119 protein-coding genes and 4 tRNA genes (1 of these 123 running past the window's edge) are annotated in these 108,444 nt (G+C 67.6%); 71 read left to right on the top strand and 52 right to left on the bottom strand.

Features of this window, described 5'->3' with window-relative positions; genetic code table 11:
* Together ACZ45C_RS09370 and ACZ45C_RS09365 are read left to right on the top strand one after the other, a co-directional pair.
* A protein-coding gene (locus ACZ45C_RS09370; protein WP_460558754.1) for a class I adenylate-forming enzyme family protein crosses the window boundary here: on the top strand, positions 1–520 show its final stretch. 1,553 nt of this gene lie to the left of the window's left edge; 520 of the gene's 2,073 nt are visible here — the last part of the coding sequence; its start codon lies off the left edge, out of view; its stop codon occupies positions 518–520.
* Between the two features lie 187 nt (positions 521–707).
* A complete protein-coding gene (locus tag ACZ45C_RS09365; protein ID WP_460558752.1) occupies positions 708–1,619 on the top strand; it encodes a tetrahydrofolate dehydrogenase/cyclohydrolase catalytic domain-containing protein in 912 nt (303 codons plus the stop codon).
* Positions 1,620–1,694: 75 nt separating this feature from the next.
* On the opposite strand, the gene ACZ45C_RS09360 is transcribed toward ACZ45C_RS09365, so the two are convergent.
* From ACZ45C_RS09360 to ACZ45C_RS09335, 6 genes are all read right to left on the bottom strand, one after another.
* Positions 1,695–2,411, bottom strand: coding sequence for a fumarylacetoacetate hydrolase family protein (locus tag ACZ45C_RS09360; RefSeq protein ID WP_460558750.1), 717 nt, complete (start codon positions 2,409–2,411; stop codon positions 1,695–1,697).
* An 89-nt stretch (positions 2,412–2,500) separates the two neighbouring features.
* A complete protein-coding gene (locus ACZ45C_RS09355) occupies positions 2,501–2,962 on the bottom strand; it encodes a hypothetical protein (RefSeq protein WP_460558748.1) in 462 nt (153 codons plus the stop codon).
* Positions 2,962–3,309: a hypothetical protein gene (locus ACZ45C_RS09350; RefSeq protein WP_460558746.1), complete on the bottom strand. Its 348-nt coding sequence runs from the start codon at positions 3,307–3,309 to the stop codon at positions 2,962–2,964. The genes ACZ45C_RS09355 and ACZ45C_RS09350 overlap by 1 nt, the downstream gene beginning before the upstream one ends.
* Positions 3,306–3,587, bottom strand: a complete 282-nt coding sequence (locus ACZ45C_RS09345; protein ID WP_460558744.1) for a ubiquitin-like small modifier protein 1 — start codon at positions 3,585–3,587, stop codon at positions 3,306–3,308. Before ACZ45C_RS09345 ends, ACZ45C_RS09350 begins: the two co-directional genes overlap by 4 nt.
* Positions 3,588–3,637: 50 nt before the next feature.
* Positions 3,638–4,021, bottom strand: a complete 384-nt coding sequence (locus ACZ45C_RS09340; RefSeq protein WP_460558742.1) for a hypothetical protein — start codon at positions 4,019–4,021, stop codon at positions 3,638–3,640.
* A gap of 73 nt (positions 4,022–4,094) precedes the next feature.
* Positions 4,095–5,093 (bottom strand): PhoU domain-containing protein, encoded by a 999-nt coding sequence (locus ACZ45C_RS09335; protein WP_460558740.1) that lies wholly within the window; start codon positions 5,091–5,093, stop codon positions 4,095–4,097.
* A gap of 381 nt (positions 5,094–5,474) precedes the next feature.
* On the opposite strand from ACZ45C_RS09335, the gene ACZ45C_RS09330 reads away from it, so the two are divergent.
* From ACZ45C_RS09330 to ACZ45C_RS09320, 3 genes are all read left to right on the top strand, one after another.
* Positions 5,475–5,585: transfer RNA gene (locus ACZ45C_RS09330), tRNA-Glu, on the top strand.
* A gap of 98 nt (positions 5,586–5,683) precedes the next feature.
* Complete coding sequence (locus ACZ45C_RS09325) at positions 5,684–6,172, top strand: Lrp/AsnC family transcriptional regulator (RefSeq protein ID WP_460558738.1); 489 nt, start codon at positions 5,684–5,686, stop codon at positions 6,170–6,172.
* Complete coding sequence (locus tag ACZ45C_RS09320) at positions 6,169–7,311, top strand: pyridoxal phosphate-dependent aminotransferase (protein WP_460558736.1); 1,143 nt, start codon at positions 6,169–6,171, stop codon at positions 7,309–7,311. The genes ACZ45C_RS09325 and ACZ45C_RS09320 overlap by 4 nt, the downstream gene beginning before the upstream one ends.
* Before the next feature lie 34 nt (positions 7,312–7,345).
* On the opposite strand, the gene msrB is transcribed toward ACZ45C_RS09320, so the two are convergent.
* Positions 7,346–7,759, bottom strand: coding sequence for a peptide-methionine (R)-S-oxide reductase MsrB (msrB, locus tag ACZ45C_RS09315; RefSeq protein WP_460558734.1), 414 nt, complete (start codon positions 7,757–7,759; stop codon positions 7,346–7,348).
* Positions 7,760–7,849: 90 nt separating this feature from the next.
* Here msrB and ACZ45C_RS09310 point away from each other — a divergent pair, with 90 nt between their 5' ends.
* A complete protein-coding gene (locus tag ACZ45C_RS09310) occupies positions 7,850–8,086 on the top strand; it encodes a CDGSH iron-sulfur domain-containing protein (RefSeq protein ID WP_460558732.1) in 237 nt (78 codons plus the stop codon).
* Between the two features lie 280 nt (positions 8,087–8,366).
* Here the strand turns inward: ACZ45C_RS09310 and ACZ45C_RS09305 are convergent, their stop codons facing one another.
* Positions 8,367–9,452: a DNA topoisomerase IV subunit A gene (locus tag ACZ45C_RS09305; protein WP_460558730.1), complete on the bottom strand. Its 1,086-nt coding sequence runs from the start codon at positions 9,450–9,452 to the stop codon at positions 8,367–8,369.
* Positions 9,453–11,906 carry a DNA topoisomerase VI subunit B gene (locus ACZ45C_RS09300; RefSeq protein ID WP_460558728.1) on the bottom strand — a complete coding sequence of 818 codons (2,454 nt, stop codon included), beginning with the start codon at positions 11,904–11,906 and terminating at the stop codon, positions 9,453–9,455.
* A 190-nt stretch (positions 11,907–12,096) separates the two neighbouring features.
* Here ACZ45C_RS09300 and ACZ45C_RS09295 point away from each other — a divergent pair, with 190 nt between their 5' ends.
* The 4 genes from ACZ45C_RS09295 to ACZ45C_RS09280 all read left to right on the top strand — a co-directional run bounded on the left by ACZ45C_RS09295 (position 12,097) and on the right by ACZ45C_RS09280 (position 15,479).
* Entirely contained in the window at positions 12,097–12,864 is a 768-nt protein-coding gene (locus tag ACZ45C_RS09295; RefSeq protein WP_460558726.1) for an IclR family transcriptional regulator, read from the top strand.
* Positions 12,865–13,108: 244 nt separating this feature from the next.
* Positions 13,109–13,822, top strand: a complete 714-nt coding sequence (locus ACZ45C_RS09290) for a haloacid dehalogenase type II (RefSeq protein WP_460558724.1) — start codon at positions 13,109–13,111, stop codon at positions 13,820–13,822.
* Between the two features lie 104 nt (positions 13,823–13,926).
* A complete protein-coding gene (locus tag ACZ45C_RS09285; protein WP_460558722.1) occupies positions 13,927–15,006 on the top strand; it encodes an aminopeptidase in 1,080 nt (359 codons plus the stop codon).
* Between the two features lie 191 nt (positions 15,007–15,197).
* Entirely contained in the window at positions 15,198–15,479 is a 282-nt protein-coding gene (locus tag ACZ45C_RS09280; RefSeq protein ID WP_460558720.1) for an amphi-Trp domain-containing protein, read from the top strand.
* Positions 15,480–15,513: 34 nt separating this feature from the next.
* Here ACZ45C_RS09280 and ACZ45C_RS09275 read toward each other — a convergent pair whose 3' ends face one another.
* Entirely contained in the window at positions 15,514–16,074 is a 561-nt protein-coding gene (locus ACZ45C_RS09275; RefSeq protein ID WP_460558718.1) for a HalX domain-containing protein, read from the bottom strand.
* Between the two features lie 301 nt (positions 16,075–16,375).
* Between ACZ45C_RS09275 and pan2 the strand changes: the two genes are divergently transcribed.
* The 4 genes from pan2 to ACZ45C_RS09255 all read left to right on the top strand — a co-directional run bounded on the left by pan2 (position 16,376) and on the right by ACZ45C_RS09255 (position 20,138).
* Complete coding sequence (gene pan2 / locus ACZ45C_RS09270; RefSeq protein WP_460558716.1) at positions 16,376–17,599, top strand: proteasome-activating nucleotidase Pan2; 1,224 nt, start codon at positions 16,376–16,378, stop codon at positions 17,597–17,599.
* Between the two features lie 91 nt (positions 17,600–17,690).
* Positions 17,691–18,680, top strand: a complete 990-nt coding sequence (locus tag ACZ45C_RS09265; RefSeq protein ID WP_460558714.1) for a class I SAM-dependent methyltransferase — start codon at positions 17,691–17,693, stop codon at positions 18,678–18,680.
* A gap of 577 nt (positions 18,681–19,257) precedes the next feature.
* A tRNA-Thr gene (locus ACZ45C_RS09260) sits at positions 19,258–19,330 on the top strand.
* 241 nt (positions 19,331–19,571) lie between these two features.
* Positions 19,572–20,138, top strand: coding sequence for a peptidylprolyl isomerase (locus ACZ45C_RS09255; protein ID WP_460558712.1), 567 nt, complete (start codon positions 19,572–19,574; stop codon positions 20,136–20,138).
* Positions 20,139–20,299: 161 nt separating this feature from the next.
* On the opposite strand, the gene sod is transcribed toward ACZ45C_RS09255, so the two are convergent.
* A complete protein-coding gene (gene sod / locus ACZ45C_RS09250; RefSeq protein ID WP_460558710.1) occupies positions 20,300–20,899 on the bottom strand; it encodes a superoxide dismutase in 600 nt (199 codons plus the stop codon).
* A 230-nt stretch (positions 20,900–21,129) separates the two neighbouring features.
* Positions 21,130–21,213, bottom strand: a tRNA-Ser gene (locus ACZ45C_RS09245).
* Positions 21,214–21,523: 310 nt separating this feature from the next.
* On the opposite strand from ACZ45C_RS09245, the gene ACZ45C_RS09240 reads away from it, so the two are divergent.
* Positions 21,524–22,477 (top strand): D-2-hydroxyacid dehydrogenase, encoded by a 954-nt coding sequence (locus tag ACZ45C_RS09240; RefSeq protein WP_460558708.1) that lies wholly within the window; start codon positions 21,524–21,526, stop codon positions 22,475–22,477.
* A gap of 57 nt (positions 22,478–22,534) precedes the next feature.
* Here ACZ45C_RS09240 and katG read toward each other — a convergent pair whose 3' ends face one another.
* From katG to ACZ45C_RS09225, 3 genes are all read right to left on the bottom strand, one after another.
* Positions 22,535–24,676, bottom strand: a complete 2,142-nt coding sequence (katG, locus tag ACZ45C_RS09235; protein ID WP_460558706.1) for a catalase/peroxidase HPI — start codon at positions 24,674–24,676, stop codon at positions 22,535–22,537.
* Positions 24,657–24,842, bottom strand: coding sequence for a hypothetical protein (locus ACZ45C_RS09230; RefSeq protein WP_460558704.1), 186 nt, complete (start codon positions 24,840–24,842; stop codon positions 24,657–24,659). Before ACZ45C_RS09230 ends, katG begins: the two co-directional genes overlap by 20 nt.
* Positions 24,843–24,999: 157 nt before the next feature.
* Positions 25,000–25,386, bottom strand: a complete 387-nt coding sequence (locus ACZ45C_RS09225; RefSeq protein WP_460558702.1) for a cupin domain-containing protein — start codon at positions 25,384–25,386, stop codon at positions 25,000–25,002.
* A 169-nt stretch (positions 25,387–25,555) separates the two neighbouring features.
* Here ACZ45C_RS09225 and ACZ45C_RS09220 point away from each other — a divergent pair, with 169 nt between their 5' ends.
* A complete protein-coding gene (locus ACZ45C_RS09220; protein WP_460558700.1) occupies positions 25,556–25,789 on the top strand; it encodes a DUF2249 domain-containing protein in 234 nt (77 codons plus the stop codon).
* 25 nt (positions 25,790–25,814) lie between these two features.
* Here ACZ45C_RS09220 and ACZ45C_RS09215 read toward each other — a convergent pair whose 3' ends face one another.
* Positions 25,815–26,015 carry a hypothetical protein gene (locus ACZ45C_RS09215; RefSeq protein WP_460558699.1) on the bottom strand — a complete coding sequence of 67 codons (201 nt, stop codon included), beginning with the start codon at positions 26,013–26,015 and terminating at the stop codon, positions 25,815–25,817.
* 127 nt (positions 26,016–26,142) lie between these two features.
* Here ACZ45C_RS09215 and ACZ45C_RS09210 point away from each other — a divergent pair, with 127 nt between their 5' ends.
* The 6 genes from ACZ45C_RS09210 to ACZ45C_RS09185 all read left to right on the top strand — a co-directional run bounded on the left by ACZ45C_RS09210 (position 26,143) and on the right by ACZ45C_RS09185 (position 31,970).
* Positions 26,143–26,508, top strand: coding sequence for a group I truncated hemoglobin (locus ACZ45C_RS09210; RefSeq protein ID WP_460558697.1), 366 nt, complete (start codon positions 26,143–26,145; stop codon positions 26,506–26,508).
* A gap of 80 nt (positions 26,509–26,588) precedes the next feature.
* Positions 26,589–27,908 carry a phosphoribosylamine--glycine ligase gene (locus ACZ45C_RS09205; RefSeq protein ID WP_460558695.1) on the top strand — a complete coding sequence of 440 codons (1,320 nt, stop codon included), beginning with the start codon at positions 26,589–26,591 and terminating at the stop codon, positions 27,906–27,908.
* A 143-nt stretch (positions 27,909–28,051) separates the two neighbouring features.
* Positions 28,052–28,615 carry a helix-turn-helix domain-containing protein gene (locus tag ACZ45C_RS09200; protein ID WP_460558693.1) on the top strand — a complete coding sequence of 188 codons (564 nt, stop codon included), beginning with the start codon at positions 28,052–28,054 and terminating at the stop codon, positions 28,613–28,615.
* Between the two features lie 123 nt (positions 28,616–28,738).
* Positions 28,739–30,034, top strand: coding sequence for an HD domain-containing protein (locus tag ACZ45C_RS09195; RefSeq protein WP_460558691.1), 1,296 nt, complete (start codon positions 28,739–28,741; stop codon positions 30,032–30,034).
* A gap of 65 nt (positions 30,035–30,099) precedes the next feature.
* Complete coding sequence (locus ACZ45C_RS09190; protein WP_460558689.1) at positions 30,100–31,164, top strand: amidohydrolase family protein; 1,065 nt, start codon at positions 30,100–30,102, stop codon at positions 31,162–31,164.
* Between the two features lie 152 nt (positions 31,165–31,316).
* Entirely contained in the window at positions 31,317–31,970 is a 654-nt protein-coding gene (locus ACZ45C_RS09185) for a thymidine kinase (RefSeq protein ID WP_460558688.1), read from the top strand.
* A 50-nt stretch (positions 31,971–32,020) separates the two neighbouring features.
* Here the strand turns inward: ACZ45C_RS09185 and ACZ45C_RS09180 are convergent, their stop codons facing one another.
* Positions 32,021–33,214, bottom strand: a complete 1,194-nt coding sequence (locus tag ACZ45C_RS09180) for a PAS domain-containing protein (RefSeq protein WP_460558686.1) — start codon at positions 33,212–33,214, stop codon at positions 32,021–32,023.
* A gap of 144 nt (positions 33,215–33,358) precedes the next feature.
* Between ACZ45C_RS09180 and ACZ45C_RS09175 the strand changes: the two genes are divergently transcribed.
* From ACZ45C_RS09175 to ACZ45C_RS09135, 9 genes are all read left to right on the top strand, one after another.
* Positions 33,359–34,462 (top strand): pyridoxal phosphate-dependent aminotransferase, encoded by a 1,104-nt coding sequence (locus tag ACZ45C_RS09175; RefSeq protein ID WP_460558684.1) that lies wholly within the window; start codon positions 33,359–33,361, stop codon positions 34,460–34,462.
* 388 nt (positions 34,463–34,850) lie between these two features.
* Positions 34,851–36,035, top strand: coding sequence for a LeuA family protein (locus tag ACZ45C_RS09170; RefSeq protein WP_460558851.1), 1,185 nt, complete (start codon positions 34,851–34,853; stop codon positions 36,033–36,035).
* Positions 36,036–36,417: 382 nt separating this feature from the next.
* Entirely contained in the window at positions 36,418–38,208 is a 1,791-nt protein-coding gene (gene ilvB, locus ACZ45C_RS09165; RefSeq protein WP_460558682.1) for a biosynthetic-type acetolactate synthase large subunit, read from the top strand.
* Positions 38,205–38,885 carry an acetolactate synthase small subunit gene (gene ilvN / locus ACZ45C_RS09160; protein ID WP_460558680.1) on the top strand — a complete coding sequence of 227 codons (681 nt, stop codon included), beginning with the start codon at positions 38,205–38,207 and terminating at the stop codon, positions 38,883–38,885. Before ilvB ends, ilvN begins: the two co-directional genes overlap by 4 nt.
* Positions 38,886–38,902: 17 nt before the next feature.
* Positions 38,903–39,958, top strand: coding sequence for a ketol-acid reductoisomerase (gene ilvC / locus ACZ45C_RS09155; protein WP_460558678.1), 1,056 nt, complete (start codon positions 38,903–38,905; stop codon positions 39,956–39,958).
* Between the two features lie 61 nt (positions 39,959–40,019).
* Positions 40,020–41,438 carry a 3-isopropylmalate dehydratase large subunit gene (gene leuC / locus ACZ45C_RS09150; protein WP_460558676.1) on the top strand — a complete coding sequence of 473 codons (1,419 nt, stop codon included), beginning with the start codon at positions 40,020–40,022 and terminating at the stop codon, positions 41,436–41,438.
* Complete coding sequence (gene leuD, locus ACZ45C_RS09145) at positions 41,435–42,103, top strand: 3-isopropylmalate dehydratase small subunit (protein ID WP_460558674.1); 669 nt, start codon at positions 41,435–41,437, stop codon at positions 42,101–42,103. Before leuC ends, leuD begins: the two co-directional genes overlap by 4 nt.
* The gene (locus ACZ45C_RS09140) at positions 42,100–43,092 is read left to right on the top strand and encodes an isocitrate/isopropylmalate family dehydrogenase (RefSeq protein WP_460558672.1); all 993 of its coding nucleotides are present in this window, start codon (positions 42,100–42,102) and stop codon (positions 43,090–43,092) included. The genes leuD and ACZ45C_RS09140 overlap by 4 nt, the downstream gene beginning before the upstream one ends.
* Before the next feature lie 90 nt (positions 43,093–43,182).
* Positions 43,183–43,548, top strand: coding sequence for a DUF555 domain-containing protein (locus ACZ45C_RS09135; RefSeq protein ID WP_460558671.1), 366 nt, complete (start codon positions 43,183–43,185; stop codon positions 43,546–43,548).
* A gap of 88 nt (positions 43,549–43,636) precedes the next feature.
* Here the strand turns inward: ACZ45C_RS09135 and ACZ45C_RS09130 are convergent, their stop codons facing one another.
* A complete protein-coding gene (locus tag ACZ45C_RS09130) occupies positions 43,637–45,562 on the bottom strand; it encodes a beta-CASP ribonuclease aCPSF1 (RefSeq protein ID WP_460558669.1) in 1,926 nt (641 codons plus the stop codon).
* A gap of 199 nt (positions 45,563–45,761) precedes the next feature.
* On the opposite strand from ACZ45C_RS09130, the gene ACZ45C_RS09125 reads away from it, so the two are divergent.
* Positions 45,762–46,295 (top strand): hypothetical protein, encoded by a 534-nt coding sequence (locus tag ACZ45C_RS09125; protein WP_460558667.1) that lies wholly within the window; start codon positions 45,762–45,764, stop codon positions 46,293–46,295.
* Positions 46,296–46,319: 24 nt separating this feature from the next.
* On the opposite strand, the gene ACZ45C_RS09120 is transcribed toward ACZ45C_RS09125, so the two are convergent.
* From ACZ45C_RS09120 to ACZ45C_RS09100, 5 genes are all read right to left on the bottom strand, one after another.
* The gene (locus ACZ45C_RS09120) at positions 46,320–47,207 is read right to left on the bottom strand and encodes an SDR family oxidoreductase (RefSeq protein ID WP_460558665.1); all 888 of its coding nucleotides are present in this window, start codon (positions 47,205–47,207) and stop codon (positions 46,320–46,322) included.
* 68 nt (positions 47,208–47,275) lie between these two features.
* The gene (psmA, locus tag ACZ45C_RS09115) at positions 47,276–48,082 is read right to left on the bottom strand and encodes an archaeal proteasome endopeptidase complex subunit alpha (protein ID WP_460558663.1); all 807 of its coding nucleotides are present in this window, start codon (positions 48,080–48,082) and stop codon (positions 47,276–47,278) included.
* 4 nt (positions 48,083–48,086) lie between these two features.
* Positions 48,087–48,566, bottom strand: a complete 480-nt coding sequence (locus ACZ45C_RS09110) for an Rpp14/Pop5 family protein (protein ID WP_460558662.1) — start codon at positions 48,564–48,566, stop codon at positions 48,087–48,089.
* The gene (locus ACZ45C_RS09105) at positions 48,563–49,207 is read right to left on the bottom strand and encodes a class I SAM-dependent methyltransferase (protein ID WP_460558660.1); all 645 of its coding nucleotides are present in this window, start codon (positions 49,205–49,207) and stop codon (positions 48,563–48,565) included. The genes ACZ45C_RS09110 and ACZ45C_RS09105 overlap by 4 nt, the downstream gene beginning before the upstream one ends.
* Positions 49,191–49,955 carry an RNase P subunit p30 family protein gene (locus ACZ45C_RS09100; RefSeq protein WP_460558658.1) on the bottom strand — a complete coding sequence of 255 codons (765 nt, stop codon included), beginning with the start codon at positions 49,953–49,955 and terminating at the stop codon, positions 49,191–49,193. The genes ACZ45C_RS09105 and ACZ45C_RS09100 overlap by 17 nt, the downstream gene beginning before the upstream one ends.
* Before the next feature lie 133 nt (positions 49,956–50,088).
* Here ACZ45C_RS09100 and ACZ45C_RS09095 point away from each other — a divergent pair, with 133 nt between their 5' ends.
* Entirely contained in the window at positions 50,089–50,373 is a 285-nt protein-coding gene (locus ACZ45C_RS09095) for a DUF357 domain-containing protein (RefSeq protein WP_460558656.1), read from the top strand.
* Between the two features lie 30 nt (positions 50,374–50,403).
* On the opposite strand, the gene ACZ45C_RS09090 is transcribed toward ACZ45C_RS09095, so the two are convergent.
* The 5 genes from ACZ45C_RS09090 to glpK all read right to left on the bottom strand — a co-directional run bounded on the left by ACZ45C_RS09090 (position 50,404) and on the right by glpK (position 55,789).
* Entirely contained in the window at positions 50,404–50,913 is a 510-nt protein-coding gene (locus ACZ45C_RS09090; protein WP_460558654.1) for an MOSC domain-containing protein, read from the bottom strand.
* A gap of 97 nt (positions 50,914–51,010) precedes the next feature.
* Positions 51,011–51,694: an HAD-IIB family hydrolase gene (locus tag ACZ45C_RS09085; protein ID WP_460558652.1), complete on the bottom strand. Its 684-nt coding sequence runs from the start codon at positions 51,692–51,694 to the stop codon at positions 51,011–51,013.
* A gap of 76 nt (positions 51,695–51,770) precedes the next feature.
* Positions 51,771–52,934 carry a Cdc6/Cdc18 family protein gene (locus tag ACZ45C_RS09080; protein ID WP_460558650.1) on the bottom strand — a complete coding sequence of 388 codons (1,164 nt, stop codon included), beginning with the start codon at positions 52,932–52,934 and terminating at the stop codon, positions 51,771–51,773.
* A 234-nt stretch (positions 52,935–53,168) separates the two neighbouring features.
* Entirely contained in the window at positions 53,169–54,257 is a 1,089-nt protein-coding gene (locus ACZ45C_RS09075; RefSeq protein WP_460558648.1) for a hypothetical protein, read from the bottom strand.
* 2 nt (positions 54,258–54,259) lie between these two features.
* On the bottom strand, positions 54,260–55,789 hold the full coding sequence (gene glpK, locus ACZ45C_RS09070) for a glycerol kinase GlpK (RefSeq protein ID WP_460558646.1): 1,530 nt from the start codon (positions 55,787–55,789) through the stop codon (positions 54,260–54,262).
* Positions 55,790–56,206: 417 nt separating this feature from the next.
* On the opposite strand from glpK, the gene glpA reads away from it, so the two are divergent.
* The 6 genes from glpA (at position 56,207) to ACZ45C_RS09040 (ending at position 65,064) form a co-directional block, all read left to right on the top strand.
* The gene (gene glpA / locus ACZ45C_RS09065) at positions 56,207–58,012 is read left to right on the top strand and encodes an anaerobic glycerol-3-phosphate dehydrogenase subunit GlpA (protein ID WP_460558644.1); all 1,806 of its coding nucleotides are present in this window, start codon (positions 56,207–56,209) and stop codon (positions 58,010–58,012) included.
* Positions 57,999–59,378 carry a glycerol-3-phosphate dehydrogenase subunit GlpB gene (glpB, locus tag ACZ45C_RS09060; protein WP_460558642.1) on the top strand — a complete coding sequence of 460 codons (1,380 nt, stop codon included), beginning with the start codon at positions 57,999–58,001 and terminating at the stop codon, positions 59,376–59,378. The genes glpA and glpB overlap by 14 nt, the downstream gene beginning before the upstream one ends.
* A gap of 92 nt (positions 59,379–59,470) precedes the next feature.
* Positions 59,471–60,913 carry an anaerobic glycerol-3-phosphate dehydrogenase subunit C gene (locus tag ACZ45C_RS09055; protein ID WP_460558849.1) on the top strand — a complete coding sequence of 481 codons (1,443 nt, stop codon included), beginning with the start codon at positions 59,471–59,473 and terminating at the stop codon, positions 60,911–60,913.
* Positions 60,914–61,049: 136 nt separating this feature from the next.
* Complete coding sequence (locus ACZ45C_RS09050) at positions 61,050–62,096, top strand: hypothetical protein (protein ID WP_460558640.1); 1,047 nt, start codon at positions 61,050–61,052, stop codon at positions 62,094–62,096.
* 125 nt (positions 62,097–62,221) lie between these two features.
* The gene (locus ACZ45C_RS09045; RefSeq protein WP_460558638.1) at positions 62,222–63,670 is read left to right on the top strand and encodes a CRTAC1 family protein; all 1,449 of its coding nucleotides are present in this window, start codon (positions 62,222–62,224) and stop codon (positions 63,668–63,670) included.
* Between the two features lie 71 nt (positions 63,671–63,741).
* Complete coding sequence (locus ACZ45C_RS09040) at positions 63,742–65,064, top strand: NAD(P)/FAD-dependent oxidoreductase (protein ID WP_460558636.1); 1,323 nt, start codon at positions 63,742–63,744, stop codon at positions 65,062–65,064.
* 21 nt (positions 65,065–65,085) lie between these two features.
* On the opposite strand, the gene ACZ45C_RS09035 is transcribed toward ACZ45C_RS09040, so the two are convergent.
* The gene (locus tag ACZ45C_RS09035) at positions 65,086–66,225 is read right to left on the bottom strand and encodes a thiamine pyrophosphate-dependent dehydrogenase E1 component subunit alpha (protein WP_460558634.1); all 1,140 of its coding nucleotides are present in this window, start codon (positions 66,223–66,225) and stop codon (positions 65,086–65,088) included.
* A gap of 116 nt (positions 66,226–66,341) precedes the next feature.
* On the opposite strand from ACZ45C_RS09035, the gene dcd reads away from it, so the two are divergent.
* From dcd to metG, 3 genes are read left to right on the top strand one after another with little or no spacing between them, the layout of a single operon-like run.
* The gene (gene dcd / locus ACZ45C_RS09030) at positions 66,342–66,947 is read left to right on the top strand and encodes a dCTP deaminase (protein ID WP_460558632.1); all 606 of its coding nucleotides are present in this window, start codon (positions 66,342–66,344) and stop codon (positions 66,945–66,947) included.
* The gene (locus tag ACZ45C_RS09025; RefSeq protein ID WP_460558630.1) at positions 66,944–67,852 is read left to right on the top strand and encodes a thiamine-phosphate synthase family protein; all 909 of its coding nucleotides are present in this window, start codon (positions 66,944–66,946) and stop codon (positions 67,850–67,852) included. The genes dcd and ACZ45C_RS09025 overlap by 4 nt, the downstream gene beginning before the upstream one ends.
* Positions 67,853–67,912: 60 nt before the next feature.
* Positions 67,913–70,018 (top strand): methionine--tRNA ligase, encoded by a 2,106-nt coding sequence (gene metG, locus ACZ45C_RS09020; RefSeq protein WP_460558628.1) that lies wholly within the window; start codon positions 67,913–67,915, stop codon positions 70,016–70,018.
* 41 nt (positions 70,019–70,059) lie between these two features.
* Here the strand turns inward: metG and ACZ45C_RS09015 are convergent, their stop codons facing one another.
* The 3 genes from ACZ45C_RS09015 to ACZ45C_RS09005 all read right to left on the bottom strand — a co-directional run bounded on the left by ACZ45C_RS09015 (position 70,060) and on the right by ACZ45C_RS09005 (position 71,523).
* Positions 70,060–70,533, bottom strand: a complete 474-nt coding sequence (locus tag ACZ45C_RS09015; RefSeq protein ID WP_460558626.1) for a VOC family protein — start codon at positions 70,531–70,533, stop codon at positions 70,060–70,062.
* A 44-nt stretch (positions 70,534–70,577) separates the two neighbouring features.
* Positions 70,578–70,856 carry a DUF7111 family protein gene (locus tag ACZ45C_RS09010; RefSeq protein ID WP_460558624.1) on the bottom strand — a complete coding sequence of 93 codons (279 nt, stop codon included), beginning with the start codon at positions 70,854–70,856 and terminating at the stop codon, positions 70,578–70,580.
* 124 nt (positions 70,857–70,980) lie between these two features.
* A complete protein-coding gene (locus ACZ45C_RS09005; protein ID WP_460558622.1) occupies positions 70,981–71,523 on the bottom strand; it encodes a carboxymuconolactone decarboxylase family protein in 543 nt (180 codons plus the stop codon).
* 129 nt (positions 71,524–71,652) lie between these two features.
* Here ACZ45C_RS09005 and ACZ45C_RS09000 point away from each other — a divergent pair, with 129 nt between their 5' ends.
* The 3 genes from ACZ45C_RS09000 (at position 71,653) to ACZ45C_RS08990 (ending at position 74,269) form a co-directional block, all read left to right on the top strand.
* Positions 71,653–72,582 carry a 1,4-dihydroxy-2-naphthoate polyprenyltransferase gene (locus tag ACZ45C_RS09000; protein WP_460558620.1) on the top strand — a complete coding sequence of 310 codons (930 nt, stop codon included), beginning with the start codon at positions 71,653–71,655 and terminating at the stop codon, positions 72,580–72,582.
* Positions 72,579–73,730 (top strand): mandelate racemase/muconate lactonizing enzyme family protein, encoded by a 1,152-nt coding sequence (locus ACZ45C_RS08995; RefSeq protein WP_460558618.1) that lies wholly within the window; start codon positions 72,579–72,581, stop codon positions 73,728–73,730. Before ACZ45C_RS09000 ends, ACZ45C_RS08995 begins: the two co-directional genes overlap by 4 nt.
* A gap of 80 nt (positions 73,731–73,810) precedes the next feature.
* Positions 73,811–74,269, top strand: coding sequence for a DUF5799 family protein (locus ACZ45C_RS08990; protein WP_460558616.1), 459 nt, complete (start codon positions 73,811–73,813; stop codon positions 74,267–74,269).
* Between the two features lie 18 nt (positions 74,270–74,287).
* On the opposite strand, the gene ACZ45C_RS08985 is transcribed toward ACZ45C_RS08990, so the two are convergent.
* Positions 74,288–74,566 carry a ribonuclease P protein component 4 gene (locus ACZ45C_RS08985; protein ID WP_460558614.1) on the bottom strand — a complete coding sequence of 93 codons (279 nt, stop codon included), beginning with the start codon at positions 74,564–74,566 and terminating at the stop codon, positions 74,288–74,290.
* Between the two features lie 176 nt (positions 74,567–74,742).
* Between ACZ45C_RS08985 and ACZ45C_RS08980 the strand changes: the two genes are divergently transcribed.
* The 5 genes from ACZ45C_RS08980 (at position 74,743) to ACZ45C_RS08960 (ending at position 77,897) form a co-directional block, all read left to right on the top strand.
* Positions 74,743–74,937: a methytransferase partner Trm112 gene (locus tag ACZ45C_RS08980; RefSeq protein ID WP_460558611.1), complete on the top strand. Its 195-nt coding sequence runs from the start codon at positions 74,743–74,745 to the stop codon at positions 74,935–74,937.
* A gap of 66 nt (positions 74,938–75,003) precedes the next feature.
* A complete protein-coding gene (locus ACZ45C_RS08975) occupies positions 75,004–75,588 on the top strand; it encodes a DUF7524 family protein (protein WP_460558609.1) in 585 nt (194 codons plus the stop codon).
* A 100-nt stretch (positions 75,589–75,688) separates the two neighbouring features.
* Entirely contained in the window at positions 75,689–75,877 is a 189-nt protein-coding gene (locus ACZ45C_RS08970; RefSeq protein ID WP_460558607.1) for a DUF1918 domain-containing protein, read from the top strand.
* Between the two features lie 24 nt (positions 75,878–75,901).
* Entirely contained in the window at positions 75,902–76,372 is a 471-nt protein-coding gene (locus ACZ45C_RS08965; protein WP_460558605.1) for an RNA-binding protein, read from the top strand.
* 61 nt (positions 76,373–76,433) lie between these two features.
* Positions 76,434–77,897 (top strand): FAD-dependent oxidoreductase, encoded by a 1,464-nt coding sequence (locus tag ACZ45C_RS08960; RefSeq protein WP_460558603.1) that lies wholly within the window; start codon positions 76,434–76,436, stop codon positions 77,895–77,897.
* Between the two features lie 47 nt (positions 77,898–77,944).
* Here ACZ45C_RS08960 and ACZ45C_RS08955 read toward each other — a convergent pair whose 3' ends face one another.
* The 6 genes from ACZ45C_RS08955 to nth all read right to left on the bottom strand — a co-directional run bounded on the left by ACZ45C_RS08955 (position 77,945) and on the right by nth (position 82,350).
* Positions 77,945–78,478 (bottom strand): hypothetical protein, encoded by a 534-nt coding sequence (locus ACZ45C_RS08955; protein WP_460558602.1) that lies wholly within the window; start codon positions 78,476–78,478, stop codon positions 77,945–77,947.
* A complete protein-coding gene (locus ACZ45C_RS08950; RefSeq protein ID WP_460558600.1) occupies positions 78,475–78,969 on the bottom strand; it encodes a phosphopantetheine adenylyltransferase in 495 nt (164 codons plus the stop codon). Before ACZ45C_RS08950 ends, ACZ45C_RS08955 begins: the two co-directional genes overlap by 4 nt.
* 80 nt (positions 78,970–79,049) lie before the next feature.
* A complete protein-coding gene (locus ACZ45C_RS08945) occupies positions 79,050–79,649 on the bottom strand; it encodes a helix-turn-helix domain-containing protein (RefSeq protein WP_460558598.1) in 600 nt (199 codons plus the stop codon).
* An 81-nt stretch (positions 79,650–79,730) separates the two neighbouring features.
* Complete coding sequence (locus ACZ45C_RS08940) at positions 79,731–80,810, bottom strand: glutamate--cysteine ligase (protein WP_460558596.1); 1,080 nt, start codon at positions 80,808–80,810, stop codon at positions 79,731–79,733.
* A gap of 166 nt (positions 80,811–80,976) precedes the next feature.
* A complete protein-coding gene (locus ACZ45C_RS08935; RefSeq protein ID WP_460558594.1) occupies positions 80,977–81,531 on the bottom strand; it encodes a DoxX family protein in 555 nt (184 codons plus the stop codon).
* A gap of 135 nt (positions 81,532–81,666) precedes the next feature.
* Positions 81,667–82,350, bottom strand: a complete 684-nt coding sequence (gene nth, locus ACZ45C_RS08930) for an endonuclease III (protein ID WP_460558592.1) — start codon at positions 82,348–82,350, stop codon at positions 81,667–81,669.
* Positions 82,351–82,473: 123 nt separating this feature from the next.
* Between nth and ACZ45C_RS08925 the strand changes: the two genes are divergently transcribed.
* The 4 genes from ACZ45C_RS08925 (at position 82,474) to ACZ45C_RS08910 (ending at position 85,210) form a co-directional block, all read left to right on the top strand.
* Complete coding sequence (locus ACZ45C_RS08925) at positions 82,474–83,532, top strand: VOC family protein (protein ID WP_460558847.1); 1,059 nt, start codon at positions 82,474–82,476, stop codon at positions 83,530–83,532.
* Positions 83,532–84,248 carry an alpha/beta hydrolase gene (locus ACZ45C_RS08920; RefSeq protein WP_460558590.1) on the top strand — a complete coding sequence of 239 codons (717 nt, stop codon included), beginning with the start codon at positions 83,532–83,534 and terminating at the stop codon, positions 84,246–84,248. The genes ACZ45C_RS08925 and ACZ45C_RS08920 overlap by 1 nt, the downstream gene beginning before the upstream one ends.
* A gap of 71 nt (positions 84,249–84,319) precedes the next feature.
* Positions 84,320–84,868, top strand: coding sequence for a DUF2249 domain-containing protein (locus tag ACZ45C_RS08915; protein WP_460558588.1), 549 nt, complete (start codon positions 84,320–84,322; stop codon positions 84,866–84,868).
* A gap of 57 nt (positions 84,869–84,925) precedes the next feature.
* Positions 84,926–85,210 (top strand): transcriptional regulator, encoded by a 285-nt coding sequence (locus ACZ45C_RS08910; RefSeq protein WP_460558586.1) that lies wholly within the window; start codon positions 84,926–84,928, stop codon positions 85,208–85,210.
* Positions 85,211–85,236: 26 nt separating this feature from the next.
* On the opposite strand, the gene ACZ45C_RS08905 is transcribed toward ACZ45C_RS08910, so the two are convergent.
* The 3 genes from ACZ45C_RS08905 to ACZ45C_RS08895 all read right to left on the bottom strand — a co-directional run bounded on the left by ACZ45C_RS08905 (position 85,237) and on the right by ACZ45C_RS08895 (position 87,234).
* Positions 85,237–85,914 carry a type 1 glutamine amidotransferase domain-containing protein gene (locus tag ACZ45C_RS08905; protein ID WP_460558584.1) on the bottom strand — a complete coding sequence of 226 codons (678 nt, stop codon included), beginning with the start codon at positions 85,912–85,914 and terminating at the stop codon, positions 85,237–85,239.
* A gap of 113 nt (positions 85,915–86,027) precedes the next feature.
* Positions 86,028–86,381: a helix-turn-helix transcriptional regulator gene (locus ACZ45C_RS08900; RefSeq protein WP_460558582.1), complete on the bottom strand. Its 354-nt coding sequence runs from the start codon at positions 86,379–86,381 to the stop codon at positions 86,028–86,030.
* Positions 86,382–86,406: 25 nt separating this feature from the next.
* Complete coding sequence (locus tag ACZ45C_RS08895; protein ID WP_460558580.1) at positions 86,407–87,234, bottom strand: NRDE family protein; 828 nt, start codon at positions 87,232–87,234, stop codon at positions 86,407–86,409.
* 126 nt (positions 87,235–87,360) lie between these two features.
* On the opposite strand from ACZ45C_RS08895, the gene ACZ45C_RS08890 reads away from it, so the two are divergent.
* From ACZ45C_RS08890 to ACZ45C_RS08875, 4 genes are all read left to right on the top strand, one after another.
* Entirely contained in the window at positions 87,361–88,431 is a 1,071-nt protein-coding gene (locus ACZ45C_RS08890) for a glucose 1-dehydrogenase (RefSeq protein ID WP_460558578.1), read from the top strand.
* Positions 88,418–89,053, top strand: a complete 636-nt coding sequence (gfcR, locus tag ACZ45C_RS08885; protein ID WP_460558576.1) for a transcriptional regulator GfcR — start codon at positions 88,418–88,420, stop codon at positions 89,051–89,053. The genes ACZ45C_RS08890 and gfcR overlap by 14 nt, the downstream gene beginning before the upstream one ends.
* Before the next feature lie 134 nt (positions 89,054–89,187).
* A complete protein-coding gene (locus tag ACZ45C_RS08880) occupies positions 89,188–89,532 on the top strand; it encodes a glutaredoxin family protein (RefSeq protein WP_460558574.1) in 345 nt (114 codons plus the stop codon).
* Between the two features lie 211 nt (positions 89,533–89,743).
* Positions 89,744–90,313, top strand: a complete 570-nt coding sequence (locus ACZ45C_RS08875) for a DUF7110 family protein (RefSeq protein WP_460558572.1) — start codon at positions 89,744–89,746, stop codon at positions 90,311–90,313.
* A gap of 123 nt (positions 90,314–90,436) precedes the next feature.
* Here ACZ45C_RS08875 and tbsP read toward each other — a convergent pair whose 3' ends face one another.
* Positions 90,437–91,249: a transcriptional regulator TbsP gene (gene tbsP / locus ACZ45C_RS08870; protein ID WP_460558570.1), complete on the bottom strand. Its 813-nt coding sequence runs from the start codon at positions 91,247–91,249 to the stop codon at positions 90,437–90,439.
* A gap of 230 nt (positions 91,250–91,479) precedes the next feature.
* Here tbsP and glyA point away from each other — a divergent pair, with 230 nt between their 5' ends.
* From glyA to ACZ45C_RS08830, 8 genes are all read left to right on the top strand, one after another.
* Positions 91,480–92,727 carry a serine hydroxymethyltransferase gene (glyA, locus tag ACZ45C_RS08865; RefSeq protein WP_460558568.1) on the top strand — a complete coding sequence of 416 codons (1,248 nt, stop codon included), beginning with the start codon at positions 91,480–91,482 and terminating at the stop codon, positions 92,725–92,727.
* 83 nt (positions 92,728–92,810) lie between these two features.
* Positions 92,811–93,221 carry a DUF3054 domain-containing protein gene (locus tag ACZ45C_RS08860; RefSeq protein ID WP_460558566.1) on the top strand — a complete coding sequence of 137 codons (411 nt, stop codon included), beginning with the start codon at positions 92,811–92,813 and terminating at the stop codon, positions 93,219–93,221.
* Between the two features lie 213 nt (positions 93,222–93,434).
* Complete coding sequence (locus ACZ45C_RS08855; RefSeq protein WP_460558564.1) at positions 93,435–93,674, top strand: DUF8015 family protein; 240 nt, start codon at positions 93,435–93,437, stop codon at positions 93,672–93,674.
* 48 nt (positions 93,675–93,722) lie between these two features.
* Positions 93,723–94,721 (top strand): ornithine cyclodeaminase family protein, encoded by a 999-nt coding sequence (locus ACZ45C_RS08850; protein ID WP_460558562.1) that lies wholly within the window; start codon positions 93,723–93,725, stop codon positions 94,719–94,721.
* A 74-nt stretch (positions 94,722–94,795) separates the two neighbouring features.
* The gene (locus ACZ45C_RS08845) at positions 94,796–95,299 is read left to right on the top strand and encodes a DUF367 family protein (protein WP_460558560.1); all 504 of its coding nucleotides are present in this window, start codon (positions 94,796–94,798) and stop codon (positions 95,297–95,299) included.
* Positions 95,300–95,375: 76 nt separating this feature from the next.
* Complete coding sequence (locus ACZ45C_RS08840) at positions 95,376–95,849, top strand: redoxin domain-containing protein (RefSeq protein ID WP_460558558.1); 474 nt, start codon at positions 95,376–95,378, stop codon at positions 95,847–95,849.
* A 209-nt stretch (positions 95,850–96,058) separates the two neighbouring features.
* On the top strand, positions 96,059–96,886 hold the full coding sequence (locus ACZ45C_RS08835; RefSeq protein ID WP_460558556.1) for a hypothetical protein: 828 nt from the start codon (positions 96,059–96,061) through the stop codon (positions 96,884–96,886).
* Between the two features lie 81 nt (positions 96,887–96,967).
* Complete coding sequence (locus tag ACZ45C_RS08830) at positions 96,968–97,483, top strand: CNNM domain-containing protein (RefSeq protein ID WP_460558554.1); 516 nt, start codon at positions 96,968–96,970, stop codon at positions 97,481–97,483.
* Positions 97,484–97,641: 158 nt separating this feature from the next.
* On the opposite strand, the gene ACZ45C_RS08825 is transcribed toward ACZ45C_RS08830, so the two are convergent.
* The 3 genes from ACZ45C_RS08825 to ACZ45C_RS08815 all read right to left on the bottom strand — a co-directional run bounded on the left by ACZ45C_RS08825 (position 97,642) and on the right by ACZ45C_RS08815 (position 98,874).
* Positions 97,642–97,712 (bottom strand) — tRNA-Gly (locus ACZ45C_RS08825).
* 102 nt (positions 97,713–97,814) lie between these two features.
* A complete protein-coding gene (locus ACZ45C_RS08820) occupies positions 97,815–98,759 on the bottom strand; it encodes an NAD+ synthase (RefSeq protein WP_460558552.1) in 945 nt (314 codons plus the stop codon).
* A complete protein-coding gene (locus tag ACZ45C_RS08815) occupies positions 98,752–98,874 on the bottom strand; it encodes a hypothetical protein (RefSeq protein ID WP_460558551.1) in 123 nt (40 codons plus the stop codon). Before ACZ45C_RS08815 ends, ACZ45C_RS08820 begins: the two co-directional genes overlap by 8 nt.
* A gap of 280 nt (positions 98,875–99,154) precedes the next feature.
* On the opposite strand from ACZ45C_RS08815, the gene ACZ45C_RS08810 reads away from it, so the two are divergent.
* From ACZ45C_RS08810 to ACZ45C_RS08800, 3 genes are all read left to right on the top strand, one after another.
* The gene (locus ACZ45C_RS08810; protein ID WP_460558549.1) at positions 99,155–100,429 is read left to right on the top strand and encodes an MFS transporter; all 1,275 of its coding nucleotides are present in this window, start codon (positions 99,155–99,157) and stop codon (positions 100,427–100,429) included.
* A gap of 84 nt (positions 100,430–100,513) precedes the next feature.
* The gene (locus tag ACZ45C_RS08805) at positions 100,514–101,287 is read left to right on the top strand and encodes an NAD(P)-binding domain-containing protein (protein ID WP_460558547.1); all 774 of its coding nucleotides are present in this window, start codon (positions 100,514–100,516) and stop codon (positions 101,285–101,287) included.
* Positions 101,288–101,302: 15 nt separating this feature from the next.
* Complete coding sequence (locus ACZ45C_RS08800; protein ID WP_460558545.1) at positions 101,303–102,748, top strand: small ribosomal subunit Rsm22 family protein; 1,446 nt, start codon at positions 101,303–101,305, stop codon at positions 102,746–102,748.
* Between the two features lie 28 nt (positions 102,749–102,776).
* On the opposite strand, the gene ACZ45C_RS08795 is transcribed toward ACZ45C_RS08800, so the two are convergent.
* Together ACZ45C_RS08795 and ACZ45C_RS08790 are read right to left on the bottom strand one after the other, a co-directional pair.
* Positions 102,777–103,028 carry a hypothetical protein gene (locus tag ACZ45C_RS08795; protein WP_460558543.1) on the bottom strand — a complete coding sequence of 84 codons (252 nt, stop codon included), beginning with the start codon at positions 103,026–103,028 and terminating at the stop codon, positions 102,777–102,779.
* Positions 103,029–103,150: 122 nt separating this feature from the next.
* Positions 103,151–103,888 carry an SOS response-associated peptidase gene (locus tag ACZ45C_RS08790; protein WP_460558542.1) on the bottom strand — a complete coding sequence of 246 codons (738 nt, stop codon included), beginning with the start codon at positions 103,886–103,888 and terminating at the stop codon, positions 103,151–103,153.
* Between the two features lie 118 nt (positions 103,889–104,006).
* Here ACZ45C_RS08790 and ACZ45C_RS08785 point away from each other — a divergent pair, with 118 nt between their 5' ends.
* Entirely contained in the window at positions 104,007–104,771 is a 765-nt protein-coding gene (locus ACZ45C_RS08785) for a ribonuclease H-like domain-containing protein (protein ID WP_460558540.1), read from the top strand.
* Positions 104,772–104,803: 32 nt separating this feature from the next.
* Here ACZ45C_RS08785 and ACZ45C_RS08780 read toward each other — a convergent pair whose 3' ends face one another.
* The 3 genes from ACZ45C_RS08780 to ACZ45C_RS08770 all read right to left on the bottom strand — a co-directional run bounded on the left by ACZ45C_RS08780 (position 104,804) and on the right by ACZ45C_RS08770 (position 107,261).
* Complete coding sequence (locus ACZ45C_RS08780) at positions 104,804–105,112, bottom strand: DUF6360 family protein (RefSeq protein ID WP_460558538.1); 309 nt, start codon at positions 105,110–105,112, stop codon at positions 104,804–104,806.
* A 2-nt stretch (positions 105,113–105,114) separates the two neighbouring features.
* A complete protein-coding gene (locus ACZ45C_RS08775; RefSeq protein ID WP_460558536.1) occupies positions 105,115–106,863 on the bottom strand; it encodes a nitrite/sulfite reductase in 1,749 nt (582 codons plus the stop codon).
* A 77-nt stretch (positions 106,864–106,940) separates the two neighbouring features.
* Positions 106,941–107,261, bottom strand: a complete 321-nt coding sequence (locus ACZ45C_RS08770) for a hypothetical protein (RefSeq protein ID WP_460558534.1) — start codon at positions 107,259–107,261, stop codon at positions 106,941–106,943.
* 341 nt (positions 107,262–107,602) lie between these two features.
* On the opposite strand from ACZ45C_RS08770, the gene ACZ45C_RS08765 reads away from it, so the two are divergent.
* Positions 107,603–107,767, top strand: a complete 165-nt coding sequence (locus tag ACZ45C_RS08765) for a hypothetical protein (RefSeq protein ID WP_460558532.1) — start codon at positions 107,603–107,605, stop codon at positions 107,765–107,767.
* A gap of 110 nt (positions 107,768–107,877) precedes the next feature.
* Here ACZ45C_RS08765 and ACZ45C_RS08760 read toward each other — a convergent pair whose 3' ends face one another.
* On the bottom strand, positions 107,878–108,417 hold the full coding sequence (locus tag ACZ45C_RS08760; RefSeq protein ID WP_460558530.1) for a CBS domain-containing protein: 540 nt from the start codon (positions 108,415–108,417) through the stop codon (positions 107,878–107,880).
* Positions 108,418–108,444: the final 27 nt, after the last annotated feature.

Raw genomic sequence — 108,444 nt, 5'->3', positions numbered from 1 at the left:
CGAGACCGGACCCGCAACCGTGGACGACGAGAGGCTCGTGTCCGTCCTTCGGACGCGGTTGGCCGGGTTCAAGCTGCCGAAGACGATCGCGTACGTCGAGGAGCTACCCCGGACCGTCTCGGGAACGGTCGACAGAGCGGCGGTCCGAGAGATCCTCCGAAACCGCGGGTACGACCCGCGAAACGGGCCGGAGGCCGAGCTCGAAACCGCGGGCTTCGAACCCGCCGATCCCGCGGACCCTTCGGAAGCCGACGGAGAAGACGGATCTCCGGCCGATCCGGAAGCGATCGAGAGCGTCTCAGAAGGCCGAGACCGGGTTGACGAGGCGGAAAGCGACGGTGACACGGACAGCGACAGCGGGGACAGACACGACGGGGGTGCCGTCGACGACGACGCGGGCGGAGACGACGATGAAAGCGCCGACAGCGGGAGCGTCGATGGCGGAGATGACGAGCACGGAGACGACGAGTGCAGAGATGACGAGCGCGGAGACGACGAGCGCGGAGACGACGAGGACTGAGCTACCGGTGACTCACGCCAGCGTCGACTCTCCGCGTACCGACACCGACGAGCGCGGCCGAGCACCGTTTTCTGCGATCAGACGAACGCGACATATCGATCCACACACCTGAATACATCACGCAGTGACAATCCGTACATACGCACGATCCCGCGTTATTTTTATACTGTCTCGCCGTCGATCCGGTATGACCGAGACCACCGACGGGACCGAGATCATCGACGGGAACGCCGTCGCTGCGGACGTGCGCGAGGCGGTCGCGGGGCACGTCGAGACGCTCGACGCCGCCGGCGTGACGCCCGGCCTCGCCACCGTGCTAATGAGCGACGACCCCGCGAGCGAGACGTACGTCTCGATGAAACAGCGCGACTGCGAGGAGGTCGGGATCGAGGGGATACACATCGAGATCGACGCCGACGCACCCGCCACGGAACTGTACGACACCATCGACGATCTGAACGAGCGCGAGGACGTCCACGGCGTCTTGGTGCAGCTACCTGTGCCGGACCACGTCGACAAGCGGAGCGTCCTGCGACAGATCGATCCGGAGAAAGACGTCGACGGCTTCCACCCGGAGAACGTCGGCCGCCTCGTCGCCGGCGACGCCCGGTTCAAGCCCTGTACTCCCCACGGCGTGCAGAAACTGCTCGACGCGTATGACGTGGAGACCGAGGGGACCGACGCGGTCGTCGTCGGCCGGTCTGACATCGTCGGGAAGCCGATGGCGAACCTCCTGATCCAGAAGTCTCCGGTCGGCGACGCCACCACCACCGTCTGTCACTCGCGAACGCGGGACCTGGAGGCGAAGCTCGCGGACGCGGATCTCGTGATCGCGGCCGCCGGGATCCCGGAGTTCATCGACGGCTCGATGATCAAGCCGGGCGCGACCGTGATCGACGTGGGGATCAACCGCGTCGACGCGGACACGGATAAGGGGTACGCGCTCGTCGGCGACGTTGACTACGACTCCGCGAGCGACGTGGCGGGCGCGATCACGCCGGTGCCCGGCGGCGTCGGTCCGATGACGCGGGCGATGCTGCTGTACAACACGGTGAAGGCTGCCGGTATCCAGCACGGCGTCGACCTCGATCTCGACTGAGGCTTCGAACCGACACAGTTCGACGCATCAATTCAGCGAGTGCCGCCGCTGCGATTCGATCCGAGAATTCGACGCCTACAGCTCGACGACGCGGTTCGACAGCGTTCCGACGCCTTCGTAGGTGATCTCGACGGTCTCGCCCGGCTCGACCAAGCCGGGGTTCGCGGGGCTCCCGAACGCGATGCAGTCGCCGGGTTCGAAGGTGAACCGCTCCGAGAGGTACGCGACGATCTCGTGGGGGCCGAACAGCATCAGTTCGGTGTTGGCGTCCTGCCGAAGTTCGCCGCCGACCGTGGTCGAGATGTCGAGGTTCGTCGGGTCCACGTCGGTCTCGATCCACGGGCCGAGCGGTCCCGATCCGTCGAACGCCTTGCGGGCGGTCCGCCCCTGCTGGTCGAGCGCGTCGACGTCGTTCATGATCGTGTACCCGCGGACGACGTCCGGTACGTCCTCGGGGTCGAGGTCCCGACACCGCTCGTCTATCACGGCGACGAGTTCGCCGGCGTAGGTCAGTTCGTCGGTCCAGTCGGGATAGCGGATCTCCTCGCCGTGTGCGAGCAGGCTCGTCGGCGGTTTGATGAAGAAGTCCGGCTCTTCGGGCCGCTCGTACTCCATCTGATCGAGCGTCTCGGCGTAGTTCCGGCCCACGCAGTAGAGCGCGCTCGGGTCGCACGGGGGGAGCAGGCGACCGTCGCGGCCGACCTCGTAGCGGCCGTCTTCAGCGACGATCGTTCCGTCCTCGTAGCGTCCGGACACCGGTCCGTCGGGGGTGAGCAGGCGTGCGAGTCGCATGCCCGCACGTCACTCCGCGAGCGTGAAAAGGCGTCGGTGGCGGTCGATCTCGCGTCTCTCGTCGGCACCGCACCCGCCCGCCGGCCGCGTCACTCGTCTCTCGGTCGGGCCGCGGCCTCGGTCCCGATGACGACGCCCGATCGGATCTCGAGGGCGGTCTCGAACTCCTCGCGAGTCCTGCCGTCGCCGTCGACGCGCGCGACGGCGGCCTCGTGCGCCCGGACGACGGCGTCGCGCTCGCGGTCGGAGAGATCCAGACGCGCGGCGATCGCCGACCAGTGATCGGGCTCAACGAGGAACGTCTCGCGGTCCGAGTCGGTCGCGATCCGTTCGTACCGTCGTCGGTACGTCTCGATCCGCGGCCCGAGGTCGGCCTGCACGCGCGCGAGCAACTCGGGGAGGCGCGCGGCCGGGACGCTCGCCAGCGCGGCCGTCGTGACGAGCGCCGGCCCCTCGATGGGATAGGAGTCGGACGATTCCGCGGTCTCGTCTGTGCGCTCGGAGTCGTCCGAGTGATCTTCCGGTCGGTTCGCCCCGTCGTCGCCGGACATCAGCCGCCGGCCCGCATCGCCTTCTGGCGGTACTTGGGGAGCAGTTCTGCGAGCGTCTCCGGGTCACCGGCGAACTCGGCGGTCACCTCGGTGAGCGAAATCGCCCCCGCGGCGGTCACGCGCTCCGCGCGCAGGGTCGCGCGCCACCCGTCGCCGTCGACTCGGGTCGCCTCTGCCGGGTCGTCCGTCCCCACGAGTTCGCCGCCGAGATTGACGAGGTAATGGGCCGCGAGCCGCCGCGAGATCCCGCGGTACGCGACGGTCTTGCGCTCCCACCCCGATTCGGCCGGCGGGACCGTATCGGCGGCCTCCGCGCCCCCGTCTATCTCGTCCGTCGAGTCGGTCATACACCACCCGCGACCGGCGGAAACACGGAGAGCCGGTCGCCGTCTTCGAGGGGAGTGTCGAGCCCGTCGAGGTGGAGCACCTCCCGTCCGTTTTTCAGGACGTTGATCTGCGGGGCCAACTCGCCGTCGACGATCAGCCGATCCGCCATTCCCTCGTACTGATCTTCCAGCGATCGCAACACGTCGCCGACGGTCGATCCGTCGGCGAACGACGCCTCGACGGTCTTTCCGCCGGCGGCCTCGCGGAACGTGGCGAAAAAACGCAGTTCGAGTTCCATACCGATACATCTGGACGCGACGGCTTAAAAGCGGACGGCAGCGGAGGTCGCTACAGGTCCGACAGGCGGATCCCGTCTTCGACGAGTCGGAAGTTGCGCTCGCGGCCGAGGTCGTCACCGAGCCACTCGTGGTCGTACAGCTGCCCGATCAGTTCGACGTAGAGGTTCCGCCACGCGATCGCGTAGATCGGGGACTGCCCCCACGCCCGCAGTTCCGGAACGAACTCGTGGTACGTGCTCGCCTGCTGTTCCATGCGCTCGACCGCGTCGGCGACCACCTCGGCCGCCTCCGCGGAGTCGAGTCCCTCGATCTCCTCGTTCAGTCGCGACTGGATCCCGGCTATCGCTCGGCGCATGTCGCGTTCGGCGGTTCCGTCTTCGTCGGGCAGCGACTCGACGACGCCTTTCGGCACGCCGAGTTCTATCTGGGGCATACCGTGTGGTCTGGCCGGAACGGTGAAAAACCCACGCGACTCGGTCGCACGTCGGGGGGACGTTCGACGTCCCTCACGGTGTCGGGGCCGCCTTCTGGAGGGCGGTCTCCGCGACGTTGCCGCCGTAGTCCGCCGACCGGAGCACCGAATCCACGACGAGTCCGAGCAACTGGGCCCGGGTGGGGTCGAGGTCTCGAAGCAGTTCGTCGATGGCGCGCACGCGCTCGTCGATCGCTCTGACTCCCGCTCGCGCCTCGTTCGCACGTCTCGTGGCCGCCTCGCTATCCTCGTCGAACAGCGCGTCCATGGCGGCATCTATCACTTCGACGGCGTCGGCGTGGAGGTCGTTGACCGCGTCGACGACCTCCTCCGGAAGCGGCTCCTCGATGTTCAGCGTCAGGTGTGCGATCTTCGTCGCGTGGTCGCCGATCCGCTCCAGTTGCCGAGCGCTTGAGTGGTAATCGAAACACGCCTCGCGCGGGAGTCCGAGTTCTTCGACCGCCTTCGGCGTCCGAAGGGTCGCCCGGAAGATCCGCGAGACGACGAGCCACAGGCGGTCGAGATCGTCGTCACGGCCGATCACATCGCGGGCGAGGTCGTGGTCGCGTTCGGAGAGCGCGGTGATCGCGTCCTCGAGCATCGACAACGAGATCAGTCGCATTCGCGTGACGGCGTTGTGAATCGACAACTCCGAGGAGTCGAGTAGATCCTGAATGACGACCTGATCGCGCGTCTCCTCTAACACCTCCAGCCCGACGAGGCTCTGAACTGCGTCTCGGATCATCGACCGCTGTTCGGTGGTGATGTCTTGGCTCGTCAGTTCGATGGTGTCGAATCCGCTGACGTACATCGTCGTCACCGCCCGAGCGAGGGCTCGACCGGACAGGTCCGAAACGTCGAGCGTTCCGCGGGTCCGTTCGGCGTCAGACCGCGGCGTGAGAAACAGCGAGTCACCGTCCGGATGAAACTCGATTTCGGTACCGGCCTCCACGTCGTTGTCGGTCGCCCACGTCTTCGGAATCGAGACCGTGTACGTCGAACCGCCGGTGACTTGCACCTTCCTCGTCTCCATACGCCCCACTATCGGTCTATTCACTATAAATCTATTCAAAATATATACCTGCCGCGTGAACTCTACAGTAGATTAAATAGGCTCTGTGTCCTCTTCACCCTCGTTTCGGAATAGTTGTGCGGATCCATATTCAGAGGCACATTTAAATATATAGTACTATATATTGAGGTTCCTGCCACAGCTTTGGACCGATATTCGGGCTGGAACGACGTGGCGTTACCGTCGCGGACGGCCGAGACGAGTCCCATGAATTCGCCGAACCGACCGCCGTGTACGGCCCCGATCTCGGGGTCGAATCGCCCGGTTTCTGCCCTGTGGACGACTCGCACAGGACCGGGAGTTGAGAAGAGTTAAATTGGGTGCACCGCTATCGTGAGATGCGCTCGGTTGGTGTAGTCCGGCCAATCATGTTGGCCTTTCGACAGACGCGGTGTGTCGGTACACCGGTTTGGAAGACAGCCGACGACCAGGGTTCGAATCCCTGACCGAGCACTTCTCTGCGACGACACCGAACGGCTCCCAGCGTCTGCTGTCGCCGCCCGTCTTGCGCGGGTCGCTACTACTAAACCGTCCCCGATCGATCCTCGGGTATGGACGCCGAGCGCGAGGTACTCGACGTGTTGGCGCGGAACGCCCGCGAGGACATCGACGACATCGCGGCCCAGACGGGCCTTGACGCCGCCGCCGTCGAGCAGGCGATAGAGACGCTCGAAGCGGACCACGTCGTCCACGGCTACCAGGCGGTGATCGACTGGGATCGCGTCGACGAGGGGAAGATACGAGCGGTTGTCGAGATCAACGTCGAACTCGACCGCGAGACGGGGTACGAGGAGGTCGCAGACCAGATCGCGAAGTTCCCGGCGGTCGACGCCTTACACCTCGTCTCCGGCGACTACGACTTCGCCGTGGAGGTGCTCGGCGAGACGATGCAGGACGTCTCGGAGTTCATCTCCGAACAGGTCGCTCCCATGCCGGCGGTCACTCAGACGGTGACGCACTACATCATGGAGACCTACAAGGACGGCGGGGTGCGGTTCGAGGACGGAGATGACGACGACCGCCTCTCCGTGTCGCCATGAGGCTGTCGGATCGCGCTCGCGAGATCCCCGAGTCGGGGATCCGGAAGTTCTTCGAGTTGGCCGAGGCCCGCGACGACGTTATCTCTCTCGGGGTCGGCGAGCCCGACTTCTCGGCACCGTGGGCCGCTCGCACCGCCGCGATCGGCTCGCTGGAGCGCGGGAAGACCTCCTACACCTCCAACCGCGGAATGGCCGCCCTCCGCGAGCGGATCGCCGCCCACCACGAGCGGTACGACCAGCGGTACGATCCGGCCGAGGAGGTGCTGGTCACGACCGGCGCGAGCGAGGCGGTCGACCTGGCCCTCCGCGCGCTCGTCGATCCCGGAGACACCGTGGCGATCCACGAACCGACGTACATCTCCTACGGTCCCGGCGTCGAACTGGCCGGCGGCGATCCGCTCGCCGTTCCGACTCGGGCCGAGGATGACTTCGCGCTGACGCCGGAACGGTTGGAGGCCGCGGGTGCCGCGGAGGCCGACCTGCTCGTTGTGTGTTACCCCAACAACCCGACCGGCGCGACGATGACCGACGAGCAGTTCGGCGAGGTCGCCGCCTTCTGCCGAGACAACGACCTGCGGGTGATCGCGGACGAGATCTACGCCGCGCTCACTTACGGCGCCGACCACACCTCGATCGCTACCCAGCCGGGGATGCGCGAGCGCACCGTCGTCGTCAACGGGTTCTCGAAGGCGTACGCGATGACCGGCCTCCGGCTCGGGTACGCGCTGGGCCCGACCGAGGCGATCGACGCGATGAACCGGATCCACCAGTACACGATGCTGTCGGCTCCGACGACTCCACAGTACGCGGCATGCGAGGCGCTCGACCGCTGTGACGGCGAGGTCGAGGAGATGGTCGACGAGTACAACCGCCGTCGGCGTCTCGTGGTCTCACGGTTCAACGAGATGGGCCTCGACACGTTCGAGCCCGGCGGGGCGTTCTACGCGTTCCCCGACTGCGGCGGCGACGACGAGGCGTTCGCCGAGGAGCTGCTGGAGGCGGAAGGGGTCGCGGTCGTCCCCGGGTCCGTCTTCGGCGCGGGCGGCGAGGGACACCTCCGGGTCTCGTATGCGACCTCGATGCGCGAACTGAAGGAGGCGACCGATCGGATCGCGTCGTTCGTAGACGAGCGCTGGTGACCCTTCTGTCAACTCTCTCCGGCCGACTACCCGCCTACGCGTCGCCGTCGAACTCCATCGCGACGGAGTTGATACAGAAGCGCTTCCCGGTCGGGTCTGGACCGTCGTCGAACACGTGTCCGAGGTGCGAATCGCAGGTCGCACACCGAACCTCGGTGCGTCGCATTCCGTGGCTCGTGTCGAGCGTCGTCGTCACCGACTCCTCCTCGGCGGCGTAGAACGCGGGCCAGCCGCAGCCGGACTCGTACTTGGTCTCGGCGTCGAAGATCACCGTCCCGCAGGCCGCACAGCGGTACTCCCCGTCGTCGGGATGGTGATCGACGTACTCGCCGGAGAACTTCGCTTCCGTCCCGCTCTCACGAAGGATCCGGTACTCCTCGTCGGAGAGCCGTTCGCGCCACTCTTCGTCGGTTAGATCGCCGGGATCGCGGTCGTCGGTCTCGCTCATACCGTCCCTTGGCGGCGCACGGGCAAGGGGGTTGCGGCGATCCGCCGCCACCGACCCAACTGGTATCATCCTCGCGGCGAATCGGGCCATATGGCGCGCGAAATCACGCACGAGGAGCGGGGTCCGGCGGTGCTCGACGACGACGACAAGGGTGACGACGGGCTGATCTACGTCTGTCGGTGCGGCCTGTCGGACTCGCAGCCGCTCTGCGACGGGTCACACAACGCGACGACCGACGAGGAAGACGGCATCGTTTATAAGTACGCAAACGACGACGCCGACGGCGATCGTCGGGTGATCGGAGAGATCGCGTCCGACGGAGAGTGAGACGTGGCGAGTCCGGATTCACGGGAGATCGAAGACGCGAACGAGGAAGGCGGCATTGGTCATAAACGTCCGATCGGTGAGAACCACTCCGGAGCCCCCGCCTCGCGGCTGCCCCTTCGAGTTTCGTCCACACAGCACCCCCATCCGTACCGCACCTCACGCCTCCCCAGCCTCGCGGCTCACGGCTTCGCCGTTCACCGCATCCCTCGCGCGCGCGATTCGCGCCCTCGGGGGCGCTCGTCGGCACGCGCCACCGCCCGCGTCGGGTTTCTGACCGCGCCTACAGCACGCCCATCTGCCCGAGCCGCTCGGGGAGGTATGTGTCCGTCACGAAGTCGAGCCCGCGGCTCGCGAGCGACTGCTGTTCGGACTTCTTGCCGATGTCGAGCTGCAGTTCGATCTGCTCTTCCCAGTAGTCGGTCTGAAAACGCGGGTCCTCCAACTCGGATTCGAGCGCGTTCACGTCGGAGTCCGAGAGGGGATCGCTGGGCAGGTCGTACTCGACGATGTCCTCCGGTTGGATGCCGATGAACCGCGCCTCCGGGGTCGCGAGGTACTTCGAGAGGTGCGCCGACTTGATCGACCCGTACGCGACGGATCCGAAGATCCGATATGACCACGGGTCGCCGTCCGTGAACACCACCACGGGGAGGTCGAGTTCGTCACGGAAGCGCTTCGTCAACCGCCGCGTGGCGCGAGCGGGCTGTCCGCCGAGGTGGACGACCAAGGCGTCGTGTGCCTCGTCGAACCCGTTCTCGACGAGTCGGTCCCGCATCCCGCCGGTCTCGACGCAGAGGACGAACTCGGCGTCGTTCTCCAAGAACTCGATGGTGTCGGGGTTGTTGGGGATCTGATACCCTCCCTGTCCAACGTCGAGTTGACAGTGGATGTCGCGGTCGCCGCGGTTGGTCTGCTCGCGGAGCCGCAGCGGACCCATCACCTTCGCGCCCGACTCCTCCGGGCGCATGTGGAAGTCTTCGCGGGTCGCGCCCGTGACGATCTCGAGGTCCTCGACGAGATCGTTCGACTCGTCTTGGCTGGAGAACTGCGCCTCGTCGTTGTTCCACGACTCGGAGAGGTAGTACAGCTCACGCAGGGTCGACGAGCGGTCCTCGTCGAGCTGCTCGGCGAGGAACTCGATCGTGTACGCCGCCTTCAACAGCTTGCGTGCGCCTCGGACCGAGTTCGCGCTCCGCGTCGACGTGCGATCGCCGTAGGTCCAGACGCCGCTCTCCTCGTCGTACACGATGTTGCTCTTCGTCCGCGTCGGTAGTTCCATCTCGGGGATCCGACCGGCCGCGAACTGGTCGTAGAAGTCCGCGGCCAGATCGATCAGCTCGTCTCGTGCGTCGCTTTCTGTCGTCATTTACGCGTTCACCGTGAGTTTCTCCGTTTCGAGGCCGCCGACGCTGACCTCGAAGTCGGCGTCGTCTGTCACCCGATACGTCAGTTCCCGCTCGTCGCCCGAGGGTACCTCGGGCGTCCACTGGACGAACCACTCGCCGTCCATGTCCACGACCGTCCCGTCGGACAGGTCCGTCGGCTCCGCCGAGACGATGTCCGTGATCTCCAACTGCTCGTTCACGTCCGAGTGGTTCTCGACGACGAGCGTCACCGTCCCGTCGTCGACCTCGCGTTCGACGCTCACGTTATTCATGATCCGCGCAAGCGCCCCGCTGATGTCCGGACGCGGCCGTGCCGTTACCTCAGACACTTTGTCCGCCATCTCCGGGAGGATCGTCCCGAGGACGTTCTGTTTCTCGCGGCGCTGCTGCATCGAGCGACGCTTCTTCAGGAACGACTTCAGTTCGCGGGCCGCCTCCCTGACCGCGAGTTCGATCTCGTCTTCGATCGCCGGGACGTTCGCGATCGCGTCCTTCGACTCGCTCGTGAACGGGACGTTCGTGGACGCGACGTGGATCGAGATGACGGCCGGCCCGTTGGGCATTCCCGAGCCGCCCGGCTGGTCCAGCCCGTAGTTGCGCCAGCCGATCGACTTGATCACGTCGGTCGTCGCGCACGCGCCCCGCTGGTAGACGAGCGGGACGCGGTTCGCGAACCGCAGCAGATCGACCGATCCCTCGGCCGATATCTCCCCACCGTAGGCGATCCCGGCCTCGACGATGAACGGATCGCCGCCGTGGACTTCGGCGTCGCGGCTCGCCGCCGCGTAGAAGTCCGCGTCGTACTCCTTGCGCAGCCCCGCTTCCACGAGTTCGGCCGTGATCGGCGCGAGACAGTCGGTCGGCGGCGCGAGGATGTCGGTCGCCCGCATCGCCGCCAAGAGGTCGGCGGCGGCGTCGCGGTCGTCGGCGATGACCGACACCTTCGGGGGGTCGTCCGGCACGGTTCGCGCCCGCGACCACGCCGCCTCGGCGACGTTGTCGCGGGCCGTCTCGCCGAACGTCGCGTCGTGCTGTTCGGCGACGAAGTTGGCGGCGTCCGCGACAAGCCGGTCGAGGTCGTCGCGGGTGATCCGAAACGCGTCGCCGTCGAGGTTCAGGAACCGCCGCGAGAGCGCGTCGGCCATGGCTTGCACCGCGCCGTCGTCCTTCCGCGTCGAGGTCGCCTCGTCGACCAGCGCGTACACGTCGGCGACGAGCGGCGACTCGCTCGCGTCGTCGCCGATATCCTCCGGATCGTCGGCCTCGCCGTCGGCGTCGACACCCGTTATCGTCGCCCACGCGGCGGCGACGGCGTTCTCTCGGACGGTCCCGCCGAACGTCTTGCCCGTATCGCCCTCGACCGTCTCCGAGACGTTCGAGACGATGTCAGCTAGTTCGGAGCGAGTGATCCGGTCGTTGTTCCCCACCGTCTCGGCGACTCCCTTCGCGAAGGCGGTCGTCGCCTCCTCGCCCTTGTTCGCGACCGCGTCCGCGACCGCCCGTTCGACGTCTCGGTCGTCGTGCGCGCGCGGCGGCGACCACGCGAGTTCCCGGCCGTAGTAGACGTCTCGAAAGTTGTCGATCACGCCGTCCGCGGTCTTCTTGCCGACCCGGGTGAACTCCTCTTGTAGGAACCCGGAGACTGAGTACGACTCCGTCGCCGCCAGCATCTTGATCAGCGCGCCTAGTTCGACGCCGTGCGGATGCGGGCGTATCTCCTCCGTCTCCGCTGGTAGATCGTCGGTCGCGCGCTCGAACTTCATCGGTTCGTCGAGTCCCGGCTCGCGCAGTTCGATCCGGGCGTGGGGGTTGACGACGGCCGTGTGTTTCACGTAGTCGTGGAGCTGGCCGCGAGCGCGCATGTTCGCCTCCATCTCCAGTTCGATCCGGGTGCCGTGCGGGCGGTCCCACGTCGTCTCCTCATCCGCCCGGATTTCCGGCTCGTTCGTGTCCGTATCGATGATGAGCTCGAAGTACTGCGCCCGCGACTGGCCCTTGGGGCGCGAGGTGATCTTCGCCGGCTGGCCAGAAGTCAACTGCGAGTACAGCACGGCCGCCGAGATCCCTATCCCCTGCTGGCCACGCGACTGCTCGCGCGCGTGGAACCGACTCCCGTACAGGAGCTTCCCGAACACCTTCGGGAGCTGTTCTTTCGTGATCCCCGGCCCGTTGTCCTCGATCACGAGCCGGTAGTAGTCGCCCACCTCCTCGATCTCGATGTAGATGTCGGGGAGGACCCCGGCCTCCTCGGTCGCGTCGAGGGCGTTGTCGACCGCCTCCTTGACGGCGGTGACGAGCCCGCGAGCGCCCGAGTCGAACCCGAGCATGTGTTTGTTCTTCTCGAAGAACTCGGCGATGGAGATCTCGCGCTGACCCTCGGCCAGCTCCTCCGCGATCCCCTCCTCGTCGCCGATCGTCGACTGGAAGGACGTCATTCGGTGTCCTCTCCTTTCGCCGAGGCACCTAAAAACGCACCGCCAGCGGGGTGAAAGTGTATCTCGCCGCGAAGAACGGTCTCGACCGGAGTTCGCGTCTCCGACGGAACTCGGCGCTCCGGCGGGAAGACGTCGCGGACCGCCGCCGGCCGGTTCGGCAACTTATCAGCCTCCGCGGTGTGATGAGTGTATGGACACCGGGGACGGCAAACGGATCGGCGCGGTCGAGCGATCCGTACGCATACTCGAACACATGGTCGACAACGAGGAGGGCAGCGTGAATCGGCTGGCCCGCGCGCTCGACTACTCGCCGAGCACGGTCCACGCGCACCTCGCCACGCTCCACGACCTCGGGTACCTCGTTACCGTCGACGGCGAGTACGCGGTCTCGAACCGCTTTCTGCGAGTCGCGACCCACGCCCGAGAGAGGATCGAGGGACTGGACGTGATCAGAGCCAACGTCCGGCGGCTGGCGGACGAGACGGGCGAGAGCGCGCAGTTCATGGTCGAGGAACACGGGCGCGGAGTATACGTCGAGAAGGCGGAGGGCGACCGCGGCGCACCGAACGACACGTCGCTCGGAACGCCCCGCTACCTCCACATGTGCGCCTCCGGGAAGGCGATCCTCGCACACCTTCCGCCAGAGCGCGTGGGCGAAATCGTCGATCGGTGGGGACTCCCGGCGGAGACGGACCGGACGCTCACCGACGAGGAGGTGCTGTTCGCGGAGCTGGACGCGATCAACGACGCCGGGGTCGCCACGAACGAGGGCGAGACCGTCGACGGACTGACCGCCGTCGGCGCACCGATCCGCTCTCCCGACGGACGCGTGATCGGTGCGATCAGCGTCTCCGGACCGACGCACCGGCTCACGTCGAATGGCGAGATACGAGAGCGGTACCGCGACGCGCTGATCGGCGCGGTCGAGGACGTCACGCTCAACCTCACCTACCTCTGAGCCGCCGGTCGCGTTCACCGACGGCGAACGCGCGACCGAACACGCTGATCGGAAGTTCCCTCCCAACGGAGGCGTCTCTCCGGTGGGTTCGGCGACACCCGGAGCCGATCCGATGCGGACCGGCGTTCGCCGGTAGCGAACGATAGGTGCTCGTCTCTATTTTCGTCCGACATCACAATATCTTCGTGCTTTATTCCGCATACAGTAACTTCATACCCCATCGAACCGCCACTCTAGTTGCTATATGTCCACAATTGCAGCAGAGACGATCCGCGAGGAGGCCGACGTGATCGCGTTCGACCTCTGGGACACGCTTCTCGACCGCGAAGCCACGCTCGTCCCGGCGCTGGACGCGTTGCTCGACGACCACGGGAGCGACTACGACGCCGAGATACTGCTCCGACGGTACCTGGCGATGCACTTCCGGGACTCGATGATCGACTCGCTCGTCCCGGGGCCGCACACGCCGTTCAAGGAGATCAGTCGCCGCGCCCTCAGCTACCGGCTCGACCAGATCGGCCTCGACGTACCCGACGAGGAGGTGCGAGCCGTCATCCGACAGTGGAAGACCCTCCAGCCGTACCCGGACGTCGACGCCGCGCTGGACCGGCTGAGCGACGAGTACACGCTGGTCGGGCTCTCGAACGGCGACCCCGACATGCTGGAGGCCGTCCGCCCGAACTTCGAGACGGAACTCGACGGGGTTGTGTCGGTCGCCGACGCGGGGGCGTACAAGCCGCACCGAGCGTCGTACGATCTCACGTGTGAGGTCTTCGACGTGGCACCGCACGAGGTGGTGTTCGCGACCGCTCACACGTTCGACCTCGTCGGCGCGAAGGCGGTCGGAATGCGCGGTGCCTTCCTGAACCGACACGAGAACCCGTACGGCGACTGGCCACAGCGTCCCGACGTCGTCGTCGACGACACCGAGGCGCTCGCGGACGTGCTCACGGCCTGAGTCGTCGTCGCGGCGCGAACTGTACGGTTCCGTGTTCGACCGGGCCGCCCGTCGGAGGCGGCCGCTTCCAAAAGCGGTAATCCGTCCGGGACGCGAGTGGTCGTATGGACGCACGCATCCGCGAGCACGCCGAGACGATCGCCGATCACTCCGCGGGTATCGAGTCGGGCGACAACGTCGTCATTCAGATGCCGAGAGAGGCCGAAGATCTGGCGGTCGCCCTCCACGAGATATGCGGGGACCGCGGCGCCAACCCGGTGTACCTCAACTACTCGAAGCGCGCGCAGCGGGCGTTCAAGCGGGCGTCCGCCGAGTTCACCGAGCCGAGTCACCGCCGCGCACTCTACGAGGAGGCAGACGTGTTCGTCATCGCCCGCGGCGGATCGAACGCGACGGAGGACGCCGACGTGGACCCCGAGACGAACGCGGCGTACAACCGCGCGATGGAGGAGGTCAAACGGACGCGCCTCTCGAAGACCTGGTGTCTCACCCAGTATCCGACCGCGAGCCACGCGCAGCTCGCGGGCATGAGCACCGAGGCGTACGAGAACTTCGTGTGGGACGCCGTCTCGCTCGACTGGGACGCCCAGCGCGAACACCAAGCGCAGATGGTCGAGATCCTCGACGACGCAGAGGAGGTCCGGATCCGATCGGGAGAGGAGACCGACCTCACGCTCGACGTCGCCGGGAACCGCACGCTCAACGACTACGGCGAGAAGAACCTCCCCGGCGGAGAGGTGTTCACGGCACCGGTCCGCGACGGCGTCGACGGAGAGGTGTACTTCGACTTACCGCTGTACCGCTACGGCCGGGAGATCGAGGGCGTCAGGCTTCGATTCGAGGACGGTGAGGTCGTCTCGCACTCCGCCGAGCGCAACGGGGACCTGTTGACGGGCATCCTCGACACCGACGAGGGGTCGCGGCGGCTCGGCGAGCTCGGAATCGGAATGAACCGCCAGATCGACCGGTTCACCTACAACATGCTGTTCGACGAGAAGATGGGTGATACGGTCCACATGGCGGTCGGATCCGCGTATCCGGAGACGGTCGGCGAGGACAACGAGATCAACGAGTCCGCCGAGCACGTCGACATGATCGTCGACATGAGCGAGGACTCCGTGATCGAAATCGATGGCGAGGTCATTCAGCGAAACGGGACGTTCGCGTTCGAGGACGGGTTCTGAGAGCGCTCTACGGATTCTGAGGGCGCTCCACGGTTCAGATGGAGAACCGTCCTCGAACGTGTAATTTTTGGTGCATATTTTTGCCGGCCGAGCGAAATGAGGCCGGGAAAAAGGTGCAACTGGGACGTTCGCGTTCGAGGACGGGTTCCAGGCGCGCGACGCTTATCTCTCCGGGGCTCGTAGCTCGGCGTATGTCCGAAGAAGTCCTGTTCAAATCGGAGGGTCGGCGGAGCCGCGACGAGATCGCCGCGTACCTGCGCACGGTCGCTGATTCGCTGGAGGCGGGGACTGCGATCACGCTACGGCAGGGCGACGAATCGGTGAGCGTCGATCCGCCCGCGCGGCCGACCTTCGAGGTGAAGACGGAGCGCGAGGGGCCCGCCGACGGACCCGGCGAGATGAGCGTCGAGTTCGAACTGGAGTGGGACGAAGAAAGCGAGAGCGTCGTGACTGGCGACTTGGAAATCGAATAGTCTCCCAAAACCGAGATCGTGGGGTGATGGGCCCCTACGGGACGTTTCCGGGCACTTCGACGAACGCGTCACGCGCGGAGAGGTGATCGAGCGTGTCGTCGACCTCGGTTCGGACCGCCTCCATCCGCTCGACGAGCTCCTCGTACTCCTCCGAGCCGGTCGCCCCCGACGCCTCGAGCGCCGCTTTCTTCGACGCCAGCGCGAAGAACTCCTGGCTCCGCTCGTCGAAGTTCGCCCGGTGGAGCAACACCTCGACCAGCGTGAGAATGTCCTCTTTCGTCACCGGCTTCGTCTTGTAGTCGTCGAACGGCATGTCGACGATATCGACGTCCGGCTCGACCGCGGTCAACATCGCGACCCGGGCCTTGTAGCCGGCGTTGCGGATCCGGTCGAGAACCTCGTGACCCGACATGTCGGGCATCCGCCGGTCCAGCAACACGACCTCGACGGAATCGTCCATCTTCGAGAGGGCCTCCTCGCCCCCGGTGGCGATCCGCACGTCGTAGGGTCCGTCGAGGTACACACGGTACAGCTCTGCGAGGTCGGCCTCGTCGTCGACGGCGAGCACCGTCGGTGGCGTCTCATCGCCACTCATGGACGGTCGACTCCGATTGACGAATCGGTCTCAGCGGGGCTGCTCGCCGCAGAACCGCTCGCCGCGGGGTCGGTCGCGACGAGACTTGTTGTGCCGAGTTTGGTGGGCGAGCGTGTGGCCATACCCGATCGAGGGTTGGTGCCGGATTAAAGTCTTGAGCCGACATTATCAAAACAGATACCTCGAAACGTCCCATCTTCTGGGACGGCGCGACCGGCAGAGACGGGTGCTGTGACCGAAATCGACGGACTGTCGTGACCCAAAGGCACATTTACGCGCGCGCCATATCGACCAGCAACGAATGTCTCACAGTCCCTCATTGCCCGACCGTCCTCGCCTGGAGCTCGATCCGGAGATGAGCGAGACGGAGCGGCTGGAGGCGATCCGCCAGCACTACCGGCGGATCCTGCAGGTGAACAACGAACTGGAAGACCGACTCGACGACGCGCAGAACCGGCGCGGCGAGTTGAAGACCGACGTCGACGATCTGAAAAACGAGAACGAGGTGCTGAAGACCTCGTCGCTGTACATCGCGTCCATCGAAGAGATCACCGACGACGGCGTCGTCATCAAACAGCACGGCAACAACCAAGAAGTGTTGACGCAGGCGGCCACGCGGCTCGACGAGGATCTCCGTCCCGGCGACCGCGTCGCGATCAACGACTCCTTCGCGGTCCAGCAGGTGCTCGACGACGAGACCGACTCTCGCGCGCAGGCAATGGAGGTCACCGAGTCGCCCGACGTCGAGTACGCCGATATCGGCGGTATCGACGACCAGATCCGCGAGGTGCGCGAGGCCGTCGAGGACCCGCTGGAGAACCCCGAGCAGTTCGAGGCCGTCGGCGTCGAGCCACCGAGCGGCGTGCTGTTACACGGCCCGCCGGGCACGGGGAAGACGATGCTGGCGAAGGCGGTCGCCAACGAGTCCGACGCGACGTTCATCAAGATGGCCGGCTCCGAACTGGTCCGGAAGTTCATCGGCGAGGGGTCGCGTCTCGTCCGCGACCTCTTCGAACTCGCCGCCGAACGCGAGCCCGCCGTCATCTTCATCGACGAGATCGACGCGGTCGCCGCCAAGCGAACGGACTCGAAGACCTCAGGCGACGCCGAGGTCCAGCGAACGATGATGCAGTTGCTCTCGGAGATGGACGGCTTCGACGAGCGCGGAGAGATCCGCATCATGGCCGCGACCAACCGCTTCGACATGCTCGACGAGGCCATCTTGCGACCCGGGCGGTTCGACCGGCTCATCGAGGTGCCAGAACCCGACACCGAGGGGCGCGCGCGCATCCTCGATATCCACACTCAAGACATGAACGTCGCCGAGGGAACGGACGTGAGCGAGATCGCAGTGGACCTAGAGGGATACAGCGGTGCCGACATCGCCTCGCTGGCGACCGAGGCCGGCATGTTCGCGATTCGCGACGGTCGCACCGAGGTGACGCAAGGCGACTTCGAGGCGGCCCGCGAGAAGCTCCAAGACGCCGAACAGACCGAGGAGCGCGTGATCAACTACCAGTACTGACCGTCGGTTCAGGCGGGGAGAGCCGCCGCTCCGCGTGCCGTGGCCGCACGAAAGCGTCAGTGTTTATGCGGTATCGAGTCTCCGTGTAGCAATGAGCGTTCCATGCGTCGCGGTCGCGCGCGAGCGCGGCGAGACCGTCCGTGAGCGGCTCGCCGACGCCGACGCGCTCGACGGGGACCACGAGATCGCCGTCGAGGGCGACACGATATATATCCCGGTCACGGCGGTCGAGCGGGTTCCGAGCGACCTCGCGGATCGGATCGAGAGCCGGGACGCCGCCGAGCGCGACCGGCCGACGACGCCCGCCGAGATCCTCGGCTTCGAACCCTCGTTAGAGCGGCTCGGCGATATCGTCATCGTCGACGAGGACGACCCCGACCGGGCCGCCGCGATCGCCGAGGCGGTGATGGCCTCCGATCTCCCCTGTGAGACGGTGCTCAACCGCGCGTCACCCATCGAGGGCGAACTCCGCGTCCGGCGGTGGAACGTGCTCGCCGGCGACGGAACGGAAACCGTCCACCGCGAGTACGGCCACGAGTTCGCACTCGACGTCGCCGAGGTGTACTTCTCTCCGCGGCTCGCGACCGAGCGTCACCGCGTGGTGACGCAGGTCGATGCTAGCGAGACCGTCGTGGACATGTTCGCCGGAGTCGGTCCATACGCGATACCGATGGCGACTCGCGGTGCCGACGTCGTCGCCTGCGACCTGAACGAGACGGCTATCGAGTACCTCCGCGCGAACGCCGAGCGCAACGGCGTCGCGGACCGGGTGACCGCGATTGCGGGCGACGTGCGTCGAGCGACGACGGAGCACGCCGACACCGCGGACCGGCTCGTGATGAACCTCCCGCACTCCGCCGACGAGTTTCTCGACACGGCGGTCACCCTCGCCGGTGACGACTGCGTGATACACTACTACGACATCCAACACGAGGACGACCCGTTCGGCCCGGGGACGGAGGCGATCCGCGCCGCTGCCGGCGACGAGTACGCGGTCGACGTCGAGACCGAACAAATCGTCCGGTCGTACGCGCCACACGAGTACAACGTCTGTCTCGACGCTCGCCTAACGCGACGGTAAGCGGACTTCGACGAACCGTCTCACGACGGACTAATCAGTAGCAGCGGGTAACGACAGAGGCGTTCGCCGCCCGCCCGAAGTCCACGGGTCGGAACGGCGTCGGGCCCGTCACATGACAAGAGTTCACGGTCGTGTGACCGATTGGGGGCCAGAGGCGATTGTGCGCTTGACACGCCGGTAGCGTTGGTCACAGGGTTCCGTGGTGGATCACTCGCTGGGGAGAGTGTCGCGTCGGATCGCCGTGGGGGATGCGACCGACGCGGTTGTCGACGCCCGGTACGGGCTCCGACCGGGCACACACCGACGAGGGAGTCGATCCCTGCCATCGCGGCACGCGTTCGGTGTCATCACACTACGATAGAAACCCGACCACATATTTATGTTTTTTCCTTATATCATACGGGTATTTCCCATATACCTATTCGTATGTAGTGGTAACAGAATTATTTCGAAACGTTTGGGTTATGAGATCCATCCATTCGGCCGAAACGGAAGACCCTTCTGGTGTCGACCGGATGCGGCCGCCGCCGCCACCGTTTCGGAACCCTTATTTTTCCGTTCGGGAATGGTCACATGCGCCGGGGTAGCTCAGCTGGCAGAGCGATTCCTTCGTAAGGAATAGGTCGAGGGTTCAAATCCCTCCTCCGGCTTTCTGCTGTGAACAACGTGAGCAGCGAAAGCCGCGGAGGGATTTGAATCAGAGAGTGAAGCGAAGCGGAACGACCGTGGTTCACAATCATCTCTTCCGGCGTACGCTGTTTGTCCTCGCTGCGAACTGTCGTTCTGGGACTCGTACGGTAAGGACAACTACGCTCTCACCGACGGATCTCAGCCGCTCGCGACACGCTCGATATGGGTAGGGTTTTCCGGGCCGCGTTCCTTCGCGAGGACATGGCACGAGACGTTTCCAACCCCGACAATCCGCAGGTAACGCTCCAGACGAATCACGGCGACATCGTCGTCGAACTGTTCGCCGACCGCGCGCCGAAGACGGTCGAGAACTTCCTCGGACTGGCGCGTCACGACCCCGCCGCCGACGCCGAGCCCGCCCGCGACACGAACACCTGGGAAGATCCCGAGACGGGCGAGACGCGGGGCGACTCGGTGTACGAGGGCGGCGTCTTTCACCGCGTCATCGACGACTTCATGATCCAGGGCGGCGACCCGCAGGAGAACGGTCGCGGCGGCCCGGGTTACCAATTCGACGACGAGTTCCACGACGAGTTGACTCACGACGGCCCGGGGATCCTCTCGATGGCGAACTCCGGTCCGAACACCAACGGTTCGCAGTTCTTCATCACGCTCGACGCCACCCCGCACCTCGACGGGAAGCACGCCGTCTTCGGACAGGTCATCGACGGGATGGACGTCGTCGAGGAGATCGGCTCCGTGTCCACCGACCGTCAGGACGAACCGCGCGACACGGTCGAGATCGACGGCGTCACCGTCGACGAGTAACCCGACCGTCGGTTCGGCACAGTCAATACTCTCGTCCGGCGACGACTGCGCAGACGTTCCAATTATATCGGCGTTACCGCTCTGAGAAGCGTCGCTTTCCGGGCGGCACATCGCGAAAAAATGCGGAACTCGACGCGCGCGGGTAGCGCGCGGAACGCGGCTTACTCGAAGCGTTCGACGGCCTGTTCGTAGCGTGCGGCGGGCTCGGACCAGTCGACGACGTCGAAGAAGTTGTCGACGAACTCGCCGCGGGCGGGGCCGTAGTCGTGGTAGTAGGAGTGTTCCCACACGTCGAGCGCGAGGATGGGATGGCCGCCCCAGATCGCCCCCTGGTCGTGTTTGTCCACTACCACGTTGCGCAGTTGGTTCGAGAACGTGTCGTATACGAGCAGCGCCCAGCCGCCCGCTCCGGAGGCCGCGGCCTCGAACTCGCCTTTCCACGCGTCATACGAGCCGAAGTCCTCCTCGATCCGGTCTGCCAGAGCGCCAGAGGGTTCGTCGCCGCCCTCGGGACTCATGTTCTGCCAGAACAGGTCGTGCAGAATGTGCCCCGACGAGTTGTGCGTCACGTTCCGAATCGCGCCCGCAGACGACGAGAAGTCCCCCGCATCGCGGTTCGCCTCCAGCGTCTCCTCCGCGGAATTCCAGCCGTTCACGTACCCCTGATGATGGGTGTCGTGATGCCATTCGAGCACCTGCTCGGAAATGTGCGGCTCCAGCGCGTCGTACTCGTACGGTAACGGATCGAGTTCGTAGCTCATTGGTGTCTCACCTGTTAGGATCATGCGCCGGAAACCTGTTAAAGATAATGAGTCATCTGATACCACACGTCACTGGACGTGAGTGTTACCCAGATACTCGCAAACGAGCGGTACGCTCGCGGTTCAGGATGGATCTCGTCGATGCGGTGTCTCGTCTCGGCTACGAGACACTGTGCGTCGACACGCAGAGACAGACTCGCACAGCGCGGAAATGAACGCTGCGCGCGAGGCGGTGGGACTGGGATTTGAACCCAGGAAGCCGTGAGGCTACCTGCTTTCAAGGCAGGCGCAATGGGCCGCTCTGCCATCCCACCGCGATGAGTACGGTCACCCCGAAGCAGTCATGCGATTCTGGCTCTCTGAAAGCGAGCCACACGATGAACTTCGAGCCGTTCAGAGCACGATTGAACCGTGCCCGAACCGGCGACGTCCACCGTCGTGGGGTGTGTCAAGATGCAGTATCGCGACAAAGTTGAAGCTATCGTTATCCCTGCTTCCGAGTGCGACTCGGCCTCCTCGCTCGTCGTCGATCGCCTCTTCCGCGACCGATCCGAGTCGCGGACGAAAACCGGCACCCCTCGCCGGACGGCCACGCTTTTTATACACCGGGGCGAGTCCACCGGCATGAGCGAGAGTGACCCAGACGTCGTCGTGTTGCGGCAGACGATCCACGGTTCGGACGCCCGCGACCTGACCGCCGCGGTCCGCGACCGACTTCCGAACAGCACGGTCGCGATGGCACGGACGCCGGACGAAGAGCGCGAGCTACTCGAAACGGCGCGGATCGCCGTCGGACTCGACATCGACGCGGACCAGCTGTCGGTCGCCGAGAACCTCGAACTGTTCGCCTGCGTGTTCGCGGGAACGGGTCACCTCCCGCGAGACGCTCTCGCGGACCACGGCGTCGCCGTGACGAACGCCTCCGGAGTCCACGGTCCGAACATCTCCGAGTACGTCGTCGGCGCGATGGTCACCCATGCCCGGCAGTGGCAGCGGGCCCACCGTCAGCAGGCCCGCCGCGAGTGGCGGAACTACGAGACGACCGAGGTGTACGGGTCCACCGTGGCCGTCGTCGGGCTCGGTGCGATCGGACGCACCGTCGTCGACAGACTCGACGCCTTCGACGCGGAGACGATCGGGGTTCGCTACTCTCCCGAGAAGGGCGGGCCGACGGACGAGGTGTACGGGTTCGACGAGTTTCACGAGGCGATTGCCGACGCCGAGTACGTCGTGCTCGCGTGTCCGCTCACGGAAGCGACTCGCGGGCTCGTCGGCGCCGAGGCGCTCCGCACGATGCGTTCCGACGCGGTTCTCATCAACATCGCACGCGGGCCGATCGTCGACACCGACGCGCTCGTCTCCGACCTCCGGAACAGCCGGATCCGCGGGGCGGCACTCGACGTCACCGATCCGGAACCGCTGCCCGAAGACCATCCGCTGTGGGGACTCAGCAACGTCACGATCACGCCGCACAACGCGGGACACACGCCGGAGTACTACGACCGGGTCGCCGACATCCTCGCGGAGAACGTCGGCCGCCTCGATGCCGGCGACGAGTTGAAAAATCGGGTCGTGTGATCTCGGCGATCGCGACGCGCCCGACCGACGCGACGCTACTCGCGTCAGCGCCGACGACTAGAGGTCGAAGCGGTCGAGCGTCATGACCTTGCTCCACGCCTCGGCGAAGTCCTCGACGAACTTCTCCTCCCCGTCTTCAGCGCCGTAGACCTCGGCGACGGCGCGGAGACGGGAGTTCGATCCGAAGACGAGGTCGAGCCGGGTCGCGGTCCAATCGACCTCGCCGGTCTCGCGGTCGCGGAGCTCGAAGATCTCCTCGTCCTCGTCGACGGGCTCCCAGTCGCGGTCGAAGTCGAGCAGGTTGACGAAGAAGTCGTTCGTCAGCGTCTCCGGCTCGTCGGTGAACACGCCGTGGTCGGAGCCGTCGTAGTTCGCGTCGAGGACGCGCATCCCGCCGACGAGCACCGTCATCTCGGGGACGGATAGCTTCAGCAGTTCGGCCGTATCGACCATCTCGTGTTCCGGCTCGTTCGGGAGGTCCTCGCCGAGGTAGTTGCGGAAGCCGTCTACCTCCGGTTCGAGCGCCTCGAAGGACTCCTCGTCGGTCTGCTCTTGCGTGGCGTCGACGCGGCCCGGTTCGAACGGGATATCGACGTCGTGGCCGGCAGCCGCGGCGGCCTGCTCGATGGCGAGGGTGCCGCCAAGGACGATGAGGTCGGCGAGCGACACGCGGGTGTCGTCGTCACGGGAGTCGTTGAATTCGGCTTGAACCTCCTCGTAGGTCTCTAGCACGGATTCCAGCTCCTCGGGGTCGTTGACCTCCCAGCTCCGCTGGGGTTCGAGGCGGATCCGCGCGCCATTCGCGCCGCCGCGCTTGTCGCTGTGGCGGAACGTGGAGGCGGACGCCCACGCGGTCTTGACTCGGTCGGAAATCGAGAGGTCGGACTCCGCGATCAGGTCCTCGAGTTCGGCAATCTCCGACTCGCCGACGACGTCGTAGTCGGCCTCCGGGAGCGGGTCCTGCCAGAGCATCGTCTCTTCGGGGACCTCGGGGCCGAGGAACCGCTCCGGCGGACCCATGTCCCGGTGGATGAGCTTGTACCACGCCTTCGCGAACGACTCCTGAAACTCTTGAGGGTCGTCGCGGAACTCCTCTAAGACCGCTCGGAAGTCGTCGTCGTGTTTCAGCGCCACGTCCGTCGTCAGCATCATCACGTCTTCCTTGTCGTCGGGGTCCGCGACGCCGGGCGCGGCGTCGTCGAGTTCGTCGTTCTTCGTGGTCCACTGCCACGCGCCGCCGGAACCCTTCTCCGGCTCCCACTCGTAGCTGAGCAGATTGTTGACGTAGCTCATGTCCCAGGCGGTCGGTGTGGTGTTCCACGGTCCCTCGATCCCGCTGGTGATCGTGTCGGGGCCCTTCCCCTCACCGAACTCGTTGTCCCAGCCGAGTCCCTGGAGGTCGATCGGGGCGTCCTCGGGCTCCGGTCCGAGGTTGTCGCCGGAGTCGGCGCCGTGGACCTTGCCGAAGGTGTGACCGCCGGCGATGAGCGCGACCGTCTCCTTGTCGTCCATCGCCATGTGGCTGAAGGTGTCGCGGATGTTCGACGCGGACCCCTCCAGGTCCGGCTCGCCGTTCGGCCCCTCCGGGTTCACGTAGATGAGGCCCATGACGGTGTTTCCGAGCGCGTCGTCGAGGCGGCCGTCCTCCTCGAAGCGCTCCGACGAGGTCATCTCCCAGTCGTCCTCGGGACCCCAGTCGACGGCGTCGTCGGGCTTGAAGTCGTCCTCGCGGCCGCCGGCGAAGCCGAACGTCTCGAATCCCATCGATTCGAGAGCGACGTTCCCGGTGAGAACGATCAGGTCCGCCCACGAGAGCTTGCGACCGTACTTCTGTTTGACCGGCCAGAGCAGCCGCCGGGCCTTGTCGAGGTTGACGTTGTCCGGCCAGCTGTTGAGCGGCGGGAGCCGCTGTCGTCCACCGGCCGCGCCGCCGCGACCGTCGTGGGTTCGGTAGGTGCCGGCGCTGTGCCACGCCATCCGGATGAAAAGCGGCCCGTAGTGGCCGTAGTCCGCCGGCCACCAGTCCTGCGAGGTCGTCATCACCTCCTCGATATCCGCTTTCACCGCGTCCAGATCGAGTTCCTCGAACGCCTCGGCGTAATCGAATTCCTCGTCGATCGGACCGGGGTTCCCGGCGTGTTCGTCGAGGACGTCTAAGTCTAGCTGGTTCGGCCACCAATCAGTGTTGTCTCTTGGCATTATCGTTGAGTTTCCGTGGGTAGTTCGCTCGTAACTGTACCGAAAGCGTCTGCACAGGACTCCACCTCTCGAAAACGGACGCACCGAAATCCGACGCCGGCGTCGCGAGAACGACCGGCGCGTGGAGGTCGGCGACACCCGTCTCGTAAGCGAAGTCGTCACGCATTCGGCGTCATCATTTCTTAACCGACCTCGAATAAAAAACTGGCTACTGTCGTCCGTGCCGTTTATTAATCAGACCTTAATTTTTTATTCCATAAACAATATTTTGAAGAGTTTAAAGCGCTATCGGAGAGCGCGGTGTCTCCGGTTCGCCGATGCCGCTACTCGGAATCGGCCCGCGGATCGAACTCCCCGCGTCGGATACCCTCTCTGACGGGGTCGTGTTCCGCGTCTGTCGGCGGCGGCGCGGTGACGAGCGACGCCTCCAGCCGCTCGTCGTCGCTCGCCTTCACGCCGCGTTCGGTCCCGGACTCCACGACGACCACGTCGCCGGGGCCGACTCGTCGCTCCGTCTCGCCCTCTCTGACGACGCCGGAACCGGACTGCACCGTGATCGCCACGTCGCTGTCGGGCGCGTGGACCGGAATGAACTGACCCGACTCGAAGTAGCCGCAGACGACCTTCATCCGGTCGCTCCGGAACACCTCGCTGGTCGAGAACCGCTCGTCGTCGTAGCTCCGCTCGGAGTCGAAGTCGGTCGCCGGCACGTCACTCACTCCTCCGGACGGGCGACGCGCGGTGGTCCCTCTCGATATCGGTTGCCGGCGTGGCAGTGATGTCTGTCACAGCGGAGCGTTCGGGTCCCGTCGGCGAGTGCGTGTCCCCGAACGTGTTCGGCTCAACACCGATTGGGGCGGCGCGTCATCCTCCGATCGCATGCCGAGACTCGACGTCCGCGAAATCCCGCCGGTGAACCGTCACGACAAGATACACGAGGCGTTCGACGGGATGGACCCGGGCGAGACGCTCACCATCGTCAACGATCACGAACCGAAGCCGCTGTACTACGAGATGGCGGCCGAGATCCCCGAATTCGACGAAGAGGCGTACGAGGTACGGCAGAACGCGCCCGACGAGTTCGTCGCGGAGTTCCCGAAATCGGAGGACTGAGTGCCTCACCTCGACGAGACGAGAGCTACGCCTCGGTGAAGCCGCTGCTCGCGTCGAGCGCCGAGACGCCGACTTCGCGCCGCTCGATATCGGCGGTCTGACGGCGAAGACGCTTCCGGAGTCGCTCCGGGTCGGAACGCGATTCGGACCGGCCCGGATCCGCCTCAGTCCGATCCGTCGCCGACCCGGTCGAACCGGGAGTTCCCTCGGATCGATCAGCGTTCATACCTGAGAGTCGGCCGACACCCGGGTGCGCGTTATCCCGAACGAGTTCGGGGTCGATCGGATGACACGGCACCCCCGAACATGTTCTTTCGGAGGTATCTTCTATCGGAGCGAAATCGATCGACGTGATGCCCGACACCCAGTCGATCTACGAATCGATCGGCGGTCGCGAGGCCGTCGAGGCCGTCGTCTCGGACTTCTATGACCGCGTCTTCGACGATCCCGTCCTCGAACCGTACTTCGAGGGCGCCGACCGCGAGGCGCTGTACGCCCACCAGGTCCAGTTCATCAGCGCGGTCGCCGGCGGCCCGGTCTCCTACGAGGGCGCGGACATGCGGGCGGCCCACGAGGGGATGGGGATCACAGAGGAGGCGTTCGGTCGCGTCTCGACCTACCTCGGGGAGGCCCTCAGGGAGAACGGGGTCGACGGAGAGAACGTCGAGGCGATCCTCGAAGCGGTCGGCGCGCTTGAACCCGACGTGGTCGGTCAGTAACCCGACCGGAACCGATCGATCCGTCCCCGGCGATCGGAGGCCGACCACACACTCAAGTCCCCGCCCTGAGACGTGTCACCATGGACACCGAACGCTTCCTCTTCGTCTCCGCGGACGCCGCGCTGATCGCGGATCTCGCGTGGCAGGTCCACCGCGAGGGACACGACGTGAAGTACTACATCGAGGCCGAAAGCGACGCGGAGATCGGCGACGGATTCGTTCCGAAGGTCGACGACTGGAGGGCGGAGATCGACTGGGCCGACGTGATCGTCTTCGACGACATCTGGGTCGGAAGCGATGTCGGAACGGGCAAGTTCGCTCAGGAACTTCGCGAGCGAGGGAAGGCCGTCGTCGGCGGGACGCCGAACACCGACTGCCTCGAAGAGGACCGTGGGTACGCGATGGATATTCTCGAGGACCACGGTGTGAATACCGTCGAACACCACATCTTCGATAGTTTCGACGCGGGGATACAACACGTCCAAGAGAACCCTGCCCCGTATGTGATCAAACCACTCGGCGAAGTCCAGAACGTCAAGCGCTTACTGTACGTCGGGAACGAGGACGACGGGAGCGACGTCGTAGACGTGCTGAAAGCGTACAAGAAGGCGTGGGGTCACCGAATGAAGGGCTTCCAGCTGCAACGCAAAGTAGAGGGTGTCGAAGTCGCTATTTGCGGATTCTTCAACGGGAACGAGTTCGTTGATCAGGTCAATTTCAATTTTGAGCATAAGAAATTATTCCCGGGAAACATCGGTCCCTCGACTGGCGAAATGGGGACCTCGATGTTCTGGGCGGGCCAGAACAAACTCTTCGAAGAAACCTTCGGGAAAATCGAAGGGTGGCTCGCCAACGAAGGCTACGTCGGAAGTATCGACATCAACTGCATCGTCAACGAGAACGGGATCTACCCGCTGGAGTTCACGCCGCGGTTCGGGTATCCGACCATCGCGCTGCAGGAAGAGTCGATCGAGTCGTCTACCGGGGCGTTCTTCAGCGATCTCGCGCACGGCAACAAGCCAGAGGTAGACGTTCACAACGGGTACCAAATCGCCGTACGAGTCGTCTTGCCGCCGTTCCCGTTCGACGACGAGAAAACCTACGACGAGAACTCCCGGAACGCGGCCGTCGTGTTCGAAACGGAAAGCCGCGAAGGGATCCACCTCGAAGACGCGAAGAAGGTGGACGGCCAGTGGCGCGTCGCGGGCGACAACGGGATGCCCATCGTCGTGACCGGCAAAGGCGAGACGATGCAGGCCGCGCGCGAGCGAGCGTACGATCGGATCGACAACGTCGTGATGCCGAACATGTACTACCGCGACGACATCGGAGAGCGCTGGATAGACGGCGACGGCGACCGCCTGCAGGCGTGGGGGTACCTCGGCCCGAAAGACGCGTGACCGGCCGGCCGAAGCGATAGAACGGCTGCTCGGAGCGGCGGAACGTCCGACCGGGGGAAAACGATCACCGTGGGTCGAGCGGGCGTCCACGACCGACCGCAACCTCCACGACTTTTTAACGGTCGGGAGCCACTACTCGCGGTATGGCCAAGTATTCGACGGGCGGCGGCGGCGGAGGCGACGACGGAGACGCCTGTGAACTCTGCGGACGCGAGACCACGGATCTCGAGCGAGCGACGGTCGCCGGGGCGAAGTTGCTCGTGTGTTCGGACTGCCGGCCGCACGACGACGCCGGAAACGCACCGAGCAGTCGCGGCGGCGGGTCGAGCGGCGGCGGTAGCTCCAGCGGCGGTAGCTCCGGCGGCGCGAGCGCCGGATCGGGCGGAACCGAGAGCCGGAAGAAAGAACTCGCCCGCAAGCAGGCCAAGATGTACGACTCCGCGACGGGCGACTCTAAACACTGGGAGGAAGGCGGAACCAACTACGAGTCGGACCGACTCCCATACCTCGTCTCGGGCTACGGTGACGCGGTGGAAACGGCTCGCCAAGACGCCGGCCTGACGGTCGACGAACTCGCCGACGAACTCGATCTCGACGAGGAGGACATCCTCGCCGTCGAGGACGGCCGCGCTGCGACCGCCGGGGTCGGCGGCTCCGTGGTCCGCGCGCTCGAAGAGCGGCTCGGCATCGAGATCGTCGACGAGTGACCGCGGTGAGCGGCGAGCGTTAGCTGATTGAGAGCTGTACCCACCGCGTTCGCGTTCTCCGATCGCGCGCCTCGCACCCGATTCCTCCGGTCGTTTTTATTCCGTGCCGCCGAAGGCGTCTCCATGATCACGGTGAAAGACACCGTCCACGATCACATCGAGATCGACGGTGTCGCCGCCGACCTCCTCGATACGCCCGCCGTCCAGCGGTTGCGACACGTCAAGCAGCTCGGGACGGTCCAGCTCGTGTACCCGTCTGCGAACCACACGCGGTTCGAACACAGCCTCGGCGTCTACCACCTCGCCAGTCGGGCGCTCGACCATCTCGGCATCGACGGGGTGCAGGCCGACCGGATCGAGGCGGCGGCGATGCTGCACGACGTCGGACACGGACCGTTCAGTCACAACCTCGAAGCGCTCACGCACCGACGGACCGGAAAGTACCACGACGACGTCGACGAGTTGCTCGCGACCGGTGCGGTCGGCGAGGTCCTCCGAGATCACGGTCTCGATCCCGAACGGATCGCCGGGCTCGTCGCCGGCGAGGGGACGTACGGACAGCTCGTCTCGGGCGAACTCGACGTGGACCGCATGGACTACCTCGTCCGCGACGCCTACCACACGGGCGTCCCGTACGGCACCATCGACACCGAGCGGTTCGTCCGCGAACTGACGTTCACGACGCTCGCGGACGGGGCAGACGACGTAGACGGGGACGCGAACGGCGGTGACGGTAGCTTCGACGATCGGAGCGGCGACGGGCCGACGCTCGTCTTGGACGAGGGGAACGTACAGACTGCGGAGAGCCTGCTTCTGGCCCGCGCACTGATGAACCCGGTGGTCTACACGCATCCCGTCGCACGCATCTCGAAGGCGATGTTGCGCCGCGCCGCGAGCGACCTGCTCGATTCGACGGCCACGACCGCGTCTGCGCTCCGGCGGATGGACGACCACGACTTCCTCGCCGCGATCCGCGACTGTCCGGCCACCGCGGACCTGTCTCGGCGCTACGACGAGCGCGACCTGTACAAACGCGCGGTGTGGGCCGAACACGGGGACGTCCCCGACCGGGTCCGCGACGCGAGCCACGAGGGGGAAGTGGCGATCGAACGCGAGATCGCCGCGGCGGCCGGCGTCGACCGAGATCACGTGCTCGTCGACGTGCCGCCCGAGCCGACGATGCGCGAGTCCACGGCGCGGGTCACCGTCAACGGCGAGGTCCGCCGGCTGGAGCGGCAGTCGCCTCTCGTCTCCGCGCTCCGGACGGCCCAGCGGAATCAGTGGCGGTTCGGCGTGTACGCGCCCGAGCCCGCCACAGACCGCGTCGGTCGCGCAGCGGCCGACGTGCTCGGACTCGACCCCGACGCGCTCGTGACGGAGGTTCGACAGGCGATGCCGACGACGCTCGACGAGTTCTGAGAGCGGTCGCGCTCGGACGCGATCCGTCCCGTGACGTTTTAATCCCGCGCTGGCGACGCTGGGGTATGCACCTCGAAGGGACGATCCTCCGCGGCCCCGACTTCGACCCCGTCGAGGGACGGGTCGTCGTCGCCGACGGCGAGATCGTCCGTATCGACGCGGCGACGGTCGACTCAGACGACGTGATCCTCCCGGCGTTCGTCAACGCGCACACGCACATCGGCGACTCCATCGCGAAGGAGGCGGGCGAAGGGCTCGGACTCGACGATCTCGTCGCGCCGCCAGACGGGCTGAAACACCGACTGTTGCGCTCCGCGAGCCGCGACGAGAAGGTCGCCGCGATGGCCCGCACCCTCCGGTACATGGAGTCGACGGGGACCGGTACCTTCCTCGAATTCCGCGAGGGGGGAGTCGAGGGCGTCGACGCGCTTCGGGACGCGCTCGCGGGAGAGGGCGTCGCGTTCGGCGAGCGCGCGGTCGATCCCGTCGTCTTCGGTCGCGACGACCCGGACGTGCTCGACGCAGCCGACGGGTACGGCGCGTCCGGGGCCCGCGACGCCGACTTCGACGCCGTTCGATCGGAGACGCGAGCGGCCGGCAAACTGTTCGGTATCCACGCGGGCGAGCGCGACGCGGACGATATCAACCCAGCGATGGACCTGGACCCCGACTTCCTCGTCCACATGGTCCACGCCGAAGAGATCCACCTGAACCGGCTCGCGGACCGCGGCACGCCCGTGGTCGTCTGTCCGCGGTCGAACCTCGTGACGAACGTCGGCGTGCCGCCGATCCGCGGCCTCGCCGACCGGACGACCGTCGCGCTCGGTACCGACAACGTCATGCTGGACTCGCCGTCGATGTTCCGGGAGATGGAGTTCGCGGCGAAGCTGTCGGACCTGCCCGCCCGCGAGGTGCTCCGGATGGCGACGGTCAACGGCGCGACGATCGCGGGGCTCGACCGCGGCGTGATCGAGGAGGGCAGAGACGCCGACCTGCTCGTGCTCGACGGCGATTCTGACAACCTCACCGGCGCGCACGACATCGTTCGCGCGATCGTCCGACGGGCGGGAGAAGCTGACGTCTCTCGGGTCGTGATCGGCGGCGAGGAGGTCGTCCCGCGGACCGACTGACGGCCGGTCGGGACGACTGCGCCGCGGGTCGCCGTGGCGGCCGACCTCCGATCGGCGTTCGACGAGTGTCTCGCCCGGAACGGACCGATGTGAAATCCGGAGCGACGCGGCGGAGAGAAATGGTTTTGTCGCTGTGTCGTCCCCCCTTCCGCATGCACGCTATCACTCGATCCGGGTGGATCGAGGTCATCTCGGGATCGATGTTCTCCGGAAAGACCGAGGAGTTGCTCCGCCGCCTCCGGCGCGCCGAGGTCGCCGGACAGTCCGTCGCGGTGTACACGCCGGCGGTCGACGACCGATACGGCGAGACGACGATCGGGAGCCACGCCGGCCGACAGTGGGAGGCGACGGTGATCGATAACGAGGGCGAGGGACCGCTCGACATCCTCGGCGACGAACCGGCTCCGGAGGTGGTCGCGGTCGACGAGGCGAACTTCTTTTCGAACGCGCTCGTCGCCGCGTGCGAGACGCTTGCCGACCGCGGGAGCCGCGTGATCGTCTCGGGGACCGACCAGACGTTCCGCGGAGAGCCGTTCGAGCCGCTCCCGCAGCTGATGGCGACCGCGGAGTACGTCGACAAGCTTCAGGCGATCTGCTCGCAGTGCGGCGAGCCCGCTTCGCGGAACCAGCGGCTCATCGGAGGCGAACCCGCCCACGTCGACGACCCCACGATCCTCGTCGGCGCGGACGAGACCTACGAGGCGCGCTGTCGCGATTGTCACGTGCTCGGGACCGGAGAGCGGCCGGACGGCGGCCGCGGTCGGCTGTCGGGCGAACCGGATAGCCCAAGCGGATCGGACGGCTGATCGAAGCGTGGTCGGGTATCGTCGCCAACTCGATCGCCGGCGCGGTCGGTTCACCCGTCGCGGCGGTCGGTCACGTCGCGGTAGATCCACAGGTGTCCCCGACCGTCCGGTAGGTCGATCGGACGGTAGGTCCGGCGGAGGGTCCGACCGTCGTCCAGATCGATCAGTTCGCCCTCGACCGGGTCGCGGTCGGCGAGGATTTCGTCGATCCGCTCGACGAATCCCTCGGAATCGGTAACGATATCGCTTATCTCGACTGCGAACTCCTTGCAGTCGCGTCCCCGGGCGTCAGTCGGGTCGTCCGGAACCTCGAAGACGTCGTAGAGTCGTTCGTTCACGCGGATGATTCGCCTGTCTGCATCCTCGACGAGCATCCCGACCGGGAGGGTGTCGAGGACCGTCGAGAGGACCGCGTTCGTCCGTTCTATCTCCCGTTTGCGCTCCGTTTCCTCCGTGACGTCTTCGAACTGCGAGAAGACCCGTATCACGGTGCCGTCGTCGTCGGTCACTACCTGATTGTGCCACGCACAGCGGATGCGTTCGCCGTCGCGCCTGACGTTCTCGTTGACGCTGCTGTACCCGCCCTTGTCCGAGAGCAGGTCGCGTTCGAGCGCCGCGACGTGGCGATGCAGTTCCGGCGGGACGAACGGGAGCCACGTCCCACCGACGAGTTCGCTCGCCTCGTAGCCGAGTATCTCCTCTGCGGCGGAGTTCACGCGCTCGATTCGGAACGTCTCGTCGTACTCGATCGTCCCGAGGGGCGACTGCTCAATGTACCGCGAGAGCCGCTCTTGGCTCGCGGCGAGGGCTCGCCTCGCCCGGTGTTGGTCCACCGCGTTCCGGATTCGATTGGCGAGCACCGCGTACTGGTCGCTGCCCGTCTGTTTCTGGATGTAGTCGGTCGCGCCCGCGGAGATCGCCTCGCTCGCGACCTCCTCTGAACCCCTGCCGGTGAACAGCACGAACGGCACGTCCGAGCCGCGCTCGCGGACGCGTTCGAGGAACTCCAGCCCACCGGTGCCGGGCATCTCGTAGTCGCTGACGACGCAGTCGACCGCTTCCGTCTCGGACGTGAGGACGCCGAGGGCTTCCTCGACGTCCGTCTCGGAGCGCACGCGGAAGTCCTCGTCGAGACTCTCGAGGAACGTCGACGCGAGGTCGAGGAAGCTCTGGTCGTCGTCGACGTGAAGGACACGAATGCCCGATTCGCGACCGCCGTCTGGCCGGCTGGGCGCGCCCGTCATTGGTAAATGATACCACAACCGCCGGGAAATACGTTCGGGTCGAAGAACATTCGAGGTGCACGCGACTGCGTCTCGGTCGGGGATGCCCCCGCGCTTTGGGCCGTCGGTCGAAAGAGCCACGGAGCCCGCCGTCGAGTCGTCGATATGGAGTACGAGGAGCCGAAGTTCTTTCACGTGATGCAGTACGCGGCCGCGGCCGACGGCGACGTCATCGACATGGTGAGCGGGAACCCCGACTGGGAGCCGCCGACCGCGCTCAGGGAGGCGCTCCGCGACTACGCCGACCTCCCCTCGGACGCCCTCCAGTACCCTCCGAGCGAGGGGCTCACGGAACTTCGCGAGGCGATCGCCGAGCGCCGCGGGGTCGCCCCCGATCGGGTCGTCGTCACGAACGGCACGGGCGAGGCGAACTACCTCTCGATGGCGCGGGCGTTCGACCGCGACGCCGGCGACGAGGCGCTGCTCACCGACCCCGTTTACCCGTACTATCCCGGGAAGGTGTCCATGCTCGGCGGGAAACCGACGCTCGTCCCGACCGAGCGGGACGGCGGCCTCGACGTCGAAGCGATCGACGCGGCCGCGAGTGAGGATACCGCGCTGATCGCGCTCAACACGCCGAACAATCCGACAGGTGCCGTGTACGACATCGAGGCGATCCGATCGGTCGTTTCGATCGCGGCGCGCGTCGACGCGCTCGTGCTCGTCGACGAGGTGTACGACAACTTCGACCTGTCCGGGCGGTTCGAGTCCGCGTTGACGCTCGACTCCGACCGAGTGATCGTCACGAGCGGCTTCTCGAAGTCGATGGCGATCACGGGGTTTCGCGTCGGCTACGGCGTGTTCCCGGACGACCACGTCTCTGCGGCGAAGACGCGACACATGCTCGTGAACGTCGCGGGCGCGCGCCCCTCGCAGTACGCCGTCACCCACGCGCTCGCGGAGACGGAGCCCGACTACTACGCGGAGGCGCGCGAGCTGCTCGCCGACCGGGTCGACGCGTTCACCGACGCGCTCGACGCCGCCGGGGCCGAGTACAGCCGTCCGGAGGGAGCGTTCTACGTGCTCGCGCGCTTCGACGAGTTCCCCGGGACGATGGCGAACGCGAAGCGGCTGATAGACGAGGTAGGCGTCGCGGGGATGCCCGGCGAGGCGTTCGGGTCCGCGCGCGACGACTGGATCAGGTTCGCGCTGGTGACGCCCCGCGCCGCCGAGGCCGCGGAGCGACTGGCCGACCGCTTCGGCGACTGACCCGTTTCGAGACCGGACGGGATTACGGGTCAGACCGGCGTTTCGCGCTCAGCGCGGTATCCTCGCTCGCGGTCGCGGCGGCGGAGCGCCCGCGTCCGTCCCGCGCTGTCGTGCCGTGAGCACACCCGGGCCGGCGAAAACGCACGAATGTCGAATTCGCATATGAATTCGGTTGCGAACTCACATCTCAACGCCGGGCCAACACGCCACTCGTGCCTGTGTATCTCTCACACAGTACCGCATGCTAGCGGTTTCGGTCGTTCACTGGCGCGAACCGACGCCGGCCGTGTCGAGCCGAATTTGTTACCGCCACAAACGTTAAGTTCCTGACCCTCCTGTCGTCAGTCGATGACAGACATCACGGAGGCTTCGTCGGACACCCCGGCGGATCGAGTTCTTCCAGGGCACGATAGCTTCTAACATCGATATCGGTCCTGTACGGATCTTCGACACGACGTTACGAGACGGTGAACAGTCACCACGGACGTCGTTCAGCTACGACGAGAAACGCCGCATAGCGGCGACGCTGGACGACATGAACACCCACGTCATCGAGGCGGGGTTCCCGGTCAACTCGGACGCGGAGTTCGAGGCCGTGAGCGATATCGCCGCCGCGACGGACACCACCGTCTGCGGGCTGGCCCGAGTCGTCGAGGGCGACATCGACGCCGCGATCGACGCCGGCGTCGAGATGGTCCACGTGTTCGTCTCCACCAGCGACGTACAGCTGGAGGACTCGATGCACGCGACCCGCGAGGAGGCGAAAGAGCGCGCCGTCGAGGCCGTCGAGCACGTGAAAGACGCCGGCGTCGAGTGTATGTTCTCGCCGATGGACGCCACCCGGACGGACCCGGACTACCTGATCGACATCGTCGAGGCGGTCTCCGAGGCCGGCACCGACTGGATCAACATCCCCGACACCTGTGGCGTGGGGATGCCCACGAGCTTCGGCGAGACGGTGAAAGCCGTCGTCGAGGCGACGGACGCGCGCGTCGACGTTCACACCCACGACGACTTCGGGATGGCGGCGGCGAACGCGGTCATGGGCTTCGAGAACGGCGCGCATCAGGCGCAGGTGTCGGTCAACGGGATCGGCGAGCGCGCCGGCAACGCAGCCTACGAGGAGGTCGTGATGGCGGTCGAGTCGGTGTACGGCGTCGATACCGGAATCGACACGACGCAGATCACGAAGCTGGCCCGGATCGTCGAGGACGCCTCGGACATCCCGGTGCCGGCGAACAAGCCCGTCACCGGGCGAAACGCGTTCGCCCACGAGTCCGGCATCCACGCGGCGGGCGTCATCGAGAACGCCGACACCTTCGAGACCGGCGTGATGACTCCCGAGATGGTCGGGGCCGAACGCGAGTTCGTGCTGGGAAAACACACCGGCACCCACAGCGTGCGCAAGCACATGGTGGAGGCCGGGTTCGACCCGACGGACAGCGAGGTCCGCCACGTCACGAAGCGCGTCAAGGAGTACGGCGCGGGCAAGCGGCAGGTCACCGCCGGCGACGTCGAGCGATTCGCCGAGGAGGCCAACGTCGACCGCACCGAAGAGGAGGTCAGGATCTGATGCCCGCGTCCCTGGCGGGAGCGTCTGCCGAGCGGCGGCGGATCGACCGGCCGTCGATCGATCGACCGCGGACCGCCGAGTCGAAGTTCGATCGTCGATCGTCGGTCCGGTCGACAGACAACCGGTCTACCCGACAGGGATTTATACCACGAACGCGTTGGTGCGATCGAGATGCGACGGACTACCGACGCCCCGACGACAGCCGCCGTCGAGGGAGCCGTCGCGCGGATCATCGTAGGGGTCTAACCCCCTACACTACCCCTTCTACACCGACGCGAGGAACCGACGAACGCCAGCGGACGGGCCGCCGTGCGCGCGCCGTCTCGGCGTTCGGACTGACCGGATCTCACACGCGCGAGATGTTACATCGAACACCACGACAATGAGCGACACAGCAGCACAGCCACGAGAGGACGACCCGGACGGGTCAGAGGAACCGACCGATCGGGAGGCGCCCGACGACGCCGCAAAGGCGGTGTCGACCGGTGCCGACTCGGTAGTCGCCGCGCTGGAGGCCGCGGGCGCTGAGACCGCGTTCGGCGTCCAAGGCGGGGCGATCATGTCCGTGTACGACGCGCTGTACACCTCGTCTATCACGCACGTGACGATGGCCCACGAACAGGGAGCCGTTCACGCGGCCGACGCCTACGGCGTCGTCACCGGCGACCCCGGACTCTGCCTGGCCACGTCGGGACCGGGCGCGACGAACCTCGTCACGGGGATCGCCGACGCCGACATGGACTCCGACGCGATGCTCGCGCTGACCGGGCAGGTGCCGACGGAGTTCGTCGGCAACGACGCGTTCCAGGAGACGGACACGATAGGCGTCACACGCCCGATCACGAAGCACAACTACTTCGCCAGCGGGGCCGATACCGTCGGTGACACCGTCGGCGAGGCGTTCGAGCTGTCGCAGTCGGGTCGGCCAGGACCGACGCTCGTCGACCTCCCGAAAGACGTCACGCAGGACGAGACCGACGAGACGCCCGGGACGGCGACCCCGCCCGCGGGGAGCGCACCCGATCCGAACGCGGATGCGGACGCGGTCGAGGAGGCCGCGCGCGCCATCGAGGAGGCGGAGCGGCCGGTGTGTCTCTTCGGTGGCGGCGTGATCAAAGCCGACGCGAGCGACGCCGCACGCACGTTCGCCCGGACGTACGAGATCCCGGTGACGACGACGATGCCCGGGATCGGAAGCTTCCCCGAGGACGAGGACCTGTGTCTCTCGTGGGCAGGGATGCACGGTACCGGCTACGCCAACATGGCGATCACGCACACGGACTGTCTGATCGCGGTCGGAACTCGGTTCGACGACCGGTTGACGGGCGGGATCGACACGTTCGCGCCCGAGGCAGAGGTCGTCCACGTCGACATCGACCCGGCGGAGATAAGCAAGAACGTCCACGCCGACTACCCGCTCATCGGCGACGCCGGACACGTCCTCGATCAGCTGACCGCCGCGGTCCGCGAGGCACCCGACGCGGCGGCGTGGCGCGAGCAGTGCGCCGAGTGGAAGGAGACGTACCCGCTCACGTACGCGACGCCCGAGGACGAACCGCTGAAGCCGCAGTTCGTCGTCGAGGCGTTCGACGAGGCGACCGACGACGACACCATCGTGACGACGGGCGTCGGCCAACACCAGATGTGGGCCTCCCAGTTCTGGACGTACACCGAACCCCGGACGTGGGTCTCCTCGCACGGACTGGGAACGATGGGGTACGGCGTGCCGGCCGCCGTCGGCGCGCGCGTCGCGGCCGACGCGATGGGCGAGCCGGACCGCGACGTGATCTGTTTCGACGGCGACGGCTCCTTCTTGATGACGATGCAGGAGCTGTCGGTCGCCGTCCGCGAAGAACTGGATTTCACCATCGCCGTGCTCAACAACGAGTACATCGGCATGGTGCGCCAGTGGCAAGACGCCTTCTACGAGGGGCGACACATGGCGTCCGATTACACGTGGATGCCGGAGTTCGACAAGCTCGCCGAAGCGTTCGGCGCGTTAGGCCTCCGCGTCGACGACTACGACGAGGTCGCGCCCGCGGTCGAGGAGGCGCTCGCGTACGACGGCCCCGCCGTGATCGACTTCCACGTCGATCCGGAAGAGAACGTCCTGCCGATGGTGCCGAGCGGCGGTGCGAACGGCAAGTTCGCCACCGCGGAGGACCAGCTATGAGCGGGGACTCCACCGCGTCGGGCAGCGACGCGAGCGCGAGGCCAGCACCGGACGAACAGCCGGCACCCGAGGAGCGACCGCATCCCGAGGGGCGACGGAACCTCGAAGGGATCCGGATCGACCCCGTCGTCGAGGCCGAACACGAGTCGCGCCGAGCCGTCATCTCGGCGCTCGTGGAGGACGAGCCCGGCGTGCTCGCGCGAGTGTCCGGGCTCGTCTCGCGGCGACAGTTCAACATCGAGAGCCTCACCGTCGGCCCGACGACCGTGGACGGTCACTCGCGGATCACGATGGTCGTCGAGGAGACGGACCCCGGCATCGACCAGATCGAAAAGCAGATGGCGAAGCTGAAACCGGTTATCTCCGTCGGCGAGGTCGCCGGGAACGCCGTCACCGCCGAACTGGTCCTGTTGAAGGTGCAGGCCGACGACCCGGCCGCGGTCCACGCGGTCACGGAGATGTACGACGGGCGCACGCTGGACGCGGGACCGCGGACGATCACCGTCCAGCTCACCGGCGACGAAGACCGGATCGACGACGCGCTCGACGCGTTCAGACAGTTCGGTATCATCGAGATCGCCCGAACGGGACAGACTGCGCTTGCGCGCGGTGACACCCCGACGGCACCCGGAGAGAAACCCGGAACGGCCGGCGAACCGACCACGCACGACGACTGACAACACACATCATACACATGAGCGACAACGACATGCAGACGGTCGAATCCAACGTATACTACGACGAAGACGCAGACGGCGAAGCGATCGCCCAGAAGACCGTGGCCGTGCTCGGCTACGGCTCGCAGGGCCACGCCCACGCCCAGAACCTCTCCGACAGCGGAGTCGACGTCGTCGTCGGTCTCCGCGAGGACAGCTCTTCGTGGGAGGTCGCCGAGAGCGACGGACTCGACGTGGCGACGCCCGCGGAGGCGGCAGCCGAGGCCGATATCGTGAGCGTCCTCCTCCCCGACACGGTCCAAGCGAGCGTCTATGAGGACGCTATCAAGCCGAACCTGGAGGCCGGCGACACACTCCAGTTCGCGCACGGGTTCAACATCCACTACAACCAGATCCAGCCGCCGGAAGACGTCGACGTGACGATGATCGCACCGAAGTCGCCCGGCCACATCGTTCGCCGGAACTACGAGAACGATCAGGGAACGCCGGGGCTGCTGGCGGTGTATCAGAACGCGACGGGCGAGGCTCAAGACGAGGCGCTCGCGTACGCGGCCGCCATCGGCTGTACCCGCGCCGGCGTCGTCGAGACGACGTTCCAGGAGGAGACCGAGACGGACCTGTTCGGCGAGCAAGCCGTGCTCTGTGGCGGTATCGCCTCGCTGATCAAACAGGGCTACGAGACGCTCGTCGAGGCGGGCTACTCCCCCGAGATGGCGTACTTCGAGTGCATGAACGAGATGAAGCTCATCGTCGACCTGATGTACGAGGGTGGGCTCGGCGCGATGTGGGACTCGGTGTCGCACACCGCAGAGTACGGCGGTCTCACGCGCGGCGACGAGATCATCGACGATCAGGTCCGCGCGAACATGGAGGAGGTCCTCGAAGGCGTCCAGAACGGGACCTTCGCCCGCGAGTGGATCTCGGAGAATCAGGCGGGCCGGCCGTCCTACACGCAGCTCCACAACGCCGAGAAGAACCACGAGATCGAGGCCGTCGGCGAGGAGCTTCGCGGCCTGTTCGCGTGGGAAGACGAGGAGGAGGAAAGCGAAGAGTCGGCTGAGGTGACCGCCTGATGGGCGTAGGCGGAGTCACGGATCGGACGCACGCGATCGCGGCCGGCGCGGGTGATCCCCGATGAGCGAGGGGACGCTGTACGACAAGGTCTGGGACAGACACAGGGTGACGGAGCTGCCGACCGGGCAGGACCAGCTGTTCGTCGGCCTTCACCTCGTCCACGAGGTCACCAGCCCGCAGGCGTTCGGCATGCTGAAAGAACGCGATCAGGAGGTCGCGTTCCCCGAGCGGACGCACGCGACGGTCGACCACATCGTGCCGACCGGAAACCGAGACCGTCCCTACAGCGACGAGGCCGCGGAGAGCATGATGGCCGAACTGGAAGAGAACGTCCGCGGGTCCGGCATCGACTTTTCGGACCCGGACTCCGGCAACCAGGGGATCGTCCACGTCATCGGCCCGGAGCAGGGGCTCACCCAGCCGGGGATGACGATCGTCTGCGGCGACTCACACACGTCGACGCACGGCGCGTTCGGCGCGCTGGCGTTCGGCATCGGCACCTCGCAGATCCGCGACGTGCTGGCGACTGGCTGTGTCGCCATGGAGAAACAGAAGGTCCGCAAGATCGAGGTCACCGGCGAACTCGGCGAGGGCGTCACCGCGAAGGACATCATCCTCACGATCATCGGGGAGCTCGGCACCGACGGCGGCGTCGGCCACGTCTACGAGTACGCCGGCGAGGCCATCGAGAACCTCGGGATGGAGGGACGGATGTCCATCTGTAACATGTCGATCGAGGGCGGCGCTCGCGCGGGGTACGTCAACCCCGACGAGACCACCTACGAGTGGCTGAAGGAGACTGACGCCTTCGCCGACAGCGAGAAGTTCGAGCGGCTGAAACCCTACTGGGAGTCGATCCGCACCGACGACGACGCCGAGTACGACGACGTCGTCACGATCGACGGTTCGGCCATCGAGCCGACCGTCACGTGGGGGACCACGCCCGGGCAGACCGCGGGCATCACCGAACCGATTCCGGACCCCGAGGACCTCCCCGAGGAGGACCGCGACACCGCTCGCCGCGCGCAAAAGCACATGCGCGTCGAGCCCGGCGACACGATGGAGGGGTACGACATCGACGTGGCCTTCTTGGGATCGTGTACGAACGCGCGTCTGAAGGATCTCCGCGAGGCCGCGGCGTTCGTCGAGGGGCGCGAGGTCGCAGACGACGTGCGCGCGATGGTCGTCCCGGGCAGCCAGCGCGTCCGCGACGCCGCCGAGGCCGAGGGTCTCGACGAGATATTCACGGACGCCGGATTCGACTGGCGCGAGCCCGGCTGTTCGATGTGTCTCGGCATGAACGACGACCAGCTGGTCGGCGACGAGGCGAGTGCGTCCTCCTCGAACCGGAACTTCGTCGGCCGACAGGGCTCGAAGGACGGACGGACCGTGCTGATGAGTCCGATCATGGTCGCAGCCGCGGCGGTGACCGGCGAGGTCACCGACGTCCGCGAGATGGAGGAGGTGGCGACCGTATGAGTTCACCCGAGTTCAGCGCCGGCGAGGCTCCGGCCGAGAAGGTGACCGAAGTCACCGGAACCGGGATCCCCGTCCGGGGGAACGACATCGACACCGACCAGATCATCCCCGCTCGGTTCATGAAGGTGGTGACCTTCGACGGGCTGGGGCAGTTCGCCTTCTTCGATCAGCGGTTCGACGACGAGGACAACGAGAAGGACCACCCGTTCAACGAGGAGAAGTACCGAGGCGCGAACGTCCTAGTCGTCAACGCCAACTTCGGCTGTGGCTCTTCCCGCGAACACGCGCCGCAGGCGCTGATGCGCTGGGGGATCGACGCGGTCGTCGGCGAGTCCTTCGCGGAGATCTTCGCGGGCAACTGCCTCGCGCTCGGAATCCCTACGGTCACGGCCGACCAGGCGGACATCGAGGCGTTACAGGACTACGTCGAGGCGAACCCCGACGCCGAGGTCGACATCGACGTGGCCGCGGAGACGATCACCTACGACGACACCGTCGTCGACGCGACGGTCCACGACGCCCAGCGGAAGGCGCTCGTCGAGGGCGTCTGGGACACGACAGCGCTGATGGGCGCGAACGCGGACGCGGTCCGCGAGACCGCACGCTCGCTGCCGTACGTCCCCGACGAACACGTGTCCGAACCCGCGGCGGAGGACGGCGCGTGAGCTACGAGATCGCCGTCATCGAGGGCGACGGTATCGGCCACGAGGTCGTTCCGGCCGCCATCGACGTGCTCGACGCGCTCGACGTGGAGTTCGAGTTCGTCGAGGCGGAGGCGGGCGACGCGGTGGCTGCGGAGACGGGCGAACCGCTGCCGGCCGAGACCTACGAACTCGCGGCCGACGCCGACGCGACGCTGTTCGGCGCGGCGGGCGAGACCGCGGCCGACGTGATCCTCCCGCTGCGGGAGGCCGTCGGATCGTTCGTCAACGTCCGGCCCGCGAAGGCGTATCCGGGCGTCGACGCGGTCCGGCCGGAGACCGACGTGGTCTTCCTCCGCGAGAACACCGAGGGCGTCTACGCGGGCCACGAGGACCGGCTCTCCGAGGATCTTTCGACGCTGACGCGTGTCGTCACCTCCTCGGCGTCGCGCGAACTCGCCGAGTTCGCCTGCGAGTTCGTCGAGGACGGTCGCGGGCCGGCCCACAGCGACGGGTTCACCGTCGCACACAAAGCGAACGTGATGCGCGAGACGGACGGCCGATTCCGCGAGGAACTGTTCGCCGTCGCCGCAGAGCGCGGCGTCGCCGCCGACGAGGAGCTGATGGACGCGTTCGCCACGAAGCTTCCGCTCGATCCGACACAGTACGGCGTCGTCGTCTGTCCGAACCTCGCAGGCGACGTGCTCTCCGATCTTGCCGCCGGGCTCGTCGGCGGTCTCGGTCTGCTTCCGTCGGCGAACATCGGCCACGACAACGCGCTGTTCGAGCCGGTGCACGGGACCGCTCCGGACATCGCTGGCGAGGGGATCGCGAACCCGACGGCCGCGATCCTCTCTGCGGCCATGCTGGTGGAGTTCCTCGGTCACGTCGAGGAGGGACAACAGATCCGCGACGCCGTGGAGAGCGTTCTCTCTGATGGCCCCCGCACCGGAGATCTGGGCGGCGACGCGACGACGGACGAGGTCACGGCGGCAGTCGTCGAGCGGCTGTAAGCCGGACGCGACGCGATTTTTTCACGGTCGGAGTCGCATGCTCGCGAGCGAACCACAAGAAAGGAAACCCTGCGGTCCCTCGGCTTACGTATGAGCAACTACGAGGTCGCGATGGAAGCAGCCTGGTTGGTCCGTGATGTCGAGGAGACCGACGACGCCATCGGCGTCGCGGTCAGCGAAGCCGGCAAGCGACTCAACGAGACGGACAAGCAGTACGTCGAGGTCGAACCCGGCGTCACCGGCTGTCCCGCCTGTGGCGAGCCGTTCGACGCGGCCTTTCTCGCCGCGAACACGGCGCTCGTCGGTCTCCTCTTGGAGATCGACATCTTCAACGCCGACAGCGAAGAGCACGCGGAGCGCATCGCCAAAAGCGAGGTCGGCGGCGCGCTGCGCGACGTGCCGCTCGAAGTCATCGAGATCGTCGAAACGGAAGCGGACGAAGACGACGACGAGTAACGGTGTCCATCTCCCGAGACTCTCGGGAGGACTCACTACCCGTGTCGCGCAGCGTCGCAACGAGAAGCGCTCACACCGCAGCCGGTTCCTACTTGAACCGGAACGTCTCCAAGTTCTTCGGCGCGAACGTCCGCATGTTGTAGTCGTGATACAGCGCCGACGAGAGGTCTTGGACGGACCGCTCGTCGCCGTGAACACAGAGCACCTTCTCCGGACGGGGGTTCATCGTCTTCACGAAGTTCTCTAACCCCTGTCTGTCGGCGTGACCGGAGAAGCCGTCGACGACTTCGGTGCCCATCTCGAGAGTGAGCGTGTCGCCGCGGCCGCCGCCGCCCCAGCCGTCGACCGGAATCTCGTCCCAACCGTTCTGGATTCTGCGGCCGAGTGTTCCCTGCGCCTGGTAACCGACGAACACGAGGTTCGAGTCCGGATCGGGGCCGATGTGGCGGAGCCACGACATGATCGGCCCGCCCTCGATCATCCCGGAGGTGGAGATGACGATACACTCGTCGCCGTCGGCGACGTCCTGTCGCTCGTCTTCGCCGGCGTCGATGTGGTTGAACTGGTCCGCCAAGAACGGGTTCTCGTCGTCGTGGAAGATCCGGTCGCGGAGGTCGTCGCGGAGGTACTCGGGATAGGTGGTGTGAATCGCCGTCGCCTCCCAGATCATCCCGTCGAGGTGAACGGGCATCTCCGGGATATCGCCCTCGCGCATCGCCTCCTCCAAGACGAGCATGATCTCTTGAGAGCGTCCCACGGCGAACGCGGGAATGACGACTTTTCCCCCCTGCTCGTACGTCTCGTTGATGACCTCCTTGAGCGCCTCCTCGGAGTCGGCTTGGTCGGTCTGGTAATCGTCGCGACCGCCGTAGGTGGACTCCAAGACGAGCGTCTCGACTCGCGGGAAGTCGTTGACCGCCCCGTTGAACAGTCGGGTGTCCTCGTAGTGGATGTCGCCGGAGAACGCGACGTTGTAGAGGCCGTCGCCGATGTGGAAGTGCGTGACGGCGCTTCCCAGGATGTGGCCCGCGTTGTGGAAGGTGAGCTTCACGTCGGGCGCGATGTCGGTGACGTCACCGTACTCCAGCGGGATGGTGTGTTTGATCGCCTCGCGGACCTGCGCGGACTCGTACGGGGGCGTCCGGCCGTCCTTAGCGGCGACGTCGAGGTAATCGAGGGTGAGAAGCCCCATGAGGTCCCGCGTCGGCTCGGTGGTGTAGATAGGGCCGTCGTAGCCGTATTTGAACAGCAGCGGGAGCAGCGCGGAGTGGTCGAGGTGCGCGTGTGTCAGGACGACGGCGTCGAGGGTCGCCGCCCCCGCGCCGAGCGCTTCGGGAACCTGGAGGTACGGAACCTCACCTTCCGCGCCGGGCTTGTCGCCGCAGTCGATGAGAATCCGCGTCTCGGGCGTCGAGAGGATGAAGGCGGCGCGTCCGACCTCGCGACAGCAGCCGAGCGTCGTGATCCGGACCCACTCGTCGTCGGACATCTCCTCGCGATGGATCTGGCGTCCGACGCGTTCGAGGATGTCGCGGCGCTCCTCGCGCTCGTTTTTCAGGAAGCCACGCACGTTCGAGACGGTGGACGACTCGATCGGCGGCGTTCGCACGACCTCGGGCGTCCACCCGACCTCTTGGGTGATCTCGCGGAGGGTGGAGCCGCGTCGACCGATCACCATGCCCGGCTTCTCGGCTTCGATCACGACCTCACCGGTGTCCTCGTGGAAGTCGAGGGAGGTCACGCCGGCCTCTTCGGGGATCACCTCGCGAACTTGCTCTTCTGCGCGCCGCGGGGGCGACAGCGAGCTCGGGTCCGGTCGCACCGTGATCCGCTTTCGGAGGCTGGACGCGAGCCGTCGGATCAGGTCGCCGTCGCCGGCGAATCGCTTCGGATCGCGCGTGTACACGACCAGCTCTGGTCCCTCGTACTTGACGTCGGTGACCGTGATGTCGTTCGGAATTTCCTGTTCGATCTCTGATTTCAGTGTATCGAGTTGCTTATCGACTTGACTCATATCTTACCGCGGGTCGTCTGGGTCGCCGCCGCCGTCGAGTCGCAAACGGTCGACCGTGACGGGATAGGCATAATGGGAGTACTGTCCGTAGGTGGTACCGTGCGGGAACAGCCAGCGAAAACCCGCTTGGTCGAGAATTATCCCGGCTGTTATAAAACCCTTCGCAAAGGGCAAGCCCGTAGCGGACGAACTGCACGGCATGCGTGTCACCCCCGAGACGGTCCGTGCCGAGCGCGACTGGGTTCGCGAGCGCGCCCCCGTCGTCGTCCCGCTCGTCAACGACGCCCGCGACCGACTGGGACGGCTCTTCGAGACGGAGGTGGACTCGGTCGCCGTCGAGACGTACCGCGACGAGGTCGATCTCGTGTTCGCCGACGGCGAGGTCGCGGTCAACGTCGCGGGGCTCGTCGGGCTCCTCCGCGAACTCGACGTCGCGGGCGACTACCCCGGGTTCGTCGTCGACGAGGTGCTCGGCCGCGAGCTGGCGGCGACGATCGCGGGGGGACGACCGCTCTCGCTGCTCGCGCAGGCGACGTTTCACTTCGTCGACGTGCACGTTGACGGCGACGCCCCAGAGCTTGCAGACGGCCGTAGCGGCGGGCGCGGAGCCGACGGGCGCGTTCCGGGGTCCGCCGGCGCGGACGACCTCGACGCGGCGCTCGCGGCCGGATTCCAGACGCGGCTCCCGGGATGGGACTGGCGGGAGAAAGAGAGTCCGTTCGGGGTCGACTAACCGAAGTACCGACGGCCGCCGCGGTTAAGAGACGAGCTTCCGGACGAAGTCGTACCCGGCGTCGAGCACCGCGTCGGGGAGGAATCGCGCGAGAACGCCGACGCGGGCGGCGGTGCCGGGTTGAACGCGAGCCGGCGGCTGCGTCGCGCTCGCGGCGTTCACGATTGCGTCTGCGACCAGTTCCGGTTCGACGGATCCCGGACCGTCACCGCCGACGAGCTTCGCGTCCTCGAACAGCGCGTACACGTCTTCGTACGCGCCGGTACGGTCGGCGGCGGCCTCGTCGTCGCTCTCGCCGGCGTCGTCGCGTCCGCCGGCCTCCTGCTCGGCGCGCTTCGAGAAGTTCGTTCGCACCGGCCCGGGCTCGACGACAACCACGTCGATCCCGTACTCTCCGACCTCGTTTCGGAGCGCGTCCGACATCGCCTCGATCGCGAACTTCGATCCGCTATAGACGCCGCCGCCGGGGAACGAGACGCGTCCGGCGACCGACGAGACGTTGAGTATCGTCCCGTCGCGCTCGCGGCGCATGCTCGGCAACACGGCTCTGATCAGCCGATGTGGCCCGTACACGTTCACGTCGAATTGCTCGTGTACCTTCTGTGTCGACACGTCCTCTATGGGGCCGAACTGCCCGTAGCCGGCGTTGTTGACGACGGCGTCGATCGCGCCAGCCTCGTCGAGAACCCGGTCGACGACGCGGTCGACGTCGGACTGATCCGTCACGTCGAGAGTTGCGATCTCACAGCCCGCCTCGCCGAGCGTCTCGATATCTGCCGGATTCCGAGCGGTCGCGTACACGGTCCACCCCTCGTCGGAGAATGCGTGCGCCGCGGCACGGCCGATACCCGAGGAACAGCCGGTGATGAGTACCGTCTTCTGCACGCGTCGGTGGTCGGTCCCCGACGGCATAACTCTCCCGACCGGCGGCCACAGAGGGAAACTGCGAAAATGTTCGGAGACGACGGCTGACAGACGGCTTACTCTTCGTCGCTCGCGTCCGCACTTGCGTCCGCGTCGTCGCTCTCGTCGTCCTTCTCGCTCTCGTCGTCCTCCCCGCTGGCGAGCAGGCCGTGGTCGTCGAGGATCGTCTCGATCTCGCCGACCGAGCGTTCGGTGTAGCCGTCGTCGACCGTGATCGTCGCGACGCCGACGCCCTCCGGCGAAAGCTCTCCGTCGTTCGACTGCGCGAGCGTGTCGAGCGCGAGCCCGACCGCCTCGTCGGTCGAGATTCCCTCCTCGTACTCCGCTTCGAGGTAGTCACGGAGGTCGCTGCGGTCCGAGCCGATCGAGAGGGCCTGCCACTCGTAGGGCGTCCCCGAGGGGTCGGTCTCGAACAGGCGCGGCTCGCCGTTCTCGATCCCGCCGACGATGAGCGCGACGCCGAAAGGGCGCGCGCCGCCGACCTGCGTGTACTGCTGGATGTGGTCGGTGATGTTCTTCGTCAGCGTCTCGATGCCGACAGGCTCGCCGTAGCGGAGCTGATTCACCTGCGCCTGCCGGCGCGCGAAGTCGATGAGCTGGCGGGCGTCCGCGACGTGACCCGCGCTCGCGACCCCGACGTGGTCGTCGGCCTTGTGGAGCTTCTCGATGCTCGCCGGCTCCATCAGCGGGGAGCGGGCGCGCTTGTCCGCCGCGAGGACGACGCCGTCCTCGGCGCGGACGCCGACGCTCGCAGTCCCGCGTTTCACCGCCTCCCGGGCGTACTCGACCTGGTAGAGTCGGCCGTCGGGAGAGAAGATGGTAATGCCTCGGTCGTACGCCTGTTGTTGGGATTGGCCCTGCATGATATCACTCGGTGTCGAACGCCGCCGCGCCGACGTACCCCGACTCGGTCCGCACGTCACACGCGTCTCCGCGCACGACGGCGGGCCGCTCGGCGTCCCCGAACGCGACGTCTCGCTGTGTCGAATTACCGCCCGCGCGACCCATATATCTTTCCTCACAGGCACGCACCGTCCCCGAGATACCGCGAACGCGAACTCCGACCGGCTCGCCGTCGACCTCGTTCACGCACGCGATCGACGCCCGCGCCTCGTCGACGTGACCGTGCCGGACGCGGACGACCGCCTCTCCGCGGCCGTCGGCGTACGCGAACGAGAGGAGAGAGAGGTCGGCGTCGGCGCTGCCGGCGTCGCCGACGAGGTTGCCCGCGGCGTACCACAGCGCGCGCTGGAACGCTCGCCGACCGACGTCGGCGTCCGGCCACGCCTCGATGCCGATGGCGACGTACCGCCACCGCGGTCTGAGGTGTTTCGGGAGGTGTTTCATGCGCCGGTCTCCGCGCCGCGTTCGGAGAGCGCCGCCCCGCGCTCCGCGACGATCACGGCCACCTGGTCGTGGACGCGCTCGACGGCTGTCACCGCGAACCCCTCGTCCGTGAACGCCTCGACGAGCGTCCCGACCGTCGCCGGATCGTCGACCTCGGGTCCGTAGAAGGGGGCCTCCGGGTCCGGCTCCTCGAAGAACGCCACGTCGCCGAGGACGACCCGGCGCGCCCCGGTGTCGGCCATCACGCGGACCGCCTCGCGCTTCTCGTCGTCCGCGAGGTGGTGGAGCGCGAAGTTCGAGGTGACGATGTCGACTCGCCGGTCGGGGCTGACCTCGGGGTCGCGGAACTCGCCGTACGCGAACTCGACGTTCGACAGTCCCGCCGCCGCGGCCTTGCGGCGGCCCTCCGCCATCATCCCCTCGCTGATGTCGCGGGCGAGCACGCTATCGGCGGCGGGCGCGAGCGCGAGTCCGATCGCGCCCGTACCCGCCCCGAGGTCGAGAACGGCATCCGCGGGCGACGGATCGGCGTGTTCGATCACGAGGCTCGCGCAGGCGTGGTACTCGTCGCTCTTCGAGTCGTCGTACTCGTCGGCCATCTCGGAGAACCGCGCCGCGTGTTCCTCAACCGTCTTCTTCATACCGTCCACGTCGGACCCCGGGCGCTATGAAGCCCTCGGAGCGCCGCTCCCGGGTCCGGGCCGCGATCTCGCCCCACGCGGCGAGCCCCTCGCGGACCCACTCGGAGTCGAACCCGATCGACTCCGCGGCGGCGACGACCTCCCGCGAGGCCCGCAGTTCGAGGTGGGAGGCGGCGTTCGCGCTCACGACGTGCGGCGCGTCGTAGTAGGTCACGATCTCGCGGAGCTTCCGGAGGTCGGCGAGAGCGCGGACGCGTTTCCCGCCGGTCGCTCGGAACAGCGGGCCGAGGTCGAACTCCACGTGGACGCCGTTGTCGCGGGCGGCCTTCGCGAGCACGTGGTTGAACTCCCCCGAACCCGCCATCGGCCGGACGAGCACGTCGACCCGCGGCTCCTCGACTGCGAACCGGTTCAGCGCGTCGTCGCCCCCGACGAGACAGACGACGGTGTGCTCCGGCCGGTAGTTGCCGACCGATCCCGACGCGCTCGTGGGGTCGTCCGCGTCGATCTCGACCGCGTCGACGACATCGATATCGTACTTCTCGCCGAGCGCGGTCGGATCGCGCGCTCGGTCCCGAGACGCCGGAGCGCCGTCGGTGGCGTCGCCCGTCTCGTCGCGCCCGTCGACCGGATCGAGCGCCTCTCGCGTCCGGACGACGATCCCGTCGTAGCCGTACCGCGCGGCGGTAGCGGCGTGGCGCGCGACGGTCGCGTCGCCGTCGGGGTGCGCGTGAACGGCCTCGTACATGGCGTCTCCTTTCTCCTCCGACCGTATCGTCGTTGCGTTTTGGGGCGGGTGTCTGCGGGCCGTCTGGACTCGTTGCGGCCGATCACCCGAGACGCCCGACGCCCTTTTTGTTCGCTCCACCCAATCCGGCGGCATGGCCGCCGAACTGGAGGAGAAGACGGACCGTTACGAGCACATGCTCGCGGACGCGCTGGCGGTCGCGGAGCCGCGCCCGCCCGCCGACACGCCCCTCGGTGCGGCCGCGGCCGACGTGACCGAGATGGCCGAGTCGTACCTCGAAGACGGACGGCACTTCCGCGAGGCAGACGACCCTGTCAACGCGCTCGCGTCGTACTCGTACGGCTACGGTTGGCTCGACGCCGGCGTTCGGATGGGCTTGTTCGCGGTCCCCGAGGACACAGAGCTGTTCACCACGTGATCGCCCGCGGGCCGTCGAGCCGCGAACCGGTCACGAGTCGTCGAGCCGCGAGCGTGCAGCGTCCGGCGCGTCCCCCACGACCGCTATCGAATCTCCCCGCTCGATGGTCCCGTCCGACACGATCCGCGCGCGCAGTCCGCCCCGGTGGACGAGCGCGTCGTGGATCCCCTCGCGAGCGAGGTGGCGTTCGAGGTACGAGCACGGCTCGCACAGTTCGACTCCCTCGCACACCGCCTCGCCGACGCGGAACCGCGTCCCGACGAGGCGATTGAGGCCGACGTCGGCGGTCGTGAGGTTACGCCGGTGTTCGTCCGCGCCGACGGAGATCCCGTAGTCGCGCTCGACGGCGTCGAGCGTCTCGCGTTCGATCAGCGAGAGTTCTCGGCTCACGTCCCGCGCCGACTCCGAGTAGGTCCCACGCTCCAGAAAGTACCGGTCGCCGCGCAGCCCGCGTCCCGACACGGCCTCCGCGCGGTCTCGCTCTTCCATTGGCGCGCCCGCCTCGGGCGCGGTGTGGACGGCCTCGATCCGTCCGGTCATACTCGAGTCACTGGTGGACACACGAGCAGGGTAGACAAAGCGGTTACGCCGCGGTCGGTAGCCGCCGTGTCGGACCGTCGGCGTCGCCGTCTCCGCTTCACTCCGCGCGCTCGCGAAGCGTTCTCAACAGACCGGCAGTCCCGTCCATGTACGACTCTCCCAGGACGGTGTCTGCGGCGTCGCGGGCGGTCGCGTCGGCGTTGGCGACGGCGTACGACTCGCCGGCGACCGCGAACGTGGACGCGTCGTTCTCGCTGTCGCCGACGGCGACGAAGTCGGCGGCAGCGACTCCGAGCGCCTCTGCAACCCGTTCGAGCGCCTGCCCCTTGCTCACGGCCGTCGATTTGACGTGGTACGCGTAGCCGGTGTCGACGACCTCCACGCGACCGTCGGCGTCGGCCGCGACCTCGCGCAACAGGGTCTCGTCGGCGTCGAGCGACAGCGCGACCTCCGTCTCGCGCCAGCGGTTCACGGTGTCGCCGTCGCCCCACCCGACCTCGCCGCCGTGCGCCTCGAACGCCTCGACGACGGCGCGGGGCGCGGTCGGATCGCCAAGCAGCGTCGTCTCTCCGTCGACGTGAGCCACCCCGCCGTTCTCCGCGATCACGGTCTCCGGACGTCCGAGGAAGTGCGCGAGCGCCACCGGATACGGGAACGCCTTTCCGGTCGCGAACACGACCGGCGCGTCCCAGTCGGGTAGCAGTTCGAAGACGCGCGGGTCGATCCGACCGCTCGCCGTCGTCAGCGTACCGTCGATGTCCAACGCGAGGGGCGGAACCATACCCTCGATCGGGGCGACCGCGGCAACTGTCTTGCGTTCGTCGTCGGACGGGAGGACTATCGCGATTGGCGGGGCCCTACCGCGGTCGGTCGAACAACTCGCGGAACACGAGCGTGGGGAACCGCGGGACGAGCCGGCTCGGTGGACGACCCTTGCCGTCGCTGCGCGCGACGGTCACCCGGTCGAGGAGACCGGCGTCGGCCAGCTCGTAGAGGACGCGCCGTACCGTCGACGCCGACAGGTCGACGGTCGGCCGCGAGGCGATCGTCTCGGTCGCGGTACTCACGGACGACCGGTCCGACTCGGGAAGGTTCACGAGTTCATAGAGGAGCCGTCGGCGACTCTCCGACAGCGAGAGGACGCGTCCGAGCGCGACGCCAGGTTTCACGACTTCGTCGATTCCCGCGTCGAGGTCGCGGGGGCGCACCGTCGACGCTCCCTCGCGTTCGGCGGTGATAGCCGCCCCGGTGATCGCCGCGAGGGCGTCGTGCGCGTCGCCGTCCGCCCACTCACTGACCTCGCGGATCTGGTCGTGGCTGACCGCGTCGCGGCCGAGCCCGGTCGAACAGCGGCTGGTCAGCAGTTCGACGAGGACGTGCCGGCGGTACGGTTCGAAGCCGACCGACTCCGCCGGGTCCCACTCGATCGCGTCGGGCGACTGTCTCCCTAAACACACCGGGACGATGTCGCCGTCCACGTCGTCGAGCCACTCGACGAGGGTCGCCGCGTCGGGCGTCTCCGGTTCGTTCGCGTGGTCGACTGCGACGACGAGGTCCGGACCCGTTCGCATCGCGCTGCGGAGCTTCTCTGCGAGCTCGTCCGTGCCGACCCCGTGTTTCGGAACCGGTTCGTCGCTCACCGCGTCGAGTGCGGCGTGGTACAGTCGGAACCGCGTGGCGGCCCGTCTCGCGTCCGCGAAGACGAAGCCGGGGAGCGTCGGCTCGACCGCGCGAGTCGACGTCTGGATCGCACGCCGCGGCCCGCTATGGGCTGCAAGCCGGTCGAAGAGCGCCGAGACGATCGCGGACTTTCCGCTTCCCTTCGGGCCGTGAACGTAGGTACTCGGCGGCAGACTGCCGGAGAAGGCCGGCTCGAAGATATCGAGCAGCCGCTCGAAGGCCGGCCCTCGACCGACGGGCGAGTCGACGTGTGAGACCGGCGAGACGGCGTTGAGGTCGACGAGCACGCCGGCACCGATATCGTATCCGAGCCGGCGCTCGATCCGATCGTCGATGTTCACGGGCCACCCTCCATCGGCCGGGAATAAAACCGAAGCGGAGCGCTGTCGGCGTCCGTCGGCCCGTCGCACACGGATCCGGCGGGCGCGTCAGCGGTCGGTTCTCGAACTCGGAGCATCGGTGGGTCCTGTGGCGTGATCATGGGTGCGTCTCGGTGGGTGCGACACGGTTCACGGCTCGGCAGCCCGCGGGACGCAGCGAAGAGCCGCGGTCGCGAGGCACTCTGGCGATGATCCTCAGAGGTAGCCCGCGTTGGGCAAGATTCCGAGGATCGAGAGGATCGCCACGGCGACCATCGCGATGGCGATCGCCATCGCCGGCGGGTCGACGTGCGTGCCGGAGTGCGAGTAGAGCAGCCGTTGGGTGACCTCGCCGAGGAGACCGCTGACCGCACCGAAGACGCCGGCCGCGAGCAGCGCGACGACGCTGCCGGCGACGGGATCGACGACGACCGCGCCGACGGCACCGATGAGTGTGATGTGGTGAGTCACCGGGAAGTTCTCGACGCCGAGCTGTAAGAACAGCAGGCTCATCGCCGAGATGGCGTAGCCCATGAAGATGCTCCCCGTCTGGATCCAGATGTACCCGCCGAGGAGGCCGCCGACTATACCGATGACGGCGACGTTCAGCCACTTGTACTGCTGGGGGAGCCACGGCTCGGTCGCGAGGCGACCGGCGTGTTCTTCGGGGCCGCCGTCGGCCTGCGGATGCGGCTCTTCGTTTTCGAACGGCGACATGTCGAGGTAGCCGGAGCCGTTCGGCGAGCCCACGAGCGGGTAGCCGAAGGCGACCCGGGCGACGAGCGCGCTCAACACGACGGTGAGCGCGATGGAGTCGGTAACCGGGGTACCGCTCACGACGAGGAGATTCGCCGAGAGCTGGTTGATGACGACGCCGATCACGCCGAAGACCGCGCCGACGGCGAGGATGTCCGGCTTCGTGCCGAACGCGTACAGGATGTTCTTCCCGAAGTGGTAGTCCCATCCGGCGGGCTCCATCTCCGGGTACTTTTTCCCCGCGTACGCCGAGGCGGCCACGCCGCCCGCGAAGGCGATGTGCGGGCCGGTGATCGCCCCAAAGCCGATGACGCCGGTGATCCCGGCCGCGAGCTGTCCCGGTTCGACCGCCGGGACGTTCGTGGCGAGTTCCCGCTGGAGGATACCGATCCCCTCGCCGAGGAACACGACGAACCCGGTGAAGACGAACGCCGGGAGCGCGCCGATCGCGGCCCCGAACGCGCCGCCCGCGAGCGCGGTGATGACGAGCAGCAGGAACTGTTCAACCGGCATTCCGATGACCGGGACCGTCAAGAGGAGTCCGTGCATTGTCAGTCCTCCTGTGCCCAGTCGAGCGACTTCTCGACGGCGTCGCCCCAGCGGTTGTACAGCTTGTCTACCTCCGTCTGATCCTTTTCCGGCGTGAACTCGCGGTCCACCTGCCAGTTATCGCGGAGCTCGTCGACGGTGTCCCAGTAGCCGACGGCCAGGCCGGCGGCGTACGCCGATCCGAGCGCGGTGGTCTCGTCGACCTCCGGTCGCGCGATGTCGGTCTGGATGATGTCCGACTGGAGCTGACAGAGGAAGTTGTTCTTCACCGCGCCGCCGTCGACGCGGAGGCTCGTCGTCTCCACGCCGGAGTCGGCCTCCATCGCCTCGGCGACGTCGCGCGTCTGGTAGGCGATAGACTCGAGCGTCGCGCGGACGATGTGTTCCTTGCTCGTGCCGCGGGTCATCCCGACGATGGTTCCGCGGGCGCGGCCGTCCCAGTGGGGCGCGCCGAGGCCCGTGAACGCCGGGACCATGTAGACGCCGTCGGTCGACTCGACCGACCGGGCGAGTTCCGCGGTCTGAGCGGCGTTGTTGATCAGGTCGACGTCTTCGAGCCACTCGATTGCGGCGCCGGTGATGAAGATCGACCCTTCGAGCGCGTACTGCACGGGCTCGCCGGACATCTGGAAGCCGATGGTCGTCAGGAGTCCGTGGTCGGACTCGACGGCGTCGGTGCCCGTGTTCATCAGGTAGAAGGAGCCGGTGCCGTACGTGTTCTTCGCGTCTCCCTCGTCGAAGCAGGTCTGGCCGAACAGCGCGGCCTGCTGGTCGCCGAGCGCGCCGGCGACGGGGACTTCCTCGCCGAGGAACCCGTCCGCGTCGGTGTGTCCGTAGTAGTCCTCGTCGGAGGAGGGACGTACCTCGGGAACCATCTCCTTCGGGACGTCGAACTCCTCCAGCAGTTCGTCGTCCCACTCTAGGTCCCGGATGTTGTACAGCATCGTCCGGGACGCGTTCGTCACGTCCGTGATGTGGTTGCCCGTCAGGTTGTAGATGAGCCACGAGTCGATCGTGCCCATCACCAGTTCCCCGTCGCGGGCGCGAGCGCGGAGGTCGCCGCCGCGGGAACTCTGCATCTTGAGCGGCTCCGCGTTGTCGAGGATCCACTCGGTCTTGGTCGCGGAGAAGTACGCGTCGGCTTCGAGGCCGGTCTTCTCGCGGATATCTTCGACCATGTCGGCCTCCTGCAACTCTTCGACGCGGTCGGTCGTCCGGCGGTCCTGCCAGACTAAGGCGTTGTGGACCGGCCGTCCGGAGTCTTTGTCCCAGACGATCGTCGTCTCGCGCTGGTTCGTGATCCCGATCGCTTCCAACTGCTCCGCGTCGAGGCCCGCGTCAGCGAGGCCGTCGAGGACGACCTGTTGGGTGTTCTCCCAGATCTCGATGGGGTCGTGTTCGACCCACCCGGGATTGGGATAGATCTGTTCGTGTTGTTCGTAAGCGTTCGCGACGACCTGTCCGCCATGGTCGAACACCATAAAGCGGGTGCCAGTCGTCCCCTGGTCTATCGCACCGACGTACTGTGTCATGTGTTTGATCCCTCCTGTGGCGCTGGTCCGGCCCGACGGTGACGGCGGTCGCGACGGCGACGAGTGGTACCGCGGCGGTCGTCCGACCCGCCACCACCCGGAACGCCCTGTGACATCTCTCCCGCGACACTCGTCGCAGATGCCGTGTTCGGCGGCGAGACCGATATCACCAGCCGAACGCGGGCGCGTCACCGCCGCCGACGCGACATATCTTCACGGAAGCTACTACGCCATCCGTGAACATAACGTACTACCATAATAAACTTCCCGTTGAAATCTCGAATTAGCGGCGTATAAAAAATATAGTATATAAATAACGCGGCGACGCCCGCGATTGTCTTATATGAATGTCTCTTATCGTTATCTGTACCCTGAGGTAGGAGATAAAGTAAAGTGGGCAGGGTCCGAGCGACACACATGGACAGACAGGTGGACGTCGTCGTCGTCGGTGGGGGATCGACGGGGTGCGGCGTCGTCAGGGACCTGGCGCGACGGGGACTGGAGACAGTGCTCGTCGAGAAGGGGAATCTGACGCACGGCACGACCGGGCGCATGCACGGACTGCTCCACAGTGGGGGGCGGTACGCCGTATCCGATCAGAAGAGCGCGAGAGAGTGTATCGAGGAGAACCGGGTCCTCCGCGACATCGCGGCCCACTGCGTCGAGGAGACTGGCGGGCTGTTCGTGAAGCGACCGGAAGACTCGGAGGAGTACTTTCAGGAGAAACTAGATGGATGTCGCGCGTGCGACATTCCGGTCGAAGTGATAGACGGAGAGGAGGCGCGTCGGCGCGAGCCGTACCTCGCGCGCGACGTGGAGAAGGCGATCGCGCTGCCCGACGGCGCGGTCGACCCGTTTCGGCTCTGCGTGTCGAACGCGGTCGACGCCCGCGAGCACGGCGCGCGGATCGAGACGCACGCCCCGGTCACCGACGTGCTCGTCGAGGGCGGCGAGGTCGTCGGCGTCGAGGTCCAACACGAGACCGGCCCCGGCAAGCGCGTCCACCGCGAGCCGGGGACGACGGAGGAGATCCGCGCGCGCCACGTCGTCAACGCGACCGGCGCGTGGGCGGGCAACGTCGGCGAGATGGCCGGCGTCGACGTGGAGGTGCGCCCCTCCAAGGGCGTTATGACCGTGATGAACACCCGGCAGGTCGACACCGTGATCAACCGCTGTCGACCGAAGGGTGACGCCGATATCATCGTCCCGCACGAGACCGCCTGCATTCTCGGCACGACCGACGAAGAGGTCGACGATCCCGAGGACTATCCCGAGGAGGACTGGGAGGTCGACCTGATGATCGAAACGCTCTCGGAACTGGTGCCCGCGCTCGAAGACGCCCGGACGCTTCGCTCCTTCTGGGGCGTTCGCCCGCTCTACGAGCCGCCGGGAACCGGCACGGAAGACCCGACCGACATCACGCGCGACTACTTCCTCCTCGACCACGGCGACCGCGACGACCTCCCCGGTATGACGACGATCGTCGGCGGGAAGCTCACCACCTACCGGATGATGGCCGAGTCGATAAGCGACCACGTCTGCGACGCGCTCGGGCACGAAGCAGTCTGTGACACCGCCGACGCACCGCTTCCGGGCTCGGAGAGTCCCGCTCGAATGAGCGATCTGATGGACGAGTTCGGTCTCCGATCGCCTGTCGCCCGGCGCTCGGGCCAGCGGCTCGGCTCGCGCGCCGACGACGTGCTCTCCGGCGTCGATCCGAACCCCGTGGTCTGCGAGTGCGAGGGGGTCACCCGCGCGGAGGTACGAGACGCGATAGACGAGGCGGGCAGCGACCTCAACGCGGTCCGCCTCCGGACCCGCGCCTCGATGGGCAACTGTCAGGGCGGGCTCTGTTCTCACCGGATCGCCGCGGAGCTGGCACAGGAGTACCCGGAACCGGTCGTTCGCGACGCCGAGGACGAACTGTATCAGGAACGCTGGAAGGGACAGCGGCACGCGCTGTGGGGCCGACAGCTCTCGCAGGCGATGTTGAACCACCTGCTGCACGCGACGACGATGAACCGCGACGGCGACCCGGCGGGACTCGACGGCGAGGTCGACTTCGGCGCGTTCGACGCCGGAGCCGACGCCGCGACCGGGTCCGACTCCGGCGGTGGCAGCGACACCGGGACGGCGGCCACGGACGGCGGGCGCGCGGGAACCGAGGCGACAGCCGGCTGCCGCGCAGACGCCGACGACGGGGGGGCCGATGGCGATCGATAGCGACGTGCTCGTCGTCGGCGGCGGGCTCGCGGCGATCACGTCGGCGATCGCGGCGGCCCGCGAGGGCGCGGACGTTCGGCTCGTCTCGCACAAGTCGAGCACGCTCCGGCAGGCCTCGGGACTGATCGACGCGCTCGGTTACGTCCCGGCGACGGAGCCCGCGAAGCCGCTCCGCGAGGGGCCGCCGACGGCCGGCCGCGAACTCGACCGCGACGAGTGGCCCGACCCCGAGGGGCCGCTCTCGGATCCCTTCACCGGCGTCGACCGACTCCCCGAGTCGCATCCGTACCGAATCGTCGGACCGGAGGCGCTCCGCGACGGGCTCGCGCTCTTCGACGACCTCGCGGGCGACGCCTACCGCGGGGGCCACACCGACCGGAACGCCCTCCTGCCGACGTTCGGCGGGACCGTGAAGCCGACCGCGCGGTACCCCGCGGCCGCCGAGGCGGGGCTCGCGAGCGACGATCGGTCGACGCTCGTCGTCGGGTTCCGGTCGCTCACGGAGTACGACGCTCGGACGTTCGCGGGACGGCTGGAGGCGGCCGGCGTCCCGTTCGACGTCGCCGGCGCGGAAGTCGAGTTCGCGGAAGCGTTCCGCGCTGACACGAAGGTCACCCGGTTCGCGAAGGCGCTCGATCACGACGAGCCGATCGACGGCACGCCCGCTCGCGAGGCGCTCGCGGCGGCGGTCGCGCCGCACCTTCACGACGTGATCGACGAATCTGGCGGCGTCGACCGCGTCGAGCGTGTGGGGTTCCCGGCGTTCCTCGGCGACGACCGCGGCGACGAGGTGCGCGCCGAACTCGCCGACCGGCTCGGGGCCGACGTGTTCGAGATCCCGATGGGGCCGCCGAGCCTGCCGGGGCTCCGGCTCGAAGACCGGCTGTACGACGCGCTCGACGACGCGGGCGTGCGGTTCGAGACCGGGAACCCCGTGGTGGGTATCGACGCGGCCGCGGACGGGCGGATCGAGACCGTCTCGGTGGATCGGAAGGGCCGCGAAACGCCCTACGGAGCGGACGCGTTCGTGCTGGCGACGGGCGGGCTGGTCGGGAAGGGGCTCGACTCCGATCGGGAGGGAGTCCGCGAGCCCGTGTTCGATCTGCACGTCGACCAGCCCAAGGACCGCTACGAGTGGTTCGTCGACGACGCGTTCGGCGACCAGCCGTACGCCCGGTTCGGGGTGCGCCCCGACGAGCAGTGTCGACCGCTGGATGCGGGCGGATCGGTACAGTACGAGAACGTCTTCGCGGCCGGCGGGGTCGTCGGCGGCGCGGACGTGGCGAGGGAGAAGTCCGCGAGCGGAGTGTCGCTCGCGACCGGCGTGACGGCCGGACGAGAGGCGGCGACGGAGGCGAACGAATGACACGAGACACACAGAGCGACGGTGACGGCGACGGGCGGGAGACGACCGACGAACCGGGCGAAGAAACCAGGTCGGAACCGAGCAAAGAAACCATGTCGGAACCGGGGGTCCCCCGGCTCGGCCGCGACGAGCAGCCGTCGATCTTCGTCCCCGACGACGGAGATTCGGAGGAGGTCGACGGCGACGCGGCCGACGGTGCCGCGATCGCGGACCGCGCCGCCACCGACGGCGGCGTCGAGAGCGCGACGGGCGGAACCGACTCCGCGGACCTCGACCCCGACGCCTACGATCCGGTCGACGTGTTCCCCGGTGGCGACTTGGACCTCCGAGAGGGCGCGGACTCCTGTTACAAGTGCACGAGCTGTGACACCTCTTGTCCGGTCGCCGAGGTCGACGAGGAGTTCCCGGGGCCGAAGTTCCAAGGGCCGGAGCAGTGGCGGCTCAAGCGCAAGGACGACCACGACATCGACGAGTCGATCACCTCGTGTTCGAACTGCATGCGCTGTGACGACGCTTGCCCCTCCTCGGTGCCGCTCTCGCAGATGCACAACGAGGCGCGGGGGCAGTTCGTCGAAGAGCAGATGGAGAAGCTCTCGCGGGAGTACATCCGGAACCGGATCCTCTCGAACTACCGCTTTTTCGCCGACATCGCGAGCAAGGTGCCGCGGCTGGCGAACGCCGCGACGAAGATTCCGGGTGCGATGACGCTCGGGGAGAAGCTGCTCGGCGTCACAAGCGAGCGCGAGTTCCCCGAGTTCGCCACCCAGACGTTCCGGGAGTGGTGGCGCGAGCGCGGCGGCGCACAGATCGAAGACCCCGATAAACGAGTGGCCTATTTCCACGGCTGCTATTCGAACTACAACACGCCCGAGGTCGGCAAGGCCATGGTGCGGGTGTACGAGCACTTCGGCTACGAGGTCATGGTACCGCCCCAGAAGTGCTCGGGGACGCCGATGTTCGCGAACGGCATGCTGAAGGACGCGCGTCGCCACGCCGAGACGAACGTCGAGAATCTGATCGAGGCGATCGGCGAGGGGGCGGACGTGATCGCCTCCTGTACCTCGTGTTCGCTCTCGCTGCGACAGGAATACCCTGAGCTGTTCGACATCCACGGGATAGAGGACGTCTCGGAGCACACCTTCGAGGCGCTGGAGTACCTCCGGATCCGCGAGGATCTGGAGGGCGAACTGGCGGACACCGAACTCGCCGACGAGCGGTCGTTCGCGTACCACGCGCCGTGTCACGCCCGCAATCAGGGCCTCTCCCGTCAGGCTGTCGAGACGTTCCGCGACGTTGAGGGTGTCGAGATGGAGGACGTCGGCGACTCCTGTTCGGGTATCTCCGGCACCTACGGCTGGAAGGAGGAGAAGTACGAGAAGTCGATGGAGATCGGCGCGGAGATGTTCGAGCACATGGAAGACGCCGATGGCGACGTGGGGATGACCGAGTGTCCGACCTGCGCTATGCAGATGGAACACGGCACTGGCTACGAGATCGAACACCCGCTCCAACTGCTCGAAGACACGGTCGTGTGAATCGCCTCGAGGTCGGAGCGGGAACACGCGCTGAGGGAAGCGACGAAATCGCGTGACTCTGCGGCTCCTCGTTCCGCTTTTCAAACGGGATAACCGTGAGCCAATGCTTATACGCGGGTCACACGGAGAGGTCGTCGTGACGCTCGAACACCTCCTCGACCGCTTCGACGGCGTCGAGCGGTCCCTCGTCGTGGTCAACCGGACCGATCCCGACCCCGTGTTGAACATGCTCGTCGACACGTTCGGAGACGGCGGGGTGACCGTGACCGACGGACGGACGGTAGAGGAGACGGCGGATGCAACGACGAATGCGACGGCGGAGTCGATGGATTCGACGGCGGAGTCGACGGATGCGACGAGGGCGGGCGGCGGGGCGGCCTCGTCGAAGGTGACGCGCGGCGGAGGCGTCACCGCGAGCGAGTTCACCGAGGTGCGGACGGCCGGAGACGGCTCCGGAACCACGTCCGACCTCGTGATCGACGCGGAGGCGTTGCGTCGGAACGAGGCGGTGTCGTTCGACGGCGACAGCCTGACTGACGTCGAGAACCTCGCGCTTCTCGTCGAGGGCGACGAGGTGATCGCGGGGTCGACGCTCGGCGAACTCGGAGACGCGGTGCTCTTCGTTAACTCCGACCTGTATATCACGGGCAGCCGCTCGATCGCCGACCTCGAACTTCCGTCCGTCATCTCCGGGCTCGACGACGCGCTGTTCACGCTTCGCGGCTATCCCGAGTCGAACAGGCAGAAGCTGCTTCTCATCACCATCTCTCGGTTCATCGAACGGACGGCGTGGATCGCCGGAGACGGGACGCTCCGCTCGTCGTTCCAGCGGCTCTCGCGCCTCGACGACGAGGTCGGGACCCGAGAGGTGTACGAGCGCGTGGCCGACGGCGGAGTCGAGACGCACCTGTACGGTGTTCCTGACGACGTACCGAGCGGGATCGACGCGACCGTCCACGGCGGTTACACGCCAGATTACACCGACAGCTGGTTCGTCGTGTACCGTCCGCCGGACGGACCTCGGCCGGTCGGTCCGGAGGCGGGTGCCGACATCAAACGCGGGCTGGAAGGCGGTGTCGCTCTCCTCGCGGTCGAGTCGGAACCCCGGGTCTGGCGTGGGCTCTGGTCGTTCGAGCCGGATCGGGTCCGCGCGATTCACCGGTACATCGAGCAAAACCTGTAGCCGGCGAGGGTGAACCCCGCGACCGGTGGCAGCGAGACCGTCGTCCTCAGGGAGGAAAATACCACGTCGCTCGCGTGGTGAATCCAACCCGTGAGTTCATATTCCCCGAGCGGTGACGGACGGTCATGTTCACGGAGCGGTCGGACCTCCTCGCGGACGACGACCCACTTCGCGGCTACGGCATCGCGGTGACGCCGGGCCGGGAGGGGCCGCTCCTGTTCGTCGCCGGCTACGGCGAACCGAACCGCCTGTACGCCCGCGACGGAGACCGATTCGTCGACACGGCCTGCGGTATCGTCGCCGACGGGACCCGCCACGGCATGGGCGTCTGCGCCGCCGACCTCGACGCAGACGGCTGCGAGGAGGTGTACCTTCACAACTGCGCGAGGGGAGTCGACGGCGGCGACCCCGACCTGCTTTTGAGCCGGCTGGAATCGGACCGGTTCCGCTGGACAGACGTGTTCGCGCTCGATGTGAACGCGGACCGGCTCGACGTTCGCGCGGGCCGGTCGGTGGCCGCGCTCGATCGACTCGGAACGGGGCGGTACGGCGTGGCTGTCTCCGGGTACGCCGCTCCGCTCGCGTTCTACGAACTCGGCGACGACGGCGAGATAACCGACATGGCCGAGGCCGTCGGCCTCACGGTCGAGGGCGGCTGTCGCTCGCTTCTCGCGGTCCCCGACTGCTCCGGCGAGGGGGACCTGTTCGCCGGCGTCGAGCGCGGAGCGAACCGGCTGTTCCGGAACGAGGGGGGTCACTACGACGGTTCGGGTGACGTCCCGGCGCTCGCGGATCCCGAGGGCGACACCCGCGGTGCCGCCCTCGTCGACGAGGGCGGGACGTTCTCGTTCGCCATCGGCAACGAAAGGGGGCCGAACCGGCTCCTCCGCCGGACGGAGTCCGGAGCGTTTTCCGACGTGGCGACGGGTCCGCTTCGCGGGCCTCAGCGGGTTCGAACGGTCGTTGCAGCCGACTTCGACAACGACGGCCGCGAGGAGCTGTTTTACAACGCCGCGGGCGAACCGAACCGGCTCTACGAGCGCGTTGACGATCGGATCGACGGGCGCGCCGCCGACGACCACGACGCGCGCTGGCGGCGCATCGACCCCGGACCCGCCGCCGAGCCGGACGGTTTCGGGACCGGGGCGGTCGCCGCGGACCTCGACGGCGACGGCGTCCTCGAACTGGTCGTCGTTCACGGCGAGGTCGCCGCACAGCCGATCACCGTGTACCGCCACCCCGACGCCGGAGACGCCGACTGGCTCCGGATCCGACCGTCGACCCGGTACGGAGCGCCCGCCCGCGGGGCGGTCGTCACTCTCGACACGACGGACGGGACCCAGCGCCGCGCGGTCGACGCCGGTGGCGGCTGTCTCTGTCAGACCGAGCCGGTGGCGCACTTCGGCCTCGGCGATGCGACACCGGTCAGCGTCACCGTCCGCTGGCCCGACGGCCGCGAACGGGCGCTGACCGACGTCCCGACGAACGCGTCGATACCGATCGAGCACCCGTCGAACCGAGCCGCGGCACAACGGGTCCGGGAGCCGAGCGGGGAGTCGTCGGCCGGACGGTGACTCCGTGGCGGCGACCGGTTCGTTCGCTCTGACCCGCCGGCGCTTATAAACTCTCGACCCGATGGATCCGTATGGACGGAGACGCCACCGTCGTCGGCGGCGGGCTAAGCGGGCTCGTCGCGGCGGCGCGGCTCGCTGACGCGGGCGCAGACGTGACGCTTTTCGAACGCCGCTCGGAGGTCGGAGGACGGGTGCGGACCGAGACGGTCGACGGGTTCACGATCGACCACGGCTTTCAGGTGCTCTTCACGAGCTATCCGGCCGCCGAACGCGTGCTCGACCCCGACGGTCTCGACGGTCTCGACCTCCGCCGGTTCGCTCCCGGCGCGACGATCTGCCGACCGGGGTCTCACTCGGTGCTCTCCGACCCGATTCGGGACCCCCGACACGCGCTCGCATCGCTGCGAAACGACGAGGTGTCGTTCTCGGACAAGCTCCGGACGCTCGCTCTCCGGTACGACCTCAACCGGCGGGACGCGGCCGACTTCTTTTCGGGGCCGGACGCGTCCATCCGCGAGTACCTCCGGGACTGGGGGTTCGCCGACGAGTACCTCGCGAACTTCGTCGGACCCTTCTACGGCGGGATCACTCTCGATCGCACGCTGTCGACCTCGAAGCACGTCTTCGAGTACACGTTCCGCGCGATGAGCCGCGGTGCGATCGGCGTTCCGGCCGCGGGGATGGCGGCGCTTCCGAAGGCGCTCGCAGAGCGCGCCCGGTCGGCGGGCGTCGAGATACGGACCGGCGCGACCGTCGAGTCGGTTCGGATCGCGGGCGGCGGGCGGCTCCCGTTTCGGGGAGGCTTGTCAGACGCCGACCGCGCGGTCGTCGAACTCGCCGACGGGTCCGCGCGCGAGACGGATACCGTCGTGGTGGCTGCGTCACCCCCGGAGGCGCGCCGGCTCACGGGCGTCGACGCGATACCCACCGAGGGCGCCCCGAGCGTCACCGGCTGGTACGCGCTGCCCGCGGACGCGGCCCCGGAGACTGGGAGGCGGATCCTGCTCAACGCCGCCGGTGACTCGCCGAACGCGGTCGTCCCGATGTCGACGGTCGCGCCCGAGTACGCGCCCGACGGTCGGGCGCTGCTCGCGGCGACGTTCCTCGGCGACGAACCCCTCCACCGTCCCGCGGACGCGCTCCGCGACGACGTCCGCGACGCGCTGAGCGCGTGGTTTCCGGACGAGGACGTCTCGGCGCTTGAGACCGTCGACGTCCACCGCATCCGGTTCGCGCAGTTCGCGCAGCCGCCGGGCGTGCACGCGACGCTGCCGGACGCGGACGACCCGGAGGGTCCGGTCGTGCTCGCCGGCGACTACACGGAGTGGTCGTCGATCCAAGGGGCCCTAGAGAGCGGGACGACGGCCGCCGAGGCGGCGCGGGCGTATCTGTAGACAACCTCCGCTCGCTACGTCTCACTCACGCGAGAACGCGTCTTCACCGTGTTCGTCGACGGCGGCGAGCAGCTCGTCGCGCTGGCGGCGGACCTCCGGCGGGAGTTCGGCGTAGGCGTGATCGAACATGTCCGCGGGGTCGGCCTCGATCGACTCCGCGGCGTCGATGGCGTCGGCGACAACCTCGTCCGCCTCGTCGTGGATCGCCGCGACGCCCTCGTCGTCGATCCGTCCCGTCTCGCGGAGGAACGTCTCCATCCGGTCGAGCGGGTCGAGCGCTCGCCAAGGATCGACCTCCGCTTCGTCGCGGTAGACGGTCGGGTCGTCGGCGGTCGTGTGCGCGCCGAACCGGTACTCGACGAACTCGATCAGCGCGGGACGAGGAGACGCGTCGCCGGATCCGCCACCTCCCGACCCGTCGCCGCTGCCCCGTGCTCGCTTCGCCGCCTCCCGCGTGACCGCGTAGCTCGCGAGCGGGTCCATCCCGTCGACGCGGACGCCGTCGAAGCCGTAGGCGACCGCCTTCTGTGCAAATGTCTCGCTCGCGGTCTGGTCCGACTCGGGGATCGAGATTGCCCAGCCGTTGGCGTGACAGCAGAACAGCGTGGGCGTGTCGAACACGCCGGCGAAGTTCAGCGCCTCGTGGAAGTCGCCCTCGCTCGTCGCGCCGCCCCCGAAATGGCAGGCCGCGACGCGGTCCTCGCCGCGGTAGTCGAACGCCCACGCCGCGCCGACGGCGTGCGGCAGGTGCGCACCGATGCCGATGTTCAGCGGGAAGACGTTGCCCGCGGCGATCAGCTCCGTGCCGACCTCGTGGCCCATCCAGTAGGGGAGGTACTCCGTGAGCAGGTCGCGGGCGACGATCGCGCCGTGCTCGCGGTACTGGTAGCTTATCAGATCGCGGTCCGCGAGGGCGTGTGTCGACCCGACGGCGGAACCTTCTTGTCCCGCACAGGGCGCGTACGTCCCGATCCGGCCCTGTCGCTGGAGACTGACCGCGCGCTCGTCGAACCGCCGGGTGACGACCAGGTCGCGGTAGATCGCGCGAAACCGGTCGTCCGAGAGGTCGGGAACGGTCGCGTCCGGAAGCGGACGCCCGTCCGCGTCGAGCACCCGGACCACGTCCTCGTCGGCGAGCGGATCGGTCCCGTGTTCGTCCATGGCGGATCGGTGTGCGCCGAGGTCAAAGGAGTTAGCGGTCGAACGGAGGGACGGTGGCTGTCGATCCGGCGGCGCGCTTTTGGAGGATTTATACCGACCGCGCACTCTCTCCCGACATGATCTTATCGGACGCGGACATCCTCTCCCGGCTCGCGGACGGGGACCTCGCGATCGAGCCGCTCGACGACGTGGACCAACAGGTCCAGCCGGCCAGCGTCGACCTCCGTCTCGGCGGGCGATTCTTGGAGTTCCAGCGGACCAACATCCCGTGTATCCACCCGACGGAGGCCGACGAGGTCGGCGAGTACGTCACGGAGACGACCGTCGAGGAGGGCGACGAGTTCATCCTCCACCCCGGCGACTTCGTGTTGGGCACGACCGTCGAGCGCGTAACAATTCCGGACGACCTCGTCGCACACGTCGAGGGTCGCTCGTCGCTCGGCCGGCTGGCGATCGTCGTCCACGCGACCGCGGGACTCTGTGACCCCGGATACGAGGGGCAGATCACCCTCGAACTCTCGAATCTCGGGACCGCCCCCGTCGCCCTCTCACCGGGAATGCGCGTCTCACAGCTCACGTTCACGGAACTCAAATCGCCGGCCGACAGGCCGTACGGGGCCGAGCGGGGGTCCAAGTACCAGAATCAGGACGGGCCGCAGGCCTCGCGGATCGGCGATGATCCGGAGTTCGCGGGGGACGGTTCGGAGGACGAGACCAGATGAAGTTCATCGAGGAGGTCGTCGTCGACGAGTTCCTTCCCACCGTGCGCTCGATGCTCGCCGAGGACCTCCGCGAGCGGGGGTTCACGCAGCGAGAGGTGGCAGACGCCCTCGGTATCTCCCAGTCGGCGGTCTCGAAGTACGCGCACGGCGAGGTCGCTCGCCACGAGCGCGTCGTCGCCGACGACCGCGTCCGCGGCCTCGTCGACCGCGTCGGCGAGGGGCTCGCCGCCGGCGATCTCACGCCCGTCGCCGCGCTCGTCGAGATCGAGGTGCTGATCCGCCGGCTCGAAGAGGGAGATCTCCTCGCCGACCTCCACGAGGAGGCGATGCCGGCGCTCTCGGACGCCGACGTCGAGTTCTCCGTCCACGACCCGGACAGCGGGCTCCGCGAACGCGAGCGAGTCCTCGGATCGGTCCGTCGCGGGCTCCGCACCCTGACGAACGCCTCGGGGTTCGCCGGTCTGATCCCGAACGTCGGCGCGAACGTCGTGGAGTGTCTCGACGACGCGGCGACTGTCGACGACGTCGCCGCCGTCCCCGGTCGGCTCGTCGACGTGAAGGGGCAGGCGATGGTCCCGGGCGAGCCCGAGTTCGGCGTGAGCGAGCACGTCGCGAGCGTCCTTTTGGCCGCGCGCGAGGCCGGATCGACCGTTCGCGGCGCGGTGAACCTCCGATATGACCCCGAGACCGTCGAGACGCTCGCCGACTCGTACCCCACGGTCGAGTTCGATCCGGAACGACCGACGCGCGAGGCGGTCGCCGACGCGGTCGCGGCCGCCGACCTCCCCGACGACGACGGGACGATCGTCTGCTATCAAACCGGTGCCGTCGGGGTCGAGCCGATCGTCTACGTGCTCGCGCCGACCGCCGCCGACGCGGCGCGAGTCGTTCGCGGGCTGTTGTGACCGCCGGCGAACCAGCGGGCTTTAGGCCCGATCGACCGATACGCGACATACGCCCACTACATGAGCCACGACGACTTCCCCACAGACCGTCCGGCGGTGGTGACCTGTGGACTGCCGTACGCCAACGGCGACCTCCACATCGGCCACCTCCGCACCTACGTCGGCGGCGACGTGTACAGCCGCGCGCTCGACCGACTCGGACAGGAGACCGCGTTCGTCTCCGGCTCGGACATGCACGGCACGCCAGTCGCGGTCAACGCCGAGAAGGAGGGCGTCTCGCCCGAGGCGTTCGCGCTCGACTGGCACGAGACGTACGCCGAGACGTTCCCGAAGTTCAACGTCGAGTTCGACAACTACGGCCACACCCACGACGAGACGAACACGGAGTTGACACAGCAGTTAGTGCGCGACCTCGACGAGAACGGCCACCTCTACGAGAAGGAGATCATGGTCGCGTACGACCCCGTCGACGACCAGTACCTCCCCGACCGGTACGTCGAGGGCACCTGTCCGTACTGCGGCGCGCACGCCCGCGGCGACGAGTGCGACGAGGGGTGTCAGCGCCACCTCGAACCCGGCGAGGTCGAGGACCCAGAGTCGACGATCACCGGTAACCCCGCGGAGTACCGCGAGCGCACCCACAAGTTCTTCGAGGTCTCGGAGTTCTCCGAGTACCTCTCCGACTTCCTCGACCGACTGGAGGGAACCTCGAACGCGCGGAACCAGCCTCGCGAGTGGATCGAGCAGGGGCTCCAGGACTGGTGTATCACCCGCGATATGGACTGGGGGATCGACTACCCGGGAGAGAACCCGCAGGACCTCGTCTTATACGTCTGGGTCGACGCCCCGATCGAGTATATCTCCTCGACGAAACAGTACACGGAGCGCGTGGGGTCGGACGCCTTCGACTGGGAGGCGGCGTGGAAGGAGAACGCGAGCGACGACCACCCTGAGGGCGGCGAGATCGTCCACGTGATCGGCCGCGACATCATCCAGCACCACACGATATTCTGGCCCGCCATGCTGGAGGCGACGGCTCACGCCGAGCCGCGCGCAGTGATGGCGAGCGGGTTCGTCACCCTCGGCGGCAAGGGCTTTTCCACGAGCCGCGACCGCGCCGTCTGGGCCGACGAGTACTTAGCGGAGGGCTTTCACCCCGATCCGCTGCGCTACTACCTCGCGACCAACGGCGGGTTCCAGCAGGACGTTGACTTCTCGTGGGAGAAGTTCGCCGACCGCGTGAACACCGAACTCGTCGGGACCGTCGGCAACTTCCTCTACCGCTCGCTGCTGTTCGCACACCGCAACTACGACGAGGCCCCGATCGCGGACGCGACGAGCGACGACGTGGCGGAGCGGATCGACGAGGCGGTCGCCGACGTGGAGGCCGCCGTCAACGACTACTCCGTGCGCGCGCTCGGCGACGCCGTCACCGATCTCGCCCGCTTCGGCAACGAGTACATCCAGCGGAACGAGCCGTGGAAGCTCGTCGATGACGAGCCCGAGGCGGCCGCACAGGTCATCCACGACTGCGTCGCGCTTGCGAAAGCGATCGCGGTCCTCTTCGAGCCGATCGCCCCCGAGAAGTGCGAGCGCCTCTGGGCGCAGCTCGGCGAAGACGGCTCCGTCCACGAGGTCACTGTCGAGGTCGCTCGTGAGGGGCCCGCGGGCGACCTCGCGGAGCCGACCGAGCTGTTCGAGCAGATCGAAGACGAGCGCGTCGAGGCGTTGAACGAGAAGCTCGAATCGCGAGTCGCCGAGGCGGAGGACGACGACGAAGGCGAGGAGGGCGGAGACGGCGGCGACGACGAAAACGACGACATGACCGATATCGAACCCCTCAGCGACGACCGCATCGGCTTCGATCAGTTCCAAGAACTCGACATCCGGGTGGGCCGGATCGACGAGGCCGAGGGCATCGAAGGCGCGGACGACCTCCTCAGGCTCCGCGTCGACCTCGGCGCGGAGACGCGGACGATCGTCGCCGGACTCAAACAGCTTCACGACGTCGATGACCTGCCCGACACGAAGGTCATCGTCCTCGCGAACATGGAGAAGGCGGAGCTGTTCGGCGTCGAGTCGAATGGGATGGTGCTCGCGGCGGGCGAGGAGGCCGACCTCCTGACGACCTACGAGGACGCCGCCCCGGGAACGAAGGTGAAGTGAGGCGCGGTCCGGAGACCGAGCCTGACACCGGGTCGCCAGCCTCAGGCGTCGAGCACTTCGATCGGGTTCCCGTCGGGGTCGACGACGAACAGGATCGTCGTGCCGCTCGACGTGGTCCGCGGCGGGGAAAGCGTCGTCACCTCCTCGTCGAGGTCGGCGTAGAAGGCCTCGACGTCGTCGACGGAGAGTCCGAGATGGATAGCGCCAGGTCGGTTCAGTTCGGGATCGGGCTTCGGTTCTCCTCGCGGGTCGTACTCTACGAGTTCGACGATCGCGCCGTCGGCGTCGAGATGCGCGAACGCCGCGGACGCGCCGTCGACGTCGACCGCCTCCGCGAAGGCCTCACCGCCCACCGAGAACTCGGCGACGACGTCGAGCCCGAACGTGTCGGTGTAAAACTCGATCGCGCGATCGAGATCCGAGACGGTGACGCCGACGTGGTGTGCGGTCGGGTCCGACGCTGGTGGTGAGTCGGATGCGGGTGGTGGGTCCGACGCTGGGGGTGAGTCTGACACGGACGACAGATCGGCGACCGTCGAAAAAACGGTGTCGACCCGCGCTACATCCCCATGTCGGCGGCGGCGGCGGGAACGGGCAGATCGGCGACCGAGACGCCGAGCATCTCCGCGGCGTGATCGAGCGCCATGTCGAAGCCGTAGTACCGCTCCAGTTCGTCCCCGTTCAGGCCGGTCCGGACCTTCAACATCGCGTAGCCGTCGAGGTTCTGGGCGACCGTTGCGGTCCCGCCGTCGGCGGAAAACGTGAGCAGCCGCTCGCCGTCCGACTCCTCGTAGCGCGCGGTGATTCCGTTCGCCTCCGCGGCTGTCGCGTCGCTCATACGCACGGAACGGACCGAACGCTGTCGTATCTATCGGTTCCATGCGCAGGTGCGCGGTCCGGCCGACCCCGACCGTCAGTCCCGTGCGGACGACAGCGGCGAGGCCACGACCGCCGCGTCGCTGCTACCGCGGGTCCCAGCCGTGAAACGACGTGTCTCCCTCCAACTCGAGGTCGAAGGCGTCGATCATCTGCCCGAGCGCGCCGTAGGCCCCCGCGATGGCGGTGATCCCGACGATCGCGTCGTCACCGTACTGCGCGGCGATCTCGGCGTGGCAGATCGCGTCGACCTCTCCGCGGACCACCGCCAGCGCGTACTCCAGAAGCGTCGCCTCGTCGTCGTCGAGCGACGCGTGATCGCCGCGTCCGACCGCGGCGATGTCGCCGTCGCTGATGCCGACGCCGCGAGCGATGTTGACGTGCTGGTGCCACTCGTACCGGTTCCGGCCCTCGGCGGCGACCGCGAGGATCACGAGTTCCCGCTCCCGGTCCGTGAGTCCGCTGTCCGTCCACAGCGACCCGAAGAACGACCGGAGTCCGGCGAGCACCGCGGGGTTGTTTCCGATCGACTCGTAGACGTGCAGCGGTCTGTCCTGCAGCGACGACCGCAACAGGTCTTCGTGTTCGTCCGGAACGTCAGACGCGTCGGCGTAGGGTACGCGAGCCATGTGCCGTCGTCGCGACACAGGGTGAAAGCTGTGTGTGCCTCGGTGGCATTGGCCGAGACCGCTGGCGGAGGCCGCACCGCCGACCCCGCGATGGTAACCTTAAGGGGCGAACCGACCCAATCACGCGCAATGAGTACCGAAGTCTCGCGGCGGCGGGCGTGGCTGATCGCCGCGCGGCCGCAGACGCTTCCCGCGGCGGCCGCGCCCGTGATCGTCGGCGTCGGACTCGCTGTCGACGCCGGCGTGTTCGCTCCGCTTCCCGCCGTGGCGGCGCTCGTCGGCGCGGCGCTGATCCAGGTGGGGACGAACTTCGCGAACGACTACTACGACGCGATTCAGGGCGCGGACACCGACGACCGCGAGGGGTTCACTCGCGTGGTCGCGAGCGGACTCATCGAGCCCCGCGAGGTGAAGCGGGCGATGTGGCTCACGTTCGCGACCGCGATCGCCGTCGGGACGTACCTCGTCGCCGTCGGCGGCGTCCCTATCCTCGCGATCGGGCTCGCGTCCGTCGCCGCCGGCATCGCCTACACGGGCGGGCCGTACCCGCTCGGCTACCACGGGCTCGGCGACCTGTTCGTGTTCGTCTTCTTCGGCGTGATCGCCGTCACCGGCACCTACTACGTGCAGGCCGCGGCGCTCGCCGCCGGCGCGTTCCCGCTGTGGATCCCGCCCGGCACCGTCTCGCCGACCGCGGTCGTCGCCAGCCTCCCGGTCGCCGCGCTCTCGACGAACATCCTCGTCGTCAACAACGTCCGCGACCTCAAGGAGGACGCCGAGACGGGGAAACGGACCCTCGCGGTGCGGTTCGGCTACCGGTTCTCGCGCGCGCAGTTCTGCGCGCTCCTCGCGCTCGCGTACCTCGTCCCGTTCTGGTTCGTCGCGACCGGACGCGGGGTCACCGCGCTCCTCCCGCTCGTCACCCTTCCGCTCGCCGTCGCCGTCGCCCGAACCGTCCTGACGGAGACGACCGGCGGCGCGCTCAACCCGGCGCTGGAATCGACCGGGAAGCTCCTCGCGGCGTACGCCGTCGCGTTCGCCGTCGGGATCGCGCTGTGACCCGGGCGTCGCTGCGCCCGTTCGCGCTCGAACTGGCGAGCCCGCTCGACACCGCCCGCGGACCGATCCGCGAGCGCGAGGGGTTCCTCGTCTCCGTCGACGTCGACGAGCCGGACTCCCCGGCGTCGACGGGGATCGGCGAGGCGACGCCGTTGCCCGGCTGGACCGAGTCGCTGTCGGCGTGTGCGTCCGCGCTCCGCCGCGTGGGCGTCGCCGACGCTGGAACCGTCGGTGTCGAAGCCGACGTCGCGGAGTCCGACGCCGCCGAGTCCGGCGTCGAGGAGCCCGCCAGCCAGACGCTTGCCGCCGACGCGCTGGCTCGCCTCGATCCGGGCGACGTGCCGGCGGCGCGTCACGGGCTCGCGCTCGCGCTCGGTGACGCCGCGGCCCGCGACGCAGGGCGGTCGCTGTCGGCGGAACTCGTCTCGAACCGCGACCTTTCGCCGCCGAGCGAGCGCGTGCCGGTCAACGCGACGATCGGCGACGTCGACCCGGACGCGTCAGCGTCGGCCGCGGTCCGCGCCGTCGACGGGGGGTTCGGCTGTCTCAAGGTGAAGGTCGGCGTGCGGTCGGTGGACGCGGACGCGGCGAGGCTCCGGGCGGTCAGGGACGCCGTCGGTGACGCGGTCGCGCTCCGGGCCGACGCGAACGGCGCGTGGGACCGGCGGACGGCGCGCGAGGCGCTCGATCGGTTCGCGCCGCTGGACCTCGCGTACGTCGAGCAGCCGCTCCCCGCCGCCGACCTCGACGGCGCGGCTCGCCTCCGGGCGGACGCGACGGTGCCGATCGCCCTCGACGAGTCGCTTTCGGAGCACGGTCTCGACGCAGTCCTCGACGCTCGCGCGGCCGACGTAGTCGTGGTAAAACCGATGGCGCTCGGCGGTCCCGACCGAGCGCTGTCGGCGGCTCTCAGGGCGCGCGCGGCCGGGGTCGATCCGGTCGTCACCACGACGATCGACGCGGTCGTCGCCCGGACCGCAGCGGTCCACGTCGCGGCCGCGATCCCCGACGTGTCGCCCTGTGGCCTCGCGACCGGGTCGCTCCTCGCCGCCGATCTCGCCGCCGACCCGTGTCCGGTCGTCGACGGGGAGATCGCGGTACCGAACGGTCCGGGGCTGGCGGGCGGCGCGTTCGACGCGCTCAGGTAGTCGGCGGCTTTCATATTCGCGGCGGTTGAGAGGAGGGCCGCGGGGACGGGCTTTTACTCGCGACCGCCGAACGGCCGCGTATGAGCGATTGGACAGACGCGATCGTCGGCGAGCGAATGACCGTCGACTCCCAGTTCAACGAGCGCGTGGCCGCCTCGAGATTTTCCAGCCAGGAGTGGGGACTCATCATGACCGCCGTCGACTTCGAAATCGAGAACCCCGACGACCCGGACGAGGCCCGTCTGGTCGCCGACACGTCGAACCTCCCGACGATCATGCCGGAGTTGGAAAACGTCAGGTCGCAGGTCGCCGCGATGGGTGGTGCTACCGGAGGGTCGGACGGAGGCAGCGGATCGGGTGGCGGCCTCGTCGATTCGATCAAGGGCGCGCTCGGTCTCGGCGAGGGCGGTGACGACGGGGTGTCAGACGAGGAACTCGACGCGGCCGAGCGGCTCGTTCAGGAGTACGCCGACGAACTGCAGGCGCACCTGGAGGAGGTCGGCAAATGGAAGCAGGTCCGCGTCGCGTACGCGGAGTGATCGTCGGCGCGACCGCTCTCAGTCGTACGGGTACCGCGCGGTCGACCCGCACTCGCGACAGCGGACGACGACGCGGCTCGGCCCGAGCCTGACGCGGCTCGTCTTGCCCGGTCGCAGGTACACGTCGCAGTCGTCGCAGGTGCGCCGTGAGACGGCGGCGGGGAGGCCACACCGGTTCCGCTCCGCGATCCGGCGCGCGAGCGCCACGTACTCTCGGGCCCGGTCGTACTCGTCGTCGACGACGGCCTCGCGTGCCAGCGTGAACAGCCGCTCGATCCGTTCCGACGGGATCCCCATACGTCGCTCGGCGGGACGAACCGGCAAAATCGTTGTCATCGGTCGACGCCGGGACCGCTCGCGAGAACTGCTCGTCGCGATCGACTGCTCGCGGGAGTGACCCGGTTCACTCGACCCGCCCTCGTCTCGCCGCCCGACCCGCACGGTTTTTTACTGACGCACGCGAAGCGAGCAACATGAAGGAATCCCTAATGGACGTCGTCTGTTGTCCGCTCGACAAGGCCGACTTGGACCTCGATGTCGACGATCGGGACGGCACGGAGATTCTCAGCGGGACGCTCACGTGTACCGAGTGCGGGGAGACGTACCCGATAGAAGACGGGATCCCGAACCTCCTGCCGCCGGACATGCGAGACGAGGCGGCCGCCTGAATCGAGGGCGTCGCCCGGTCCGAATCGTACTGCATCTTTTTTTAGTGTGAGTCCGTCGGGCCACACGTGCCGAACCTCGTCGTCGAACTGAACGGAGATGCGGTCCACGCGATCCGGGCTCCGGACCGATTCACGGCGAGCGGTCCGTTCGCGATAACGTTCGAGAACCGAGGCCGCTCGACGCACGTCCACATTCACTTCGACGACGACCTCGATCGGGTCGCGTCGGTCGACGAAGCGAATCACTTCGTCGACGACGAGGCGACGAGACACGTCCACGTCTCCGTCGCCGCCGATATCCGTGAGCCGGTTCGCGGAAAGCTGAAGATCGTCACGGGATACGGCTCGGAGACGCGGTACATCGACGTGCAGATCGATCCGCCGACCGAGACCGACGGAGACGCCGTCGCGGTCGACGAGACGTTCACGAAGCCGCCGGAGCGTCCGCCGGAGGTGCCGTTCCGCCAGCGAGTCGCGAACGCGCTCGATCGGCTCGTCGAGCGCGGAGGCGTGCCCGCGGCCCTCCTCTCGCTCGTCGCCGTCGTGGCGGGCGTCGCGATCGCGTTCGCCGTCGACAGTGTGATCGTCTCCGTCGCGGTCGGCGTCGTCATCGCGGTGTCTGTGACGGCCGCGTTGCTTGCGGTGTGGTAACGGCGATCGCCGCGCGGAGTGCGGTGACGACCACCGAGCACCGACGCCGTGGTCGGTCGGGATCCGCGCGCTTTTAACCGTTCCAGCGGAACGAAGACGCATGAGCTTCGAGAAGGAAGACGAGGTCGTGCTCCACGACAAACACAGCGAGTACGACGGCGAGACGGGCACGATCACGCAGGTCATGGAGACGATGTTCGGCGACGCGACCTACACCGTCAGCTTCGAGGACGGTCAGGAGACCGGCGTTCCCGAAGACGCCCTCGACGCCGTCGAGAGCGACGAGTAACGCTTCTCACCGTTTTACCCCGCAATGCCCACAGTCCCGTTCCACTACGTCGATCTCCGTGCGTTCGCGTACGCCACCGAGGACGAGAAGCGGGTCGCAGACGCCCTCCGCACGTTTCTCCCGGACGACGCCGAGATCGACCGGGTCGAAAACGTCGGCCATCACGGCGACCGCATCGTCGTGCTCTCCGCGCGCATCGAGAACGCCGACGGAATGCGTCACGTGCTCGACGCGCTCGCTGACCTCGACGACGTCGAGCGCGTGATCGACGAGCTCGACGACCGCGTCGACGACAACTGCGCGCTCTTCTTGCGCGTCGACAAGCAGGCCGCGTTCCGCGGCGAGGTCCGGCTCGGCCCCGGAATCACCGTCCGGGCGAAGGTCGAGGCGTACCCGGCGAAACAGCCCGCCGCCGTCGAGAACGCTCGCGAGACGCTGTCGCGATTGGCTGACGATCCGATCGGCGCGGCCGGCGCCGATCCCGACGACACCTGATCGGACGACGGGAGCGTCAGACCGCCGTGGGTTTTTGGGCACACCCGCCGTTCGTCGGACCATGAGCGATCCGTTCGTCGTCGTCGGTGCGGACGCGGCCGGCCTGAGCGCCGCCAGCAAGTTCCGCCGGACGGCCCCCGACCGCGAGGTCGTCGTCTTCGAGAAGGGGCGGTGGATCTCGTACGCCTACTGCGGGATGCCGTACTTCATCGAGGGACGCGTCGAGCGCATGTCGAACCTGCTGTCGCTGTCGCCGAGCGAGGTCGACGAGCGGGGGATCGACCTCCGGCGGGACTGCGAGGTGGTCGCGGTCGACCCCGACGCGAAGACGGTCGCCGTCGAGACCGTCGAAGGCGACCGGTTCGAGCAGCCGTACGGCGACCTGCTCGTGGCCACGGGCGGGCGGGCGACGACGGGGCCCTTCGACGTGCGCGGGCTCGACGGCGCGTTCACCCTCCACGACATGGACGCCGCGGCCGCGATCGACGCGTACGTCGCCGAACCGGACGCGTACGACCCCGAACGCGCGGACGTGAGCGCCGTCGATCGCGAGCGCGTCGAGCGAAACGCCGCGATGACCGCACCCGAGACCGTCGCGATCGTCGGCGGCGGGTACGTCGGCGTCGAGACCGCCGAGGCGCTCGTTGGACGCGGGCTCGACGTTCACCTCTTCCACCGCTCCGACCACCTCCTCTCGGACTTCGGTGCGGCCGTCGGCGAACGCGTCGAGGCGGCGCTCGCAGACCGAGGAGTGACGGTCCACACGAACGCGCCCGTCGAGTCGATCGTCGGCGACGATCGGATCGAGGCGATCGCGTTCGGCGATGAGGACGGGGGGGACGAAGGGGCCGACCGAACCGATGTCCAGACGCTCGCGGTCGACATGGCGATAGTCGGCGTGGGGATCCGGCCGAACGCCGACCTGCTCGACGGCACCGGCGTCGACCTCGGCGAGGGCGGTGCGGTCCGCACCGACGAGTACGGACGCACGAATCTCACGGACGTGTACGCCGCCGGCGACTGCGCGACCGCGCGCCACGCGGTCACGGGCGAAGACGCGTGGATGCCGCTCGGACTCACCGCGAACCGGGCCGGCCGGGCCGTCGGCGCGACCGTCGCCGGCGACCCCACGCCGGTCGGCGACATCGCCGCCACCGCCGTCGTGAAGGCGTTCGACATGGAGGCCGGCCGCGCGGGGATCCTCGACGACGCGGCGGCCCGCGAGGCCGGGTTCGACCCGGTCCGCGAGACGGTGACCGCGGGCTCGCGGTCCGGGTACTACCCCGGCGCAGCAGAGACCGACGTGACGCTCGTCGCCGACCGCGACACCGGACGCCTGCTCGGCGGAAGCATCGCCGGACCAGACCGGGCCGCGGTCCGAATAGACACGGTCGCGACGGCGCTCGAAGCGGACATGACGGTCGGTGACGTGGAGCGACTGGACCTGGCGTACGCCCCGCCCTTCAGCCCCGTGTGGGACCCGATACTCGTCGCGGCGAAGGTGCTCAACGGAAGCGTAGCGTAGAGAGGTCCGTCGAGAGCGCCAAACGTGGGCCGATAGCCGCCCCGAGTTCAGTCGTCCGCGGTCGCGCCCCCCGCGTCTGACCCGTCGGTCGACGGGGAGTCGGACCCTCCGTCAGCAGCCGTTTTGACTCCGACGAGGGCGCGACCGAGACCGGAGCCGACGACGCCGAGCGCGACCGCAGCCGCGACGGCGACCGCGAGCGACACACCGAGCGCGACCGCGAACCCCTCATCGAGAGAGAGCGCGTACGGCGCCGGTCCGAGCGTTCTGAGGAGCGCGGCCGCGAGGGGGCCGTAGGCGAGTATCGTGCCGGGGAGGACGCCGCCGCCGGTCGCACCGAAGGCGGCGACTCCCACCGCGGTCACCGCCGTGACGACGGTGGCGACTGACGGGGTCGTCACGCCGGCGGCGGCCGACGACGCGACGCCGAGCGCGGCGAGACCGTCGACCGCGACCGCGGCGATATCGAAGGCGACGTACGAGACGCCGAAGCCGGCGGCGCTCCAGACGGTGGCGCGCTCGAACCCCGCGCTCCCGAGGAGGACGCGTGTGAGTCGGGAGGCGTCCGAGTCGTCCGTCATTCGGGGGGCGTCGCCCCTCGGCCCTCTCGGTCGGGAGTGAGGGTGCCGTGTTCGTCGATCTCGCCGGCGACGATCCGCGTCGAGGAGATGCGTTCGCCGTCGTCGGCCTCGACGTGGTCGACGATGACGACATCCAAGGGGTCGTGCCCCCGCTCGGCGCGGATCTCGTTGATGCGCTTCCCGCCGTCTCTCGTCTCGGGCGAGACGATGAGCGCGTCGAACTCCGGTTCGACGGCGATGCCGGTCGGTTCGGTCAGTTCGCGGATCGCGTACTCGCGGCCGTACTTCTCCGCGCGCGGCGCGAGTTCGGCCTCGAGGTCGCGCTTCCGCCGGTCGTACGGACGGACGTACCGCTCGACGTGTCGGGTCTTCGGCGCGAGCTCGTCGGACGTGAGTCCCACGGTGACGTCCCCCAGTTCGAACGCCCGTTCGAACAGCTTCCGATGGCCGTCGTGAACGGGATCGAACGTACCCCCCAGCGCGACGTTCATGTCCACTGGTTGCGCGGCCGGAACTTAAATGGTCCCGAAGCGAGAGTCGCCGTTGGATCGACCCGCTCCGTCAGAAGCGGTTACCGCTCGGCGTCGCCGTCGGCGTCTGCGTCCGGCTCATCCGCGGACGCTCCATCGGTGTCAGATCCGCCCGTCGTCTCCTCGTCCGCGGCGTCCTCGTCCGCGTCGTCCGCATCGCCGACCGAGATCCGGACGGGGTCTGCGTCACCCTCGGGAGCCTCACCGCCGAGTCGCCGATCGAGGTTGAACACGGCGTTCAGCTCCTGCTGGACGTCGCCGACGACGCCGCGGACCAGTTCGCTCGGAGCGATGGCCTCGTATTCGTAGGGGTTGTTGCCGGCCCCGCTCGCCTCGCGTTTATCGCGTTCGACGGTCCCCTCGCCGTGGAGTTCGGCGAGCGCCTCACGGACCGTGCTCGGGTAGAGCCCGGTTCCGTCCGCGATCTCGTCGCTCGTGCTCTGCGGATTGTCGCGGAGGAAGACGTAGATCCGCGCGCGCGTCTCCGTGTCCAACAGCCACGAGAGGAGATCGACGACGTTGTCGTCGAACTCCCGAACCGCCTTGTCCGCGCCCTCGCCGAGTCGCTCTTTCGTCTTACGAAGCTCCTCGCGGGTGCGTTCCGTCGGGGAGCCCTCGCTGTCAGCGTCGTCCGTGGTCATACCCGAATCTGGGGTCCGCTCGCTCAAAAGGGTTTCTCGTCGTTTCTGCGGCGACGGAACTGGTCGAGTCGGCGCCGCCGACTACGGCGAGAGAACCAGGTCCGCACACAGCGCGTCGACGCCCGCCTCGTCACGGAGGCGTCGCTGGCGCGCCGCGCCGCTCTCCGACTCGTACACGTCGCGGATGCCGGAGACTCCCAGTCGGTCGCACTCGGCGTCGACCACCTCACCGAGCGGCAGCGTCGACTCGCCGTCGCGGGCGACGAACGACGCGTCGTGACCGTGACGGATCGCCCGCCACTTGTTCTCGTCGAGGAGTTCGCGGCGGAGCGGATCGGCCGACTCGCCGTCCGCGTATCGCTCGGCGTAGTCGACGACGAGCGCGTGGACGTACTCAACTAACGCGAGCGTGACGTCGGGGTCGCGCTGGGCGTCCGGCGCGCGCACCTCGACGGTCCCGTGGCCGGTGTGCGGGCGCACGTCGAACCAGAGTTCGCCGCGGTCGGCGATGGAGTCGGTCTCGACCATCCGGCGCTCGTATCGCTGAAACGCCTCGAAGTCCGCGAACGCGGAGGGGATGCCGGTGTTCGGGAGGTTCTCGAACACCTTCGCGCGGGCCGACGCGAGCCCGGTGTCGAAGTCGTTCCAGTACGGGGAGTTCGCCGACAGCGCGAGCAACACCGGACAGTGCCAGCGGAGCCGGTTGGCGACCCATACCGCTTTGTCGGCGTCGTCGACGCCGACGTGGACGTGCAGCCCCGCGGTGAGATTCCGGTGTTGCGGGTACTGGATCCGATCCAGTTGGGCCTGATATCGGGGCTTTTTGACGTGTTCCAGCTCTCGCCACTTCGCGGTCGGATGGAGCCCCGCCGCGGCGATCTGGTAGCCGTCGACGGCCGCGTGGTCGACGAGGGCTCGCCGCACCTCCCCGAGGGCGTCCGCGGCGTCGTTCGGGTCCTCGATCAACGGGGTCTGCGCCTCGATGGTGCAGGTGAACAGCTCGTGATCGAACCCCTCCGGGATCTCCGGCGGGGGATCCCGACCGTAGACGAGGTCGTCGGTTCCGGACGTCGGGCGGCCCTCGGCATCCACGATGTAGAACTCCTCTTCGATGCCGAGCGTCCCCATCCGAGCGAACGCGTCCCGCGAACCGAGGTCCATTACCCACCCGTTCCGCCCCCGCGCTCTTATATCGATTGGAACCCGAAATGCGGAACCAATTGGAACCCGAAACCCGAAATCGATTGGAGCCCGAAACCGATGCGAAAAAACGAGTCGGCGGCGAGTACGAACGCGCCCTACCTCACCGTCTCAGCGTCGCTTCCGGTCAGCCGAGGACGTACCGGAGTTTCGGGAACCGCTCGGTCAGCGCTCGTCCGCCGACCTCGATCCGCTCGATGTAGGCGTCGAGTCCGAGGATCCGACCCGCGCCGAACGCCGCGACCGTGAGGAACACGACCGCGTACACCAGCGTCGAGTCGAACAGCGCGAGGGCGTCTCCCGCCCAGCCCCCGAGGTAGAACAGCAGCATCTGGGCGGCCCCGCCGAGCGCGGCCAGCCGGACGAACGCGCCGGCGATGAGCGCCGCGCCGATGAGCACCTGCGTGGCCGGGACGAACACGTTCGCGAACTCGACGAACCACGGCATCGACGCCATCGCGGCGTACAGACCGCTGACGGGACTCGCGGGGTCGACGTTCGCGAGGTAGCCGCTCGCGTCGAACGGCCACTCAGCGAGTTTCCCGAGGCCCGCGAACAGGATCATCCCGCCGATCGTCGCCCTGAGCAGGACGATGAACAGCGCCGACAGCGAGTGCGCTTTCCCGAGCAGCGTCACGCCGCCGATCTCCCCGCCGAACTCGTTGGTCGTGTTGGTTGACATAGTGTCTCTCCTCACTTGCGAGTACGACGAGTGTATGGATAAACCCGGACACGAGTTCCCTCTTGGAGAGAAACGCGGCGGCCGATCCCCCGGTCGGAGGGGTCTTTATATATCGAACCACATCGGATAACTCGCTCACCAGGCCTCGCCGCTGGCGAGGTCCACGTCGGCGTCGGGTTTCGCGGAGGGGCAGATGTCGGCGAGCACGCAGTCGTCGCAGTCGGGGTTCCGCGCGGTACACACCGCGCGTCCGTGGTCGATCATAAGGTGTGTGAACTGCTGCCAGTCGCTCTGGGGGACGACGTCGAGGAGGTCCCGTTCGATCTTCGTTGGGCTCTCCGCCTCCGTGATTCCCAGCCGACGCGTGAGCCGCTGCACGTGAGTGTCGACGACGATCCCCTCCACGACGTCGTGGCCGTGCTGTAACACGACGTTGGCGGTCTTGCGGCCGACGCCGGCCAGCTCCGTCAGCTCCGACATCGTGTCGGGGACCTCGCCGTCGTGTTTCTCCGCGATGTCCGCGCACGCCGAGCGGATGTACTCCGCCTTGTTGTTGTAGTAGGTGATGGAGTTTATCGCCTCCGCGAGTTCCTCTTGCGGGGCGTTCGCGTACTCTTCGGGGGTCTCGTACGTCTCGAAGAGGTCGGCACACACCTTGTTCACGCGCTCGTCGGTACACTGCGCCGAGAGGATCACGGCGATGAGAAGCTCTAAGCGATTCGAGTAGTTGAGCGAGATCGTCGAGTCGGGGTACTCCTCGTAGAGCCTGTCGAGGACCGCAGCGACCTGTTCGTCTCGCGTGTCGAGTGGCGTGCCCATACCGATCCCTCCGGTCGGGCGACATTGAACGATCCGGAAGCGGCGGGTCGAGGGTCGGGACGCGCCCCGCTCGGCCCCGCCGCGACCGACATCGACTTGCGGCGCGCGACCCACCGTGAGGGCATGCTCTCGGACACGCCCGGGCTCCACCACGTGACGGGGATCGTCGGCGACCCGGCGGCCGCGGCCGGGTTCTACGGAGAGACCCTCGGCCTCCGGCTGCTCCGCCGGACGGTGAACTACGAGGACGTCCTCCGGTATCACCTCTACTTCGGCGACGCGACCGGCGCGCCCGGCTCCGTCTTCACCGTCTTCCCGGATCCGCACGCCGATCCCGGTCGGACCGGGAAGCCCGGTTACGAGGCGGTCGCGTTCGCGGTCCCGCCCGACTCGCTCGGCCACTGGCGAGAGCGACTCGCGGACCGCGACGTGGCGGTCGAGACCGACACCGCCGATCGGGCGGGAGGCGGTCGCTTCGGCGACGAGGTGATCGCGATCTCCGATCCCTCCGGAACCCGAGTCGAACTTGTCGAGAGCGACGCGGGCGGAGAGCCGTGGGTCGATGCGGCCGAGCCCGGCCCCGCCGCCGACCCGGTCCCCGAGTCGGCCGCGATCCGCGGGCTTCACGGCGTCACCGCGCTCCCGGCGGACCCGTACGGGACCGCGAGCGTCCTCGACACGCTCGGGTTCGAGTACGAGGCGGAGTCCGGCGACCGGATCCGGTACCGCGCGCCGGGCGACCGCGCGACCGTCGTCGACCTGCTCGACCGCGACGCGCCGTACCTCCGCGAGGGCCCCGGGACGCTTCACCACGCCGCGGTCCGGGTCCCGGACCGAGAGGCGCTCTTAGAGTGGCACGCGCTGTTCCGCGACCGCGGCTACGACACCTCCCGAGTGAAGGACCGCCACTTCTTCCACTCGCTGTACGTGCGTGGTCCGGGCGGTCTCCTCATCGAACTCGCGACGGAGGCGTCGACTCCGGACGGGCCCGCGGGGCCGGGACTGGCCGATCCGGAGGCGATCGGCCACGCGAGAGAGGTGTACCTCCCGCCGCGGTTCGAGGCCGACCGCGAGCTGATCGAGGAACAGCTGCCCGCGTTCGAGTTCGGGGGCGGGCGCGCCGACGAGGCCGACGCCAGCGGCGACGGGCGGACCGCGGAGACGGACGCGCCTCGCAACTGATGAGCCGACAGCTTCCCGGCGTCGAGGGGCCGCACGCGGACGCGACGCTAGTCACCGGGGGCGCACCGGCCGCCGCGGCTGAGGTCGCGGTCGTGCTCGTCCACGGGCGGGGCGGGACGCCCGAGGGGCTCGTCCGGCTCGCCGACGAGTTCTACCGCCCGGGCGCGGCGTTCCTCGCACCGGGTGCGGTCCGATCGAACTGGTTCCCGGCCGGTCACGACGCGCCCGTCGCGGCCAACGAGCCGGCGCTCACCTCGGCCGTCGACTGCGTCGCCGCCGCCCTCCGGGTCGCGGGCGACCTCAGGGTCGGTCCGGAGTCGGTCGTCCTCGTCGGGATCTCGCAGGGCGGGAGCGTCGTGAGCGAGTTCCTCCGGCGGCACCCGCGGCGCTACGGCGGCGCGTTCGTCGTCTCCGGGGCGCTGCCCGGTGCGGACCTCGCGGAGTGGGACGTGGTCGACGCCGTGGGCGGGTCGGACGACGAGGCGGGTCCGCTCGCCGACACGCCCGTCGCGCTCGACAGCAGTGCGGGAGACCCCTACGTCCCGATCGAGCGCGTGCGGGCGACCGCAGACGCGTTAGAGCGGGGCGGCGCCGCGGTCGACCTCCGGATCGACGACGGGGCCGGACACGGCCTCGCCGACGCGACGACGACCCGGATCGGCGACCGGATCGCGGCGCTTCTGGGAGGCGTCGACGCAGAATCGACCTCCGAGTGAGCGCGACGTCGCCCTCGCGACCGAACGTGTTCGCGACATCGCACATGAGGTTCGCGGAGGGATCCGGGAGTATGACCGAGATCGACGTCCGAGACATCCCGCCGAGCGAGCGACACGGACGGATTCACGACGCCTTCGAGGCGCTGTCGCCGGGCGAGACGCTGACGATCGTCAACGACCACGACCCGAAGCCGCTCTACCACGAGATGGCGGCCGAGATGCCGGCGTTCGACCCGGGCGGGTACGCGGTGGAGCGGGAGGGCCCCGACGAGTTCGTCGCCGAGTTCCCGAAATCCGCCGGCGACGACTCTGCCGCGGCGAAGGTCGCTCGCGTCGCCGACCTCGACGGCGAGCCGCACGCGGACGCGTTTCCCGGGAAAGAACCGAAGGCGATCCGGTTGTCGCTGGAGGCGGACGAGCGCGTGCCCGAACACGAGCACCCCGACCGGACCGTGCTGTTCCACGTGTTGGAGGGAGCGATCGACGTCGCCCTCGAGGGCGAACCCCATCGCGTCGAGGCCGGAGAGATCCTCCGATTCGAGGGAGAGTCGAGCGTCCGACCGACCGCGTGCGAGGACAGCGTCGCACTGGTTGTGCTGGCGCCGCGAACCGAGCGGTGAGGAGGGTCCTCTCGCTCGCCCCGCCGCCGTTTTATTCGCCGCCCTCGAACGCCCGCCATGGAGACGACGCGCAAGCGGATCGCCGAGACCCTCCGCGAGGCCCCGGCGACCGCGAGCGACCTCGGCGAGTCGCTGTCGCTGCCGACGGCGGTCGTGTACGAACACGTGGAACACGTCTCGCGGTCGGTCGCCGACGACGGCGCGGACGAGGAGTTTCTGGTCGCGCCGCCCGAGTGTCGCGACTGCGGCTTCGACCGATTCGACGACCCGGTCAACGAGCCGTCGCGATGTCCGGAGTGCAAGAGCGAGCGGATCGCGGAGCCGCGGTTCGTGATCCGGTGATCGCGTCGCGAGCGGCCGTCCGACGTCTACAGCTCGTCCAAGAGCGTCCGAGCGGCCGCGGACGACGACCCCGGCCCGCGGGCGGTGATCAGGTCGCCGTCGACGGTGACGCTCTCGTCGGCGTCGAGTTCGGCGTCCCAGTCGCCCCCGGCGAGCACGACTTCGTCTTCGACCCAGTAGGGGAGCTTCCGGCCGTCCGGCAGCACGTCATCGTCGTCGACGATCCCCTCCTCCCAGTCGTTCGGGAACCCGGTGACGGACCGTCCCTCGACGAGCGGCGTTCCGTCGGCCTCGCGAGTGAACGCGAGGATGCCGACCGCGTGACAGACGACGAGCGCGACGCCCTCGTCGCCCGCGACCGCGTCGAGCAGCAGCTGGCGGGCGTGCCGGTCCTGGTTCACGTCCCAGACGGTACCGTGACCGCCGGGGAAGACCACCGCGTCGTGGCCGTCGGCCTCGACGCTCGCGAGCGGCGCGGGGTCGGTGAGTCCCGGGTGCGTCTCGGCGACTTCGCGGAACTCCGCCGCGGCCTCCTCGCCGCCGGCGGCGTCCGGCTCCAGCGATCGCTCGTCGACGACCGGCTGCGACCCGGAGGGCGTCGCGACCGTCACGTCGACGCCCTCGGACTCGAGCGTCGAGAGCGGCTCGATGCACTCTTCGGCCCAGTACCCCTCCTCGCTCACGACGAACAGCGCGCTTGTCATGTGGTCGTGCATTCACGCTCTCGGCATAAAAGGGACCCGCGACCGGCAGCGACGTGGGGTGACGCGAGGCATATCCCGCACCGTCGCGGCGCTCGCCTCGCGCCGCAATCGAGTTAGTACTCCTCGTACGCGAGGTTCATCATCCACTGCGAGAAGGCGTCGGCCTGCGGGTCGACCTCCTCCTCGCCGATGAACGGCGACAACATGTCGCCGGCCATCAACAGCGAGAAGTCCAGATCTCGGGGTGCGGGCTCCAGATAGTAGGTGTTGTGGCCGTCGTAGACGGTCTCTTCGCGCTGGATGAGCCCGGACTCCGCCAACGCCTCCGCGATGCGGCTCCCCTTCCGAGACGAGACGTCGAGTTCCTTCCAGAAGTCGCTCTGATGGATGCCACCGGTCTCGCGGATGAGGTCGAGGCCCGCGCGCTCGTCGGCGGACAGGTCGGCCTCGAGTTCGGACGCGCTCATACCCTGACAGCCGCCCGCGAGTCGCTTAAAACTGGCTTTCCGCGTCGTCTCCGTCTGTCCGAGCGTCGGGAGCGAACGCGAACCCCGCCGGCAGCGACACGGGCACCGGTTCGGTCTCGCAGGGCGGCCCGTCCGCGTACGCGAACGCGGGGTCGGAGCCGGTTTCGATCCGCGTGAACGATACCGTCCCGAACCCGTCTCCGTGGAGGCACGCCCCGTATTCGTGGTCGGCGAGGACCGCGCCGGCGCGGTCGAGCCACGCGGTACCCGACTCTTCGGGGGCCGGCGCGATCGCGCCCGCGACGGCTCGCGCGCTCTCCGCGCGCTCCTCGCCGAACTCCCGTCGACGCTCGGGGATCGCGAAGCGCTCCGTGCCGCCGATCACGCCGCCGACGTTGCCGACGACGTGCACGCCGGTATCGAGTCGCGTCACGGTGAGCGCGCCGTCGTACGCGAGCAGGAGCGCCGACCGCGCGTCGGCGAGCACGAGGTTGAACCCGTCGTACGCGCGCGCCGCGACTTCTCGTTCGACGATCCGGCGAGCGGCTTCGGCGGAGTCGGCTTCGAGGCAGTCCCGAACGAGCAGCCCGCGTGACCGGTCCCCGGTGCGGTCGACGTCGAGCCAGCGGTTGGTGACGGCGACGACGAGGCCGCCGTCTGTGAGTCCGATCCACGTCCCGCCGGCCTCCGCGTCGTGCGGAGCGACGTACCGAACGGACCCGTCGGCGTCCCCGGCGTCGCCCCCGCGGATCGCGGGTGGCTCTGCGGGACGCTCCAGCGCCTCGTCGCGGTTGGCGGCGAGCGCGACCGGCGCGTCAGCGAACACCCTCCACGCGAGCGTCAGAGTGCACACGGCGTCGGGTACGCGCGACGCGGACGAAAAGCCCGCGGTTGACGGTGAGCACGCGTCCCGCGGAAGTCTCTATTCTTTACTCACAATAAAAGAAATCTTTTGGTAGCTGGGCTCATACGCCGGCACATGAACGCGATAGCCGTGTACGAAGGGGCCGACGAGCCGGTCGTGACGGAGAAGCCGCGGCCCGAGCCCGCGCCCGGCGAGGCGCTCGTTCGCACGCTCCGCGTCGGAGTCGACGGGACGGACCACGAGGTCATCGCCGGCGGGCACGGCGGGGCACCGGCGGGGGAAGACCACCTCGTGTTGGGTCACGAGGCGGTCGGCGTCGTCGAGGACCCGAACGACACCCCGTTCGAGGCCGGCGACGTCGTCGTTCCGACGGTCCGTCGGCCGCCGAACGGCGCAAACGAGTATTTCGCGCGCGGCGAGCCGGACATGGCACCGGACGGCGAGTATCACGAGCGCGGCATCGTCGGTGCACACGGATTCATGGCGGAGTTCTTCACCAGTCCCGCGGAGTTCCTCGTCGAGATCCCGACGGCGCTGGCCGAGTGGGGATTCCTCGTCGAGCCGGTCTCCATCGCTGAGAAGGCGATCGAGCACGCCTACGCCAGCCGGTCCGCGTTCCACTGGGAGCCCGAGTCGGCGCTGGTGCTCGGGAACGGGTCACTCGGCCTGCTCACGGTCGCGACGCTCGACGACGCGTTCGACCGGATCTACTGTCTCGGCCGGCGCGAGCGCCCCGACCCGACGATAGACATCATCGAGTCGCTCGGCGCGACGTACGTGAACTCGAACCAGACGGCGGTCTCCGACGTGTCGGACGCCCACGAGCCGATGGACTTCGTCTTCGAGGCGACCGGCTACGCCCCGCACGCCTTCGAGACTATCGAGGCGCTCGCGCCGAACGGCGTCGGCGCGCTGCTCGGCGTACCGAGTGATTGGGAATTCGAGATCGACGGGGGACGCCTCCACCGCGAGTTCGTGCTGCATAACAAGGCGCTCGTCGGCAGCGTCAACTCCGGCTACGAGCACTTCGAGGCGGCCGTCGACTCGCTGTCTCAATTTGAGCCCGAGTTCATCGACGACCTCGTCACCGGGGTCTACGGGCTCGACGACTTTGAGGCCGCGTTCGCGGATGACGACACGACTATTAAAACGGCGATCGAATTCGACACGTATGAAGAACGTTGACGACCTGATCGACAGCGCGGCGGAGCTTGCAGAGCGGGGGCTCTCGAAGGGAGAGATCGCGGACGAACTGAACGTCTCCCGCGAGACGGCGAGCTGGCTCGTCGAGCGCGGCGGGGGGAACGACACCGCGGCGGAGACAGCGACGTCGACGTCGACGGCCGACATCCACGTCGACTGGTCGGCGCTTGGCCGTGACTCGACCCGGCTCCGGTACGCCGCGAGCGCGATGGCGGACCTGCTGGCGAAGGAGGGTGACGAGGTCGACCTCACCGTCGGCGTCGAGAAGGCCGGCGCGCCGCTCGCGACCGCGGTCGCAAACCAGCTCGACACGGACTTGGGCACGTACGCGCCCGCGAAACACCAGTGGGAAGAGGGCGACATCGACGAGCACGGCGGCGGCTTCTCGCGGAACTTCGCCGGGATCCGCGACCGCGACTGCTACGTCGTCGACGACATCATCACCTCCGGGACGACGATGCGCGAATCGATCCACGCCATCCGCGAGCAGGGCGGCGAGCCTGCCGCCTGCGTCGTGTTGGTCGACAAGATGGGCTACGACGAGATAGACGACGTGCCCGTGTACTCGCTCGTGGACGTGGTGCGGGTCGACCGCGAGGAGTAAGCCGCCACAGGCGCGACCCGCGTAGCGCCCGCGATTCCTTGCAACCGATGGAAAAGCGGTCGACCGACGACTCACCCCTACATCCACTCGCCCCGTGCGGAACCCATTTGCCTCGCCGGGTCCTATCGGGACACATGACGTTCCAGCCCGAATCCGACGCGGGAGCAGACGAGATCGAACAGCGCGTCGAAGAGACGATCGCCGCCAACGACGTGGTGCTGTTCATGAAGGGGAACCGGCTGATGCCCCAGTGCGGCTACTCGCAACGCGCCGTCGAACTCATCTCACAGCACGTCGAGGAGTTCGAGACTGTCGACGTGCTCCCCGCACTCCCGGCGTATCGCGAGGCGCTCGAGTCTCAAAGCGGCTGGGAGACCATCCCGCAGACGTTCGTCGATGGCGAGTTCGTCGGCGGGAGCGACGTGCTAGGCGAACTGGAGGAGCGCGGCGAACTGGCCGCCGAACTCGGAGCCGAGTGACCGTCACACGGGGGGGGCGCGATCGGCGGCGGACACGTCGTGTGTGACGGCGTATCCCACCGCGGTCAGCGTCTCCGTCAGCGCTCGGCGCCTCCGGTCGCCGGTAGACGAAGGGTAGGTCCTATAAACCTACGGCACCTACAACAGGTAGGTGCAGCCGTTTCCGCCGTCGGTGCGACGACCGGTTCGACCCCACCTCACCCACCCAACAATGACAGGCCGCGTGTTCAGACTTCATTCGACGCTCGAACTGCCCCTCGAAGACGTTGAGACGTACTTCGAAGAAGATCCCGATCTACCCGCGGAGATCGACGACATCGACATCACGCGTCGAAACAACACCCTCATCATCAAGGCCCTGTCCGACGACGAGTCAATTAGCAAGTACACCCCGACCGCGCAGTTGAAGGCGTCGGTCACGGAGACCCGCGTGTGGGAGGAAGAGCCTCCGCGCGCCGGCGGCCCGCAGTGGATGGACGACGAGGAGGAGGAGATCCCCTCGGAGCTGGTCGAGTTCGCGTGTTTCAAGGGCGACCGCGAGACCGTCCTCCAGAACTCCGCGCTCCAGTACCCCATGTTCCTCGTGCTTCGCGAGATCGCGCAGCTCTCGGAGAAGGGGACGCTGACCGCGATCACCGAGGAGAACGACGAGCTGGAGGCGACCCGCATCGTCGAGGGTGAGGCCCGCCCAGCGAGCATCGAAGTCGTCGAGAGCCCGCAGGGCGCGGGCGACGGCGACGGCGGCGTCAACTGGCGCGACAACGAGTTCATCTCGGACTGACGGAAGGAGTCGACGGTCGCGACGCACGGCGATCGGACCCGAGCGCGACAGATGCCGTGAAACAGCTGTTTTCTCGCGTCTCACAGCCGATATGCTGAGTGGGACGGGGCCGTCTCGATCGAACTACGACAGCGTGTCGACCGCGACGTCAGCGAGTTCGGCGGCGTCGGCTCCGTGAAGGCGATCGTCGCCGAGTTTGAGTCGGAGCCGCGGACGGCCGACGTCGATCGGGACCTTCTCGGTGTCGATGAGTCCGGCGTCTTCGAGCCGGGTCTTCGTGCGCGAGAACGTCGCCTTCGAGGCGATGCCGACGTCTTCGCCCCACTTCGAGATGTCGTAGAGGAGCACGTCGTTTTTCGCGGCCACGAGCAGTGAGGCGGTTACCTCGTCGATCTCGGCGGACCCCCCCGCGGCGTCGACGGCGGCGAGAAGCGCGTCGAAGTCGTCGCGGGTCGCCTCGTCGATCTCGGCGGCCATAGTCTCGCGAACGCGGCTGATGGCGGGCGTTCGGAGGTCGTACTCGTCGGCGTCCTCGAAGGCGGCGCGATTGGTCTCGAACACCTCGGTCACGAACTCCTCGTCGTCGGTCGAGAGCGCCGCGACTCGGTCGTCGGCGCTCACGAGTACGAGGACCCGAGAGGGAGACGCGAACAGGGCGTTGTCGACGTCGTCGGGGAGCAGGCGGATCCCGAGGGCGCCGTCGGCGACGAGGTCGGCGGCCGTGGACGCCGCGAGGAAGTCGCTCATCACCGCTGTGAGAACCCGATCGTCGGCCAGCATCGACATCGACGGCAGACCGTCGCGATCGGTGGCCGCATCGACGAGCGACGCGACCGTCTCCGCCGACGGATCGACGACGATCACTTCCTCGTCGTCCCCACTGACTGCTGCGTCGAGGACGGTCTCGACGTCGGCTTCAAGTAAATTTGACACCATATATTTCCTCGAATAAACGGCAGTTGTCCACTTAATATTAACGGGATAGGGGAAGCGAACAACCCAGAAAACCGCCTGAGCGTACCGAACACAGCGGATCGATGGATATCATGGAACGATCGAAGCGAGGGCGTCGAGATTGCGTCTGGCGTGCGTTCGACGGCCGTCCGCCCGATCGCTTTCCGCGGCGTTACGCAAGGATTAATGCGCGATCGGACCCGCGTTCGTGCATGGACACAGCCCACGTCCGGGACGTCGATCCGGCTGTCGCCGACGCGCTGGCCGGCGAACGCGACAGGCAGGAACAGACCCTCGCGATGATCGCGAGCGAGAACCACGTCAGCGAGGCGGTACTGGAGGCGCAGGGGAGCGTTCTCACCAACAAGTACGCCGAGGGGTATCCGGGGTCGCGCTACTACGCCGGCTGCGAGTACGCAGACGAGGTCGAGGAGCTGGCGATCGAGCGCGCGACGGAGCTGTGGGGAGCCGACCACGTCAACGTCCAACCGCACTCCGGAACGCAGGCGAATCAGGCCGTCTACTACGCCGTGTTGGAACCCGGCGACAAGATCCTCTCTTTAGATCTCACCCACGGCGGCCACCTCTCGCACGGTCACCCGGCGAACTTCACCGGACAGATATACGACGTCGAGCAGTACGAGGTCGACCCCGACACCGGCTACATCGATTACGACGGGCTGCGCGCCGCCGCGGAGTCGTTCGACCCCGATATCATCGTCTCCGGGTACTCCGCGTACCCGCGAACCGTCGAGTGGGACCGCATTCAGGCGGCCGCCGACGCGGTCGACGCGTACCACCTCGCCGATATCGCTCACATCACCGGGCTCGTCGCGGCGGGCGTCCACCCCTCGCCGGTCGGAATCGCCGACTTCGTCACCGGCTCGACGCACAAGACGATCCGCGCCGGCCGCGGCGGGATCGTGATGTGCGACGAGGCGTTCGCCGACGACATCGACAAGGCGGTCTTCCCCGGCGGACAGGGGGGCCCGCTGATGCACAATATCGCCGGCAAGGCGGTCGGGTTCAAAGAGGCGCTGGAGCCCGAGTTCGAGGCGTACACAGAACAGGTCGTCGCGAACGCGAACACGCTCGCCGAGACGCTACAGGACCACGGGCTCTCTCTCGTCTCCGGCGGTACCGACAACCACCTCGTCCTCGCCGACCTCCGCGACTCGCACCCGGACCTACCGGGCGGAGACGCCGAGGACGCGCTCGCGGCCGCGAACATCGTCCTCAACGGGAACACCGTTCCGGGTGAGACGCGCTCGCCGTTCAATCCGTCGGGGATCCGCGCCGGCACTGCCGGGCTCACCACTCGCGGGTTCGACGAGGAGGCGACGGCGGAAGTCGGAGACCTCATCTACCGAGTCGTCGACAACGTCGAGAGCGACGACGTGATCTACGAGGTCGGTGAGCGCGTCGCCGAACTCTGCGAGGAGTACCCGCTGTACGAGTGACCGCCGCGCCGGCGTGGGCGGCGTCCCGTCGTCTCCGAGACGGATCCGTACGTACAAAGTAGGGGCAACCCCGACGGAGGCGTATGGACGACCAGTCGTTTCTGGCTCGGCGTCTCGATCGGGCGGCCGCGCCGCTCGCGATCGGTGACGTCCTCGTGTTGATGGCGTTTCTGACCGCCGGAACGCTCAGTCACAGACCGGCTGAGTTCCTCGTGAACAACCCGACGTACCTGCTCGGCGTGTGGGCACCCTTCCTGATCGGCTGGTTCCTCGTGTCACCGCTCGTCGGTGCGTACGCCGCCGGTGCAGCCGAGACCGCGAAGTCGTCGGTACCGCTCGTCGTGCGCTCGTGGATCCCGGCGGCCGCCATCGGGTTCGTGCTGCGCGCGTTCGTGTTTCGCGGCGGCGTCGCCCCGACGTTCGTGGCGGTGATCCTCGTGACCGGAGCGGTGGCGCTCGGCGCGTGGCGCGCACTGTACTTCCGAATCCGGTAACGGCTTCGACGGAGTCGTATCCGGCACTCCCGGCGAGACCGGACTCGATCTCGGGTCTGTTTTGAACACCGTGACCGTTCGCAGGAGATCGTCGACCGATGGAGACGTGCGTCGCGTCCATAAGTTATGGGTGACGTTTTTGTGAACATTCTCTGTGTAACGAGGAACCACGAGAAAAATTTAATAGTCATTTTGCCGTAGATCAGTCTGAGTATGAGTGGGTACTACGACTACGTCCTCGGACTCATTCCGGCCGCACTGATCGGCGTGACTGTGATCCTCTATCTGGCCGGATTGCCGACGACGGCCGCGCTCCCCGGGGGCGCGCTCGTCGCTGGAGCGATAATGGCCCACGCGATGTTCGTCCGTGCCCCGGTTCGGCCCGCAGATGTCGGCGACACTCGGTCAGACGGAGGACCGCGAGAGCCGACGACCAGTCGCGCGTCTGACTGACGGGACGGTCCCTGCAGGGTTTAGTTCCCGCGGCCCGATCGGCCGATCATGACCGACACGCTGTTTCTCACGAGCGCCGACGTCGACGACCTCGCGGAACCGGCCGACTACGTCGCCGCCGTCCGTGACGGTTACCGACAGGTCGGCGAGGGCGCGCCCGCGGAGCCGCGAACGCTGCTGTCCAACCCCGACCCCGCCGGGATGTTAACGACGTACGCCGCGATCCTGCCGGAGACGGGGGCGATGGGCGGGTACACCTACTCGGCCGGGTTCGGCGCGCGAGACGCTTGGTTCATGACGCCGCTCTTCGACGCGGCGTCGGGCGAGCCGCTGGCGCTGCTCGACGGGGCGTCGATGAACCCGTTCAAGACCGGCGCGGCCGGCGCGGTCGCCGTCGACGCGCTCGCCCGCGACGACGCGACGGAGGTTGCCGTGATCGGCAGCGGCGCGCAGGCCCGGGGGCAGCTCGCGACGACCGCGACGGTCCGGGCGTTCGAGTCGGTGCGCGTCTTCTCGCCGACGGCCGAGAACCGCGAGGCGTTCGCCGCAGCGTTCGACGACCGCATCGACGCGACCGTATCGGCGGTCGAGAGCGCAGCGGACGCGGTCGCCGGGTCCGACGTTATCATCACCGCCACGACGGCGAGCGCTCCCGTGATCGACGACGCCGACGTCGAGCCCGGCGCGCACGTCACCGCGATGGGCCAGTACGATCCCGATAAGAACGAACTGCCGCCAGAACTCGTCGCTCGCGCCACGTACGTCCCCGATATCCGCGAGCGAGTGACCCGTGACGCCGGCTCGTTCCTCGCGGCGCGATCGGCCGGACTGATCGACGGCGACCACGTCGCGGCCGATCTCGGCGAGGTGGTAGCCGGACGACACCCCGGCCGGACGAGCGACGAGGAGGTCACGGTGTTCGACTCGGGAGGGACCGGCATCGAGACCGTCGCGGCCGCGCACATGCTCTACGAGCGGGCGGCGGAGGCGGACCGAGGCGAGACGATCGACTTCGCGCCCGCGAGCGAGGCGCTCACCGGCGAGTGACGGCTCGGAGGGGGTTCCGATAGTGGCCAGACGCGTTCCTTGTCGTTTATATTGGTGACTGCCGAACACCGTCCGTGGACCTGCACGTCCGGTACGAGGGCGACGACGACCCCGACAAGTGCACGGCACGGAAGCTCGCGCGGTTCGACCTCGCGACGCTCCACCGGTCTGACCGCGCAACCCCGTACGGGGTCGTTCTCAACCCCCACGCGGAGCGCGCCCTGTCGCCGGCCGACGCCGAGACCGCCAGCGAGAACGCGCTCGTCGCGCTCGACTGCTCGTGGGAGTCGGCGGGGGAAAAACGGTTCACGCTTCCGGGCGAGCACCGCGCGCTGCCGTACCTCGTCGCCGGCAACCCCGTGAACTTCGGGCGGCCGATGCGACTCACCACCGTCGAGGCGTTCGCCGCCGCGCTCGCGATCCTCGGCGAACCCGACCACGCCGAACGGATCATGGCGAAGTTCACGTGGGGAGAGACGTTCCTCGACCTCAACGAGGAGCCCCTCCGGCGATACGCCGACTGCGAGGACTCACGCGAGATCGTCGCGGTCCAACAGGAGTACCTCGACCGCGAGTGACGCCGGCCGCTCTCGAAACCGGCGACGATCAGATGTGAGCCAAGCCTTTTGGGTCGATCGTCCCTACGGGAGAGTGATGGTAACTGAGGGAGACACCGCACCGACGTTCACCGCGACAGTTGGCACGAGCGACCACGAACCGTTCGAGTTGACCGACCATCTCGGAGACGGTCCGGTCGTGCTGGCGTTTTTCCCGGGGGCGTTCACCCCGCCGTGTACGAACGAGATGATCGCGTTCCAAGAGCGGATCGACGAGTTCGAGGCGGCCGGCGCGACGCTGTTCGGTATCAGCGCCGACTCGCCGTTCTCGCTCGGCGCGTTCCGCGAGGAGCACGGGATCGAATTCGATCTCGTGAGCGACATGTCCGGCGATGCGATCCGGGCGTACGACCTCGAGATGGACATCTCCGACCTCGGACTTCACGGCATCGCGAACCGGGCCGTGTTCGCCCTCAACGACGGCGGCGAGGTCGTCTACAGTTGGGTTGCCGACGACCCGACCAACGAACCGGACTACGAGGCCGTCCTCGACGCCGTCGAGTCGACCTGAGTTCAGAGCGGGCTTCTTTCGACCGGAGTACCGAGACGCCACACGTCTCTGGCAGCCAGCACCGCCGACGCCGGCGGCAACGCCGTGGGCTGAGCGACTGAGATCCGTGGAAACTCACGGCATCGCCGCCGACACCGCCTGTACACTCACACGGTGCCGCCGTGGTCAGCAGTCGGTACATACTTGATTTCTCACAGATAGAATCCGACATGGACCGCCGTGCCCTCCTCTCCATACTCGGCGTCGGAGTCGCAAGCCTCGCGGGCTGTACCGACGGGACAGGCGGATCGCAGACGAGCGATCAGTCGGACCTCCCGCAGCGGTACCCCGACGGGGCCGGACCGGAGTCTATCGACTTCTCGACGCTCACTTCGGACGACACTGCGGTGTTGCACGCGCCGCGAGAACACTGGGACTCGTACGCGATCGCCTACAGTGAACCTCCCGACCGTCGCCGTATCGAAGGCAGCTACTACATCGACGCGTCGACCGGAGAAGTGATATCCGATCTGTGGGACGGCGCAAGGGACTATCGCAACGGCGATACGTACGCGTACGTCCAGCCTGCCGACCGGATTCGGGACCAACAGCAACGCGACCAGTGGGATGCCGACCCACAGTTCACCTACCATAACGCCACCGACGCGTACTACCGGTATGACCGCCAGTACGGTCAGATCGCTCCCACGAACGTCGGCCGGCACACGGATCTCATCGACGCTTACGGGTGGGAGGCAATCGCCGCGACGACTCATCACGGCGTCCCGGTCATCACGTACCGACTGTCGGACACGGAGCCCGATAGCGATCGTGGCACGCCGGCCGTCAGCGGGTCTCTCGAACTGGGCGTCGACGACGGGATCGTCTACGGGTTCGACATCACGCTCGACGCGGAGGGCGAGCCCCGCTACACCTACACCGTCCGTCCGGAACCGTTCCCCGATCACGAGTGGGTCGAGACGGCCCGACGGGTCGCCTCTGCGAACCGCTCTGCAAACGGGAGCACGCGATTATCGGGACAGCCACGCCGACGCTGAAATCCGCGGTGAGACTTCTCCGTGTGGACGCGGAGGAGGTCATTCAGGTAGGTACTTTACGCGTTGGGACGTAACGCCGCCGTGAGTAATCTATTCGTCGTGACGGCCGGAGGGATAGCAGTCGTTCTTCTCCTGTCGATGAGCGCCTTCTTTTCGAGTTCGGAGACGGCGGTCTTCTCGGTACCGCGGGAGTGGGTCGAACAGCAGGCAACGACGGACGATCGGCGGGCACATATCTTAAAGGACCTGCACGACGACCCGCACCGTCTCCTCGTGACGCTGTTGGTCGGGAACAATATCGTGAACATCGCCATTTCAAGCATCACGACCGTTCTCGTCGCTACCTACCTCTCGCCCGGTCCGGCGATCGTCGTTACGACGGTTCTCACCAGTGTTGTCATCCTGATATTCGGTGAGATAGTTCCGAAGGCCTTCGGGCTCGGAAACGCCAAGACCTGGGCGTTGACGATCGCGTCACCCGTTCGGATCGTTGAGCGCATGCTCTCTCCGCTTATCACCCTGTTCGACGGGATCACTCGACGTATGAACGCACTCATTCCCGTCGAAGTGCACATCGAAAAACCATATCTGGACTGAGCCACCGAGATCCCGAGAACCGAAGATTCCGCGGCCTACTGCAACAGTGCACCGTCCGGGAATTGAACCGGAATCAGACGTGCTCGCTCGCGTCGTTCGCTGCGCGCGACTGATAGGGTTCAATCCCGTCAGTGATTCCTCTCACTTCGTTCGAGAAATGCACCGTCCGGGAATTGAACCCGGGCTATTAGCTTGGGAAGCTAATGTCCTACCACTGGACCAACGGTGCGCACTCTGCGATATCCGACCGTCCCACTTCAACGTAGCGCTTCCGTCGGCCGGTGGAACTCGCACCGGCGGAGCCGGTTCCCCGGGCCGTCTCCCGAGGCCGTCACTCGTCGAAGTCCGCCGGGGTCGGCGGCGGACGGCGTTTGTGCGCGCTCGCGCGGTACCGCGAAAGCAGGTCGGTCACCGTCGCCACGTCGACGTTGTCGACTGACGCGAGGCGATCGGCGATCGCCTCCGAATCGAGGCCGTGATCGACGCCGAGACGGAGCACGCGATCGATCGTCTCGTAGGGCGCACCGAGGTCGTCCTCGTCTCGCTGTCCGGGGAGAAACCCCGCCGTCGGCGGCTTCTCGACGACGAACTGCGGCACGTCGATCTCGACCGCGAGCGCCCGAACGTCCGTTTTGTACAGGTGTCCGATCGGCAGGAGATCGGCCGCGCCGTCGCCGTACTTCGTGACGTAGCCGAGCAGACGCTCGCTCCGATTGCTCGTACCACAGACGAGTCGACCCATCGCGTTCGCGGCGAGGTACGCCATCGTCATTCGCAGCCGCGCGATCGCGTTTCCGGACCGCACTGGCTCGTCGTGGATGTCGAACTGCGACGGTGCGACCGCGCCGAACTGGGCGTACAGCGGTTGGAGGTGCACCGTGTCGTGGTCGATCCCGAGCGCGTCAGCGAGGGCCTCGGCGTCCCTCGCGTGCGGTGCCCCGATCTTGTTACACGGAAGTATCAGTCCGTATACGTCGTCCGGACCGAGCGCCTCGACGGCCAGAGCCGTCGTCACGGTGGAGTCGAGTCCGCCGCTCATGGCGACGACGACGCCGTCGGCGTCCGCGCCGTCGACCGCCCGCTCGATGAACGAGCAGACACGCTCTCGCTCTGCCGCGGGATCGGCCGCGTCGAGGGGATCATCCGTGTCGACAGACGACCGTTCTACCCGCGGTTCGTCCTCGGCCCCCTCCGACAACGTCGACGCGTGTGCGCCGGTCGCCGCCCGCTCGTCGAGCGCGTCCGATTCGAACGCCGACGGTCCGTGATCACCCATCGGTTCGACCCTCCGTCGCCCGCGACGGGCCGCCGGCCGCGGGGTTCGCGATCCGATCGATCGATACCGGCCAGCGGCGACGCGAGCGCGGCCTGACGGCGATTCGTTCGGTCATGTTCACGCCGCGCTTCCCGGCGGATAAATAAATACCCGTGGTGCGCAGTATTTAAGGAATACAGCGTCTACTGTAGTGTATTTGTAATAAATTACGATATAAAATAAGAAATGTCGTGATACATGTTATATTCCTACACGAATAGTGCCTAGCAGTTGCAGGACATAACTGGAGAACAGCGCGTGACGACTTCGCCGACGACGCGGCCCGTGTACCGCGACGACCGCTCATCGGACACGGAGCGTCGGTCTTTTGAGCGCGCGCCACGTTTTATAAGTGAATGACGGACGCAGACCGCGGCACACGTCGTCGGCTCGGAGCGGTCGTGCTCGCGGTGTTGGTCTCGCAGGTGCTGTTGTATCCGGGCGTTCCCGACCTCGTGGTCGCGCTTGGCGCGCCCGCCGGCATCGACGCCGGAATGTGGTTTCTCGTCGCGGAGTTCGGCGCGTTCGTCGCCTTCGCGGTCGTCTGGGGGGCCGCGAGCGACGCTCTCGGCCGCCGGCTCCCGCTCGTCGTCGTCGGAGCGCTGGGCGGTGCGGCCTCCTACGTCGCGCTCGCGGCGCTCCCCGAACTCGGCCTCGGCTTCGAGGCGGTCTTGGTCGTCCGCGTCGTCGGCGGCGCGCTCACGATAGGCGCGTTCTCGCTCGCGATCACCTCGCTGATGGACCTCCGCGGTGGAAACGGCCGAAACATGGGCACCGCGGGGCTCGCGATCGGACTCGGCGCGGCTGTCGGCTCCGTCGTCGGCGGCGCGCTCGCCGACCTGAACACGTTCTATCCGGTGTACGCCGGCGCGGCGGTACTGACGGCCGCGGCGGCCGTCGCGACGACCGTCGACGACCGGGCGGTCGCGGCAGACCGCAGTGAGTCGGACCGCGGAGTGGGCAGTAGAGAGGCCAGCGGCGAGGCGGCCGTCGGCTTCCGCGACGTGCTCGATAGGGCACGGACGACGCCAGGGCTGTTGGTCCCGCTCGCGTTCGGCTTCGTCGACAGGCTCACGGCCGGCTTCTTCGCGCTGGTCGGCGTGTACTACTTCCAAGACCCGACGACGTTCGGCCTCTCGGCGGCGGGTGCGGGCGCGACGCTCGCGCTGTTTTTCGTCCCGTTCGCGCTGTTGCAGGCCCCGTTCGGGTCGCTGTCGGATCGGATCGGGCGATTCCTCCCGGTCGTCGCCGGCTCGCTCGCGTACGGCGTCGTCACGATCGGCGTCGGAGTCGCGCCGATATACCCGGTGGCGGCCGGTCTAATGGTGCTCGTCGGCGTGTGCGGGGCGCTCATGGCACCGGCGACGATGGCGCTCGTCACCGACCTCGTCGATCCGGAGGCGCGCGGGGCGGCGATGGGGCTTTTCAACGTGTTCGGGTCGCTCGGCTTCCTCACGGGCTTTCTGGTCGGCGGCAGCACCACCGACCTGTTCGGATACACGCCCGCGTTTCTCGCGGTCGGCGGACTCGAACTCGCCATCGCGCTCGCGTTGTTCCCGGCGGTGAAATCGATCGCGCCGGGGGAGGGGATCGGCGGGCTCTACGAGGCCGACCGGTCGGTCTCGGAGTGAGCGACGGTCGACGGACCGGTTCGGCGGGTCGGTCGCGCAAGTCGAGCCTTTTTACCGCACCCGCGCCATCGATACGGACGACAGATGGACCTCTTGGTCGTCGGCGCGGGCGAAATCGGCCGCTGGATCGCCGACACGGTCACCGCCGCCGGGTCGCCGATCGACGCCAGCGTCGCGTTCGCCGACCGCGATCCGGACGTGGCCGCCGACGCGGCCGCGGCGCGCGACGCCGACGTGGTCCCGGCCGACGCCGACACGACACACGACGCGGTGTGCCTCGCGGTGCCGATGTCGGCGGTCCCCGCCGCGGTCGAGGCGTACGCGCCGCGCGCGGAGCGGGCGATAGTGGACGTGTCCGGCGAGATGACGGACGCGGTCGCGGCGATGCGCGAGCACGCGCCGTCCCTCGAACGGGCGAGCTACCATCCCCTGTTTGCCCCGCCGCGCGTCCCGGGCAACGTCGCCGCCGTCGTCGACGCCGACGGTCCCGTCGTCGACGGGATCTCCGATGCGGTCGAGGCGGGCGGCAACGAGGTGTTCGAGACGACGCCAGCGGAACACGACGAGGCGATGAAGACGGTGCAGGCCGGCGCACACGCGGCCGTGCTGGCGTGGCGGCTCGCTGGCGACGACGTGCGCGAGGAGTTTCACACGCCCGTCTCGGCCGCGCTCGACGAGGTCGCGGACACGGTGACCGAGGGCGCGCCGGAGGTGTACACCGAGATCCAGCGGGCGTTCGACGGGGCCGACGACGTGGCCGCGGCCGCCCGGGAGATCGCCGACGCAGACGACGAGGCGTTCGCGTCGCTGTACGAGGCGGCCCGCGGCGACCGCGAGGGGCGGGAGCGACACGAGTGACGAGAGGAGACACCCATGATAGACCGAGAGGCAGTCCGGAACAACGCGAACTACCTGCGAAACGTCAGACCGATCGACCCCGACGAGATCGCGGAGTACATCGAGGGGACGCCGCATCCGGCGGTCGTCCGCGAGACGCTCCGCGAAGAGGCGTTCGATCTCCGGCTTCGCGAACGCGACGACGGCACCTTCGAGCCCGTGGAGGCGGGACCGATCCCGGCCCCCGACTGGTCGCCGACAACGCTTCCGGACGCGTATTCGTTCGCGCTCGAAGACCTTCTCGTCGGAGAGTTCGGGGCGAACTGGCACCGCGGGGAGTCCGGCGACCGGCTCCGCGAGGCCGTCCAGCGGCTGAAGACCGACTACCTCTACGAGAACGATGTGGCGTACGACCGCGTCGCGGCGCTCGGCTACGCCGCGTACCACCTGCCGGCGTACTACGCGACGGTCGGCTACGTGCTCGACGACCTCACGGAGAACGGGCTGATAGACCGGACGCTTCGCGTCCTTGACGTGGGGGCAGGTGTCGGCGGCCCCGCGCTGGGGCTTCACGACTACCTCTCTGATGACAGCGTCGTCGACTACCACGCCGTGGAGCCGAGCGCGGCCGCAGACGTGCTCGACCGCGTGCTCGACGAGACGGGGCGCAACTTCCGGCCGACGATCCACCGGACGACCGCGGAGTCCTTCTTCGGGACCGAAAGCGAGGCGGCCGAGGCCGACGACGCTCCCGACGCGTTCGATCTGGTCGTGTTCGGCAACGTCCTCTCGGAGCTGGACGATCCCGTCGCGGTCGTCGAGGCCGCGCTCGATCGACTCGCGTCCGACGGGAGCGTCGTCGCGTTCGCGCCCGCCGACCGCAACACGGCGATGGGTCTCCGAGAGGTCGAGCGCGCGGTTGCGACCCCCGAGACCGACGTGTCGGTGTACTCCCCGACGCTCCGACTCTGGTCGAACGAGACGCCCGCCGACGGCGGCTGGTCGTTCGACACCGCGTCCGACCTCGACGTGCCGCCGTTCCAGCGCCGGCTCGACGAGGCGGCCTCGCGCGAGGCCGGCGACGAACCCGGCGAGTTCGTCAACGTCGACGTGCAGTTCGCGTACGCGATCCTCCGAACGGACGGGAGACGGCGGGTCGACGTGCGCGCGAACGCCGAGCGGTGTGCGCCCATGGCCGACTCCGAATCGCACGTCACCGACCGCGTGAACCTGCTCGCGGTGAAGCTCAGCCACGACCTCAGCGACGGCGACAATGCGCTGTACCTCGTCGGCGACGGCTCGCAGACGGTGGACCACTACCTCGTCTGCACGCGGGAGACGGCCCTGAACCGCGACCTCCGCGAGGCCGACTACGGCGCGGTCGTGTTCGTCGAGAACGGTCTCGTCCTCTGGAACGACGACGAAGGCGCGTACAACGTCGTCGTCGACGACGAGACCGTCGTCGACCTCGTCGCGCCCTGATCGTCGACGCCGCGAGTCCGCGACCGGATCACAGTCCGCTCCCTGTCGCCGAACTGCTCTGACCGACCTCGTCTCGGACGACGAAATAGAGTATCCAGACGATCAGGCCGCCGAAGAACGCGCAGAGCGTCCACGCGATCGCGTGACCGCTGTTGCGTCGCTTCGCGTCGCGATAGATGAGCGCCGAGACGACCACCGCCACGAGGGCGAGCAGCGCGGGGACGACGAGCAGAACGAACAGCTCCGGACCGACGGGGACGCCTTGGAGGGGAACGGACATGACGTCCCCCGCTTTCGTAACGAGAACCAAAAAGATTCCTCCGGCATCGGTCGACCGCACGGAAGCGTCCGGTAAGCGCATGTGATCGCCAGAGTGACCGAACGGAGGCTCGCTCGCCGCCGTCACTCCGCGCCGACCGACTCGATCAGCTCCGGTGCGTCGACCGCGGGGGAGTTCACCCGCGTCGACACCGGGTGCGCGATCAGTTCGTCGTCGGGATACGGATCCAGCAGTTCGACGGCCTCGTCCGGATCGCCGTGGAGCCACGTCGCCTCCTCGCTCGGTTCGAGGACGACGGCCATTCGGTGGTGGAGGTCGGCGACGAGGTCGTTCGGTTCGGTCGTGACGATAGTGAACGTCTCGACGATGTCGTCGTCGCTCCCGTCGTCAGCCCCCTCGACCCCGCCGCCGAACGCGTCGAGCCCGGTCTGCGCCGTCTCGGGCTCGGGTGGTTCCCACCGCTCGTAGAGTCCGGCCATGGCGAACGGCCGATCGTCCGCGAGGGCGACGCGGTACGGCCGTTTGCCGGACGAGCGGCCGCCGTCTCCCTCGGCCCTCTCGACCCACTCGTAGAACCCGTCGGCGGGAACGAGACACCGCCGGCGCTCGAAGGCGTCCGCGAAACTCCGCTTCTCGCGAACGGTCTCCGCTCGGGCGTTTATCAGATCGAACGACTCGTCGGCCCAGCCCGGGGTGAGTCCCCACTCCATCCGAGTCGCCGCGGCCGGCTCCTCGTCGGTGATCACCGGGAGCGACTGGCCGGGGGCGCAGTTGTAGCTCGGCTCGTGGTCGCCGAAATCGGCGTCGAACCGGACTTCGAGGTCGGCTGCGGGCGTAAACAGCGTGTAGCGGCCGCACATGCTGTGGGTCGTTCGTGCGGTAGCTATTTAAACAATCGAGCAGCGACCGCGACCGATCGGCCGGTCGACCGAACGTCGCTCCCGCCGACCTTTTATCGGCGCGACGCCGCGGTCGAGTATGCGCATTGAGAACAGCTTCATTCCGGTCGAGGGGGTGGGAGAGACGACCGAGCGCCGGCTCTGGCGGTCGGGCGTCACGACGTGGGAGACGTTCGACCCCGGCGTCGGCGTCCGCGGGCTCGGAGCCACGACCGCAGACCGGATCGAGTCGTTCATCGCCGAGGCGCTGACGCGGCTCGACGACGGCGACGCCGCCTACTTCGACCGCGCGTTCCCGAGCGGAGAGCGCTGGCGGCTCTACGAGGACTTCCGGTCGGAGACGTGTTTCTTCGACATCGAGACGACGGGGCTCGACGAGCACCGCGACCGAGTGACCACGGTGAGCTTTCACCGCGACGGCGAGACGACGACGCTCGTCGCCGGCGAGGATCTCACGGCCGAAGCGGTCGCCGCGCAGTTCCGCGACGCCAGCCTGCTCGCGACGTTCAACGGAGCCCGCTTCGACGTTCCGTTCTTGGAGACCGCACTCGACGTGCAGGTCGACACGCCGCATCTCGACTTGATGTATCCGGCAAAACGAATCGGTCTCTCGGGCGGTCTGAAGCCGATCGAGAAGCAGCTCGGTATCGAACGCGATCGCCCGGACATCTCCGGGCGGGACGCCGTCCGGCTGTGGCGCGAGTACGAGCGCGGCGACGACGAGGCGCTCGACACCCTCGTCTCGTACAACCGCGAGGACGCCGAGAACCTGCGAGCGCTCGCCGACGTAGTCTGCGAGTCCCTTCACGAAACCGTCTTCGTCGACGGACGCACAGAAGAGTAAGCGATGCCGAGAAACTGGCGGATCGGCGCGCGCTAGCTGTCGTCGCCGTCGGCCGAGGAATCGCCTCGCGCCGCCTCGACGCGGTCGGCCGTCGATTCCAGCGCGTCGGCGAGCGTCCGCGCCTGCGCCGGTGAGAGGTCGATCTCGTCGGCGTGCGGCGCGATCGCGTCGACCGTCGTCCCGTCGAGTTCGACTTGTAGCGTCACGTGCTCCGGGTCCTCCCGCGGGGCCGTGACGTTCACGACACCGGGCGCGTCCGTCTCGAACTCGTGGCCGCGGGCCCGACCGTCCACCAAGTCGAGCGTGGTGTATGCGTTCACTCGAAGCAGCCGGTCGGCCATCGTCAGTCGTCCGCGGGCGCGGGCGGCGACGCGTCGAACGAGTCGTCCTCCGCGTACGGGTACCAGGTGCGCTTCGTGTTGTGCATCATGGGGTCGTCGTAGTCGGTCTCCTCGGCGTCGACGAACTCGTCCAGTTCGTCGTCGTCGTGGCGGGCGACGAACGCCCGGAACGACTCACCCTCCTCGCGCTCGGCCGCGAAGGTGTCGATCAGGTTCGCGATCGCACCCGGCACCTCGTCGGCCGGGACGCGCTGTGTGACCCACCGGGCGAACTGCGGCTCCGCGCCGAGTCCGCCACCGAGTCCGACGTCGAGCGCCTCCACGGGCTCGCCGTCCTTGCGCGTCTTCATGCCGCGCAGGCTCACGTCGGCGATCTGCGGCTGCGCACAGGAGGCCGTACAGCCTGACAGGTGGATGTGGAACTGGTCGACGTCGTCGGGCAGTTCGACGTTCTCCTTGAGCCAGCGAGCGTACCGGACCTGCCGGTTCTTCGTCTCGACGATCGACAGCGAGCAGTACTCGGTGCCGGTACACGCGACGGAGCCGCGCATGAACGGCGACGGCGACGGCGAGTAGTGCTCCAAGATGGGCTCATCGAGTAGGTCGTCGAGCTGGTCGTCCGGTACGTCGGTCACGATGACGTTCTGGCGCTGCGAGAGGCGCACCTCTCCGGAGCCGTACTCCTCGGCGACGTCAGCGAGTTCGAGGACGTCCTCGGCTCCCATCCGTCCGACGAGGACGTTCAGACCGACGAAGTTCGTGCCGTCTTTCTGATCGTGGATACCGATGAGGTCGTTGCGCTCGCCCGCGCCGGTGTTGTACGTGTACTCCTCGCGAACGTCGCGGCCGGCGGTGTGCAGATCGAAATCGACGTACTCCTCTTGGAGGGTCTCTCGGACCTTCTCGGCTCCCCACTCGTCGACGAGGAACTTGACCCGAGCGTTGTATCTGTCCTCGCGGTCGCCGTTGTCCCGGAACAGCGCCGAGATCCCGCCAGCGACGTCGGAGACTCGCTCGGGGGCCACCCACACGTCGATGTCGCGTGCGAGCCGCGGCTCGTTGCGCGAGAGTCCACCGCCGACGCGAACGTTGAATCCGACGACGTCCTCGCCGTCGATCTCCTTGTACGCGGGCTCGAAGGCGAGGTCGTTGATGTCGCCCTGTCCCGAGCCGTCGGCGGAGCCCGTCACCGACACCTTCCACTTCCGCGGGAGGTTCGAGTGGTCGTCGTTCCCCTTGAACGTCTCGTTGAGTTCGCGGATTACGGGCCACGCGTCGATGACTTCCTGGGCGTCTTTCCCGGCCACGGGGTTACCGACGATGTTCCGCCAAGAGTCCCCACAGGCCTGCTGGGTCGAGAGCCCGTTCGCTTCGAGCTTCTCGAAGATGGCGGGCACGTCGGAGAGTTCGATCCAGTGCAGCTGGATCGACTGCCGGGTGGTGAAGTCGGCGTACGCGTCGCCGAAGATCGGGTTCGTTCCCGGACCCCGCGCGTACTCGTCGGCTATCTCGCCGACGACGCGGAGCTGTCCGGGTTCAAGCACGCCGTTCGGCGTCCCGATCCGCATCATGAAGTACCCCTCCTGTCCGTTCCGCTGGTGGTACAGGCCCCACCACTTGAACCGCTCGAACCACGCGTCCCGCTCGTCGTCGGGGATCGAGTCGAACCCCTGCTCGGCGAACTCGAACAGGTGGTCTCGGATCTCGTTCCCGTAGACCTCCGATTTCCAGTTCTCGACGTCCGTTGGCATCGAAACCACCTACACACCCATCACACATAGGCGGCGGCGTCGAGTCAACCTTCCCCGGTACTGCCTCAAAGCGGCAACTATTGCTTCTTTGTTTCCGGGCGTGGGCGTCTGACCGCCGACCGAGCGAGTTCGGTGAAGGAGCCGTCGTGAATCCGTCCGACGGGGATCCAGCCCGTCGTGCCGGACGCGCCGCAGGCGATACACTGTCCGTACACGCGGACCTCGACGCTCGATCCGTCGACTCCGACGGTCTGGAAGTTCTCGACGATCAGATCGGTGAGATCACAAGTGCAGAATTCGTCGGTATCGAGCCGCCACAGCTCGCTGACGCGCACTTCGCGATAGTCGTCTATGGAGATCCACGCCCCATCATCGAGGACTCGCAGGCGGGTTGTCACGGGTGACGTTAGGCGGGGAGCCTCCAATGTGTGTCGGTGCGTGCAAACCGACGGCGTTTCCGTGACGCCGTCGAGGCGCGGAATCGGTGGACTGAGAGGCGATCGGCCGTCACGACGTCGTCACGAGTACCGGACACCGGTTCCGGTATTCGTGAGTGGTGGTGTGAATTACTCCTGAACAGGCGTTTATGGTCGGGTACGCCATAGGATCGATCGATGACCGATTCGACTAGCGGACCAGAAGCACCCTCCGCCGTTCTGACGGTAGCGGAGCACGAAGAGCACGTGTCTGCCGACGCGGCACCGGAACTGTTCGAACACGGAACGGACGGGGAACGGTTATGACGCTCGACACCGCACCGCCGTCGGCGGAGGACCCGGAAGCGAGCGCCGAGAAGAGCACAGACGAGCGCGACGACGACGGCGACGCGAGCCACCTCGACGACCTCGAAGACGGCGCGGGATGTACTGAGATATGGGAGAAGCTCTCAGAGGGACGAGATTGACATCCTCCCCGCGCTGAAGCGCGAGGCGTTCTCCTCGATTCTCCGTAAGCTCTCTCTGCAGTCCGAGACGGAGACGATCGCGAAACGAGAGCGGCCCGCAAAAACGCCTCTTACGACAGGTGCGCGGCGATGTCGGCCTCCGTGATGATTCCGACCGTCTCGCCGCCGTCGGTGACCATCACGGCCTTGTAGTGGTCTAACAGATTCCGAACCTCGTCGACCGTCGCGCTCGGTGCGACCGTCGGGAACGACTCGCTCATAACCTCACTGACCGGATGGTCGCCGACGTTGTCGCCGGCGTGGATCACGTCGCCCTGACTGATCGACCCGACGGGCACCCCGTTCTGGAGGACCGGGAGCTGCGAGTACGCCTCCGCTTCCATCAGTTCGACCGCCTCGCGCACCGCGTCGTCGGGCGCGACGCTGATGACCGTCTCGTTCATGAGGTCGATCGCGCGGACGACCTCGCCTTCGGCCGCGTGGAGCGCGTTGACGATCCGTCGCAGCGTCGAGAGCCGCGGGTCGACATCCCCGCCCTCGATCCGGGCGATGAGCGGCTGTGAGACCTCGGCGGCATCTGCGAGTTCGCTCTGGGTCAACTCCAACTCCGTCCGGCGCTCGCGGAGGTCCTGTGGCGTCGGGAGTTCCATACAGGCAGATAACTCCGGGTTATTAGA

The organism is Halorubrum pallidum, from assembly GCF_055380345.1.
Note: the sequence above shows the minus strand (reverse complement) of the source record. Positions and strands in the feature narration are given on the sequence as shown.

What these genes read in the sequence shown, in the direction of transcription:
- ACZ45C_RS09320 (WP_460558736.1), top strand. Translation starts at nt 6,169, where the DNA reads ATGAGGCTGTCGGATCGCGCTCGCGAGATCCCCGAGTCGGGGATCCGG.
- ACZ45C_RS09085 (WP_460558652.1), bottom strand. Translation starts at nt 51,694, where the DNA reads ATGGTTCCGCCCCTCGCGTTGGACATCGACGGTACGCTGACGACGGCG.
- ACZ45C_RS09340 (WP_460558742.1), bottom strand. Translation starts at nt 4,021, where the DNA reads ATGCCCCAGATAGAACTCGGCGTGCCGAAAGGCGTCGTCGAGTCGCTG.
- ACZ45C_RS09275 (WP_460558718.1), bottom strand. Translation starts at nt 16,074, where the DNA reads ATGAGTGGCGATGAGACGCCACCGACGGTGCTCGCCGTCGACGACGAG.
- ACZ45C_RS08905 (WP_460558584.1), bottom strand. Translation starts at nt 85,914, where the DNA reads ATGACAAGCGCGCTGTTCGTCGTGAGCGAGGAGGGGTACTGGGCCGAA.
- ACZ45C_RS08820 (WP_460558552.1), bottom strand. Translation starts at nt 98,759, where the DNA reads ATGGGTGATCACGGACCGTCGGCGTTCGAATCGGACGCGCTCGACGAG.
- ACZ45C_RS09055 (WP_460558849.1), top strand. Translation starts at nt 59,471, where the DNA reads ATGTCGGAACCGGGGGTCCCCCGGCTCGGCCGCGACGAGCAGCCGTCG.
- ACZ45C_RS09125 (WP_460558667.1), top strand. Translation starts at nt 45,762, where the DNA reads ATGCGTGTCACCCCCGAGACGGTCCGTGCCGAGCGCGACTGGGTTCGC.
- ACZ45C_RS08950 (WP_460558600.1), bottom strand. Translation starts at nt 78,969, where the DNA reads ATGAACGTCGCGCTGGGGGGTACGTTCGATCCCGTTCACGACGGCCAT.
- ACZ45C_RS08940 (WP_460558596.1), bottom strand. Translation starts at nt 80,810, where the DNA reads ATGGACCTCGGTTCGCGGGACGCGTTCGCTCGGATGGGGACGCTCGGC.
- ACZ45C_RS09305 (WP_460558730.1), bottom strand. Translation starts at nt 9,452, where the DNA reads ATGACGACAGAAAGCGACGCACGAGACGAGCTGATCGATCTGGCCGCG.
- ACZ45C_RS09035 (WP_460558634.1), bottom strand. Translation starts at nt 66,225, where the DNA reads ATGGACGAACACGGGACCGATCCGCTCGCCGACGAGGACGTGGTCCGG.
- ACZ45C_RS08965 (WP_460558605.1), top strand. Translation starts at nt 75,902, where the DNA reads ATGCCCACAGTCCCGTTCCACTACGTCGATCTCCGTGCGTTCGCGTAC.
- ACZ45C_RS09105 (WP_460558660.1), bottom strand. Translation starts at nt 49,207, where the DNA reads ATGAAGAAGACGGTTGAGGAACACGCGGCGCGGTTCTCCGAGATGGCC.
- msrB (WP_460558734.1), bottom strand. Translation starts at nt 7,759, where the DNA reads ATGAGCGAGACCGACGACCGCGATCCCGGCGATCTAACCGACGAAGAG.
- ACZ45C_RS09345 (WP_460558744.1), bottom strand. Translation starts at nt 3,587, where the DNA reads ATGGAACTCGAACTGCGTTTTTTCGCCACGTTCCGCGAGGCCGCCGGC.
- ACZ45C_RS09265 (WP_460558714.1), top strand. Translation starts at nt 17,691, where the DNA reads ATGAGCGTTCCATGCGTCGCGGTCGCGCGCGAGCGCGGCGAGACCGTC.
- ACZ45C_RS09210 (WP_460558697.1), top strand. Translation starts at nt 26,143, where the DNA reads ATGCCCGACACCCAGTCGATCTACGAATCGATCGGCGGTCGCGAGGCC.
- ACZ45C_RS08955 (WP_460558602.1), bottom strand. Translation starts at nt 78,478, where the DNA reads ATGACGGACGACTCGGACGCCTCCCGACTCACACGCGTCCTCCTCGGG.
- ACZ45C_RS08835 (WP_460558556.1), top strand. Translation starts at nt 96,059, where the DNA reads ATGGACCGCCGTGCCCTCCTCTCCATACTCGGCGTCGGAGTCGCAAGC.
- ACZ45C_RS08945 (WP_460558598.1), bottom strand. Translation starts at nt 79,649, where the DNA reads ATGACCACGGACGACGCTGACAGCGAGGGCTCCCCGACGGAACGCACC.
- ACZ45C_RS09195 (WP_460558691.1), top strand. Translation starts at nt 28,739, where the DNA reads ATGATCACGGTGAAAGACACCGTCCACGATCACATCGAGATCGACGGT.
- glpK (WP_460558646.1), bottom strand. Translation starts at nt 55,789, where the DNA reads ATGACACAGTACGTCGGTGCGATAGACCAGGGGACGACTGGCACCCGC.
- ACZ45C_RS09285 (WP_460558722.1), top strand. Translation starts at nt 13,927, where the DNA reads ATGGACGCACGCATCCGCGAGCACGCCGAGACGATCGCCGATCACTCC.
- ACZ45C_RS09240 (WP_460558708.1), top strand. Translation starts at nt 21,524, where the DNA reads ATGAGCGAGAGTGACCCAGACGTCGTCGTGTTGCGGCAGACGATCCAC.
- ACZ45C_RS08985 (WP_460558614.1), bottom strand. Translation starts at nt 74,566, where the DNA reads ATGGGGATCCCGTCGGAACGGATCGAGCGGCTGTTCACGCTGGCACGC.
- ACZ45C_RS08775 (WP_460558536.1), bottom strand. Translation starts at nt 106,863, where the DNA reads ATGCCAACGGACGTCGAGAACTGGAAATCGGAGGTCTACGGGAACGAG.
- ACZ45C_RS08860 (WP_460558566.1), top strand. Translation starts at nt 92,811, where the DNA reads ATGGACGACCAGTCGTTTCTGGCTCGGCGTCTCGATCGGGCGGCCGCG.
- ACZ45C_RS08925 (WP_460558847.1), top strand. Translation starts at nt 82,474, where the DNA reads ATGCTCTCGGACACGCCCGGGCTCCACCACGTGACGGGGATCGTCGGC.
- katG (WP_460558706.1), bottom strand. Translation starts at nt 24,676, where the DNA reads ATGCCAAGAGACAACACTGATTGGTGGCCGAACCAGCTAGACTTAGAC.
- nth (WP_460558592.1), bottom strand. Translation starts at nt 82,350, where the DNA reads ATGGGCACGCCACTCGACACGCGAGACGAACAGGTCGCTGCGGTCCTC.
- ACZ45C_RS09255 (WP_460558712.1), top strand. Translation starts at nt 19,572, where the DNA reads ATGGCACGAGACGTTTCCAACCCCGACAATCCGCAGGTAACGCTCCAG.
- ACZ45C_RS09190 (WP_460558689.1), top strand. Translation starts at nt 30,100, where the DNA reads ATGCACCTCGAAGGGACGATCCTCCGCGGCCCCGACTTCGACCCCGTC.
- ACZ45C_RS08880 (WP_460558574.1), top strand. Translation starts at nt 89,188, where the DNA reads ATGACGTTCCAGCCCGAATCCGACGCGGGAGCAGACGAGATCGAACAG.
- ACZ45C_RS08890 (WP_460558578.1), top strand. Translation starts at nt 87,361, where the DNA reads ATGAACGCGATAGCCGTGTACGAAGGGGCCGACGAGCCGGTCGTGACG.
- ACZ45C_RS08765 (WP_460558532.1), top strand. Translation starts at nt 107,603, where the DNA reads ATGACGCTCGACACCGCACCGCCGTCGGCGGAGGACCCGGAAGCGAGC.
- tbsP (WP_460558570.1), bottom strand. Translation starts at nt 91,249, where the DNA reads ATGGTGTCAAATTTACTTGAAGCCGACGTCGAGACCGTCCTCGACGCA.
- ACZ45C_RS08785 (WP_460558540.1), top strand. Translation starts at nt 104,007, where the DNA reads ATGCGCATTGAGAACAGCTTCATTCCGGTCGAGGGGGTGGGAGAGACG.
- ACZ45C_RS09040 (WP_460558636.1), top strand. Translation starts at nt 63,742, where the DNA reads ATGGACGGAGACGCCACCGTCGTCGGCGGCGGGCTAAGCGGGCTCGTC.
- ACZ45C_RS09180 (WP_460558686.1), bottom strand. Translation starts at nt 33,214, where the DNA reads ATGACGGGCGCGCCCAGCCGGCCAGACGGCGGTCGCGAATCGGGCATT.
- ACZ45C_RS09220 (WP_460558700.1), top strand. Translation starts at nt 25,556, where the DNA reads ATGCCGAGACTCGACGTCCGCGAAATCCCGCCGGTGAACCGTCACGAC.
- ACZ45C_RS09205 (WP_460558695.1), top strand. Translation starts at nt 26,589, where the DNA reads ATGGACACCGAACGCTTCCTCTTCGTCTCCGCGGACGCCGCGCTGATC.
- ACZ45C_RS09335 (WP_460558740.1), bottom strand. Translation starts at nt 5,093, where the DNA reads ATGGAGACGAGGAAGGTGCAAGTCACCGGCGGTTCGACGTACACGGTC.
- ACZ45C_RS09280 (WP_460558720.1), top strand. Translation starts at nt 15,198, where the DNA reads ATGTCCGAAGAAGTCCTGTTCAAATCGGAGGGTCGGCGGAGCCGCGAC.
- ACZ45C_RS09045 (WP_460558638.1), top strand. Translation starts at nt 62,222, where the DNA reads ATGTTCACGGAGCGGTCGGACCTCCTCGCGGACGACGACCCACTTCGC.
- ACZ45C_RS08780 (WP_460558538.1), bottom strand. Translation starts at nt 105,112, where the DNA reads ATGGCCGACCGGCTGCTTCGAGTGAACGCATACACCACGCTCGACTTG.
- ilvC (WP_460558678.1), top strand. Translation starts at nt 38,903, where the DNA reads ATGAGCGACAACGACATGCAGACGGTCGAATCCAACGTATACTACGAC.
- ACZ45C_RS08795 (WP_460558543.1), bottom strand. Translation starts at nt 103,028, where the DNA reads ATGTCCGTTCCCCTCCAAGGCGTCCCCGTCGGTCCGGAGCTGTTCGTT.
- ilvN (WP_460558680.1), top strand. Translation starts at nt 38,205, where the DNA reads ATGAGCGGGGACTCCACCGCGTCGGGCAGCGACGCGAGCGCGAGGCCA.
- ACZ45C_RS08920 (WP_460558590.1), top strand. Translation starts at nt 83,532, where the DNA reads ATGAGCCGACAGCTTCCCGGCGTCGAGGGGCCGCACGCGGACGCGACG.
- ACZ45C_RS09230 (WP_460558704.1), bottom strand. Translation starts at nt 24,842, where the DNA reads ATGCGTGACGACTTCGCTTACGAGACGGGTGTCGCCGACCTCCACGCG.
- ACZ45C_RS09310 (WP_460558732.1), top strand. Translation starts at nt 7,850, where the DNA reads ATGGCGCGCGAAATCACGCACGAGGAGCGGGGTCCGGCGGTGCTCGAC.
- ACZ45C_RS09200 (WP_460558693.1), top strand. Translation starts at nt 28,052, where the DNA reads ATGGCCAAGTATTCGACGGGCGGCGGCGGCGGAGGCGACGACGGAGAC.
- leuD (WP_460558674.1), top strand. Translation starts at nt 41,435, where the DNA reads ATGAGTTCACCCGAGTTCAGCGCCGGCGAGGCTCCGGCCGAGAAGGTG.
- ACZ45C_RS08875 (WP_460558572.1), top strand. Translation starts at nt 89,744, where the DNA reads ATGACAGGCCGCGTGTTCAGACTTCATTCGACGCTCGAACTGCCCCTC.
- ACZ45C_RS09090 (WP_460558654.1), bottom strand. Translation starts at nt 50,913, where the DNA reads ATGACCGGACGGATCGAGGCCGTCCACACCGCGCCCGAGGCGGGCGCG.
- ACZ45C_RS09130 (WP_460558669.1), bottom strand. Translation starts at nt 45,562, where the DNA reads ATGAGTCAAGTCGATAAGCAACTCGATACACTGAAATCAGAGATCGAA.
- ACZ45C_RS09175 (WP_460558684.1), top strand. Translation starts at nt 33,359, where the DNA reads ATGGAGTACGAGGAGCCGAAGTTCTTTCACGTGATGCAGTACGCGGCC.
- ACZ45C_RS08790 (WP_460558542.1), bottom strand. Translation starts at nt 103,888, where the DNA reads ATGTGCGGCCGCTACACGCTGTTTACGCCCGCAGCCGACCTCGAAGTC.
- ilvB (WP_460558682.1), top strand. Translation starts at nt 36,418, where the DNA reads ATGAGCGACACAGCAGCACAGCCACGAGAGGACGACCCGGACGGGTCA.
- leuC (WP_460558676.1), top strand. Translation starts at nt 40,020, where the DNA reads ATGAGCGAGGGGACGCTGTACGACAAGGTCTGGGACAGACACAGGGTG.
- ACZ45C_RS09365 (WP_460558752.1), top strand. Translation starts at nt 708, where the DNA reads ATGACCGAGACCACCGACGGGACCGAGATCATCGACGGGAACGCCGTC.
- ACZ45C_RS09025 (WP_460558630.1), top strand. Translation starts at nt 66,944, where the DNA reads ATGAAGTTCATCGAGGAGGTCGTCGTCGACGAGTTCCTTCCCACCGTG.
- ACZ45C_RS08960 (WP_460558603.1), top strand. Translation starts at nt 76,434, where the DNA reads ATGAGCGATCCGTTCGTCGTCGTCGGTGCGGACGCGGCCGGCCTGAGC.
- ACZ45C_RS08850 (WP_460558562.1), top strand. Translation starts at nt 93,723, where the DNA reads ATGACCGACACGCTGTTTCTCACGAGCGCCGACGTCGACGACCTCGCG.
- ACZ45C_RS08855 (WP_460558564.1), top strand. Translation starts at nt 93,435, where the DNA reads ATGAGTGGGTACTACGACTACGTCCTCGGACTCATTCCGGCCGCACTG.
- ACZ45C_RS08990 (WP_460558616.1), top strand. Translation starts at nt 73,811, where the DNA reads ATGAGCGATTGGACAGACGCGATCGTCGGCGAGCGAATGACCGTCGAC.
- ACZ45C_RS09215 (WP_460558699.1), bottom strand. Translation starts at nt 26,015, where the DNA reads ATGAACGCTGATCGATCCGAGGGAACTCCCGGTTCGACCGGGTCGGCG.
- ACZ45C_RS09360 (WP_460558750.1), bottom strand. Translation starts at nt 2,411, where the DNA reads ATGCGACTCGCACGCCTGCTCACCCCCGACGGACCGGTGTCCGGACGC.
- ACZ45C_RS08980 (WP_460558611.1), top strand. Translation starts at nt 74,743, where the DNA reads ATGAAGGAATCCCTAATGGACGTCGTCTGTTGTCCGCTCGACAAGGCC.
- glpA (WP_460558644.1), top strand. Translation starts at nt 56,207, where the DNA reads ATGGACAGACAGGTGGACGTCGTCGTCGTCGGTGGGGGATCGACGGGG.
- sod (WP_460558710.1), bottom strand. Translation starts at nt 20,899, where the DNA reads ATGAGCTACGAACTCGATCCGTTACCGTACGAGTACGACGCGCTGGAG.
- ACZ45C_RS08800 (WP_460558545.1), top strand. Translation starts at nt 101,303, where the DNA reads ATGATAGACCGAGAGGCAGTCCGGAACAACGCGAACTACCTGCGAAAC.
- ACZ45C_RS09355 (WP_460558748.1), bottom strand. Translation starts at nt 2,962, where the DNA reads ATGTCCGGCGACGACGGGGCGAACCGACCGGAAGATCACTCGGACGAC.
- ACZ45C_RS08935 (WP_460558594.1), bottom strand. Translation starts at nt 81,531, where the DNA reads ATGTCAACCAACACGACCAACGAGTTCGGCGGGGAGATCGGCGGCGTG.
- ACZ45C_RS08805 (WP_460558547.1), top strand. Translation starts at nt 100,514, where the DNA reads ATGGACCTCTTGGTCGTCGGCGCGGGCGAAATCGGCCGCTGGATCGCC.
- ACZ45C_RS09295 (WP_460558726.1), top strand. Translation starts at nt 12,097, where the DNA reads ATGGACACCGGGGACGGCAAACGGATCGGCGCGGTCGAGCGATCCGTA.
- ACZ45C_RS09005 (WP_460558622.1), bottom strand. Translation starts at nt 71,523, where the DNA reads ATGGCTCGCGTACCCTACGCCGACGCGTCTGACGTTCCGGACGAACAC.
- gfcR (WP_460558576.1), top strand. Translation starts at nt 88,418, where the DNA reads ATGAAGAACGTTGACGACCTGATCGACAGCGCGGCGGAGCTTGCAGAG.
- ACZ45C_RS08760 (WP_460558530.1), bottom strand. Translation starts at nt 108,417, where the DNA reads ATGGAACTCCCGACGCCACAGGACCTCCGCGAGCGCCGGACGGAGTTG.
- ACZ45C_RS09095 (WP_460558656.1), top strand. Translation starts at nt 50,089, where the DNA reads ATGGCCGCCGAACTGGAGGAGAAGACGGACCGTTACGAGCACATGCTC.
- ACZ45C_RS09120 (WP_460558665.1), bottom strand. Translation starts at nt 47,207, where the DNA reads ATGCCGTCGGGGACCGACCACCGACGCGTGCAGAAGACGGTACTCATC.
- metG (WP_460558628.1), top strand. Translation starts at nt 67,913, where the DNA reads ATGAGCCACGACGACTTCCCCACAGACCGTCCGGCGGTGGTGACCTGT.
- pan2 (WP_460558716.1), top strand. Translation starts at nt 16,376, where the DNA reads ATGTCTCACAGTCCCTCATTGCCCGACCGTCCTCGCCTGGAGCTCGAT.
- psmA (WP_460558663.1), bottom strand. Translation starts at nt 48,082, where the DNA reads ATGCAGGGCCAATCCCAACAACAGGCGTACGACCGAGGCATTACCATC.
- ACZ45C_RS09000 (WP_460558620.1), top strand. Translation starts at nt 71,653, where the DNA reads ATGAGTACCGAAGTCTCGCGGCGGCGGGCGTGGCTGATCGCCGCGCGG.
- ACZ45C_RS08810 (WP_460558549.1), top strand. Translation starts at nt 99,155, where the DNA reads ATGACGGACGCAGACCGCGGCACACGTCGTCGGCTCGGAGCGGTCGTG.
- ACZ45C_RS09300 (WP_460558728.1), bottom strand. Translation starts at nt 11,906, where the DNA reads ATGACGTCCTTCCAGTCGACGATCGGCGACGAGGAGGGGATCGCGGAG.
- ACZ45C_RS09010 (WP_460558624.1), bottom strand. Translation starts at nt 70,856, where the DNA reads ATGAGCGACGCGACAGCCGCGGAGGCGAACGGAATCACCGCGCGCTAC.
- ACZ45C_RS09350 (WP_460558746.1), bottom strand. Translation starts at nt 3,309, where the DNA reads ATGACCGACTCGACGGACGAGATAGACGGGGGCGCGGAGGCCGCCGAT.
- dcd (WP_460558632.1), top strand. Translation starts at nt 66,342, where the DNA reads ATGATCTTATCGGACGCGGACATCCTCTCCCGGCTCGCGGACGGGGAC.
- ACZ45C_RS08840 (WP_460558558.1), top strand. Translation starts at nt 95,376, where the DNA reads ATGGTAACTGAGGGAGACACCGCACCGACGTTCACCGCGACAGTTGGC.
- glyA (WP_460558568.1), top strand. Translation starts at nt 91,480, where the DNA reads ATGGACACAGCCCACGTCCGGGACGTCGATCCGGCTGTCGCCGACGCG.
- ACZ45C_RS09110 (WP_460558662.1), bottom strand. Translation starts at nt 48,566, where the DNA reads ATGAAACACCTCCCGAAACACCTCAGACCGCGGTGGCGGTACGTCGCC.
- ACZ45C_RS09290 (WP_460558724.1), top strand. Translation starts at nt 13,109, where the DNA reads ATGTCCACAATTGCAGCAGAGACGATCCGCGAGGAGGCCGACGTGATC.
- glpB (WP_460558642.1), top strand. Translation starts at nt 57,999, where the DNA reads ATGGCGATCGATAGCGACGTGCTCGTCGTCGGCGGCGGGCTCGCGGCG.
- ACZ45C_RS08970 (WP_460558607.1), top strand. Translation starts at nt 75,689, where the DNA reads ATGAGCTTCGAGAAGGAAGACGAGGTCGTGCTCCACGACAAACACAGC.
- ACZ45C_RS08910 (WP_460558586.1), top strand. Translation starts at nt 84,926, where the DNA reads ATGGAGACGACGCGCAAGCGGATCGCCGAGACCCTCCGCGAGGCCCCG.
- ACZ45C_RS09185 (WP_460558688.1), top strand. Translation starts at nt 31,317, where the DNA reads ATGCACGCTATCACTCGATCCGGGTGGATCGAGGTCATCTCGGGATCG.
- ACZ45C_RS08915 (WP_460558588.1), top strand. Translation starts at nt 84,320, where the DNA reads ATGACCGAGATCGACGTCCGAGACATCCCGCCGAGCGAGCGACACGGA.
- ACZ45C_RS09325 (WP_460558738.1), top strand. Translation starts at nt 5,684, where the DNA reads ATGGACGCCGAGCGCGAGGTACTCGACGTGTTGGCGCGGAACGCCCGC.
- ACZ45C_RS08900 (WP_460558582.1), bottom strand. Translation starts at nt 86,381, where the DNA reads ATGAGCGCGTCCGAACTCGAGGCCGACCTGTCCGCCGACGAGCGCGCG.
- ACZ45C_RS09100 (WP_460558658.1), bottom strand. Translation starts at nt 49,955, where the DNA reads ATGTACGAGGCCGTTCACGCGCACCCCGACGGCGACGCGACCGTCGCG.
- ACZ45C_RS08815 (WP_460558551.1), bottom strand. Translation starts at nt 98,874, where the DNA reads ATGACCGAACGAATCGCCGTCAGGCCGCGCTCGCGTCGCCGCTGGCCG.
- ACZ45C_RS09135 (WP_460558671.1), top strand. Translation starts at nt 43,183, where the DNA reads ATGAGCAACTACGAGGTCGCGATGGAAGCAGCCTGGTTGGTCCGTGAT.
- ACZ45C_RS09075 (WP_460558648.1), bottom strand. Translation starts at nt 54,257, where the DNA reads ATGCACGGACTCCTCTTGACGGTCCCGGTCATCGGAATGCCGGTTGAA.